The 113,506-nt window shown below is 70.2% G+C and carries 97 protein-coding genes and 1 pseudogene (2 of these 98 running past the window's edge); 26 read left to right on the forward strand and 72 right to left on the reverse strand.

What is annotated here, in order from left to right:
- Positions 1–1,044, forward strand: the 3' portion of a protein-coding gene (locus tag ACZ5AJ_RS08650; RefSeq protein ID WP_464132851.1) for a DEAD/DEAH box helicase. The gene continues 696 nt to the left of window position 1, outside the view; only the last 1,044 of its 1,740 coding nucleotides appear in the window; its start codon lies beyond the left edge, outside the window; its stop codon occupies positions 1,042–1,044.
- A 177-nt stretch (positions 1,045–1,221) separates the two neighbouring features.
- Here ACZ5AJ_RS08650 and ACZ5AJ_RS08655 read toward each other — a convergent pair whose 3' ends face one another.
- Together ACZ5AJ_RS08655 and ACZ5AJ_RS08660 are read right to left on the reverse strand one after the other, a co-directional pair.
- Entirely contained in the window at positions 1,222–1,851 is a 630-nt protein-coding gene (locus tag ACZ5AJ_RS08655; protein ID WP_464132854.1) for a MarC family protein, read from the reverse strand.
- Entirely contained in the window at positions 1,848–2,708 is an 861-nt protein-coding gene (locus tag ACZ5AJ_RS08660) for a PHP domain-containing protein (RefSeq protein ID WP_464132858.1), read from the reverse strand. Before ACZ5AJ_RS08660 ends, ACZ5AJ_RS08655 begins: the two co-directional genes overlap by 4 nt.
- A 37-nt stretch (positions 2,709–2,745) precedes the next feature.
- Between ACZ5AJ_RS08660 and ACZ5AJ_RS08665 the strand changes: the two genes are divergently transcribed.
- Genes ACZ5AJ_RS08665 through ACZ5AJ_RS08680 form a run of 4 tightly spaced genes read left to right on the forward strand, consistent with a single transcriptional unit; the run spans position 2,746 to position 7,419 of the window.
- Positions 2,746–4,287 carry an aminopeptidase P family protein gene (locus ACZ5AJ_RS08665; RefSeq protein WP_464132862.1) on the forward strand — a complete coding sequence of 514 codons (1,542 nt, stop codon included), beginning with the start codon at positions 2,746–2,748 and terminating at the stop codon, positions 4,285–4,287.
- Positions 4,284–5,621: a magnesium transporter MgtE N-terminal domain-containing protein gene (locus ACZ5AJ_RS08670; RefSeq protein WP_464132864.1), complete on the forward strand. Its 1,338-nt coding sequence runs from the start codon at positions 4,284–4,286 to the stop codon at positions 5,619–5,621. The genes ACZ5AJ_RS08665 and ACZ5AJ_RS08670 overlap by 4 nt, the downstream gene beginning before the upstream one ends.
- Positions 5,622–5,623: 2 nt before the next feature.
- A complete protein-coding gene (locus tag ACZ5AJ_RS08675; protein ID WP_464132868.1) occupies positions 5,624–6,274 on the forward strand; it encodes a DUF1003 domain-containing protein in 651 nt (216 codons plus the stop codon).
- On the forward strand, positions 6,271–7,419 hold the full coding sequence (locus ACZ5AJ_RS08680; RefSeq protein WP_464132872.1) for an Mrp/NBP35 family ATP-binding protein: 1,149 nt from the start codon (positions 6,271–6,273) through the stop codon (positions 7,417–7,419). The genes ACZ5AJ_RS08675 and ACZ5AJ_RS08680 overlap by 4 nt, the downstream gene beginning before the upstream one ends.
- Positions 7,420–7,565: 146 nt before the next feature.
- On the opposite strand, the gene ACZ5AJ_RS08685 is transcribed toward ACZ5AJ_RS08680, so the two are convergent.
- On the reverse strand, positions 7,566–8,006 hold the full coding sequence (locus ACZ5AJ_RS08685; RefSeq protein WP_464132875.1) for a twin-arginine translocase TatA/TatE family subunit: 441 nt from the start codon (positions 8,004–8,006) through the stop codon (positions 7,566–7,568).
- Positions 8,007–8,179: 173 nt separating this feature from the next.
- Here ACZ5AJ_RS08685 and ACZ5AJ_RS08690 point away from each other — a divergent pair, with 173 nt between their 5' ends.
- Complete coding sequence (locus tag ACZ5AJ_RS08690) at positions 8,180–8,833, forward strand: O-methyltransferase (protein WP_464132877.1); 654 nt, start codon at positions 8,180–8,182, stop codon at positions 8,831–8,833.
- A 164-nt stretch (positions 8,834–8,997) separates the two neighbouring features.
- Here ACZ5AJ_RS08690 and ACZ5AJ_RS08695 read toward each other — a convergent pair whose 3' ends face one another.
- The 4 genes from ACZ5AJ_RS08695 to ACZ5AJ_RS08710 form a co-directional block, all read right to left on the reverse strand.
- On the reverse strand, positions 8,998–9,168 hold the full coding sequence (locus ACZ5AJ_RS08695) for a DUF3117 domain-containing protein (protein ID WP_464132880.1): 171 nt from the start codon (positions 9,166–9,168) through the stop codon (positions 8,998–9,000).
- Positions 9,169–9,402: 234 nt separating this feature from the next.
- Entirely contained in the window at positions 9,403–10,140 is a 738-nt protein-coding gene (locus ACZ5AJ_RS08700) for an LOG family protein (protein ID WP_464132882.1), read from the reverse strand.
- 97 nt (positions 10,141–10,237) lie between these two features.
- A complete protein-coding gene (dapE, locus tag ACZ5AJ_RS08705; RefSeq protein WP_464132885.1) occupies positions 10,238–11,416 on the reverse strand; it encodes a succinyl-diaminopimelate desuccinylase in 1,179 nt (392 codons plus the stop codon).
- 5 nt (positions 11,417–11,421) lie between these two features.
- The gene (locus ACZ5AJ_RS08710; protein ID WP_464132889.1) at positions 11,422–13,221 is read right to left on the reverse strand and encodes an FAD/NAD(P)-binding protein; all 1,800 of its coding nucleotides are present in this window, start codon (positions 13,219–13,221) and stop codon (positions 11,422–11,424) included.
- Positions 13,222–13,270: 49 nt separating this feature from the next.
- Here ACZ5AJ_RS08710 and ACZ5AJ_RS08715 point away from each other — a divergent pair, with 49 nt between their 5' ends.
- The 3 genes from ACZ5AJ_RS08715 (at position 13,271) to ACZ5AJ_RS08725 (ending at position 16,453) form a co-directional block, all read left to right on the forward strand.
- A complete protein-coding gene (locus ACZ5AJ_RS08715) occupies positions 13,271–14,311 on the forward strand; it encodes a hypothetical protein (RefSeq protein WP_464132892.1) in 1,041 nt (346 codons plus the stop codon).
- A 172-nt stretch (positions 14,312–14,483) separates the two neighbouring features.
- Positions 14,484–15,449 (forward strand): 2,3,4,5-tetrahydropyridine-2,6-dicarboxylate N-succinyltransferase, encoded by a 966-nt coding sequence (gene dapD, locus ACZ5AJ_RS08720; RefSeq protein ID WP_464132897.1) that lies wholly within the window; start codon positions 14,484–14,486, stop codon positions 15,447–15,449.
- Between the two features lie 62 nt (positions 15,450–15,511).
- Positions 15,512–16,453 carry a hypothetical protein gene (locus ACZ5AJ_RS08725; protein WP_464132903.1) on the forward strand — a complete coding sequence of 314 codons (942 nt, stop codon included), beginning with the start codon at positions 15,512–15,514 and terminating at the stop codon, positions 16,451–16,453.
- Positions 16,454–16,539: 86 nt separating this feature from the next.
- On the opposite strand, the gene pflA is transcribed toward ACZ5AJ_RS08725, so the two are convergent.
- From pflA to fdxA, 6 genes and pseudogenes are all read right to left on the reverse strand, one after another.
- On the reverse strand, positions 16,540–17,325 hold the full coding sequence (gene pflA / locus ACZ5AJ_RS08730) for a pyruvate formate-lyase-activating protein (protein ID WP_464138726.1): 786 nt from the start codon (positions 17,323–17,325) through the stop codon (positions 16,540–16,542).
- A 112-nt stretch (positions 17,326–17,437) separates the two neighbouring features.
- Positions 17,438–17,620: pseudogene (locus ACZ5AJ_RS08735) on the reverse strand (glycine radical domain-containing protein); the annotation flags it as partial.
- A 162-nt stretch (positions 17,621–17,782) separates the two neighbouring features.
- Complete coding sequence (locus tag ACZ5AJ_RS08740) at positions 17,783–19,963, reverse strand: pyruvate formate lyase family protein (protein ID WP_464132907.1); 2,181 nt, start codon at positions 19,961–19,963, stop codon at positions 17,783–17,785.
- A gap of 317 nt (positions 19,964–20,280) precedes the next feature.
- Positions 20,281–21,678 (reverse strand): citrate synthase, encoded by a 1,398-nt coding sequence (locus tag ACZ5AJ_RS08745; RefSeq protein WP_464132912.1) that lies wholly within the window; start codon positions 21,676–21,678, stop codon positions 20,281–20,283.
- Between the two features lie 28 nt (positions 21,679–21,706).
- Positions 21,707–22,876 carry a succinyldiaminopimelate transaminase gene (gene dapC, locus ACZ5AJ_RS08750; protein WP_464132916.1) on the reverse strand — a complete coding sequence of 390 codons (1,170 nt, stop codon included), beginning with the start codon at positions 22,874–22,876 and terminating at the stop codon, positions 21,707–21,709.
- Positions 22,877–22,881: 5 nt separating this feature from the next.
- Entirely contained in the window at positions 22,882–23,202 is a 321-nt protein-coding gene (fdxA, locus tag ACZ5AJ_RS08755; protein WP_464132919.1) for a ferredoxin, read from the reverse strand.
- A 242-nt stretch (positions 23,203–23,444) separates the two neighbouring features.
- Between fdxA and ACZ5AJ_RS08760 the strand changes: the two genes are divergently transcribed.
- Positions 23,445–23,813, forward strand: a complete 369-nt coding sequence (locus ACZ5AJ_RS08760) for a putative acetyltransferase (protein WP_464138727.1) — start codon at positions 23,445–23,447, stop codon at positions 23,811–23,813.
- Here the strand turns inward: ACZ5AJ_RS08760 and ACZ5AJ_RS08765 are convergent.
- The 7 genes from ACZ5AJ_RS08765 to ACZ5AJ_RS08795 all read right to left on the reverse strand — a co-directional run bounded on the left by ACZ5AJ_RS08765 (position 23,794) and on the right by ACZ5AJ_RS08795 (position 32,653).
- Positions 23,794–24,435 carry a CDP-alcohol phosphatidyltransferase family protein gene (locus tag ACZ5AJ_RS08765; protein WP_464132923.1) on the reverse strand — a complete coding sequence of 214 codons (642 nt, stop codon included), beginning with the start codon at positions 24,433–24,435 and terminating at the stop codon, positions 23,794–23,796. The genes ACZ5AJ_RS08760 and ACZ5AJ_RS08765 overlap by 20 nt on opposite strands.
- Positions 24,436–24,493: 58 nt before the next feature.
- The gene (locus ACZ5AJ_RS08770; protein WP_464132926.1) at positions 24,494–25,012 is read right to left on the reverse strand and encodes a hypothetical protein; all 519 of its coding nucleotides are present in this window, start codon (positions 25,010–25,012) and stop codon (positions 24,494–24,496) included.
- Between the two features lie 167 nt (positions 25,013–25,179).
- Positions 25,180–27,099 carry a translational GTPase TypA gene (gene typA / locus ACZ5AJ_RS08775; RefSeq protein ID WP_464132930.1) on the reverse strand — a complete coding sequence of 640 codons (1,920 nt, stop codon included), beginning with the start codon at positions 27,097–27,099 and terminating at the stop codon, positions 25,180–25,182.
- Between the two features lie 144 nt (positions 27,100–27,243).
- Entirely contained in the window at positions 27,244–29,058 is a 1,815-nt protein-coding gene (locus tag ACZ5AJ_RS08780; protein ID WP_464132932.1) for an ABC transporter ATP-binding protein, read from the reverse strand.
- Positions 29,055–30,017 carry an ABC transporter permease gene (locus ACZ5AJ_RS08785; RefSeq protein WP_464132935.1) on the reverse strand — a complete coding sequence of 321 codons (963 nt, stop codon included), beginning with the start codon at positions 30,015–30,017 and terminating at the stop codon, positions 29,055–29,057. The genes ACZ5AJ_RS08780 and ACZ5AJ_RS08785 overlap by 4 nt, the downstream gene beginning before the upstream one ends.
- Positions 30,007–30,936 (reverse strand): ABC transporter permease, encoded by a 930-nt coding sequence (locus ACZ5AJ_RS08790; protein ID WP_464132937.1) that lies wholly within the window; start codon positions 30,934–30,936, stop codon positions 30,007–30,009. Before ACZ5AJ_RS08790 ends, ACZ5AJ_RS08785 begins: the two co-directional genes overlap by 11 nt.
- 82 nt (positions 30,937–31,018) lie before the next feature.
- Positions 31,019–32,653, reverse strand: coding sequence for a peptide ABC transporter substrate-binding protein (locus ACZ5AJ_RS08795; RefSeq protein WP_464132940.1), 1,635 nt, complete (start codon positions 32,651–32,653; stop codon positions 31,019–31,021).
- A gap of 155 nt (positions 32,654–32,808) precedes the next feature.
- On the opposite strand from ACZ5AJ_RS08795, the gene pgi reads away from it, so the two are divergent.
- From pgi to ACZ5AJ_RS08815, 4 genes are all read left to right on the forward strand, one after another.
- A complete protein-coding gene (gene pgi / locus ACZ5AJ_RS08800) occupies positions 32,809–34,512 on the forward strand; it encodes a glucose-6-phosphate isomerase (protein ID WP_464132944.1) in 1,704 nt (567 codons plus the stop codon).
- 302 nt (positions 34,513–34,814) lie between these two features.
- Positions 34,815–36,158 carry a nucleobase:cation symporter-2 family protein gene (locus ACZ5AJ_RS08805; RefSeq protein ID WP_464132949.1) on the forward strand — a complete coding sequence of 448 codons (1,344 nt, stop codon included), beginning with the start codon at positions 34,815–34,817 and terminating at the stop codon, positions 36,156–36,158.
- A 200-nt stretch (positions 36,159–36,358) separates the two neighbouring features.
- Positions 36,359–37,972, forward strand: coding sequence for a flotillin family protein (locus ACZ5AJ_RS08810; RefSeq protein ID WP_464132952.1), 1,614 nt, complete (start codon positions 36,359–36,361; stop codon positions 37,970–37,972).
- A 182-nt stretch (positions 37,973–38,154) separates the two neighbouring features.
- Positions 38,155–39,183, forward strand: coding sequence for an ATP-dependent 6-phosphofructokinase (locus tag ACZ5AJ_RS08815; protein WP_464132955.1), 1,029 nt, complete (start codon positions 38,155–38,157; stop codon positions 39,181–39,183).
- A 142-nt stretch (positions 39,184–39,325) separates the two neighbouring features.
- On the opposite strand, the gene ACZ5AJ_RS08820 is transcribed toward ACZ5AJ_RS08815, so the two are convergent.
- The 25 genes from ACZ5AJ_RS08820 to ACZ5AJ_RS08940 all read right to left on the reverse strand — a co-directional run bounded on the left by ACZ5AJ_RS08820 (position 39,326) and on the right by ACZ5AJ_RS08940 (position 69,041).
- Positions 39,326–40,588, reverse strand: coding sequence for an acyl-CoA dehydrogenase family protein (locus tag ACZ5AJ_RS08820; RefSeq protein WP_464132957.1), 1,263 nt, complete (start codon positions 40,586–40,588; stop codon positions 39,326–39,328).
- 136 nt (positions 40,589–40,724) lie between these two features.
- Complete coding sequence (dnaE, locus tag ACZ5AJ_RS08825) at positions 40,725–44,300, reverse strand: DNA polymerase III subunit alpha (RefSeq protein WP_464132962.1); 3,576 nt, start codon at positions 44,298–44,300, stop codon at positions 40,725–40,727.
- 141 nt (positions 44,301–44,441) lie between these two features.
- Positions 44,442–45,269 carry a hypothetical protein gene (locus ACZ5AJ_RS08830; RefSeq protein WP_464132964.1) on the reverse strand — a complete coding sequence of 276 codons (828 nt, stop codon included), beginning with the start codon at positions 45,267–45,269 and terminating at the stop codon, positions 44,442–44,444.
- Between the two features lie 55 nt (positions 45,270–45,324).
- The gene (locus ACZ5AJ_RS08835; protein WP_464132967.1) at positions 45,325–46,251 is read right to left on the reverse strand and encodes an RluA family pseudouridine synthase; all 927 of its coding nucleotides are present in this window, start codon (positions 46,249–46,251) and stop codon (positions 45,325–45,327) included.
- Positions 46,248–46,835, reverse strand: coding sequence for a signal peptidase II (gene lspA, locus ACZ5AJ_RS08840; protein WP_464132972.1), 588 nt, complete (start codon positions 46,833–46,835; stop codon positions 46,248–46,250). The genes ACZ5AJ_RS08835 and lspA overlap by 4 nt, the downstream gene beginning before the upstream one ends.
- Entirely contained in the window at positions 46,832–47,500 is a 669-nt protein-coding gene (locus ACZ5AJ_RS08845; RefSeq protein ID WP_464132976.1) for a DivIVA domain-containing protein, read from the reverse strand. Before ACZ5AJ_RS08845 ends, lspA begins: the two co-directional genes overlap by 4 nt.
- Before the next feature lie 108 nt (positions 47,501–47,608).
- Positions 47,609–47,899, reverse strand: a complete 291-nt coding sequence (locus ACZ5AJ_RS08850) for a YggT family protein (protein ID WP_464132980.1) — start codon at positions 47,897–47,899, stop codon at positions 47,609–47,611.
- An 8-nt stretch (positions 47,900–47,907) separates the two neighbouring features.
- On the reverse strand, positions 47,908–48,396 hold the full coding sequence (locus ACZ5AJ_RS08855) for a cell division protein SepF (RefSeq protein ID WP_464132983.1): 489 nt from the start codon (positions 48,394–48,396) through the stop codon (positions 47,908–47,910).
- Positions 48,397–48,706: 310 nt separating this feature from the next.
- Positions 48,707–49,450, reverse strand: a complete 744-nt coding sequence (gene pgeF / locus ACZ5AJ_RS08860) for a peptidoglycan editing factor PgeF (protein ID WP_464132986.1) — start codon at positions 49,448–49,450, stop codon at positions 48,707–48,709.
- Positions 49,447–50,748 carry a cell division protein FtsZ gene (ftsZ, locus tag ACZ5AJ_RS08865; protein ID WP_464132988.1) on the reverse strand — a complete coding sequence of 434 codons (1,302 nt, stop codon included), beginning with the start codon at positions 50,746–50,748 and terminating at the stop codon, positions 49,447–49,449. Before ftsZ ends, pgeF begins: the two co-directional genes overlap by 4 nt.
- A gap of 239 nt (positions 50,749–50,987) precedes the next feature.
- On the reverse strand, positions 50,988–51,713 hold the full coding sequence (locus ACZ5AJ_RS08870; RefSeq protein WP_464132992.1) for a cell division protein FtsQ/DivIB: 726 nt from the start codon (positions 51,711–51,713) through the stop codon (positions 50,988–50,990).
- A gap of 380 nt (positions 51,714–52,093) precedes the next feature.
- Positions 52,094–53,671, reverse strand: a complete 1,578-nt coding sequence (locus ACZ5AJ_RS08875; RefSeq protein WP_464132995.1) for a UDP-N-acetylmuramate--L-alanine ligase — start codon at positions 53,669–53,671, stop codon at positions 52,094–52,096.
- Between the two features lie 35 nt (positions 53,672–53,706).
- Complete coding sequence (gene murG, locus ACZ5AJ_RS08880) at positions 53,707–54,789, reverse strand: undecaprenyldiphospho-muramoylpentapeptide beta-N-acetylglucosaminyltransferase (protein WP_464132997.1); 1,083 nt, start codon at positions 54,787–54,789, stop codon at positions 53,707–53,709.
- Complete coding sequence (ftsW, locus tag ACZ5AJ_RS08885; RefSeq protein WP_464133001.1) at positions 54,786–56,243, reverse strand: putative lipid II flippase FtsW; 1,458 nt, start codon at positions 56,241–56,243, stop codon at positions 54,786–54,788. The genes murG and ftsW overlap by 4 nt, the downstream gene beginning before the upstream one ends.
- A complete protein-coding gene (gene murD / locus ACZ5AJ_RS08890; RefSeq protein ID WP_464133005.1) occupies positions 56,240–57,748 on the reverse strand; it encodes a UDP-N-acetylmuramoyl-L-alanine--D-glutamate ligase in 1,509 nt (502 codons plus the stop codon). Before murD ends, ftsW begins: the two co-directional genes overlap by 4 nt.
- Positions 57,745–58,845, reverse strand: coding sequence for a phospho-N-acetylmuramoyl-pentapeptide-transferase (mraY, locus tag ACZ5AJ_RS08895; protein ID WP_464133008.1), 1,101 nt, complete (start codon positions 58,843–58,845; stop codon positions 57,745–57,747). The genes murD and mraY overlap by 4 nt, the downstream gene beginning before the upstream one ends.
- Positions 58,842–60,398: a UDP-N-acetylmuramoyl-tripeptide--D-alanyl-D-alanine ligase gene (locus ACZ5AJ_RS08900; protein WP_464133011.1), complete on the reverse strand. Its 1,557-nt coding sequence runs from the start codon at positions 60,396–60,398 to the stop codon at positions 58,842–58,844. The genes mraY and ACZ5AJ_RS08900 overlap by 4 nt, the downstream gene beginning before the upstream one ends.
- Positions 60,399–60,400: 2 nt before the next feature.
- Positions 60,401–62,068, reverse strand: a complete 1,668-nt coding sequence (locus ACZ5AJ_RS08905) for a UDP-N-acetylmuramoyl-L-alanyl-D-glutamate--2,6-diaminopimelate ligase (protein ID WP_464133013.1) — start codon at positions 62,066–62,068, stop codon at positions 60,401–60,403.
- Entirely contained in the window at positions 62,062–63,903 is a 1,842-nt protein-coding gene (locus ACZ5AJ_RS08910; RefSeq protein WP_464133018.1) for a peptidoglycan D,D-transpeptidase FtsI family protein, read from the reverse strand. Before ACZ5AJ_RS08910 ends, ACZ5AJ_RS08905 begins: the two co-directional genes overlap by 7 nt.
- 3 nt (positions 63,904–63,906) lie before the next feature.
- The gene (gene ftsL, locus ACZ5AJ_RS08915; protein ID WP_464133022.1) at positions 63,907–64,431 is read right to left on the reverse strand and encodes a cell division protein FtsL; all 525 of its coding nucleotides are present in this window, start codon (positions 64,429–64,431) and stop codon (positions 63,907–63,909) included.
- Between the two features lies 1 nt (position 64,432).
- On the reverse strand, positions 64,433–65,428 hold the full coding sequence (rsmH, locus tag ACZ5AJ_RS08920) for a 16S rRNA (cytosine(1402)-N(4))-methyltransferase RsmH (RefSeq protein ID WP_464133026.1): 996 nt from the start codon (positions 65,426–65,428) through the stop codon (positions 64,433–64,435).
- Positions 65,429–65,608: 180 nt separating this feature from the next.
- Entirely contained in the window at positions 65,609–66,040 is a 432-nt protein-coding gene (mraZ, locus tag ACZ5AJ_RS08925) for a division/cell wall cluster transcriptional repressor MraZ (protein ID WP_464133030.1), read from the reverse strand.
- Positions 66,041–66,745: 705 nt separating this feature from the next.
- A complete protein-coding gene (locus ACZ5AJ_RS08930) occupies positions 66,746–67,144 on the reverse strand; it encodes a DUF3040 domain-containing protein (RefSeq protein ID WP_464133035.1) in 399 nt (132 codons plus the stop codon).
- 133 nt (positions 67,145–67,277) lie between these two features.
- Positions 67,278–68,525: a DNA polymerase IV gene (gene dinB, locus ACZ5AJ_RS08935; protein WP_464133040.1), complete on the reverse strand. Its 1,248-nt coding sequence runs from the start codon at positions 68,523–68,525 to the stop codon at positions 67,278–67,280.
- A gap of 48 nt (positions 68,526–68,573) precedes the next feature.
- Positions 68,574–69,041: an SAV_6107 family HEPN domain-containing protein gene (locus ACZ5AJ_RS08940; RefSeq protein WP_464133044.1), complete on the reverse strand. Its 468-nt coding sequence runs from the start codon at positions 69,039–69,041 to the stop codon at positions 68,574–68,576.
- 207 nt (positions 69,042–69,248) lie between these two features.
- Between ACZ5AJ_RS08940 and ACZ5AJ_RS08945 the strand changes: the two genes are divergently transcribed.
- On the forward strand, positions 69,249–70,127 hold the full coding sequence (locus tag ACZ5AJ_RS08945) for a spermidine synthase (protein ID WP_464133048.1): 879 nt from the start codon (positions 69,249–69,251) through the stop codon (positions 70,125–70,127).
- Between the two features lie 174 nt (positions 70,128–70,301).
- Here ACZ5AJ_RS08945 and ACZ5AJ_RS08950 read toward each other — a convergent pair whose 3' ends face one another.
- Entirely contained in the window at positions 70,302–70,505 is a 204-nt protein-coding gene (locus tag ACZ5AJ_RS08950) for a cold-shock protein (protein WP_464133052.1), read from the reverse strand.
- 307 nt (positions 70,506–70,812) lie between these two features.
- The gene (locus ACZ5AJ_RS08955) at positions 70,813–71,787 is read right to left on the reverse strand and encodes a proteasome assembly chaperone family protein (RefSeq protein WP_464133057.1); all 975 of its coding nucleotides are present in this window, start codon (positions 71,785–71,787) and stop codon (positions 70,813–70,815) included.
- A 133-nt stretch (positions 71,788–71,920) separates the two neighbouring features.
- On the opposite strand from ACZ5AJ_RS08955, the gene ACZ5AJ_RS08960 reads away from it, so the two are divergent.
- Positions 71,921–74,179, forward strand: coding sequence for a HelD family protein (locus tag ACZ5AJ_RS08960; protein ID WP_464138729.1), 2,259 nt, complete (start codon positions 71,921–71,923; stop codon positions 74,177–74,179).
- A gap of 342 nt (positions 74,180–74,521) precedes the next feature.
- Here the strand turns inward: ACZ5AJ_RS08960 and nrdR are convergent, their stop codons facing one another.
- Together nrdR and ACZ5AJ_RS08970 are read right to left on the reverse strand one after the other, a co-directional pair.
- The gene (gene nrdR, locus ACZ5AJ_RS08965; RefSeq protein ID WP_464133061.1) at positions 74,522–74,986 is read right to left on the reverse strand and encodes a transcriptional regulator NrdR; all 465 of its coding nucleotides are present in this window, start codon (positions 74,984–74,986) and stop codon (positions 74,522–74,524) included.
- A gap of 36 nt (positions 74,987–75,022) precedes the next feature.
- On the reverse strand, positions 75,023–75,535 hold the full coding sequence (locus ACZ5AJ_RS08970; protein ID WP_464133065.1) for a LysM peptidoglycan-binding domain-containing protein: 513 nt from the start codon (positions 75,533–75,535) through the stop codon (positions 75,023–75,025).
- Between the two features lie 169 nt (positions 75,536–75,704).
- On the opposite strand from ACZ5AJ_RS08970, the gene lexA reads away from it, so the two are divergent.
- Positions 75,705–76,418, forward strand: coding sequence for a transcriptional repressor LexA (gene lexA / locus ACZ5AJ_RS08975; RefSeq protein WP_464133069.1), 714 nt, complete (start codon positions 75,705–75,707; stop codon positions 76,416–76,418).
- Between the two features lie 19 nt (positions 76,419–76,437).
- Here the strand turns inward: lexA and ACZ5AJ_RS08980 are convergent, their stop codons facing one another.
- The gene (locus ACZ5AJ_RS08980; protein WP_464138730.1) at positions 76,438–78,414 is read right to left on the reverse strand and encodes an ATP-dependent DNA helicase; all 1,977 of its coding nucleotides are present in this window, start codon (positions 78,412–78,414) and stop codon (positions 76,438–76,440) included.
- Positions 78,415–78,606: 192 nt separating this feature from the next.
- Positions 78,607–80,184 (reverse strand): GTPase HflX, encoded by a 1,578-nt coding sequence (gene hflX, locus ACZ5AJ_RS08985; RefSeq protein WP_464133073.1) that lies wholly within the window; start codon positions 80,182–80,184, stop codon positions 78,607–78,609.
- Positions 80,185–80,338: 154 nt separating this feature from the next.
- Here hflX and ACZ5AJ_RS08990 point away from each other — a divergent pair, with 154 nt between their 5' ends.
- On the forward strand, positions 80,339–80,953 hold the full coding sequence (locus tag ACZ5AJ_RS08990; RefSeq protein WP_464133075.1) for a class I SAM-dependent methyltransferase: 615 nt from the start codon (positions 80,339–80,341) through the stop codon (positions 80,951–80,953).
- A gap of 39 nt (positions 80,954–80,992) precedes the next feature.
- On the opposite strand, the gene dapF is transcribed toward ACZ5AJ_RS08990, so the two are convergent.
- Positions 80,993–81,871 carry a diaminopimelate epimerase gene (dapF, locus tag ACZ5AJ_RS08995; protein ID WP_464138731.1) on the reverse strand — a complete coding sequence of 293 codons (879 nt, stop codon included), beginning with the start codon at positions 81,869–81,871 and terminating at the stop codon, positions 80,993–80,995.
- A 41-nt stretch (positions 81,872–81,912) separates the two neighbouring features.
- The gene (miaA, locus tag ACZ5AJ_RS09000) at positions 81,913–82,863 is read right to left on the reverse strand and encodes a tRNA (adenosine(37)-N6)-dimethylallyltransferase MiaA (RefSeq protein WP_464133079.1); all 951 of its coding nucleotides are present in this window, start codon (positions 82,861–82,863) and stop codon (positions 81,913–81,915) included.
- A 196-nt stretch (positions 82,864–83,059) separates the two neighbouring features.
- Here miaA and ACZ5AJ_RS09005 point away from each other — a divergent pair, with 196 nt between their 5' ends.
- Positions 83,060–83,545 (forward strand): YbjN domain-containing protein, encoded by a 486-nt coding sequence (locus ACZ5AJ_RS09005; protein ID WP_464133083.1) that lies wholly within the window; start codon positions 83,060–83,062, stop codon positions 83,543–83,545.
- Between the two features lie 121 nt (positions 83,546–83,666).
- Here the strand turns inward: ACZ5AJ_RS09005 and miaB are convergent, their stop codons facing one another.
- On the reverse strand, positions 83,667–85,247 hold the full coding sequence (gene miaB / locus ACZ5AJ_RS09010; RefSeq protein ID WP_464133086.1) for a tRNA (N6-isopentenyl adenosine(37)-C2)-methylthiotransferase MiaB: 1,581 nt from the start codon (positions 85,245–85,247) through the stop codon (positions 83,667–83,669).
- A gap of 174 nt (positions 85,248–85,421) precedes the next feature.
- Here miaB and ACZ5AJ_RS09015 point away from each other — a divergent pair, with 174 nt between their 5' ends.
- The 4 genes from ACZ5AJ_RS09015 (at position 85,422) to ACZ5AJ_RS09030 (ending at position 88,772) form a co-directional block, all read left to right on the forward strand.
- Positions 85,422–86,192, forward strand: coding sequence for an amino acid ABC transporter ATP-binding protein (locus ACZ5AJ_RS09015; protein WP_464133089.1), 771 nt, complete (start codon positions 85,422–85,424; stop codon positions 86,190–86,192).
- A gap of 107 nt (positions 86,193–86,299) precedes the next feature.
- A complete protein-coding gene (locus ACZ5AJ_RS09020; RefSeq protein ID WP_464133093.1) occupies positions 86,300–87,181 on the forward strand; it encodes a glutamate ABC transporter substrate-binding protein in 882 nt (293 codons plus the stop codon).
- Between the two features lie 80 nt (positions 87,182–87,261).
- Positions 87,262–87,909, forward strand: a complete 648-nt coding sequence (locus ACZ5AJ_RS09025) for an amino acid ABC transporter permease (RefSeq protein ID WP_464133095.1) — start codon at positions 87,262–87,264, stop codon at positions 87,907–87,909.
- Positions 87,906–88,772 carry an amino acid ABC transporter permease gene (locus ACZ5AJ_RS09030; RefSeq protein ID WP_464133098.1) on the forward strand — a complete coding sequence of 289 codons (867 nt, stop codon included), beginning with the start codon at positions 87,906–87,908 and terminating at the stop codon, positions 88,770–88,772. Before ACZ5AJ_RS09025 ends, ACZ5AJ_RS09030 begins: the two co-directional genes overlap by 4 nt.
- Positions 88,773–88,856: 84 nt before the next feature.
- On the opposite strand, the gene ACZ5AJ_RS09035 is transcribed toward ACZ5AJ_RS09030, so the two are convergent.
- From ACZ5AJ_RS09035 to ACZ5AJ_RS09085, 11 genes are all read right to left on the reverse strand, one after another.
- Positions 88,857–89,489 (reverse strand): regulatory protein RecX, encoded by a 633-nt coding sequence (locus tag ACZ5AJ_RS09035; RefSeq protein WP_464133102.1) that lies wholly within the window; start codon positions 89,487–89,489, stop codon positions 88,857–88,859.
- A gap of 63 nt (positions 89,490–89,552) precedes the next feature.
- Entirely contained in the window at positions 89,553–90,647 is a 1,095-nt protein-coding gene (gene recA / locus ACZ5AJ_RS09040; RefSeq protein ID WP_464133105.1) for a recombinase RecA, read from the reverse strand.
- A 222-nt stretch (positions 90,648–90,869) separates the two neighbouring features.
- Complete coding sequence (locus ACZ5AJ_RS09045; protein WP_464138733.1) at positions 90,870–91,094, reverse strand: DUF3046 domain-containing protein; 225 nt, start codon at positions 91,092–91,094, stop codon at positions 90,870–90,872.
- A gap of 1 nt (position 91,095) precedes the next feature.
- Positions 91,096–91,401: a helix-turn-helix domain-containing protein gene (locus ACZ5AJ_RS09050; RefSeq protein WP_464138734.1), complete on the reverse strand. Its 306-nt coding sequence runs from the start codon at positions 91,399–91,401 to the stop codon at positions 91,096–91,098.
- Between the two features lie 302 nt (positions 91,402–91,703).
- A complete protein-coding gene (locus ACZ5AJ_RS09055) occupies positions 91,704–92,285 on the reverse strand; it encodes a CinA family protein (protein WP_464133109.1) in 582 nt (193 codons plus the stop codon).
- The gene (pgsA, locus tag ACZ5AJ_RS09060; RefSeq protein WP_464133113.1) at positions 92,275–92,886 is read right to left on the reverse strand and encodes a CDP-diacylglycerol--glycerol-3-phosphate 3-phosphatidyltransferase; all 612 of its coding nucleotides are present in this window, start codon (positions 92,884–92,886) and stop codon (positions 92,275–92,277) included. Before pgsA ends, ACZ5AJ_RS09055 begins: the two co-directional genes overlap by 11 nt.
- A gap of 49 nt (positions 92,887–92,935) precedes the next feature.
- Positions 92,936–95,785 (reverse strand): FtsK/SpoIIIE family DNA translocase, encoded by a 2,850-nt coding sequence (locus ACZ5AJ_RS09065; RefSeq protein ID WP_464133115.1) that lies wholly within the window; start codon positions 95,783–95,785, stop codon positions 92,936–92,938.
- A 181-nt stretch (positions 95,786–95,966) separates the two neighbouring features.
- Positions 95,967–97,661 carry a ribonuclease J gene (locus ACZ5AJ_RS09070; RefSeq protein ID WP_464133119.1) on the reverse strand — a complete coding sequence of 565 codons (1,695 nt, stop codon included), beginning with the start codon at positions 97,659–97,661 and terminating at the stop codon, positions 95,967–95,969.
- Complete coding sequence (dapA, locus tag ACZ5AJ_RS09075; RefSeq protein ID WP_464133123.1) at positions 97,661–98,596, reverse strand: 4-hydroxy-tetrahydrodipicolinate synthase; 936 nt, start codon at positions 98,594–98,596, stop codon at positions 97,661–97,663. The genes ACZ5AJ_RS09070 and dapA overlap by 1 nt, the downstream gene beginning before the upstream one ends.
- A 99-nt stretch (positions 98,597–98,695) precedes the next feature.
- Positions 98,696–101,440, reverse strand: a complete 2,745-nt coding sequence (gene asnB, locus ACZ5AJ_RS09080; protein WP_464133128.1) for an asparagine synthase (glutamine-hydrolyzing) — start codon at positions 101,438–101,440, stop codon at positions 98,696–98,698.
- 141 nt (positions 101,441–101,581) lie between these two features.
- Complete coding sequence (locus ACZ5AJ_RS09085; protein WP_464133132.1) at positions 101,582–102,373, reverse strand: HAD-IA family hydrolase; 792 nt, start codon at positions 102,371–102,373, stop codon at positions 101,582–101,584.
- A gap of 191 nt (positions 102,374–102,564) precedes the next feature.
- Here ACZ5AJ_RS09085 and ACZ5AJ_RS09090 point away from each other — a divergent pair, with 191 nt between their 5' ends.
- Both ACZ5AJ_RS09090 and ACZ5AJ_RS09095 read left to right on the forward strand, forming a co-directional pair.
- Positions 102,565–103,287 (forward strand): AzlC family ABC transporter permease, encoded by a 723-nt coding sequence (locus ACZ5AJ_RS09090; protein WP_464138735.1) that lies wholly within the window; start codon positions 102,565–102,567, stop codon positions 103,285–103,287.
- Positions 103,284–103,598, forward strand: a complete 315-nt coding sequence (locus ACZ5AJ_RS09095; RefSeq protein ID WP_464133136.1) for an AzlD domain-containing protein — start codon at positions 103,284–103,286, stop codon at positions 103,596–103,598. Before ACZ5AJ_RS09090 ends, ACZ5AJ_RS09095 begins: the two co-directional genes overlap by 4 nt.
- Positions 103,599–103,628: 30 nt before the next feature.
- On the opposite strand, the gene ACZ5AJ_RS09100 is transcribed toward ACZ5AJ_RS09095, so the two are convergent.
- The 6 genes from ACZ5AJ_RS09100 to ACZ5AJ_RS09125 form a co-directional block, all read right to left on the reverse strand.
- Positions 103,629–104,075 carry a hypothetical protein gene (locus tag ACZ5AJ_RS09100; protein ID WP_464133140.1) on the reverse strand — a complete coding sequence of 149 codons (447 nt, stop codon included), beginning with the start codon at positions 104,073–104,075 and terminating at the stop codon, positions 103,629–103,631.
- 11 nt (positions 104,076–104,086) lie between these two features.
- Positions 104,087–104,857, reverse strand: coding sequence for a 4-hydroxy-tetrahydrodipicolinate reductase (gene dapB, locus ACZ5AJ_RS09105; protein WP_464133144.1), 771 nt, complete (start codon positions 104,855–104,857; stop codon positions 104,087–104,089).
- Positions 104,858–104,986: 129 nt separating this feature from the next.
- Positions 104,987–106,324 carry a M16 family metallopeptidase gene (locus ACZ5AJ_RS09110; protein ID WP_464133146.1) on the reverse strand — a complete coding sequence of 446 codons (1,338 nt, stop codon included), beginning with the start codon at positions 106,322–106,324 and terminating at the stop codon, positions 104,987–104,989.
- Between the two features lie 257 nt (positions 106,325–106,581).
- Positions 106,582–108,822: a polyribonucleotide nucleotidyltransferase gene (locus tag ACZ5AJ_RS09115; protein ID WP_464138737.1), complete on the reverse strand. Its 2,241-nt coding sequence runs from the start codon at positions 108,820–108,822 to the stop codon at positions 106,582–106,584.
- Positions 108,823–109,026: 204 nt separating this feature from the next.
- Positions 109,027–109,296 carry a 30S ribosomal protein S15 gene (gene rpsO, locus ACZ5AJ_RS09120; protein WP_464133150.1) on the reverse strand — a complete coding sequence of 90 codons (270 nt, stop codon included), beginning with the start codon at positions 109,294–109,296 and terminating at the stop codon, positions 109,027–109,029.
- A 157-nt stretch (positions 109,297–109,453) separates the two neighbouring features.
- On the reverse strand, positions 109,454–110,470 hold the full coding sequence (locus ACZ5AJ_RS09125; protein ID WP_464133155.1) for a bifunctional riboflavin kinase/FAD synthetase: 1,017 nt from the start codon (positions 110,468–110,470) through the stop codon (positions 109,454–109,456).
- Between the two features lie 417 nt (positions 110,471–110,887).
- Here ACZ5AJ_RS09125 and ACZ5AJ_RS09130 point away from each other — a divergent pair, with 417 nt between their 5' ends.
- A complete protein-coding gene (locus ACZ5AJ_RS09130; protein WP_464133159.1) occupies positions 110,888–112,411 on the forward strand; it encodes a L,D-transpeptidase family protein in 1,524 nt (507 codons plus the stop codon).
- A gap of 122 nt (positions 112,412–112,533) precedes the next feature.
- Here ACZ5AJ_RS09130 and truB read toward each other — a convergent pair whose 3' ends face one another.
- Positions 112,534–113,506 carry the 3' portion of a tRNA pseudouridine(55) synthase TruB gene (gene truB, locus ACZ5AJ_RS09135; RefSeq protein ID WP_464133162.1) on the reverse strand. It continues 14 nt past the right edge of the window, so 973 of the gene's 987 nt are visible here — the last part of the coding sequence; its start codon lies beyond the right edge, outside the window; its stop codon occupies positions 112,534–112,536.

The following is a 113,506-nucleotide window of genomic DNA, read 5'->3' on the forward strand; positions in this document are numbered from 1 at the left end:
CCGACCCATATCCGCGCCCATGACCCCGGCGACGAGTCACGCACCAAGGCGGACATCAAGCAGGTCGTCTACCGTGCGCACCAGCTCGACAAGATCGAGGTGCTGGCCCGCATCCTCCAGGCTCGCGGCCGCGGGCTGACGGTGGTGTTCATGCGGACCAAGCGACAGGCCGACAAGGTCGCCCATGACCTCATGGACCGCGGCTTCGCCGCCGCGCCGCTGCACGGGGACCTGGGACAGGGAGCGCGCGAGCAGGCCCTGCGGGCATTCCGCCACGGCAAGGTCGACGTGCTGGTCGCCACCGACGTCGCCGCCCGAGGCATCGACGTCGACGATGTCACCCACGTCATCAACTGGAACTGCCCGGACGACGACAAGACCTACCTCCACCGCACCGGCCGGACCGGCCGCGCGGGCAAGAAGGGCACGGCGGTGACCTTCGTGGACTGGGAGGACCTGGCGCGCTGGGCGCTGATCGCCCGGCAGCTGGGACTGGAGTCCACCGAGGCGGTCGAGACGTACTCGACCTCCGAGCACCTGTACACCGAGCTCGACATCCCCGAGGGCACCAAGGGCACGCTGCCTCGCGAGAAGCGCACGCGCGCCGGCCTCGACGCCGAGGAGATCGAGGATCTCGGCGGACCCGACGGCCCGCGCGAGCGCTCCCGGAGCGACCGAGGCGGACGCGGCGGACGCAGTGAGCGGAGCGGACGCGACGACAGGGGCGGCCGTGGCGGGCGCTCGGGCCGCGGCGGCCGGGGCGGTGCAGCCCGCGTCGAGGGCGGCGACCGCTCCTCCGATCGCACGGAGGACTCGGAAGGCGCTGCGCGCACGTCGTCGGACCGTCCCCGTCGCCAGCGCTCGCGCACCCGGACCCGCCGTGTGAACGGCGAGGTCGTCGACGGGGCGGCATCGGAGCAGGGCCAGGGGGCGCAGACCTCCGACGGGGATCGTCCCCAGCGTCGTCGCACGCGCGGCGGCCGCGGCCGCGGTCGCGGAGACGGCGGCTCGTCGAACGGCGGAGGCAGCTCGCAGGAGAGCTGACTCCGCCCGCGAGGACCTCTCACAGCATCGGCCCCGGACCGCACGGTCCGGGGCCGATGCTGTGAGAGAGGTGATCGAGAGGTCTCCGCCCCGCGCCGGGAGCGCCATCGGCGCCGCAAGCCGACAGCCGACAGCCGACAGCGACATGGGGAGAGGACCTGTGCGAAGCCCCGCTCGTCAGCCGACGACCATCCCCCAGTCGATGAGGAACGAGTGGACGGCGTCGAAGATCATCTGGGTGCTGATCGCGGCGAGCAGGACACCGGCGATGCGGGTGACGAGGGTGACGCCGCCCTGGCCCAGGACCTTCGCGATGACGGAGGCGAAGCGCATCGCCAGGTACATGCTCAGCGCCAGCAGGATGGTCGCGATGACGAGTGCGCTGATCCTCGCGGGCTCTCCCCCGGTCTGCTCGACGAACAGCATCATCGCCACGATCGCTCCGGGCCCGCCGAGCAGCGGTGTGCCCAGCGGCACGAGGGCGACGTTCACGCCTTCGCTCGCAGCCATCTCGCCCTCCTTCCCGGCGAGCAGCTGCAGCGCGACGATGAGCAGCAGCAGACCTCCGGAGAACTGCAGCGCCGGCAGCGAGATGCTCATGTAGGCGAGGATGAACTTCCCGAAGAGCGCGAACACGGCGATGATCAGGACCGCCACCCCGACAGCGACCAGCGCCGCGCGGGACCGCTGCTTCGCGGTCATGGTGCTGGTGAGCGACAGGAAGATGGGCACGGTGCCCGGTGGGTCGATGATGACGAAGAGGGTGACGAACGCTCCCGTGAGGAAGCTCAGGTCGACCAGGTTCACGGGGTGATGACCTCGGTGCTGCTCGTGGCGCGACGGGTGATCGCGTCCAGGACGTCCGGCTGCGTGAGGTTCTCTCCGAGCCGGTTGGGCTTGCCGGCGCCATGGTAGTCGCTGCCGCCGGTGACCAGCAGGCCGCGGTCCTCGGCCAGGTGACGCAGGCGGTGGCGCACCTCACGGTCGTGCTCCCGGTGGTCCACCTCGATCCCGTCGAGCCCCGCAGCGATCATCTCCTCGAGCAGATCGACCGGGAGGTTCCCCTCCCGGGAGGCGGAACCGGGATGCGCGACGACCGAGACGCCGCCGGCCTCGCGGATCGCACGCACCGCCGTCGCAGGATCGGGCGCATAGTGCCGCACGTAATAGGGTCCGGATGCCGCGAGCATCCCGTGGAAGGCCTCGGTGCGGTCAGCGACGACGCCGGCCCGCACGAGGGCGTCGGCGATATGGGGGCGCCCGATGACCGTGGTCTCCCCAGCCACCTGATCGAGCACGTCCTCCCAGCTGATCGGATGGTCGGCACCGATCAGCTCGACCATGCGCCGGGCCCGCTCCTGGCGGGAGCGCCGGGCACGCTCCATCTCGCGGGCGAGCTCGGTCTCCTCCGAGGGGTCGACCAGCAGGGCGAGCACGTGGACGCTCAGCCGACCGTGCTCGCAGGAGACCTCGATGCCGGGTACCGCGGCGACGCCGCTGGTGCGCACAGCCCGCGGCAGCTCGTCCCAGCCGGCGACGGTGTCGTGGTCGGTCAGGGCGAGCATGTCCAGGCGGGCCGTGCGGGCCCGCCGGAACAGAGCTGCCACATCGACCGTGCCGTCCGACCAGGTCGTGTGGGCGTGCAGGTCGATGCTATCGGTCATGCATCCAGGGTAGTCCGCGGTGTGGGACGATCGAGGCGTGAACACCGAGCGCACCGACAGCACAGACAGCACCCGCACCACCGCTGAGGATCTCGCCTCGCGCGGGGACACCCGGTCCCAGCGTCCGACCAGCGCCGCGTTCCGCGAGTTCATCGCCTCCGGATGGGACGAGACGGTCCCCGACGCCGATCCGCTGCCCTCGACCCGCTTCACCCCTGCGCGGCGCGATGCCCTGGTGCGCGCGGTGCCCGCAGCTCGTCTGGTGCTGCCGGCGGGGGTCCTGAAGGTGCGCTCCAACGACACCGACTATCCCTTCCGCCCGGACACCGCCTTCGCCTACTACTCGGGGCTGGGCACCGATGAGGAGCCCGACAGCGTCCTGGTCGTCGAGCCCTCCGCGGAGGATCCCTCGCGCGCCGAGGCCACCTACTTCTTCCGTCCTCGCGCGGGCTTCGACTCCGATGAGTTCTTCGCCGACTCCCGCTACGGCGAGATGTGGGTGGGGCGGCGCCCGACTCTCGCCGAGGCCGGCCAGCGCCTGGGCATCGAGGTGCGCCACATCGATGAGCTGCGCGACCACCTCGCCAAGGACGTCGGCGCGCAGCTGTCCCTCGCGGTGATGCCCGGCGTCGATGCCGAGGTGGAGGCGATGGCCTGCGAGATCCGCTCCCAGAACGGGCTGCCCGGCGCCGGCGAGCAGGAGACCGTCGAGGAGTTCGCCCGCCTCAAGGAGGCCGCGAGCGAGCAGCGCCTGGTCAAGGACGAGTTCGAGATCGAGCAGATGCGGGAGGCGGTCGCGGCCACTCTGCGGGGCTTCGCCGATGTCGTCCGTGCGCTGCCCGACGCCGTCGGGCACGCCCGCGGCGAGCGGGTCATCGAGGGCGCCTTCGCGCGCACCGCCCGCGCCGACGGCAACGGCGTCGGCTACGACACGATCGCCGCCGCCGGCGACCATGCCTGCACCCTGCACTGGATCCGCAACGACGGCGCGGTGCGCGAGGGCGAGCTGGTGCTGGTGGACGCCGGCGTCGAGATCGACTCCCTGTACACGGCCGACATCACCCGCACGATCCCCGTGTCAGGAACCTTCTCCCCCGCCCAGCGGAAGGTCTACGACGCGGTCCTGGAGGCCTCCGACGCGGTCTTCGCGATCGCTCGCCCGGGCATCCGGTTCCGCGAGCTGCATGCGACTGCCATGGAGGTCGTGGCCCGGCATCTCGCCGACTGGGGTCTGCTGCCGGGAAGCGCAGAGGAGTCGCTGCTGCCGGACAACCAGTGGCACCGTCGCTGGATGGTCCATGGCACCAGCCACCATCTGGGCATGGACGTGCACGACTGCGCGCAGGCGCGCCGCGAGATGTACCTCGATGCCGAGCTCGTCCCCGGGATGGTGTTCACCATCGAACCCGGCCTGTACTTCAAGCAGAACGACCTGCTGGCTCCCGAGGAGCTGCGCGGCATCGGGGTCCGCATCGAGGACGACGTGCTGGTGACCGCCGACGGCGTGGAGAACCTCTCGAAAGCCGCACCCCGCCGGGCCGACGATGTGGAGGCATGGATCGCTAGTCTGAGGGGGTGAGCTCCACCGCCCCGCGCTTCTACGCCGCACGCCTCGCCGGCACCTCCGTGTTCGACCCTCTGGGGGACGCGGTGGCGAAGCTGCGCGACGTCGTCGTGATGCCGCAGGAGCGAGGTTCGGCCCGCGCGGTGGGGTTCGTCGTCGAGGTCCCCGGGAAGCGGCGGGTCTTCCTTCCGATCACCCGGGTGACCGCGATCTCCCCCGGTCAGGTGATCTCCTCCGGCCTGCTGAACGTGCGCCGCTTCGAGAAGAGGCGCGGTGAGCTGCTGGTGATCGGAGATCTGCTGGACCGGGCGGTGCAGCTCGCCGACGGGTCCGGCGAGGCGACCGTCGTCGACATCGCCCTGGACCAGGATCGTCATCGCGACTGGGAGATCTCGCGCCTGCATCTGCGCCGTCGGCGCGGGGGCTCGCTCACGCGCCTGGTGTCGCGCGGGGAGACCCTCACCGTCCGGCCGTCGGAGGTCACCGGTCTGTACGGCACCCAGGCGGAGCAGTCGGCCCACCTGCTGGCCGCCTCCTACCAGGATCTCAACCCTGCCGATCTCGCCGAGATGCTGCAGGAGCTCGATCCCAAGCGCCGCGTCGAGCTGGCCGGGGAGCTCGCCGACGAGCGCCTCGCGGACGTCCTCGAGGAGTTGCCCGAGGACACCCGCGTCGAGCTCGTGACCGGCCTGTCCTCGGAGCGCGCCGCCGAGATCCTGGATGCGATGGACCCCGACGACGCCGCGGACCTCGTGCAGGAGCTGCCCGAGCCCGTCGCCGCGGAGCTGCTGGAGCTGATGGAGCCGGAGGAGGCGGAGGACGTCCGTCGTCTGCTCGCCTACGACGAGTACACCGCAGGCGGTCTGATGACGACGGAGCCGCTGATCGTGGCACCGGAGACGTCGGTCGCGCTGTGCCTGGCGATGATCAGCCGGGAGGAGCTGCACGCGGCGCTCGCCTCGACGGTCCATGTCTGCCGCTCCCCGCTCGAGACCCCGACGGGACGTCTTCTGGGCATCGTCCACTTCCAGCAGCTCCTGCGCGAGAGACCCGACCGCGCCGTCGGCGAGATCATCGACGCGGACCGCGTCACCCTCGAACCGACGGCGCCGCTGTCGCAGGTCACACGGGAGATGGCGACCTACAACCTGGTGTCCATCCCGGTGGTCGACGAGGACGGGCGCCTGCTCGGTGCGGTGACGGTCGACGACGTGCTCGACCACGTCCTGCCCGATGACTGGCGCGAGCAGGACGAGCCGGCGCCCATCACCGGTCAGATCGACCTGTCGGAGATCGCGCGCGCGACCGCGCGCGACGGGCACGACGGGCACCACGGAAGGGAGGAGTAGGCATGGCGGAACGCAGCACCCCTGCGCTGGACGATCCGGCCCCGCGCCGCGGACGCGGCCGCCTGCGCAGTCCCTTCGCCGGCGACGCCTTCGGGCGGGGCGCCGAGGGCTTCGCGCGGTTGATGGGCACTCCTGGCTTCCTGGTGGGGATGACTCTGTTCTGCGCCATCTGGCTGACCTGGAACACGGTCATGCCCGAGCGGGCCCAGTTCGACCCTCGCTCCATGAACTTCACCCTGCTGACACTGATCCTCTCGCTGCAGGCCTCCTACGCCGCACCTCTGCTGCTGCTCGCGCAGAACCGCCAGGACGACCGCGACCGCGTGCAGGCCGAGCAGGACCGCCAGTCCAACGAGCGCAACCACGCGACCACGGACTTCATCACCCGTGAGATCGCCTCCCTGCGCCTGGCGCTGAACGAGGTCGCCACGCGCGACTTCGTCCGCGGCGAGCTGCGCGACCTGGCCGACGACCTCGACGAGGCGGCCGGCCCGGACCACGACCGTCAGGGCGATGCCGACCTCCCGACGAAGCGTCCCGCTGTCCCCGACCAGCTGGATCCCGAGACTCTGCGAGCGATCGTCCGCGAGGAGATCGCCGCCGCCCTCGCCGCCGGCGGGGAGCACCATCCGAAGGAGACGCAGGAGAAGTGAGCACCAGCGCGCACGACGAGCAGGATCCCCGCATCGAGCGGATCCGCGAGGCTCTCGACGGGGTGATCGACCCCGAGATCCACCGCCCCATCACCGAGCTCGGGATGGTCGGCGACATCCATGTGGACGAGGACGCGACGGCGCGGGTCCGCGTGCTGGTGACGATCGAGGGCTGTCCCATGCGCGATCGGATCGAACGGGACACGGCCGAGGCGGTCGCGACGGTGCCGGGGCTCAGCCGCGTCGAGGTCAGCACCGAGGCGATGACCGAGGAGCAGCGCCGGGAGCTGACCGCGCGGCTGCGCCAGGGTAGACGCCAGATCCCCTTCAACCAGCCCGGCTCCCTCACCCGGATCTTCGCGGTCTCCTCCGGGAAGGGAGGGGTCGGGAAGTCCACGGTGACCGCTAACCTGGCGGCGGCGATGGCGGCCGACGGGCTGAGCGTCGGAGTGATCGACGCCGACATCCATGGCTTCTCGATGCCCGGCATGTTCGGCGTCTCCGACCAGCCCACGAAGGTCTCCGATCTGCTGATGCCGCCTGAGGCGCACGGCGTGGCCGTGATGAGCATCGGCATGTTCGTGCCCGAGGGCCAGGCCGTCGTCTGGCGCGGACCGAAGATGCATCGGGCGATCGAGCAGTTCGCCTCGGACGTCTACTGGGGCGACCTGGATGTGCTGCTGCTGGATCTCCCCCCGGGCACCGGCGATGTGGCGATCTCCGTGGCCCAGCTGCTGCCGCAGGCGAAGATGGTCGTGGTGACCACCCCGCAGGTCTCCGCGGCGTCCGTCGCCGAGCGCGTGGGCTCCTTGGCGACGTCGACGGAGCAGGACATCGCCGGTGTCGTCGAGAACATGGCGGGGCTGACGCTGCCCGACGGGTCGGTCATGGACGTGTTCGGCTCCGGTGGCGGAGACCGCGTCGCCGCCACCCTGTCAGCGGCCGTCGACCATGATGTCCCGGTGCTGGGACGGGTCCCCCTCGAACCGGCCCTGCGCGAGGGGTCCGATGCGGGCACGCCCCTCGTGGTCTCCCAGCCGGGTTCCCCCGCTGCCCTCGCGCTGACCGAGGTCGCCCGGAAGCTCACCCACAGACCGCGCGGGCTGGGAGGCATGAAGCTGCCGCTGTCGGTCTCCCGCAGCTGACAGCACCAGCGGATCGTCGCTGTCCGCGGCACGGGCCCTGACGGACCGCCTGGCCCACGACGCACTGCGGCCCTGTGAGGTGCTCTGCTCCTCACAGGGCCGCAGTGCGTCCGCGGGCTCTGAGAGCATCTGCGGGTTCTGAGATCTCAGGTGGCCTCGGGATCGAAGGGCGCGCGCTGGGGGCCGTCGTCCTTCGCGGACTTCTTCCCCCCGGTTCCCTTCTTCGCGGACGAGGAGGTCGACCCCGAAGCCTTCCCGCCCGACGTCCTCGTCTTCGCCTTCCCGCCGGCGGCGACGGTGAGCGCCTCCTCGGAGGGCAGGAGATCCTCGACGGAGGTGTCGCCCCAGGCCTCGCGGATGATGCGGCGGGGGTCGTACTGGCGGGGGTCGTACTTGCGCAGATCGTCGATGGCGATGCCCATCTCGTCCTCGACGGTGGAGCGGGAGTCCTCGACCCAGCGACGGGCCTGGCGCACCCATCGGACGATGTTGCGCGTGTACTCCGGCAGACGCTGCGGACCGATGATGACGAGGAAGATGACGAGCAGGACGACGGGCTCCCAGCCGTTGAGTCCGAAGAAGCTCACTAGTCCACCTGACCTCGTCCGCTCGCGCCTGGACGGCGCGCATTCCGCCGACCCATTATGGCAGAGGGGAGCTGTGATGCGTCACAGGATCCGCGGCCGCCGGGAGGGCCCTTGGGAGGGCTCTCGGCTGACGTACCCTTAGGCGATCGAGGAGCTTGCAGGAGGGTGGATCCATGTCGTCGGGAAAGGTCGCCAGCTGGGCGCATGGCGAGGAGTTCGTCGACGAGACGACGCTGTTCCCCGACGAGGGGGTCCTCGCCCGTGCCCGTGATCGCGGCAATGAGCTGGGCACCGATCCGGTGCTGCCCGGCGCCGGCGCGCTGCTGCGTCTGCTGGCCGCCTCCGTGCAGGCGCGCTCCGCGGTGGAGATCGGGACCGGGAGCGGCGTCGGCTCGCTGTACCTGCTCTCGGGGATGCATCCCGAGGGCGTGCTCACCACGATCGATCCCGAGGTGCTGAACCAGCACGCGGCACGGGAGGCCCTGACCGAGGCGGGGATCCGCTCCGGTCGGATGCGGACGATCGCGGGAACGCCGCGCGACGTCGTCGGCCGTCTCACCGACCATGCCTACGATCTGGTGACCTTCCCGGCGCATGCCGCTCACGCGCTGGACCTGCTCGCCCATGCTCGACGGCTGCTGCGGCCCGGCGGAGTCCTGGTGATCTCGCATGCTCTGCACCATGACCGGGTGGCCGATCCGACGGCGCGCGACGCCGTGACCCAGAACGTCCGCGGTCTGCTGCATGCTGTCGCCGAGGCGGAGGATCTGATCCCCGCGCTCGTCGGCAGCGGTGACGGCACCCTCGCCGCCGTGCTGCGAGGCTGACCGACAGCCCGCCGGCTCGCCCCGTCCCCTCGGCTCGATCGGGCGGACACCGCCCGTCGTCGGCCATCGCCCGCGGGACCGGCTGCAGGCCGACGGGCCGGACATGACAAGGGCCCCGCACCGGATCGGTGCGGGGCCTTCGCCCGCCTCAGGCGGAGGCCTCCTCAGGCCTTGATGACGCCCTCGAGAGCATCCCGCAGAGCCACGGCCTCGGACTCGGCGATCTCGACGACCAGACGGCCGCCCCCCTCGAGCGGGACGCGCATGATGATGCTGCGTCCCTCTTCCACGACCTCGAGCGGTCCGTCACCGGTTCGCGGCTTCATAGCAGCCATGGCGTGCCTCCTAGATGGTGTCGCTGTCCCTGGCTCGGCCCCCCGGACGGGGCCTCGGTCAGCCCGGGTACGGTGGCCATTATCTCAGGTCTTCGGACCGGCTCGCGCGCCGACGCCGCGGACGCGGCGGAAGCGCGATCCCGTCCCCCGTCCTCCCGAGCGCCACAGCGACCATCAATATCGCCGTCACCAGTGCGATCAGGAGCAGCAGGATCACCATCGGGCTGACCGCGGTCATCGTGCGGCGGCCTCGCGCAGCACCTCGAGCGCCTCCTCGGCCGTGTCCACGACCCGCAGCAGATCGATGTCGGAGGCCTTGATCAGCGCATGGTCGAGCACCGCGGAGGAGACCCAGTCGATCAGTCCCTGCCAGTAGGCGCGCCCGACCAGGACCACCGGGAACATGCTGATCTTGTGCGTCTGCATCAGGCACAGCGCCTCGAAGAGCTCGTCGAGCGTCCCGAAGCCGCCCGGCATGACGACGAAGCCGCTGGAGTACTTCACGAACATCGTCTTGCGGGCGAAGAAGTACCGGAAGTCGACGCCGAGGTCGACATACTCGTTCATGCCCTGCTCGTGCGGGAGCTCGATGCCGAGGCCGACGGAGACGCCGCCCGCTTCCTTCGCGCCGCGGTTGCCGGCCTCCATGATGCCCGGACCGCCGCCGGTGATGACGGCGTATCCCATCTCGACGACGCCGCGGGCGATCTCGACGGCGCAGCGGTAGTCCGGATGATCGGACGCGATCCGTGCCGAGCCGAAGATGGAGATCGCGGGGCCCAGGTCGGCGAGCGCGCCGAAGCCCTCGACGAACTCGCTCTGGATCCGCAGCACCCTCCACGGGTCCATATGGACCCATCCGCCCGCCGGATCACGCTCCAAGAGGCTCTGGTCGGTGGTGCGGGCGGGGCGCTGGCCACCGGCGAAGGTGACAGGTCCGCGACGGTGCCGTTCTCGTTCCTCGGGAGTCATGAGCCCCAGGGTAGACGCAGCGCACCCTCGCACCGCGCAGCCGGCGCGCTCACCGCGGGAGGGGCCGGCCTGTTCCCGGCGAGAGCGGGCAGGTGCCTCAGGCCTCGGAGCCGGGCACCAGGAACCGCCGCAGGCTCGCGAGGGCGCTGCGCAGCTCCGACAGCGGCACATGCTCGTCGTCGGTGTGCGCGAGCAGCGGGTCACCGGGCCCGAAGTTCACCGCTGGGGTGCCGAGCGCGGAGAACCGCGCCACATCGGTCCAGCCCTGCTTGGCCGCGACCGGCACGTCGCCGCCGAGAGCCGCGAGGAACTCGCGCGCGGGCTCGGAGTCCAGACCCGGCAGGGCCCCAGGAGCGCTGTCGGTGACGCGGATGCTGACGTCCAGGCCCCCGAGCAGCTCGCGCACGTGCGCTTCGGCCTGCTCGGGGCTCGTGTCGGGGGCGAAGCGGTAGTTGATCGTGGCGCTCGCGCGATCGGGGATGACATTCCCGGCGATGCCGCCGGAGATCGCGACGACGTTCAAGCACTCGCGGTACTCGAGGCCGTCGATGACGGCACGGCGGGCCTCGTAGCCGTCGAGCCTCTGGAGCACGGGAGCCAGGTGATGGATGGCGTTGTCCCCCACCCAGTCGCGGGCGGAGTGCGCTGCGACGCCCGTAGTCGTGACCTCGAGCTTCATGGTCCCCTTGCAGCCGCCCTCGACTCCCGCCGAGGTGGGCTCGCCGAGGATCGCGAAGTCCGCCTCGAGCAGCTCCGGATGCTCGGCGGCGATGCGCGTCAGAGCGTTGTCGGCGGCGGCGACCTCCTCATGGTCGTAGAAGATCCAGGTGAGATCGCTGGTGGCGCTGTCAGCCTCGACGGCGAGCGCCAGGAGCACGGCCACGCCGCCCTTCATGTCGACGCTCCCGCGCCCCCAGAGGACCTCCTCCCCGTCGATCGTCCGCCGCTGAGAGGGCAGGTTGTCCGCGAGCGGGACGGTGTCGAGATGACCGGCCAGCAGCACACGACGGCCCAGCCCGCGCTCCGTCCGAGCGATGACGGTGTCTCCGTCGCGGAGGATCGACAGATGCGGCGCATGGGTGCGCAGAGCCCTCTCGACAGCATCGGCGAGCGTCTGCTCGTCCCCGGAGACGGACTCGATGTCGACGATCGCCGCGGTGAGGTCGACGATGTCGGCACGGGGGTCGAGGACGGGGACGGACACGCGGGCCGCAGAGGAGCCCGCGGCCGAGGACGCGGAGGATGCCGAGGTGGGCGAGGGCATGGCGGTGCTCATGCGCCCTATCGTGCCACCTGCGGCGCAAGCGCTCCCCCGGCGCGGGCGAGACGCAGGGCGACGGCCTCCGCGTGGCGCAGCAGCTGCGGTCCGGTTCCGGGCTCGGCAGTGATCGCCGAGCCCGGTTGAGCGGTGGACACCGGGATCCCCACCATGAGCCGGCGCTCGTGCACGGTCCCGTCGGCGGCGATCGGCGCGTACAGGCCGTCGACGGCGATCGAGCCGGTGAGCATGCGTCGTCGGCTTCCGCGGGATGCCCACGAGTCCTTCTGCACCTCCCCCCGCTCGCGCCAGGCGCCGATCAGGGCGCTGCGATAGGCGGGGAGGTCCACGGGCGGCAGGTGCGCCTCGAGCACCCCGTCGCACAGGATCGTCGGCCCTTCGCCGGCCCGGACGGCGAAGCGTCCGGCCTCCTCGTCGATGTCGAGATGCATGCCGGGGCCGGTGAACTCCACCAGTCCGGCCTCCTCGAGGGCGAGGAGCTGGCGCACGCGCAGCACCGGCGGTCCCGACGCCCAGGAGGCGAAGGCGTTGCGCAGATGCCCGTCGATGTCCTGGCGGACGCTGTCGGTCGTGTAGGCGCCGAGATCGATCAGACGGTTGACCTGGATGCGCAGTGCGATCAGCGTGCGATAGACGAGCACCCAGGCGTCGTCGGGAGCGGTCGCGCAGCGCAGGGCCTCCCGCAGCACGTCGCGGGTGCGACGATGCGCGTCTGCGATCGGCCCCCCGCGACGTCCGAAGGGGAACAGCAGCTGGATCAGCGCCTCGTCGCTCGCGAGCTCCTCGGCACCGATGCCGCGCAGCGCGCGTCGCAGCTCGGCGAGCATCAGCGGCATGACGTCCCGTTCGTGGTCCACGCCCGCCGGGCGGACGGCCAGCTCGAGCACGCGCTCCGGGGTGAGCACCTGCAGCGTGCAGGGCTCGGGCAGGATGTCGCCGAGATCGGGCTTCGGCCGGTAGACCATGCCGGAGCGCGAGCCGACGACGAGGCGCGGCTCCCCTCCCCCGGCCGCATAGCGCAGGCCGGAGGGAGCCCCGGCGTCGGGGAGGAACCGGCCGCCGGCGACCGCGGTGATCATGCCGATCGCGTCGTAGAAGTTCAGCCCCATCCCCTGCACGGCGACGGCCTCGCGACCCAGCAGGGAGGCATAGTCGACGTCGAGCGGGTTGGAGGGCCCGATGTGGACGAGGCCATGACGCTCGGCGGCGTCGGCCAGCTGCTGGGAGCGGGGTCCTGGGGCGGTGGGCAGATGTCCGAGTGCGAGGGCGACGGCGTCGGCGGTGAGCACGCGGCCGTCGTCGAGGCGCACCCGCTGGGGGCCGTCGGCAGGGCCGGTCACGTCGACGGCCTCCGCGCGGTGCCGGACGATGCGGATCCGCGAGGGATCGGCGTCGGCCTCCGCCGTCATGAGGACGTGCGCGAGATAGCGGCCGTGCGCGGCGCGCGAGGCGAAGTCGGTGGGCGCGCAGCCCTCGGCGGCGAGATGGTCGGCGAGGGTCTCCGTGCGGAGGACGGGGAGCGCCGGATGGCAGCTGTCGTCGGGGTAGAGCGTGGTCTGGCAGGTGGTGGTGTTCATCAGCAGGACCTCGCTCTGGTCGTCCCTCCAGACGGCGCCGCCGCGGCCGACGTCCGGGTCGATCAGATGGACGGTCAGCGGAGCCCGCCACTCGGGCAGCGTCGACGCGGCCACGAGCCGCTCGACGATCGCGGTCCCCCGGGGGCCCGCGCCGACCACGACGATCGACCGCAGGGGGGCAGACGTCCGGGCGGCATCGACGGTGGGGACGGCGGTCTCGCTCATCCACTCAGTATCACCCGATCCGCCGGGGAGCTCGTGCGAGCATGGGCGCATGGAGAACCAGCTGCCCTTCCCTCCCGGGAGCCCGCGCCGCGGATCGGAGCCCCGAGGGTCGGACTCCGGAGCGTCGGAGTCCGGAGCGTCGGGGTCAGGTCCGTCAGAGGACTGGCGCATCTCGCCTCCGCGCCATCTGCAGCAGATGCCCTCCGGTCTGCTGGGCGGCCGCAGAGCCGCCCGCCTGCGGTCGATCGCCGCCGCCCCCTGGCTGCCGCACGAGCGGGCGACCGCCGACGCGACGGTCATGGCGGCATGGCTGACGACGCCTCAGCGCGCCCGCTACGCGCCGACGCTCCGTGCCGGCGACGATCTCGATGAGTTCGTGACGCGTCTGGGGGATGAGCGCCGAGTGGCGCTCGAGGAGGGCGTCGAGAGGATCGAGGATGAGCTCGCCTCGGCGGCTGAGGCCGAGAGGGCCGCACGTCAGACGGTGCTGCGAGTGCTGGAAGGCGTGCTCATCCTGGTGGCGCTCGCTGCGACGGTGCTGTTCGCCCGCGCGGACAGCGCCGTGGCCGAGCTCGGGCGGCTCGGGGAGGAGGGCGGTCTCGGCTCGCTGCTGCAGCAGGCACGCGGAGACGCGCTGACGACGGGGACGGGATTCCTGATGGTCGCTCTGGTCGCCCTGGTCGCGGCGGCCGTCGTGGGAGGGGCGGCGACGCGCCGACGCGATCGGAGGATGCTGGAGTGGGCGGTGTCGCGTCCCGGGCAGCTGGGGCGCGGGATTCCCGTCCGCCGCCCGCTGCAGATGACCTCGGTCGGTGTCACGCTGGTGATGGTGGTGGGGCCGGTGCTGTTGACCGGCTTCGCGATCGTGGGCGCGTTCGTTGGCGCCGCAGTCCTGCTGATCATGCTGATCAGCAGGGATGATCCGTCCTTGATCACGACGGGCTGGATCCTGGTGGGCTCGGCGGTGGCGGCGCTCGTGATCGCGGTGGTGCTGTTCAACCTCCGCATGCGACGGATGGAGCTCAGGATGCGACGCTCGATGGCCTCCGAATGGCTCGGGCGATACGGCTCGAGGCGCACCTCGGACTGAGACGCTGAGACGTCCTCTGCGTCGAGGGCCCCGGCTCCGATCGCCTCCGCTCCCATCGCCCCCGCGTCGAGGGGGCCATGCCGCGCCGCCCGGCTCGCATGGCGGGTGGCGGAGGCCGACTGCACACCGGACCTTCACGAACCCCCTCCCCCTGTCTCCGTAGACTTGCCCCATGACCACGACGACTCATGCCTGGGGCATCGGCCTCGCGACCCTCGCTGCCGACGGCTCGACCCTCGACACCTGGTACCCCGCCCCTCAGCTGGGCGAGGCCCCCGCCGATCCGACCGGGGAGCAGCTGCACGGACAGCTCTCCTCCGCCGCTCATGCCGACGAGACCCGCGGCACCGTGCAGGAGGTCGTCGTGCGCGCGATCGAGCTGGCCTCCCCGCCGGCCGACGCCTCTGACGCGTACCTGCGCCTGCACCTGCTCTCCCACCGGCTGGTCCGGCCCAACGAGCAGAACCTGGAGGGTCTGTTCGGCCAGCTCACCAACGTGGTGTGGACCTCTGAGGGCCCCTGCGCGGTGCCCGGCTTCGAGCAGACGCGCCTGCGTCTGATCGCCGCCGGCCGCACCCCGACGGTCTACAGCGTCGACAAGTTCCCGCGCATGGTCGACTACGTGCTCCCCTCGGGCGTCCGCATCGGCGACGCCGACCGGGTGCGGCTGGGGGCGCACCTCGCCGATGGCACGACCGTCATGCACGAGGGCTTCGTCAACTTCAATGCGGGGACGCTCGGCACCTCCATGGTCGAGGGGCGCATCTCCCAGGGCGTCGTCGTCGAGGACGGCTCCGACGTGGGCGGCGGCGCCTCCACGATGGGCACTCTCTCCGGCGGCGGCACCGAGCGGGTGCGCATCGGCAGGCGGTCCCTGGTCGGTGCCGAGGCCGGCGTCGGCATCGCTCTCGGCGACGACTGCGTCGTCGAGGCCGGCCTCTACATCACCGCGGGGACCAAGGTGATCGTCGTCGGCGAGAAGGGGCAGTCCTCCGAGGATCGCCCTGTGGTCAAGGCCCGTGACCTCTCCGGAGTCTCCAACCTGCTCTTCCGCCGCAACTCGCTGACCGGGGCCGTCGAGGCCGTCGCCCGGGCCGGCCAGACCGTCGAGCTGAACGCGGCGCTGCACGCGAACTGACGCGCGCAGCAGACCCGACAGCCCGCCACGGTCCCGCTCCGAGCTCCCATGCCCCGACGCCGATGAGTCCCGCGCGCTCCCGTCGAGGAGGCGGTGCCGCGCGCCGGATCGCCCTGCCGCTGGTGATGCTCCTGCTCCTCGGGGGCATCGCCGGCGGATCCTATCTCGCGCTGCAGCGCTACGGCTCCCCCGCCCATGCGGGCACCTGCACGGCCACGGGACTGGGGACGAGTCACCGGTACACCAGCGAGAGGGTCGCCAACGCCGCCCTCATCAGCGCGATCGCCGTGGACCGGGGGCTTCCCCCGCGGGCCGCGTCGATCGCGCTGGCGACGGCGTACCAGGAGTCGCAGCTGATCAACATCGACTACGGCGATCGTGACTCGCTGGGCCTGTTCCAGCAGCGTCCCTCACAGGGCTGGGGCAGCGAGGAGGAGATCCTGGACCCGATCTACTCCACCAACGCCTTCTACGATGCGCTCGTCGCGATCGACGGGTACGAGAGCGCCGACATCAACGACGTCGCGCAGCAGGTCCAGCGCTCCGGGTACCCCGAGGCCTACAGGGACCATGAGACCGAGGGCCGGCTCTACGCCTCCGCGCTGACGGGTCAGTCCGGTGCGAACCTCGTGTGCACGCTCGACGCGACGGATGCGACGTCATCCCCGGAGACGGTCCGTGCGGAGCTCGAGCGGCAGTTCCCCCGGCTGACCGCTTCCGGCACGCTGACGACGAGCCTCGTCGGAGCCGCCGATGCCGTGCCGTCGGTCCCCGATGGGGCCGGGCCGACGGCTCTCGCGATCGATGTCTCCGGCGACGACACGCTCGGATGGTCGGTGGCGAACTGGGCTGTCGCGCAGGCGGCCGACGCCGGAGTGGTGCAGGTGAGATACCAGGGGCGGGTGTGGGACCGCTCCGCCCGCGGGGACGAGGCGAGCGCCTGGGGCGGCGACGGCGATGACGATGGCGGCCAGGTGATCGTCCTCGTCAGCGGAGGCGCCTGAGAGATCCTCCGCTCAGGCTCCCGGGCAGGGTCAGGTCAGGTCAGGTCAGGTCCACGATCGCCCCGTCGGACCTCGGTCGGCAATGCTCAGAAGACCGTGAGACCACGGGAGCGGAACTGCTCCCGGACCCGCTCGACCGTCTCCTTCGAGGGCGGCTGGGCGTCGCGCAGCTGATAGGTCATGCCGAGGCTGTCCCACTTGTCCTGCCCCATGTTGTGGAAGGGCAGGACCTCGACGCGATCGACCACGTCCTTCCAGCGCTCCACGATGTCGGCGACGTTCTCGACGTTCTCGGCGTCGTCGGTCCAGCCGGGCACGACGACGAAGCGGATCCATACCCGTGAGGTGCCGCGGCGCGCGAGGCGATCGCCGAAGTCGATCGTCGGCTGCAGGGATCGGCCGGTGAGGCGCCGATAGGTCTCCTCGTCGCCGGACTTCACGTCCAGCAGCACCAGATCGATGTCGTCGAGCATGGCATCGGAGGCGGCGGCACCGAGGAAGCCGGAGGTGTCGATGGCGGTGTGGATGCCCATCTCCTTCGCGGCGCGCAGGACGTTGCCTGCGAACGCGGGCTGCATGAGCACCTCTCCGCCGGAGAGGGTGATCCCGCCGCCGGTGGCCCGGAAGACGCGTCGGTAGCGGCGGATGCGGCCGACGATCTCCTCGAGGGAGACGTCCTGTCCTCGCCGCATCTCCATGGTGTCCGGGTTGTGGCAGTACACGCAGCGCAGCGGACAGCCCGAGAGGAACACCGTCAGCCGGGTGCCAGGGCCGTCGACCGCGGTGACCAGCTCCCAGGAGTGCACCGAAACGATCTCTCCGGCCCGGACCGCACGGAGGCGGTCGGCGCGCTCGAGCTCGCTCTCGGCCATGCCCTCGATGCCGGCGCCGAGGCGCCGGGCGGAGGGCTCCGACGGGAAGGACCCGAGGGGTCCGGTCGTCGTCGGACCGGGATCGGTCACCGCGGTCGCGGTCATGGCAGGGTCACGCTCCCTGGTGGAAGGTGCGGTCGAGGACGTCGAGCTGCTGCTCGCGGGTGAGCTTGACGAAGTTGACGGCGTAGCCGGAGACGCGGACCGTGAGGTTCGGGTAGTTCTCCGGGTTCTCCATCGCGTCGAGCAGGGTGTCCTTGTTCAGCACGTTGATGTTGGCGTGGAACAGGCCCGCCTCCATGTTGTGCTCTGCGCGACCGGCGCGCATGTCGGCCAGGCGCTCGTCGAAGGTCTTGACGCTCATGATGTGCTCCTCATCTGGTGGTGCGTGTGATCCGTGCGGGGTGATCGGGGTCGAGGGGGCCGGGCGCAGCGGGCGCCCGGCCGTTCGTCAGGCTCAGTCCTCGTCCATGATGAAGCCCGAGTCGAGGATGCCCACGAGGTTGGTGACCTGCTCGTCCTTCGTGCGGCCGAGGCCCTGCGGGGTGATCGTGTTGGTCAGCGAGATGCCGTCCAGCGCGTCGTTGTAGTCGAGCTTCCCGACGCTCAGCATCGAGGCGACCATGCCGTGGGAGTCCATCCCGTTCTCCGGGTTGGCTCCCGGCGCGAAGGGGGTGCCTGCGCGGTGCCCCGACGGGAAGGAGCCCGTCGCCTTGCCGTACACGACGTTGGAGGTGATCGTGAGGACCGACTGGGTCGGGATCGCGTCCCGGTACATCGGCATCTCCTTGATCTTCTGCATCACCGTGTGCACGATCGTCGCGGCGATGTCGTCGGCCCGGTCGTCGTCGTTGCCGTAGACCGGGAACCCGCCCTCGGTGACGTAGTCGACCACGAGGCCGGTCTCGTCACGAACAGGCGTGACCTTCGCGTACCTGATGGCGGACAGGGAATCCGCGACGATCGACAGTCCCGCGATGCCGCAGCCCATGGTGCGCACGATGTCGGAGTCGTGCAGCGCCATCTCGATGGACTCGTAGGCGTAGCGGTCATGGCTGTAGTGGATGATGTTCAGCGCCTCGACGTACGTGCCGACGACCCAGTCGAGCATCTGCTCGTACTTGTCCCAGACCTCGTCGAAGTCCAGCGGTCCGTCGCCCTCGATCGGGGAGAACAGTCCCGGCTCGGTGACTTGCTTGCCGCTGACCTCGTCGCGCCCGCCGTTGATGGCGTACAGCAGCGACTTCGCAGCATTGACGCGAGCGCCGAAGAACTGCATCTGCTTGCCCACACGCATCGGGGAGACGCAGCAGGCGATCGCTGCGTCGTCGCCCCAGCGTCCGCGGATCTGCTCATCCGACTCGTACTGGATCGAGGAGGTCTCGATCGAGATCGCCGAGCAGAACTCCTTGTAGCCCTCAGGCAGCTCAGGGTCCCAGAAGATGGTGATGTTGGGCTCCGGCGCGGGGCCGAGGTTGCGCAGGGTCTGCAGCAGGCGGAAGGAGGTCTTCGTGACCAGCGGCCGACCGTCGGCACCGAAGCCCGCGTCCGACCAGGTCGCCCAGTAGGGGTCGCCGGAGAAGATCTGGTCGTAGTCGATGGTGCGCAGGAAGCGGACGATCCGCAGCTTCAGCACCAGCGCGTCGATGATCTCCTGTGCGCCCTCCTCCGTCAGCGTGCCGGCGGCGAGATCCCGCTCGAAGTAGGCGTCGAGGAATCCGGAGAGGCGGCCGATGGACATGGCCGCACCGTCCTGGCTCTTCACCGAGGCGAGGTAGGCCATGTAGGTCCACTGCACGGCCTCCTGGGCGGTGGCGGCAGGGCGTCGCAGGTCCAGGCCGTAGATGTCGCCGAGGCGTACGAGCTTCTTGAGCGCCTTGATCTGCTCGGAGTGCTCCTCGCGGTAGCGGGCCCAATGCTCGCTGAACCCCTGTGCGGCCACGGAGTCCTTCGCCCTCTGCTTGTCGGCGATGAGGAAGTCCGCGCCGTACAGGGCGAGCCGTCGGTAGTCACCGATGATGCGACCGCGACCGTAGGCGTCCGGCAGGCCCGTGATGATGTGGCTGGACCGGGCGGCGCGGATTCGCGGGGTGTAGATGTCGAAGACGGCGTCGTTATGGGTCTTGCGGTACTGCGTGAAGATCTCTCTGATCTCCGGGTCCGGCTCCTTGCCGGCCTCCTTGATGGCCGTCTCCACCATGCGCCAGCCGCCGTTGGGCATCATGGCGCGCTTGAGGGGGACGTCGGTCTGCAGGCCGACGACGACGTCGTCCTCGGGGCAGATGTAGCCGGCGCCGAAGGCGTCGATGTCGGCCGGGGTATGGGTGTCGACGTCGTAGACGCGGCGCCGACGCTCCTCGGACAGGTAGTTCCTCTCGAGGTGGTCCCACACCTTCAGGGTCTTCTCGGTGGGGCCGGCGAGGAAGGAGGCATCCCCCTCGTACGGGGTGTAGTTGCGCTGGATGAAGTCGCGCACGTCGATGCTGTCCTGCCAGGGGCCGGGGACGAATCCTTCCCAGGCTCCGCTCTGCGCATCCTCAGCTGGCGCGGCGGTCGCTGTCGGGGCGGTGGACTCTGCAGCAGGGGCGGGACGGGCCCCGTCGGCGGCGGCGGGACGGTCGGTGGTGGCGGACGTCATGGGGAGCCTCCTCGATGGTGCCGGAGGGTCCGTCAGGTCGGTGCCCTCCGAAGATGCTTCCACCGTAGGCTCGGCCGACGAACCTCCCCGGGGACAAGGTCCCTCAGGGCAGCGCCGCCGGGCTGGGGCGTCCGTAGCATCCGTCACAGGCGAGAGGCCGCCTGCGAGTCCGCTGTCCGGTGCGCCGGCTCTCTTCGTGAGAGCACCGTGCAGAGGGGCCTTCGGGGAGGCAGGGATGAAGGACGGCTCGCTCCGCTGCAGCGGGGCGAGCCGTCCGAGGTCCGGAGCATCCGGAGGGTGGAGGGTCGAGCTCCGGATCAGTGGTCCAGACGATGCTCCTTGGCGAGCTGCTCCTGATGCGCGCGATGCTGCTCCTCCAGCTCGGTGGCCAGCTGCTCGAGCCGCAGCTCGGTGGTCCCAGTGCGCTCGGACATCTCCACGTACTGCCGCTCCGCATGGCCGGTGTAGATCTGACGGGGCCGACCGATCTTGGTCTCCGGGTCGTGGACCATCTCCTGCCACTGAGCGATCCAGCCGGGGAGTCGCCCGATCGCGAACAGGACCGTGAACATCTGCGTCGGGAACCCGATCGCCTTGTAGATGATGCCGGTGTAGAAGTCGACGTTCGGGTAGAGCTTGCGCTCGACGAAGTAGTCGTCCTTCAGGGCGATCTCCTCGAGCTGCATGGCCAGCTCGAGGCGCTCGTCGTGAACGCCCAGGCGCTCGAGGACGTCATCGGCGATCTTCTTGACGAAGCGCGCACGAGGATCGTAGTTCTTGTACACCCGGTGGCCGAAGCCCATCAGGCGGATCCCATCCTCCTTGTTCTTCACCTTCTCCATGAAGGTGCGCGGATCCAGGCCCTGGTCGCGGATGGTGTTCAGCATCTCCATGACGGCCGCGTTCGCGCCGCCGTGAGCAGGGCCCGAGAGGGCTCCGATGCCGGCCGAGATCGAGGTGAACAGGTTCGCCTGGGCGGAGCCCACCAGGCGCACCGCCGAGGTCGAGCAGTTCTGCTCGTGATCGGCGTGCAGGATCAGCAGCTGCTCCATGGCGCGCACCACGACCGGATCCGCGATGTACTCCTCGACCGGGAAGCCGAAGGTCAGCCGCAGGAAGTTCTCGATCAGGGACAGACGGTTGTCCGGGTAGAGGAGCGCATGGCCCTGGGAGACGCGGTGGGCATAGGCCGCCATCGTCGGCATCTTCGCCAGCAGCCGCACCGAGGACAGACGCACCTGCTCTTCGTCGAAGGGGTCGAGGGAGTCCTGGTAGAAGGTCGACAGGGCCGACACGCCCGCCTGCAGCACAGCCATCGGGTGCGCATCGCGCGGGTAGCCGTCGAACAGCCGCTTGAACCGCTCGTCCAGCAGGGTGCGGCGCTCCACCGACGAGACGAACGTGTCGAGCTGGCCCGTGGTGGGAAGCTCGCCGTTGATCAGCAGGTAGGCGACCTCGAGGAAGCTCGACTTCTCCGCCAGCTGCTCGATCGGGTACCCGCGATAGCGGAGGATGCCCTCGTCTCCGTCGATGTAGGTGATCGCGGACTTCGCGTTCGCGGTGTTCATGAACCCGGGGTCATAGGTGACCGCACCGGTCTCCTTGCGCAGAGGGCCGATGGCGATGCCGGGGTTCCCCTCGACCGCGGGGACGGTGGGGAGGTCGAGGGTGTGCTCACCGTAGGTGAGTCCAGAGGTCGGCGTCGCGTGATCCATGTGCTCTCCGTCGTGCTGATCGGATCGGTCAGAGGCTCCCGAGTCGTCGGGCAGCGGCGGCGATCCTCTCGTCGGTCGCGGTCAGCGCGACACGGACGAAGGTGCCGCCCCCCTCACCATAGAACATCCCGGGTGCCACCAGGACGCCCTCGGCGGACAGGCGGTCGACCGTGACCATCGCCTCCTCGCCGAACGTCGTCCACAGGTAGAGCCCGGCCTGCGATCCGCGGATCTCTCCCCCGGCCTGGCTCAGCGCCTGCTCGAGCACCTCACGGCGGGAGCGATAGACCTCTCGCTGCGCCTCGACAGCCGCGTCGTCGGCCAGTGCCGTGGACATCGCCGTCTGGATCGGACCGGGGAGCATCATCCCCGCCTGCTTGCGGATGGCCGTGAGCTCCCCCACCAGGGCGGGGTCGCCGGCGACGAAGGCCGCGCGGTAGCCCGCGAGGTTCGACTGCTTCGACAGCGAGTACACGCACAGCACACCGTCCAGCGCCCCTCCGTTCACCCGTGGGTCGAGCACCGAGGGGACGTCCTCGACGGTCCACGGCAGCAGGGCGTAGCACTCGTCGGAGGCGATGACGATCCCCCGTTCCCGTGCCCAGGAGACGATGCGGGCCATACGCTCTGCCGAGAGCACCTCGCCCGTCGGGTTCGACGGCGAGTTCAGCCACAGCAGACGGATGCTCCCCAGAGCGTCGGCTGGAACGGCCTCATCGCCCCGGTCGGCGAGCGCGACGACGTCCAGCGGGACGCTCCGTGCCCCGACGAATCGGGCTCCCATGTCATAGGTCGGATAGGCGATGTCCGGGAAGGCGACGGCATCCCCGGCGCCGATGCCGAGCTGGAAGGGCAGGTGAGCGACGAGCTCCTTGGAGCCGACGGTCGGCAGCACGGAGTCGACGCCGATCGACGCGGGCGCGGCGCGGTGACGGCGGACGAAGTCCACGAGGTTCTCGCGCAGCTCGGAGGTGCCGACGGTCGTCGGGTACCCGTGGGAGTCGGCTGCACCGCCGAGGGCACGCTGCACCGACTCCGGTGTCGGGTCCACCGGGGTGCCGACGGAGAGGTCGACGATGCCGTCCTCGTGCGAGGCGGCCCGGCGCTTGGCCCCGGCGATCGCGTCCCAGGGGAAGGCCGGGAGACGTGCGGCCAGCGATCTGCGTCCGCTCGACGCGCTGGGCTCGACGGATGCCACGGAGCTCACTCCCCCTGCGGGGGAAGGGCCTCGATCAGCGGGTGATCCTTGTCGATGACCCCCATCTTCGCGGCACCGCCCGGGGCACCGAGCTCGTCGAAGAACTCGACGTTGGCCTTGTAGTAGTCCGCCCACTCGTCCGGCAGGTCGTCCTCGTAGAAGATCGCCTCCGTGGGGCAGACCGGTTCGCAGGCACCGCAGTCGACGCACTCGTCGGGCTGGATGTACAGCGAACGGGTGCCCTCGTAGATGCAGTCCACGGGGCATTCGTCCACGCACGCGCGATCCTTGACGTCCACGCAGGGCAGAGCGATGACGTAGGTCATGGTGGCAGATTCCTTCCGGAGGGGGACCGCAGCATTCTCGCACCAGGCGCGCATCGGAGAGGGCCTGGAGTTCATCCACGGCCACGGACGTGATGCGTCGAACACCAGGTGAGCGGCCCGTGACGCGCCTTCTCGCCGCTGCGCCGCCGCCCGGCGCCCCTCTGCACCGCTGCACCGCTGCCCCGCCGCGCCGCTGCGCCGCTGCGCCGCTGCGCCGCTGCGGTAGCCTCCGGCGAGTGGACATGTCCTCCGGCTCCTCCGGCCCCTCCGATCCTCCGGGTCCGTCCCGATCGCCCGACTCCTCGGGCGCATCCGGTCCTCCCGCTCCGCCGCGTCCCGGATGGGCACCCTTCATCGTGCCCGGTCGGCGCGTCGTCCTGCGCTTTCGGATCGATCCGGAGCGGTCGCCGCACGGGGAGTCGATGACCGATGCGCTGGGAACCGTCCGAGCGGTCGACGAGGACACCGTCACGGTCATGACGCGACGCGGCGAGGTGCGGGTCGTGCGTGGGCTCGTCACAGCGGCGAAGGAGGTCCCTCCCCCGCCGCAGCGCCGCCCGGCCCGCAATCCCTTCGAGCCCGACGGCGGGCTCAGCCCCGACGGGCCCTGACGATGTAGTCGGTCGCCGTCACGACGTGCAGGACGACCCCGGCCCACAGAGCGGCGCGCACGGCGCCCAGCAGCTCAGGGAACCAGGCTGCGGCCGCAGCCAGCAGGAAGACGGAGGTCATGAGCACGGCCGTGCGGATCTTGCCGAGCCAGGAGACGTGGATCCGCCCGCCGAGAGCGGCCGAGGTCGCCAGCACGACCATCGCCACGTCCATGAGCACGATGACCGCGAGAGCGCTCCACGGGAGCAGGCCCGCGAGTGCGAGCGACAGCACGATGCCGGCCAGGCCCACACGGTCCGCGATCGGATCGATGATCTCCCCGGTGCGGCTGGTCTGTCCGAGTGCTCGGGCGAGGACCCCGTCGATCCAGTCGGTCGAGGCCCACGCCAGCAGGAGCACCACAGCCAGCCCGTCCGGGCCCCGGGCGAGCAGGATGCAGACCGGCGCGAGCAGGAGGAAGCGCAGGAGGGTGACCGCGTTCGGGATCGTCGCCCAGTCGGGTCGTCCGTGCCGCCGAGCTCGCCCGGGCTGACCGGGGCGTCCGCTGCGGCCAGGTCGACCGGTCGGTTCGCTGCGTCGATCATCCGCGGTCCGGTCCGCCGGTTCGTCTCGTCCCGTCACTCCGCTCCCGTCAGGCTCGTCCTGCGCGTCCAGGGCTCGTCGGCCGACGCCCTCCGGGTCATCCTCTCGCACTCCTCCGACGTGCTACCAGCGTGATCAGCAGAGCGCCAGCGAAAGGGATGCCGATGCCGAGCAGCTGAACGATCCAGCCGGCGTACTGGACCTGGTCGCCGATGGCGCCGGGCATGAGCACTCCCCCGCCGGCTCCGCTGCCGAGGAACGGCACGGCGAACACGCCCCACAGGGAGCCCAGCACCGCCAGCGGGAGCCTCGAGCCCGTGACCCCATAGAGGAAGGTGCAGGTCACGATCTGATAGAACGCCCCGAGGATCAGTCCGAGCGGTATCCGCACTCCGAGCAGGTCCACGTGCAGACGATGCACCGCGATCATGATGACGACCGACAGCGCAGCGGGCACCACAGCCATCGCCGCCTGCCCCAGCCGAACGCCGAGCACCGACCTCGGGTCCGTCGTCGTCGGATCCGCAGTCGTCGGCGCGCTGCGCGCGAGACCGGCGCGCGAAGCGGCATTCTCGACGGAGCGCGAGGGTCGGGAGGGTGTCTGGCTCGGAGTCACCCGGACATTGTCGCCCAGTTCTCCGAACGCCGTACGGGGCAGGCAGCAGGCGGGCGGCCCGGACAGCACGGACGGGCGTCCCCGCGGTGCTCCCGCACCGCAGGGACGCCCGTCCGTCCTGCTGACCCCGTTCGGGGCCGGTCAGCGGATCTGTGACCCGCGGGGGCTCACTTCGCGCGGGCGCGAGAGCGCAGCTTGGCGCGCTCCTGCTGGTCGAGGACGACCTTGCGGATGCGGACGATGCTCGGGGTGACCTCGACGCACTCGTCCTCGGCGGCGAACTCGAGGGACTCCTCGAGGGTGAGCTTCCGCGGCGGGATCAGGTTCTCGAAGGAGTCGGCCGACGCGGCGCGCATGTTCGTCAGCTTCTTCTCCTTCGTGATGTTGACGTCCATCTCCTCGTTGCGGGAGTTCTCGCCGACGACCTGCCCCTCGTAGACCTCGCTCGTCGGCTCCACGAAGAAGGAGCCGCGCTCCTGCAGGTTGATCATCGCGTAGGGGGTGACGACCCCGGGACGATCGGCGACCAGGGAGCCGGTGGAGCGGAACTCGATCGCACCGAGCCACGGCTCATAGCCGTCGGCGTAGGAGGAGGCGATGCCGTTGCCGCGGGTCTCGGTCATGAAGCGGGTGCGGAAGCCGATCAGCCCGCGGGAGGGGACGGTGAACTCCATGCGCACCCAGCCCGAGCCGTGGTTGCTCATGGTCTCCATGCGGCCCTTGCGGGAGGCCATCAGCTGGGTGACCGTTCCGAGATACTCCTCGGGCACGTCGACCGTCATGCGCTCCACGGGCTCGCAGGTCTTCCCGTCGATCTCCCGGGTGAGCACCTGCGGCTTGCCGACGGTCAGCTCGAAGCCCTCGCGGCGCATCTGCTCGACGAGGATCGCGAGCGCCAGCTCTCCGCGGCCCTGGACCTCCCAGGCGTCGGGCCGGTCCGTCGGCAGGACGCGCAGCGACACGTTGCCGATCAGCTCGGAGTCCAGACGGTCCTTGACCTGACGGGCGGTGAGCTTGTGGCCCTTGGCGTTCTTGCCCGCGAGCGGGGAGGTGTTGATGCCGATGGTCATCGAGATCGCCGGCTCGTCGACGCTGATCAGCGGCAGCGGGCGCGGATCAGCGACATCGGCGAGCGTCTCGCCGATCATGATCTCAGGGATGCCAGCCACGGCGACGATGTCGCCCGGACGGGCCGCACGGGTCATGGGCTCGCGGGCCAGACCCTTGGTCTCGAGCAGCTCGGTGATCTTCACCGTCTTCGTCTCGCCGTGCTGGGTGCACCAGGCGACCTGCTGGCCCTTGCTGAGCTCGCCGTTCTTGATGCGCAGCAGCGCGAGGCGACCGAGGAAGGGCGAGGCATCGAGGTTGGTCACGTGCGCCTGCAGCGGGACCTCGTCGTCGTACGACGGCGCCGGGATCGACTCGAGGATCGTCTTGAACAGCGGCTCGACGTTCTCGGAGTCGGGCAGCTCGCCGTCGGCCGGCTTCTCGAGGGAGGCGCGGCCGGCCTTGCCGGAGGCGTAGACGACCGGGACGTCCAGGACGGCGTCGAGGTCGAGGTCCGGGACCTCGTCGGAGAGGTCGGAGGCGAGGCCCAGCAGCAGGTCGGTGGCCTCACCCACGACGGCGTCGATGCGGGCATCGGGACGATCGACCTTGTTGACCACGAGGATCACGGGCAGCTTGGCGGCGAGCGCCTTGCGCAGCACGAAGCGGGTCTGCGGGAGCGGACCCTCGGAGGAGTCCACGAGCAGGACGACGCCGTCGACCATGGACAGGCCGCGCTCGACCTCACCGCCGAAGTCGGCGTGGCCGGGCGTGTCGATCACGTTGATCGTGATGCCCTCGGGCTCGCCGATGGCCGCGGCCGACGGACCGGTGTAGCGGATCGCCGTGTTCTTGGCGAGGATCGTGATGCCCTTCTCGCGCTCGAGCTCGCCGGAGTCCATCGCCCGCTCGTCGTGCTTCTCGTGGTCGCCGAAGGCGCCGCCCTGCGTGAGCATGGCGTCCACCAGCGTGGTCTTGCCGTGGTCGACGTGGGCGACGATGGCGACGTTTCGCAGATCGTTGCGGTGGCGGAGGGTCATACGCGGGAGCTCTTCTCGGGTCGCAGGAAGGGGTGCGGTCCTGCGCCTCGGGCCGCACAGGAGCGCGGCCCCGTCCAGGGCCGGAGCGATTCTAACCGTCAGCCCCCGCCATCCCCAGAGGGGGTGACGAGGGCGACGACGTCATCACACGTGACCTGCCTCGCCGAACGGGTCGATCACTCCGCCGTCAGGGCCCGACGGCGCCTCCGCGGCCTCGTCCGACGCCTCCGCGGAAGCCTCGGGAGCGTCCACATCGATCGTCTCGGAGCCCGCGAGCGGGATCGAACCGCCGGGGATCGCTGCCAGCAGGCGCTTGGTGTAGTCCTCCTGCGGGGTGTGGAACACCTCATCGGTGGTGCCCTGCTCGACCACGCGCCCCTTCTCCATGACGAGGGTGCGGTCGGCGATCTGCCGCACGACCGCGAGGTCGTGGGTGATGAACAGATAGGACAGTCCCAGCTCGGCCTGGAGGTCGTTGAGCAGCTCGAGGACCTGCGCCTGGACCAGAACGTCGAGGGCGGAGACCGCCTCGTCGCAGATGACCACCTCGGGGTCCAGGGCCAGGGCGCGCGCGATCGCGATGCGCTGGCGCTGGCCGCCGGAGAGCTCGTTGGGATAGCGACGCATCATCGCGGCAGGCAGCGAGACCTTGTCGAGCAGGTCCCGCACCTTCGCCTCGCGGCTCTTCGCGTCCCCGATCCCATGCAGCCGCAGCGGCTCCTCGATCGTCCGGAAGATCGAGTACATCGGGTCCAGGGTCCCGTAGGGGTTCTGGAAGATCGGCTGCACGCGACGACGCAGCTCCTTGAGCTCGGCGCCCGCGAAGCCGGTGATGTCCCGTCCGTCGAACTCGACCGATCCGGCGGTCGGGGGCAGCAGCTTCAGCACCATCTGCGCGACGGTCGACTTGCCCGAACCGGACTCGCCGACGATCGCGGTGGTGGTGCCGCGCTCGAGGTCGAAGGAGACGTCGTCGACCGCGCGGAAGGGGGTGGTGCGCCACGGCACCGCTCCGCGGATCGGGAAGTCCTTGGTCAGCCCCTGCACGCGGATGATCGGCTGCTCTCCCGCGCTCGAGCCGGCCTCGGCCTCGGCGATCTCCTGCGCCTGCTCGCGCACCTGCTCGCGCTCGGTCACGGAGACCAGACGGCGCGAGGCCAGCGAGGGCGCGGCGGCGATGAGCCGCTTCGTGTACGGGTGCTGGGGCTTCTGCAGCAGCTCGAGCGCGGGCCCGGACTCCACGACCTGCCCCTTGTACATCACCACGAGATGCTGGGCGCGCTCGGCGGCGAGACCCAGGTCGTGGGTGATCAGCAGCACCGCGGTGCCGAGGTCGGTGGTGAGGGTGTCCAGGTGGTCGAGGATCTGCTGCTGGACGGTGACGTCGAGAGCGCTGGTGGGCTCGTCGGCGATCAGCAGCCGCGGACGCGCGGCGAGGCCCATGGCGATCAGCGCCCGCTGCTTCATGCCGCCGGAGTATTCGTGCGGGAACTGCTCGGCGCGCTTCTCGGCGTCCGGCAGGCCCGCCTCCTCGAGGAGCTCGACGGTGCGCGCGGAGGCGGCAGAGCCCTTGGCGACGCCGTTGGCGGCGAGCGCCTCCTTGATCTGGGAGCCGACGCGCCACATGGGGTTGAGGTTGCTCATCGGGTCCTGCGGGACCAGGCCCACCTCGCTGCCCCGGAGCGCGCGGATCTCGCGCTCGGGGACGTCGGTGATGTTACGGCCCCCGAAGCGGATGCTGCCCCCGGTGACGCTGCCGTTCTTGGGCAGGAGGCGCGCGATGCTCATGGCCGTCGTGGACTTGCCGGACCCCGACTCTCCCACGATCGCGACGGTCTCGCCGGGGTAGACGGTCAGGCTCGCGCCGCGCACCGCGCGGACGGGACCGGCGCTCGTGGAGAAGGTGATCTCGAGGTCCGAGATCTCCAGCAGCGGCTCGCTGCTCGCGGTGGTGGTCATCGCTTCCTCGCCTTCGGGTCGAGCGCGTCGCGCACGGCGTCGCCGAGCATGATGAAGCTCAGCACGGTGATCGCGAGCGCCATCGAGGGGTAGAACAGCATCATGGGCTGCGTGCGCAGCGCGCTCTGCGCGCTGGAGATGTCGCCGCCCCAGGAGATGGTCGACGCCGGGAGGCCGACGCCGAGGAACGTCAGCGTCGCCTCGGCGACGATGTAGACGCCGAGGTTCACGGTGGCGGTGACGATCACCGGGGCGATCGCGTTGGGCACCACGTGCTTGACGAGGTTCGCGACCCCGCCGGCGCCGAGCGCGGTCGAGGCGGTGACGAAGTCCTGGTTCTTCACGGACATCACCGCGCCACGCATGATGCGGGCGATGTTCGTCCAGCCGAACACGGCCAGCACGAGCACGAGCACCCAGACGTTCATGCCGTCGAAGCGGTTGCCGATGACGATGGCGCCGAGGATCAGCGGGATCGCGAAGAAGATGTCGGTGACGCGCGAGAGGATCGCGTCGAAGACGCCGCCGACGTAGCCGGCGATCGCGCCGACGGCGCCGCCGATGAGCGTCGCGAGGATCATCGTGAAGAAGCCGACGGTCACCGAGGTGCGGGTCCCGTAGAGGGTGCGGGCGAGCACGTCGTAGCCCTGGCGGGTGGTGCCGAAGGGATGCTCGGAGCTCGGCGGCTGGTTCGCCTGGTCCATGCTGCCGTAGGACGGGTCCTGGTCGGTGAACAGGCCCGGGAAGGCGGCGACGAACAGGACGGCGAGGATCAGCAGGCCCGAGACGATGAAGACGGGGTTGCGGATCAGGGAGTGCGCGGCCTCGGCGTACATCGAGCGCGGGGCCTGCGTGGTGTCGAGGGCGTCGACCTCCTGCAGGGGCGTCTCGTCGAGCGGGGCGACGAAGTGCTCGTCGCGCGGGCGCGCGGTCGGGGTGGCGCGGGGTTCACTTCGCATAGCGGATCCTCGGGTCGAGCACGGCGTAGAGGAGGTCGACGACCAGGTTCGTGATCAGGAAGACGATCAAGAGCAGGGTCACCACGGAGACGATCAGCGGCGCCTCGCGGTCGTTGATGGCGCCGAACAGCAGCGAGCCGATCCCGTTGATGTTGAAGATCTGCTCGGTGACGATCGCGCCGCCCATGAGCGCGCCGAGGTCGGCGCCGATGAAGGTGACCACCGGGATCAGCGAGTTGCGCAGGATGTGCTTGGTGACGACGCCGCCGCGCGAGAGGCCCTTGGCGGTCGCGGTGCGCACGTGGTCGGCGGTCGCGGTCTCGGCGATCGAGGTGCGGGTCAGCCGCAGCACGTAGGCGAAGGAGACCGCGCCCAGCACGATGCCGGGGACCAGCAGGTTCTGCCAGGAGGGGTCGCGGCCGACGTTCACCGGCATCACCCCGAGCTTCACGCCGAGCACGAACTGCGCGACGAAGCCGATCACGAAGGTCGGCACCGCGATCACGAGCAGAGAGACCAGCAGCAGGCTGGTGTCGATGATCGTGCCCTTCCGGAGCCCCGAGATGACGCCGGCGACGACGCCGAAGATCGTCTCGATGACCACGGCGATGATCGCCAGGCGCAGAGTCACCGGGAAGGCCGCGGCGATGTCGTCGATGATCGGGCGGCCGCTGAAGCCGATGCCGAAATCGCCCTGGAACAGGTTGCCCAGGTAGATGAGCCACTGCACGAGGACAGGCTTGTCGAGGTTGTACTGCTCGCGGAGCGCCTGCTCCACGGCTGGGGACAGCGGCTTCTCGCCCGCGATCGTCGCGATGGGGTCGCCGGAGGTGGCGAAGGCCATCAGATACACGATCAGGGTCGCGCCGAGGAAGACGGGGATCATCTGCAGCACGCGCCGCCCGATGTACCAGATCACGTCGGTCACCTTCGGTAGTGGTGGGAGAGGACAAGGACCGGCGGGAGGCGGCGCAGCACGCCGCCTCCCGCCGGAGGCCGGATCAGGCCTTGGTGATCTCGAAGTACAGCGGGACCGAGTCCCAGCCGAACTCGACGTCGCCGACGAGCGTCGAGTAGCCGCCGAAGCCGTTCTGGTACCAGAGCGGGATCGCCGGGAGGTCCTCCATGAGGATGGCCTGGGCGGCCTTGTACTTCTCGATCGAGGCGTCCTCGTCGGCGGCGGCGAGGCCCTCGGCGATCAGGGCGTCGAACTCCTCGTTCTTGTAGTCGCCGTCGTTGGAGCCGTTGCCGTCCGCCGCGGCGGAGGAGTACAGCGGCGCCAGGAAGTTGTACATCGACGGGTAGTCCGCCTGCCAGCCCGAGCGGAAGGCGCCCGCGAGCTCGCGGTTGGTGATCTGCTCGCGGAAGTCCGCGAAGGCGGGGAACGCCTGCGGGGTCGCCTCGATGCCGAGGGTGTTCTTGATCGAGTTGCACACGGCCTCGACCCAGTCCTGGTGCGGGCCGTCGGCGTTGTACGAGAGCGTGAACTCGCCGTCGAAGGCCTGGATAGCCTCGGCCTGCTCCCACAGGCTCTTCGCCTCGGCCTCGTCGTACTGGAGCACCTCGGCGCCCGGGATGTCGGTGGCGCCGCCGCCGACGATCGTCGGCGCGACGAAGTCGGTGGCCGGGGTGCGGGTGTCGTAGAACAGCGTGGAGCAGATCGACTCGCGGTCGATCGCCCGCGAGATCGCGGCGCGGCGGAGCTTGCCGGCCTCGCCCGAGAAGTTCGGGTCGTTCTGTGCGATGGTGAAGGACTGGAAGACGGCGCCCGGCTGGTTCACCGCGCGGTCCCCCAGCTCGTCCTGGAAGGTCGACAGGGCCGAGGTCGCGATCTGGTCGGCGACGTCGACGTTGTCCGAGATCAGATCGTTGTAGAGAGTCTCGTCCTTGGCGTACATGATGAAGGTGACACCTTCGTTCGCCGCGGCGCGGGGCCCGTCGTACTCGGGATTGGGGACCAGGGCGATCTCCGACTCATGGGTCCAGTGATCGAGCATGTACGGGCCGTTGCCCACCGGGGACTCGCCGAAGGCGTCCATGTCGTCGTAGGCGCTCTGCGGCAGCGGCTTGTAGGCCGAGTAGCCCAGGCGGCTCGGGAAGTCGACCTGGGGCGAGGTCAGCGTGACGGTGAAGACGGTGTCGCTGGTGACCTCGAGGCCCGAGAGGGTGATGTCCGCGGTCGCGTCACCGGCGGAGACGGCGTCGAAGCCCTCGATCACGTCGAAGAAGGACTGCGCGAGCTGAGCATTCGCCGTGTTGGCGCCGTAGTTCCAGGCGTCCACGAAGTCCTGCGCGGTCACCACGGTGCCGTCGGAGTACTTCTGATCAGCCTTGATGGTGACGGTCCAGGTCTGGTTGTCCTCGGACTCGATGGACTCGGCCATCTCCATCTCGACCTCGCCGTCCGCCGTGTAGCGCACGAGGCCGGAGAACAGCAGATCGATGACGCGGCCGCCACCGACCTCGTTGGTGTTCGTCGGGATCAGCGGGTTCTGGGGCTCGGTGCTGTTGGCGAGCACCGCGTTCGCCGAACCGCCGCCGTCGCTCCCCGAGCCTCCGCCGCTGCAGGCTGCGAGGGTGGCGGCGGCACCGGTGGCGGCGGTGCCGATCAGCATGGATCGTCGAGAAAGTGCCATGAGGGATCTCCTGTGTTCGGCTCTGCGTCGAGCGCCGTACGGGGTGTGGGATGTACGTGCAGCCCGGGCCAGATTACTCTGTCAAGCCGTGTCCGCTTACTGACATGAGTCCATCGGCGGGTGCGGCCTTCCCTCACCGGGTGTTGAATGTCCGCATGACCTCCTCACTGCATGATGTGACACAGTCCGCCACTCCGATCGACCCGACCGGGACCGCCTCCTGGCAGGCCCTCGAGGAGCACGACGACGAGCTGACCGGATCCCTGCGCGAGTGGTTCGCCGCCGATCCTCAGCGCGCGCAGAAGCTCTCCTTCGAGGCCGCGGACCTGTTCGTCGACCTCTCCAAGAACCTCATCAACGACCGGACCCTCGAGCTCCTGCTCCAGCTGGCTCGCGAGGTCGGCGTCGAGGAGCGGCGCGACGCGATGTTCGCCGGCGCCCACATCAACACCACCGAGGACCGCGCCGTCCTCCACACCGCGCTGCGCCGTCCCGCAGGAGCCTCCCCTGCGCTCGTCGTCGACGGCCAGGACATCGACCACGACGTGCACGAGGTGCTCGACCGCATCTCAGCCTTCGCCGCCTCCGTCCGCTCGGGCGAATGGACCGGCGTGACCGGCAGGCGCATCGAGACCGTCGTCAACATCGGCATCGGCGGATCCGACCTCGGCCCTGTGATGATCTACGAGGCGCTCGCGCCGCTCGCCCAGGACGGCCTCCAAGCGCGCTTCATCTCCAACATCGACCCGACCGACGCCTACGAGACCACCAAGGACCTCGACCCCGAGACCACGCTGGTCATCGTCGCCTCGAAGACCTTCACGACCCTCGAGACCATCACCAACGCCCGGCTCGTGCGCGAGTGGCTGCTGACCGGACTGCGCGCGAAGGGCCTCTCGGCCGACCAGGAGAAGGAGGCCGTCGCCAAGCACTTCGTGGCCGTCTCCACCGCGCTCGACAAGGTCGCCGAGTTCGGCATCGACCCCGCGAACGCCTTCGGGTTCTGGAGCTGGGTGGGAGGGCGCTATTCGGTGGACTCCGCGATCGGCACCGTGCTCGCCACCGTGCTCGGACCGGATGTCTTCGAGGAGCTGCTGGCTGGCTTCCACGCGATGGACGAGCACTTCCGCACCGCCCCGGCCGAGAAGAACGTGCCGCTGCTCATGGGTCTGCTGAACGTGTGGAACGTGAACTTCCTGGAGGCGGAGACCCATGCTGTCCTCCCCTACTCCCAGTATCTGCACCGCTTCCCCGCCTATCTGCAGCAGCTGACCATGGAGTCCAACGGCAAGTCCGTGCGCTGGGACGGGTCGACGGTCGTGACCGAGACCGGCGAGGTGTTCTGGGGCGAGCCCGGCACCAACGGCCAGCACGCCTTCTACCAGCTGATCCACCAGGGGACCCGGATCATCCCGGCGGATTTCATCGCCTTCGCGACGCCGGAGCGTCCGCTGGTCGACGGCGAGCAGGACGTCCACGAGCTGTTCCTCGCGAACTTCTTCGCGCAGACCAAGGCCCTCGCCTTCGGCAAGACCGCCGAGGAGGTGCGTGCGGAGGGCACGGAGGGTGCGCTGGTCGCGGCCCGCGAATTCTCCGGTGACCGTCCGACCACCTCGATCATGGCTCCCCGGCTGACGCCGTCGGTCCTCGGGCAGCTGATCGCGCTGTACGAGCACATCACCTTCGTCCAGGGCACCGTGTGGGGCATCAACTCCTTCGACCAGTGGGGCGTCGAGCTCGGCAAGCAGCTGGCGAAGGATCTCGCAGGTGCCGTCGCAGGCGACGAGGCGGCGATCGCGGACGAGGACTCCTCGACCTCGGCGCTGATCCGCTACTACCGCACCCACCGACAGCGCTGAGCGCACACCTGCCCTGAGCGCACGGTGCACGCACCGGCGCCGGTCCCGCACTGCGGACATCACGAGTCCGCAGTGCGGACCACCGGGTGACGATCGCATCACGGGGGCCGGGGACCAGCAGGGACCCGGCCCCCGTGCGAGCTGGGACGGGAGGGATCCGAGGGCCGACGGCGATCCGCCGTACGGTCGCACCGGACCGTCGGCCCGACGACGGGGCGCTCCTGCGCACCTAGGATCGGCGAGAGCCCGTCCCCGCGACGGGCTCTCGCCGTCCCGCCCCAGGAATGCAGAGGAGCCGCCTCGTGACCTCGACCGTCGCCGCTCCGTCGACCCGACCGGAGGACGAGCGCCTCCCCCTGCCCCGCGCGCTGCTCTTCGGCGCCCAGCATGTGCTGTCCATGTACGGGGGCGTCGTGGCGATCCCCCTGATCATCGGCAGTGCGGCCGGTCTGTCCAGCACGGAGACGGGAGTGCTGGTCGCCGCCGCGCTGTTCGTCTCGGGGCTGGCGACGATGCTGCAGTCCCTCGGCGTCCCCGGGTTCGGTGCGAAGCTCCCTCTCGTCCAGGGCACCACCTTCGGCGCCGTCTCCACGATGCTGGTGATCATCTCCGACGGCGGCGGCATGCCCGCCGTCTTCGGCTCCGTCATCGTCGCCTCGATCGTCGGTCTGCTGCTGGTCCCCCTGGTCACCAGGCTCCAACCGCTGTTCCCGCCGGTCGTCACGGGGACCGTCATCGCCGCCATGGGCATCTCGCTGCTGCCGGTCGCCGCCGGCTGGATCATGGGCATCGAGGGCACGGAGGGCTACGGCGGGGCGCTGAACCTCGGTCTGGCAGCGATCACGCTGCTGGCCGTCCTCGTGCTCTCCCGCATCCGTCGGCTGTCGGGAGTGGCGATCATGCTCGGCATCGTCATCGGCACGGTCGTCGCAGCATTCGTCGGCGTCGCCGACTTCTCGGATGTGCTGGGCGGGTCCGTCATCGCCCTCCCCACTCCCTTCGCCTTCGGCATGCCGACCTTCGAGCTGGCGGCGATCATCCCGATGGTGGTCGTGATCGTGGTGACGCTCATGGAGACCACCGCGAACCTGTTCGCGGTCACGAAGGTCGTCGGCACCGATCTGCCGCCGCGGCGGCTCTCCAACGGCCTGCGCGCCGACATGATCGCCTCCGCCGTCGCGCCGCTGCTCAACTCCTTCCCGGCGACGGCGTTCAGCCAGAACATCGGTCTGATCTCGGTCAGCCGCGTGCGCTCGCGATACACGGTCGCCGCCGGCGGTGCGATCCTCGTGCTGCTGGGACTCGTGCCTGTGCTCGGTCGCGTGGTCGCCGCCGTCCCCTCCCCCGTGCTCGGCGGCGCCGGCATCGTCCTGTTCGGCTCGGTGGCCGCCGCGGGCGTCCGCACGATCTCCGAGGGCGCCCGCGACGACGAGCGCGACGCGAGCCATGACACGATCATCGTGGCGGTCTCCCTCGCACTGGCGGTGATGCCTCTCGCGGTGCCGGCCCTGTACGACTCGCTGCCGTCGCTGGTGTCGATGGTGCTCAGCTCCGGCGTGAGCGCCGCGGCGTTCAGCGCCGTCCTGCTGAACCTCCTCCTGAAGGGGCACAAGGGCATGCAGCCCCTGGCCCGCGACATCCTCTGAGGAGTCTGCACGGCTGAGGGGCGCGGGCCGTGCAGCCCGTGCGGCGCCGATGGAACCGCCCCTCTGGGACCACCCCTCCGGGATTGCTTCTCCGGAACCGCTCCTCCCCGCCTTCCTCCGAGGTGTGGAGGGGCCGTGCCTCCAGGAGCCCGATCTGGGAGAATGCTCAGCGCATGCTCCATTCGAACTGAGGGGAACCCATGGACGCATTGATATCCATCGTCGTCGGCGCTGCGGCAGTGCTCGTCGTCCTCCTGCTGCTGCTGTTCATCGTCCTGCGCAGCTACCGCATCGCCGCACCGAACGAGGCACTGATCATCACGGGCCGCAACGCCCGCACGAACGCGAACGGGGACATCGACCTCGAGTCCGGCAGCGCGCGCGTGGTCATCGGCGGCCGCGCGATCGTGCGGCCCGTCTTCGACCGAGCCTTCGTGCTGAGCCTGAGCTCGCGCCAGATCCCGGTCGAGGTCGAGGGCTACTCGATGAACGGCATCTTCCTGCGTCTGCGCGGCGTCGCACAGGTGAAGGTCGGCGGCAACGTCGATGACGTCCGCAAGGCGTCCCAGCGCTTCCTCGACCAGCAGAAGCAGATCGACCACTACACGCAGGAGATCCTCTCGGGCACCCTGCGCGCCGTGGTCGGCACCCTGACGGTCGAGCAGATCATCCGCGACCGCGCCTCCTTCGCCGCCCAGGTGCAGGCGGAGGCCGAGCACTCGATGAACAACCAGGGTCTGGTCATCGACACCTTCCAGATCTCCGCGATCGAGGACGACGGCTCGTACCTGCGCGACTGGGGCCGCCCGGAGGCCGCGCTGGTCGCCAAGCGCGCCGCGATCGCCGAGTCCGACGCGAACCGCGAGGCCACTCAGGCCAAGAACCTCAACCTCCAGCAGGAGGCGGAGTCCAAGCAGGCCTTCGACCTCCGCAACGCCGAGATCAAGGAGGAGACCGACGCCCGGCAGGCCATCGCCGACGCCGCCGGTCCCCTCGCCCGCGCCGCGCAGCAGCAGAAGATCATCGAGCAGGAGGAGCTCATCGCGGTCCGCAACAACGACCTGCGCGAGAAGCAGCTCATCGCCGAGGTCCACAAGCCGGCCGAGGCCAAGCGCTATGCCGAGCAGCAGGACGCGGACTCCAAGAAGTACGCTCGCATCGCCGAGTCCGAGGCCGCACTGACCGACGAGCGCAACCGTGCCGAGTCCCGCAAGGTCACGGCCGACGCCGAGGCCCATGCGATCGAGGCTCGCGGTCGCGCCGAGGCCGAGGTCGACCTGCAGCGCCGCTCGAAGGATGCCGAGGCTGTGCGCCTCGAGGGCCAGGCCGATGCTGATGCTCTGCGCGCGAAGGGCGAGGCGGAGGCCACGTCCATCCGTGCGAAGGGCGAGGCCGAGGCCGAGGCCACCCGTGCCCGCGCCGAGGCGTACAAGCAGTTCAACGACGCCGCGGTCCTCAACCAGGTGCTCGAGGTGCTGCCGCAGGTGGCCGGCGAGCTCGCCTCCCCGTACTCGAACATCGAGAACCTCTCGGTGTTCTCCACCGACGGCGAGGCGAAGATCGGTCAGTCCATCTCGGTGGGCCTGGCCCAGGTGCTCGACATGGTCCGCTCGACCACCGGCGTGGACTTCCAGGAGACGCTCGAGCGTGCCGCGAGCGGCGGTCGCGAGGTCCGTGCCGAGGCCGAGTCCGGTGGCGCCGTCGGGACGTCGGCGCCTGCACCGTCGGTGCCGGCATCGGCAGCGAAGGCCTCCTCCACCGCCTCGTCCGATGCTCCTGCCCCGTCGGCCGACGCCGACGGCTCCGAGGACTGACCCGCTCTCCGGTCCGTCCTCCGGACGCTCGATCACCCGCGCCCCGGCCCTCCTCCCGGAGGGCCGGGGCGCTCCCATGCCGACCGGGTTCTCCCCGGGACGTCCTGCGATGCGGAGCGAGGGCACGAGACCGTAGAGTGCTCCGTGACACCCATGACCAGCGATGGAAGAGAGAGCTGCCCATGAAGATCGGGATCCTGACCTCCGGCGGGGACTGCCCGGGCCTGAACGCTGTCATCCGCGGCGCGGTCCTCAAGGGGGACAAGTTCTTCGAGGACGAGTTCATCGGCTACCGCGACGGCTGGCGGGGCGTCATAGACAACGACTTCATGACCCTGCCGCGCCGCCGGGTGCGCGGCATCGGACGCGTGGGCGGCACCATCCTGGGGACCTCTCGCTCGAATCCCTTCGCCGACGGGGAGGACGGCGCGGAGATCGTCCGCCGGCACATGGACGAGAACGAGATCGACGGGATCATCGCGATCGGCGGCGACGGCACGCTCTTCACCGCGAACCGCCTCTTCCAGGCGGGGATCCCCGTCGTCGGCGTCCCGAAGACGGTCGACAACGACCTCGATGCCACGGACTACACCTTCGGCTTCAACACGGCCGTGGAGATCGCCACGCAGGCGCTGGACCGTCTGCGGGTCACCGGGGACTCCCACCATCGCTGCATGGTCGCCGAGGTCATGGGCCGCTCGGTCGGCTGGATCGCGCTGCACTCCGGCATGGCCGCCGGCGCACACGTCATCTGCCTGCCGGAGTTCCCGCTGACGATCGACGAGATCTGCGACCACGTGCAGTCCGCCTTCGACCGCGGGCGCGCGCCGCTGGTGGTCGTCGCGGAGGGCTTCGTCCCGAAGGACGCGCCCGAGGGCTTCATGGACTACGACCTCGACGAGTTCGGTCGGCCCCGCTTCGGCGGCATCGCCGAGGTGCTCGCACCGCTCATCGAGAAGCGCCTGGGGATCGAGGCGCGCGCCACCGTGCTCGGCCACATCCAGCGCGGCGGCGAGCCCACCGGCTACGACCGCGTGCTCGCGACCCGCCTCGGGACCAAGGCCGTGGACCTCGTGCACGACGGAGGCTTCGGACGCATGGTCGCCCTGCGCGGCACCGAGATCCTCGATGTCCCCCTGACCGACGCGATCGACAGCCTCAAGCGCGTTCCGCGCGCCCGCTGGGACGAGATGACCTTCCTGTTCGGCTGATCGCCCGACGGGCTCCGGCGTCGGCGGCGTGCATTCCGCAGCCCCGCTCAGGGCACCGGTGAGCCACGGAGCGCGGGCCATGCGTCTCCGGGAGCCGCAGCGACTGGAAGCCGCAGCGCCCAGGAGCTGTGGCGGCCAGGAGCTACAGCGACTGGGCACTGCCTCCGATCTCGCCGAGGAGCGCCTTGGCGTAGGACGCGTGAACCGACTCGAGGTCACTCGGGTGGTACATGCCGGCGCGAACGTCCCGCGAGAGCCGCTCGAGCTCGCTGCGTCGGTAGTACTGCGCGCCGCCGCTCGCACGCAGCACCTGATCGACCGCCGCGATCGCCGTCTCGGTCGCGCGCGATTTCACCCCCGAGAAGTGCAGGAACCAGCGTCCGCCGTGGTCGACGGTCCCCGGGGAGCTGTCCCCGGTCCCGAACGCATCGAGGTCAGCCAGCAGCTTCTCGATCTGCAGGATCGCACCGTCGACCCCGATCGCCGCATCGGCCAGACGCCACCTGATGTCCGGGTCGTCAGCATGCACGATGCCCTTCGAGAGGCTGCGGCGGGTGCGGGCGGTCTCGACGCCGACGGCGATGGCACGCTCGGCGATGCCGGTGTACACGGAGGCGATCAGCAGCTCGAACACTCCGAAGATCCCCATGACGAAGGGGTCCGGATTCGGGCCGACGGGCGTCGTGGTCAGCACGCGCTCGGGGGCGATGCGGGCGCCATGCAGCCGGGTGGTGCGCGACTGGCTGGCACGCATGCCATGGGTGTCCCAGTCGTCGAGGACCTCGACGGCGTCGTCGCGCTCGAGGAGACCGAAGACCAGCCGCGGATCGGCCTCGGTGGCCTCGGCGATGCGTCCGTGGACGACCAGGCGATCCCACACCGGGGCCAGGGAGGTGAAGATCTTCGTTCCGGTCACGCGATAGCCGCCGGCGTCGTCCGGGTCCGCGACGGTGGAGGAGTCGAAGAGCATCGAGTCATTGCCCGCCTCGGAGATCCCGAAGGCGAGCAGGCGATCCGCGGCGGCCTCCTCGAGGATCGCCCGACCGGAGTCCGCTCCGACGCGGGAGGCGTGCAGCGCCGCACCGGTGACCACGAGGTGCATGTTCATCGCGAGCGCCGTGGCGGGCGCGGCAGAGGCGAGTCGCCGCTGGATGCGGCCGACCTGGAGCAGGCTCGCGCCTGATCCGCCGAGCTCGACGGGAACGAGCAGGCGAAGATAGCCGGCTGCGCGAAGGTCAGCGAGATCCTGGTCGGGGAACGTGTTCTCGCGGTCGTGGACGACGGCGCGCTCGCGCAGGTCGGCGAGCAGGGCGTCGGGCAGGACGTCCTCGGGCAGGAGGGAGCTCGGCCCGAGGCCAGGGGCGTCAGCAGGGTCGGCAGGGTCGGCGGGGTCGGCAGAACGCATGATGACAGACTAGGCGCGCTCCCCTGCCGACGCCGCTGCGTTCAGCTCACCGACGAGCACCGGCGACTCCATACCGACCGTGTCACCGAGGTGGACGCTCCAGGCCTCGATCCGCAGACTCGCCCGCGCCCCGGAGTCATTGCAGGCAGCTGGGCCCCAGCAGTGCCTTGAGGGAGGCGTAGAGCGCCGCGGACGGGGTCACCGAGAGCCGCTTGTCCAACTGCATGAGAGTGGTCCGGCCGGGCTCCTGCAGGCGCAGACGCACCTCGCTGGATCCGGGGTTGTCCTCGAGGACCCCGCGGAGCTGCTCGGCGACCCGGGTGGTCGCCCGCATGGCCGGGAGCGCGATGACCACGGGACCGTCGGGACCGCCGCCGGTCTCGGGGATCGACATCTCCATCACGCGCAGCTCGGGCATCCCCTTGGAGACGTCGATGCGTCCCTTCATGGAGACCACGAGGTCCTCGGCGAGCTCGCTGGAGACTGTCTGGTAGGTCGAGGGGAACAGAAGGCAGTCGATCGATCCCTCGAGGTCCTCGACGGTGGCGATCGCCCACATGTCGCCCTTCTTGGTGGTCTTGCGCTGCAGGCTGGTGATGAGACCGGCGATGGTGATCATCTGGCCGTCCTCGACGGCCCCCTCGTCGGCGAGCGCGCTGATCGTCGTCGAGGAGTTCTGGGCGATGACGTGCTCGAGCCCGTAGAGCGGATGGTCGGAGACGTACAGCCCCAGCATGTTGCGCTCGAAGGCGAGCTTCTCCTTGCGATCCCATTCGGGCAGGTCCGGGATGGTGATGGTGGCCGCGGATCCCGTCGCCATCGTCTCCCCGTCGTCGGCCGGAGCGCCGGCGAGCATGTCAGCGAACAGGTCGTACTGGCCCTGGGCTTCCTTGCGCTTGACGTCGACGACGGAGTCGACGGCGTCCTCGTGGATCAGCACGAGGGAGCGGCGATTGTGGCCGAGGGAGTCGAAGGCACCGCCCTTGATGAGCGATTCGATGGTGCGCTTGTTGCACACCGTCAGCGGGACCTTGTCCAGGAAGTCCGTGAAGGAGGTGAAGGCGCCCTTCTCCTCCCGCGCCCTCAGGATCTCCTCGACGACGTTCGCGCCGACATTGCGGATCGCCGAGAGCCCGAAGCGGATGTCGTCGCCGACGGCGGAGAAGTACATGCCGGATTCGTTGACGTCGGGGGGCAGCACCGTGATGCCGCGGTGGCGGCAGTCACCGAGGTACAGGCCGAGACGATCGCGGTTCTCCTGGGTGGAGGTCAGCAGCGCCGCCATGTACTCCGTCGGATAGTTCGCCTTGAGATAGCCGGTCCAGTAGGAGACCACGCCGTAGGCGGCCGAGTGGGACTTGTTGAAGGCGTAGTCGGCGAACGGGAGCAGGGTCTCCCACAGGGCCGCGACCGCGGCGTCGGAGTAGCCGCGCTCCTTCATGCCGGCCTCGAAGGACACGTACTGCTTGTCCAGCTCCGCCTTCTTCTTCTTTCCCATGGCGCGCCGGAGGATGTCGGCCTCGCCGAGGCTGTATCCCGCGACCTTCTGCGCGGTCTGCATGACCTGCTCCTGGTAGACGAGCACGCCGTACGTCTCGCCGAGGATCTCCGCGAGCGGCTCCTCGAGCTCGGGATGGATCGGCGTGATCGGCTGCAGCCCGTTCTTGCGCAGCGCATAGTTGGTGTGGGAGCCCATACCCATGGGGCCCGGGCGGTAGAGCGCCGAGACAGCGGTGATGTCGCCGAACTTGTCGGGCTTCATCTGCCGCAGGAGGGTGCGCATGCCCGAACCGTCCAGCTGGAACACGCCGAGGGTGTCGCCGCGCTGCAGCAGCTCGTAGGTCTTCTCGTCGTCGAAGGGCAGGGACTCGAGATCCACAGGCTCCTTGCCGTTGGACTCGATGTTCGCCACCGCGTCGGAGAGCACCGTCAGGTTGCGCAGACCCAGGAAGTCCATCTTGAGCAGCCCGAGGGTCTCGCAGGTCGGGTACTCGAACTGGGTGATGATCTGGCCGTCGGACGGACGGCGCATCATCGGGATGATGTCGGTCAGCGGGTCGCTGGACATGATGACCGCGCAGGCGTGCACGCCCCAGCCGCGGGTCAGCCCCTCCACGCCGGTGGCGATCTCGACGACCTTCTGGACGTCGGGGTCCTCCTCGTGGAGACGACGGAACTCGGTGGCCTCCGCGTAGCGCTTGTGCTCGGGGTCGAAGATCCCCTTGAGCGGGATGTCCTTGCCCATCACCGCCGGCGGCAGCGCCTTGGTGATGCGGTCGCCCACGGCGAAGGGATAGTCGAGGACACGGGCGGCGTCCTTGATGGAGTTCTTCGTCTTCATGACGCCGTAGGTGACGACCTGCGCGACGCGGTCGTCGCCGTACTTGCGCTCGACATAGTCGATGACCTCACCGCGACGACGATCATCGAAGTCGACGTCGAAGTCGGGCATGGAGACGCGGTCGGGGTTCAGGAACCGCTCGAACAGCAGGCCGTGCTCGATCGGATCCAGATCGGTGATCCGCATCGCGTACGCGACCATCGAGCCTGCTCCCGAGCCTCGGCCCGGTCCGACACGGATGCCCTGCTCCTTGGCCCACTTGATGTAGTCGGAGACGACGAGGAAGTAGCCCGGGAATCCCATCTGCAGGATGATGCCGACCTCGTAGTCCGCACGCTTGCGCACATGGTCGGGGATGCCCGACGGATAGCGGTACTCCAGACCTCGCTCGACCTCCTTGATGAACCAGGAGTTCTCATCCTCCCCCGCGGGGACGGGGAAGCGCGGCATGTAGTTGGCGCCCTCGGCGGTCGTGCGGAACTCGACCTCGCACATCTCGGCGATGCGCAGGGTGTTGTCGCATGCCTCGGGCAGCTCCCGGAACAGCTCGCGCATCTGCGCGGCCGACTTCAGGAAGTAGCCCGAGCCGTCGAACTTGAAGCGATCCGGGTCGGTGAGCTTCGACCCGGAGTTGATGCACAGCAGCACATCCTGGATCTGGGCGTCGGCCTCGGTGACGTAGTGCAGGTCGTTGGTGGCCACCAGCGGCGCACCGATGGTGCGGGACAGCTCGATCAGCTGCTGGGTCACGCGGGTCTCGATCGAGAGCCCGTGATCCATCAGCTCGATGAAGTAGTTCTCCTTGCCGAACATGTCCTGGTACTCGCCGGCGGCCTTCACCGCCTCGTCCCACTGCCCCAGGCGCAACCGCGTCTGCACCTCGCCCGACGGGCAGCCGGAGGTGGCGATCAGTCCGTCCGAGTACTGCGAGAGGATCTCGCGGTCCATCCGGGGCCACTTGCCCATCTGCCCGTCGAGCGACGCGGCCGAGGCGAGCCGGAACAGGTTGTGCATGCCCGGTGTCGTCCGGGACAGCAGGGTCAGATGCGTGTACGCCCCGCGCGCCGAGACGTCATCGCCTGCCAGCTGCTGCTCCCGGGTGCCCCACTGGGTGCGCGAGCGCTCGTGGCGGCTGGTACCCGGGGTCACATAGGCCTCGACGCCGATGATCGGCTTGACGCCCGCCTTCTTGGCGGCCGCATAGAACTCGTACGCGCCGAAGAGATAGCCGTGGTCGGTGATCGCGACGGCCGACTGGCCCTGGGCCGCCGTCTCCGCGACCAGCTTGTCGATCTTCGCAGCGCCGTCCAGGAGGGAGTAGTCGGTGTGGACGTGGAGGTGGACGAAGTCATCGGTGCCCGCGGAAGCCATGCGCTCCAGCGTAGTCATCCTCGCGGACCGACGCGCCGCGGGTCGGGGGTCGGGGAGGTCACCCCGGCGCGTCCCGCCGGGGTGGGTCCCGAGCCGCTCTCCGTCGGGTCGGAAGAGGCTGCCCGCCGCGCCGACAGGGCTTCAGCCGTGCTGCTCGTCGTCCTCCGCGGCATGCTCCCGACGGGTCTGCGCGAGGAGATCGTCGAGATAGTCGTGGACGTCCTCGTAGCTGAGATGTCGCTCGTCCCGGCGCGGCGGGATGCCGCCGACGAACGCTCCACCATGCCAGGCCATCGAGTCGTCGGGGAGCGACGGGTCGTCGTCCTGCCACAGGGCGATCGGGATCGCGTTCCGGGCGAGGTCGCGGGCGATCTCGTCCGCCCTCGCGGGGTCGCCGGAGCGCTGCAGGACAGCGACCAGCAGCGACTGCGCCGCCCACGCCGAGACATCATCCTGGCCGGGGTCCACGGACTCCTGAACGAGGGCGCAGTAGCTGGCCGCGAGCTCGTCCTCGCCGTCCTCGTAGCAGTCCTTGGCGACTCGGAGCGCGACCCTCGGCACGAGATCCCGTGCCTCCCACAGCACGGCGGCGCCCACGAGAGCCATCCCCACGCCGGTCGGGAAGTCCGGATCCAGACCGAGCGGACCCGATGGAGTCCGACCAGCGCGACGGTCGACATCGGCGGCGATGAACTCCTCGATCTGCACAGCGATCGCCTCGCGCATCCGTCCGCCGTCGGCCAGGACCTCCTGTGCCGACGTCGGGTCCAGCCCCAGCCGCCGCGCCACCCTCGCCACCGGGAAGTCGGGACGGTCCAGGGCTCGAGCACGGGGACCGGTCAGCTCGGCCGACGGATCCGGTGCGGGGTGCTCTCCCCCGAGGGCTCTCGCCCCAGGGGCGTTCGGCCCCAGGGCGTCCGCTCCGAGGCCGTCCGCTCCGCCGTCGCCAGGATGGTGCACGTCGTTCATGGTCATCACGCTATCGCGCGACCGGGCGACGGCTCGCGCCCCGCTCCTGTCCGGCTCATGCGCGCCGCAGCGCCTCGAGCGCCGAGGCGAGGTCCTCCGGATAGCGGGAGGTGAAGGTGACCTCCTCGTGCGTGGACGGGTGCACGAAGGACAGCTCCATCGCATGCAGCCACTGCCGTCCCAGACCCACGCGCTGGGCGACGGTCGGGTCCGCGCCGTACAGCGGATCCCCCACGAGCGGATGATGGAGCGCCGCCATGTGCACGCGGATCTGATGGGTCCGCCCCGTCTCGAGCTTCACGCGCAGCAGCGTCGCGCCCTGCAGCTCCTCGATGGTCTCGTAGTGCGTCACCGAGTGCTTGCCGTCCCTGCGCACCGCGAACTTGTAGTCGTGGTTCGGAGAGCGGCCGATCGGTGCCTCGACGGTCCCCGCAGGCTGATCCGGCGTTCCCTGGCAGACGGCGTGGTACACCTTGTGGACCGTGCGTGCCCGGAAGGCGTCCTTCAGCGTCGTGTAGGCGAGCTCGTCGCGGGCGACGACCATCAGACCCGAGGTGCCCACGTCGAGGCGGCTCACGATGCCCTGGCGCTCCGGGTCACCGCTCGTGCGGATCGAGATGCCGGCCGCCGCCAGATGGCCCAGGACCGTCGGCCCCGACCAGCCTGCACTGGGATGAGCCGCCACTCCGACGGGCTTGTCCACCACGACGATGTGATCGTCCTGATGGACGAGGCTCATGCCTTCGGCGATCGTCGGCCGGATCTCCGCCGCAGGGCGCTCGTCCGGCAGCTCGACGACCAGCATCGCGCCGGGCTCGAGCCGTGCGGAGCGGGTCGGTGCGGAGCCGTCCACCTCGACCAGCCCACGGTCGATGAGATCGGCGGCGCGCGTGCGCGAGAGACCGAGCATGCGGGAGAGCCCGCTGTCCACCCGCTCCCCTGCCAGACCGTCGGGGACGATCAGGGTGCGGACGCTGCTCACGATGTCTGCTCCTGCGCATCCGCGTCCTCGACCGGATCCTCGGCCGGATCGTACGGGCGGCCGAGGATGCCCAGCAGCACCACCAGGATCGCACCGCCCACCACCGCCATGTCCGCGACGTTGAACACCGGCCAGTTCGGCAGCTCCAGGAAGTCGACCACCTCGCCGTGGAACGGCCCGGGCTCTCGCAGGAGCCGGTCGTGGATGTTGCCGAGGGCGCCACCGAGGATCATGGCGAGAGCCAGCGCATACCAGGGCGTGCGCACTGCCTTCACCGTGAAGATCACGGCACCGATCGCGATGACCATCTGCAGCACAGTCACGATGGGCGTGGCGCCAGCGCCCATGCCCCAGGCCGCTCCGGAGTTGTACAGCAGCGTGAAGCTGAGGACGTCGCCGAGGACCGGCTGCGGGACCAGCTCCTCGAGATGGGCCACAGCCCAGTTCTTCGTGACCTGGTCGAGGATGAGGATCAGGCCGGCGCCGACCACGAGAAGCGCGACGACCGCGCGCAGGCTGAGACGGCGGCGAGCGCCGGACCCCTGGGGCCCGGCGCTCGCCGGCGTGGAGACGGAGCGGCTCACAGGCCGAAGTTCGCCTGCTTGTCCTGCGTCTCGGTGGTGTCGAGGTCGCGGAGCTGGTTCTCGAGGTAGTTGCGCAGACGGCTGCGGTAGTCGCGCTCGAAGGTGCGCAGCTTGTCGATCGACTTCTCGAGTCCGGCCTTCGACTCCTCGAGGGCCTCGAGGGTGGCGCGGGACTTCTCCTCGGCCTCGCCGACGATGCGCTGGTGCTCCTCGTTGGCCTCGGCGATGAGCCGATCACGCTCGTCCTCGCCAGCCTTGACGTACTCGTCATGCAGGCGGTTCGCCAGGGCGATGATGCCGGCGGCGGACTGGTCGTCGGCAGGAGCGGCGGCGGGCTCGGGGGCCACGGCCGGCTCGGCGACGGGCTCGGGTGCCGCCTCGGCGGCGGGCTCCTCGGCGGCGGGAGCCTCCTCGACAGCCTCCTCCGCTGGTGCCTCGGCCGGCGCGGCCTTCGTCGTCTCCGAGGCCTCGCGCTCGAGCTGGGCGATGCGGTTCTGAGCCCGCTCGAGCTCATCGGTCAGGCGGTTGTTCTCGTCGATGAGCTCCTGCAGGCGCGGCAGGATGTCATTGTCGAGGTAGTTGTCCACCTCGTCCATGTCGTAGCCCTCGGAGAACCGCACCGGGGTGAACCGCTTGTTCAGCAGATCATCGGGCATCAGAGCCATGGGTCACCTTCTCGTCAGTCTGGGGTCGAGCAGCGCAGGCGGAGCGCTGCCGCACAGGGTACCTGAATTGTCGCACGACCGATCGGCCGGACGCGCAGGGTCATCCGGTCAGAGCGCGAGGCTGCCCAGGACTCCCAGCAGGATCCAGCCGATGACCAGCAGGATCATCAGGCTCAAGTCAAGAGAGACCGCACCGAGGCGCACTGGGGGGATGATCCGGCGCAGCCCTCTCACGGGAGGATCGGTCAGCGTGTAGACGATCTCGAACAGGACGAGGACGAACCCGCTCGGACGGAAATCGCGGGCATAGGAGCGGATCCACTCCAGGACGAGGCGCGCGAGAAGCACGATGATGTACAGCAGGAGCGCGAGGTACAGCACTCCGGCGACGATCTGCATGCAGCCGCTCAGCTCTGGTTGTAGAAGCTGCCCTCATCCGCCGTGGTGTCGCCGTCCACCTGGACGAACTCCGGCGAGAGGAGGAAGACCTTGGAGGTGACGCGCTCGATCGTGCCGCGCAGCCCGAACACGAGGCCAGCGGAAAAGTCGACCATGCGCTTGGCGTCGCCGTCCTGCATGTCGGAGAGGTTCACGATCACGGGGACGCCGTCCCGGAAGGACTCGCCGATCGCCTTGGCGTCGTTGTACGACCTCGGATGGATCGTGGTGATGCGATGCATCGACTCCTCCACGGCCGGAGCCATGGACACGACCTGGGATCGCTGTCGGATCGGGGTCACCTGGGCCTCCCGTTCAGGAGCGGGCTCAGGGGCCCGCTCGGTGCGCCGAGAAGCGACGGGAGCCTCCTCGCGGAGATCCCGATCGTCCTCGTAGTACTCATCGTCGACCTCATTGGCGAGGCCGAGCGCCACCATGGCGTTTCGCCAGGTTCCCATCGCAGATCTCCCAGTCTGTCGCTTCTGTCACAGATGCAGGGCCCTGGGGAAGGCACGGGGAGTGCGCGAAGGCCCTGCCCCAGAACGTACCGCACCGATCCGAGTGCGATCGGGAGTTCGCTCGGCGTGTCACCACGACGTGGAGCGCCGTCTCCGGGTATCACCGCGCGTGACCCCCGCCACTCCCGAGCCTCCCGGTGCTCGGGTGCTCGCCCGGACCGTCCGGTCCGCCGGGACGGCCTGGACCACCTGGGCGGCCCGCACGACCTGTGCCGTCCGATCAGATCGAGCACGGATGAGGTCGTCGCGATCACACGAGAGCGATGACTCCGGCGAACCGACCGGTCCTGCTCTCGCGCCGATAGGAGTAGAAGCGCTCGTCCTCCAGCGTGCACGGATGATCGGCGTCGATCGCCGCACCGGGCAGCCCGGCCTCGCGCAGTGCCTGCACGGCGCCCGCGCGCAGATCGATCGCGGGCGCACCGCCGGTGGTGGTGGTCCCGACTGCGCTCAGGCGACGCACAGCCGCCGCCCGCATCTCCTCCGGCACCTCGTAGCAGGCACCGCAGATGCCCGGCCCTACCGAGGCGGAGATCCGCCCCGGCTCCGCTCCCAGTCGGACCATCTGGTCGACGGTCTCCTCGAGGACGCCATCCAGCAGACCCCGTCGACCGGCGTGCGCGGCTCCGATCACCGCTGCGGCAGGATCGACCAGCAGGACCGGCAGGCAGTCAGCCACCATGATCGCCAGCGCCACATCGCGACGGGTGGTCACCATCGCGTCGGCGGAGACCACAGGGATCGCCCCCTCGAGAGGCAGCACGTGCACGTCCGCCGAGTGGACCTGGTCCACGAACACGAGCTCGCGCCCGAGCTCCGCGGAGAGGAGATCACGGTTCGCTGCGACGGCGGCCTCGTCGTCTCCCACATGACGAGCCAGATTCAGCTCGGCGAAGGGCTCGCCGCTCCGCCCCTCGGTCCCGCTGCCTCGACCGGTGAACAGCGCGACCGCACCGGGCAGACGCGCCTCCCGGGCGACGAGGCCGGCGGTCACTTCAGGAAGGAGGGAAGATCGAGGTCGTCATCGTCCGCCGGGGGCTCCTCGATGACGGGCGGGCGCACCGGCTGGGGCGCAGGGGCGGGCGTGCTCTGCACGGCCTCCTCAGCATCGGCGGGGTCCAGCGCTTCGGTCTCGGGCTCTGCCGAGGGACGCGAGGGGGCGAAGGTCTGCTGCGGGGCTCCCCATGCTCCCGGAGCGGCCGCGCTGCTCGGACCTGCTCCCTGAGCAGGTGCCGGGCTCGCCGCAGGGCGCGACTCGGTGGCGGCCGGACGGGGGGCGGGAGCCCTGTCGGGCCGCGGTGCCTGGCGGTTCACCGCCTGGCCGGCGTCCTGACGGGGCGTCGGGCCACCGGCCTCGAAGCCCGCGGCGATGACGGTCACGCGGACCTCGTCACCCAGCGCATCGTCGATGACGGAGCCGAAGATGATGTTCGCATCGGGGTGGGCGGCCTCCTGGACGAGGCGAGCCGCCTCGGAGACCTCGTACAGGCCCAGGTCGCTGCCGCCCTGGATCGAGAGCAGCACGCCGTAGGCGCCGTCGATGGAGGCCTCCAGCAGCGGACTGGAGACGGCGAGCTCCGCCGCCTGCAGCGCACGATCGTCCCCGCGCGCGGAGCCGATGCCCATCAGCGCGCTGCCGGCGCCCTGCATCACGGACTTGACGTCCGCGAAGTCCAGGTTGATCAGTCCCGGCGTGGTGATCAGGTCGGTGATGCCCTGGACGCCGGAGAGCAGGACCTGGTCGGCGCTCTTGAAGGCGTCGAGCATGGAGACCTGCTTGTCGGCGATGGAGAGCAGGCGGTCGTTGGGGATCACGATGAGCGTGTCGACCTCGGCCTGCAGGGCCGCGATGCCGGACTCGGCCTGGGTCGAGCGCCGACGGCCCTCGAAGGTGAACGGACGGGTCACCACACCGATGGTCAGGGCGCCGAGGCTGCGCGCGATCTTGGCGACGACGGGCGCGCCGCCGGTGCCGGTGCCGCCGCCTTCACCGGCCGTCACGAAGACCATGTCGGCCCCGCGGAGGACCTCCTCGATCTCCTCGGCGTGGTCCTCGGCGGCCTTCTTGCCGACCTCGGGATCAGCGCCGGCGCCGAGGCCGCGCGTGATCTCCTTGCCCACGTCGAGCTTCACATCCGCATCGGACATGAGCAGGGCCTGGGCGTCTGTGTTCACCGCGATGAACTCGACCCCCTTGAGGCCGGACTCGATCATGCGGTTCACGGCGTTGACACCGCCGCCGCCTACACCGACGACCTTGATGACTGCGAGGGAGATCTGGGTTCCGGCCACGTTAGGTCCTTGCTCTTGTCGTTCGCCTGCCGAGAGGGGCCGGACCGCCGTCTCCGACGGGACTCCGAAACCCTCAACCTCAGCTTGAGGTTCGGGTTTCGGGGCGCCTCTCCTCCCCATCGACGCTAAGGACCCGCGGTACGGGGCGCAAACATCTCCCCCGCGTGTCGTGCTCGGATGACAGCCGGATCGCACCTCTCACGTGCGCTGTCGCCTTCCCGACCGCTGAGCGGCCTCGCTCAGCGCGTGACGGGGGCGACGGGCGAGGACACGTCGATGACCGTGCCGGGCTGATCCAGCAGCGCTGCGACGACCTCTCCCTTGAGCTCCGAGTCCTCGGCGTCGCCCCAGACGACGGTCTTCGGGTCGGCGTCCTCGAGCTCGAGGGTGAAGGTGACGTCGCTCCGGCTCGAGGCCGTCATCTCGGAGATCCCTCCGCGCAGCGCATCGGGCATCGCGGCGAGCACGGCCGCCATCGACTCCGTCGCCCCGTCGGGGTCCTGGGAATCGGCGGCGATCGTCAGAGGGACGAGGGACTCCCCCTCCGCCGCGGCGGCCGGCAGCTCGGTCCCCGTGCCGTCGAGGATGGCGATGCTGCCGTCCTGGCGGGTGATCTGGGCGACGGGCGCGCGCTCGGTGATCGTGATCGCGATGCCGTCCGGCCAGCGCCTCTCGACCTCCGCCGACTCCACCCCCGGGATCTCCTCGACAGATCCGGCGACGGCGGCGGTGTCCACCAGCGCCAGGCTCTCGCCGAGCTGGGGATCGACGGCCGCCGACACGTCCGCCTCGTCGACATACCCGGTGCCCAAGACGCTGACCTGCTGGAGCGTGAGCGCAGGGAGCCACAGCAGAGTGCTGGCGGCAGCCGCTGCGAGCACGAGCACGGCGACCACGGAGGCGATGATCGCACGACGACGGCGGCGCCAGGGTCGGCGCGAGGTGATCGACCGGATCACGCCCATGCGCGGTTCGGACGACGTCGGTCCAGCCGCAGAGGGCGCGGGCGCAGCGGCGGAGGGCGCGGGCCTCGTCGCACGTCGGACGGTCGCGGTGCGCGCCGGAGGCTCGGAAGGGCTGCCCGCCGAACGGGCCGACGCCGAACTCGCCGAACGGGCCGACGCCGAACTCGCCGAACGGGCTGACGCCGCAGGGCCCGATGAGCGGTCCCGGAGAGGGGATGCTGCGGATGAGGCGGCCCCGGCGGACGACGGCATCCCCTCGGCTGCGGAGGGCCGGGCGTCAGAACCCGCAGTGCGCGATGGCCGTACAGGCGCGGACGGCCGTGCGGTCGACGCGGGCCGACGGGCGGAGGTGGTGCGCGGGGCGGCGGGACGGCGCGCCATCAGGCGCCCTCGGAGCTCGTCCCGCTCGCGGCGAGCGCCGCGAGCACAGCGGGGGTCATCTCGACGATGTCCCCCGCGCCCAGCATGAGAACCAGGTCCCCCTCCGACGCTTCGGCCGCGATGATCCGGGCGACGGCGTCCGCCCCACCGCTCTCCGCGGTCAGGGCGGTCAGCATGGTGCGGTCGCCATGGTCGGCGATCGTGTCCGCGTCGACACCGGGGACCGGGTCCTCGCGAGCGGCATAGACAGGCAGCACCCAGGCGCGGTCCGCCAGGGACAGCGCCCGCGCGAAGTCGGCGGCGAATGCTCGCGTGCGGGAGAACAGATGGGGCTGGAAGACGGCGAGCACGCGGCCGCTCCCCTCGCCCTCGACGATGCCGCGGGCGGCTGCGAGCGTCGCCTCGAGCTCGCGCGGATGGTGGGCGTAGTCGTCGACGACTGTCACGCCCCGCTCCTGACCGGCCACGTCGAAGCGGCGGGAGGCGCCGGTGAAGGCCGCCAGACCGGCGGCCAGAGCTGCTCGGTCCGCCGCTGGGGCGAGCTTCGCCGCCGCGGCGAGCGCACCGACGGCGTTGAGGACGTTGTGGTGCCCGGCGACCGCGAGCGTGAGCTCCAGCTCGCCTTCGGGGGTGCCGATGCGCACCTGGGTCGAGCTCGCTCCGGCCACCTCCTCGAGCACGCGCCAGGAGGCGTCGTCGGCCGATCCGTAGGTGATCAGGTCGATGTCGGAGCGTGCGGCGCGCTCACCCAGCGCGCGGGCGCCGGGATCGTCGGCGCAGACGACGAGCGCCCCGCTGGGGACGACCTGCGCGGCCACCGCGTCGAAGGCGGCGACGAGGGTCGCCTCATCGCCATGGAAGTCGAGGTGGTCGGCTTCGAGGTTCGTCACGACCAGCGCGGACGGGCGGAAGGCGAGGAAGGAGCCGTCGGACTCATCGGCCTCGACCACCGCGAGCGCGGCCGAGCCGCCCGCCCCGGAGGAGGCGGCGTCGCCAGAACGTCCGCCGTCGCCGCTGTCTGCATCGCCCGCGGCACCCGCGAAGCCGGCGTTGCGGCCGAGGTCGGGGACGGCCGCACCGAGCGCCCAGGCGGGGTCCTCGCCCGCGCCCCGGAGCGCCATGACCGCCATCCCCGTGGTCGAGGTCTTCCCATGGGTGCCCGCGACGGCCAGGAGCCTGCGTCCGCCGAGCAGCCCGGCGAGGCCCGCTGCGCGGTGGATCACCGGGATGCCGCGCTCATGAGCCGCGACGACCTCGGGATTGTCCGCCCGCACGGCGGTGGAGACGATGACGAGATCGCAGTCCTCGGGCAGCAGGTCCGCATCGAAGCCGATGCCGATGCGCGCCCCTGCATCACGCAGCGGGGCGATGAACTGCCCGTCCTGCGAGTCGGAGCCGCTGACAGAGAGTCCCGCCTCGAGCGCGAGGCGAGCGACCGCGGACATGCCGGCGCCTCCGATGCAGATCACGTGCACGGAGCGGATCTCGTCCTCCGTCGGCCAGCCCTCCCTGGTCACCACGGGACCGGGAGTCAGGATCGTGCGATGCCGGGGGCGCGAGGAGGCCGTGGAGCTCATGGATCAACGGTAGCCGTCCGCGCACCGCGCACCCTTCAGGCGCGGCGTGCGGCACCGATCACGATGCCGGCGAGGACCTCGGCGGCGTCGGAGATACCGAAGGCCGTGGAGGCCTCGGACATCTCGGCGAGTCGCTCGGCGTCCAGCAGCAGCGGCAGCGCTGTCCCCGTCAGCTGTGCGGCGTCGAGCTCCTCGTCCGGGATCATCAGCGCCCCTCCCGCGGAGACGACCTCCTGGCCGTTGAGCGCCTGCTCGCCGTTGCCGATCGGCAGCGGAACCAGCACGGCGGGAAGTCCGACTGCAGTCAGCTCGCAGACCGTCCCGGCTCCAGATCTGGTCACCGCGAGGTCAGCGGCCGCATAGGCGTCCTCCATGGCTCGCACGTACTCGACCACTCGGTGCCCGGGCCGGTCGACGAGCGCGTCCGCCTTGCCCCTTCCGGTGACGTGGAGGATCTGGGCACCTGCGGCGATGATCTCGTCAGCCGCGGCGGAGACCGCCTCATTCAGACGCTGAGCACCCAGCGAACCGCCGGTGACCAGGAGCGTCGGCCGCTCGGGGTCGAGTCCGAGGGAGGAGCGGGCCGCGTCCCGACGGGCGCTGCGATCCAGATGCGCGATGCCCTCGCGCATGGGCATGCCGATGCGGCGGGCGCCGGGCAGGCTCGACCCGTCGAAGGCGGTCAGCACAGCGGCGGCACGGCGGGCGCCGAGACGGTTCGCCAGGCCCGGGCGGCGATTCGCCTCGTGCACGACCATCGGCACACCCTCTCGCGCGGCCATCAGATATGCAGGTGGGCAGACGTACCCCCCGAAGCCCGCGACCACGTCCGTCCGACGATCCCGCAGGATCCTGCGGACCTCGCGCAGGCTGCCGGCGAAGCGACCGGGGAATCGCAGCGCCGCACCGTCCGGCCGGCGCGGGAAGGGGACCTTGTCGATCGTGACCAGCTCGTACCCGGCAGCGGGGACGAGATCCGCCTCGAGTCCGTCGGCGGTGCCCAGGACGAGCACCTCCGCGTCCGGCGACTGAGCGGAGATGCGATCTGCGGTGGCGAGCAGCGGGGAGACGTGCCCCGCGCTGCCACCTCCTGCCAGGAGGATGCGTGGAGCGGTCATCGACGCTTCTTTCCGGTGGTGCGGCGGGTGCGGGAGGAGCGAGGGCGGGAGGACTGGGAGCTGCGGGAGCGTGAGCCCCGGCGAGAGCCGGTGCGCGATCCCGTCCCGGAGTCGGACGGCGACGCGTCGGCGCGGGGGGTCTTCTCGCGGGGCGCGGGCAGCACGCTGACGGAGCGGCGCACCGACCGGATCCCGGCGGAGATCGACTCCGGCGCATCGGGCTCGCGGCGCGCGAAGGAGAGCAGCACGCCGAGTGCGGTCATGGATGCCAGAAGCGCTGATCCCCCGGAGGAGATGAACGGCAGGGGCACCCCGATCACCGGCATCAGCCCGGTCACGACCATCATGTTCATGAAAGCCTGGCCGAGCAGCCAGCAGCTGATGCCCGCGGTCGTGATCTGCATGAAGCTGTCGTCGATGCGCGTGATCATGCGGAACATGAGCAGGGCGAGGATGGCGAACAGGGCGAGCACCCCCAGCGTGCCGATGAGCCCGAGCTCCTCGCCGATGATCGCGAAGATGTAGTCGTCCTCCGCGGCGGGCAGTCGGCCCCACTTCTGCCGGGACTCCCCCAGCCCCACGCCCCACCAGCCGCCCTCCGCGAGGCCCATCAGGCCCTGCTTGCTCTGGTAGCAGCTGTCCCCGTCGCAGGTCCCCTTCAGCCAGTTCTCGATGCGGGCCATGCGATTCGCACTGGTGACGGTCATGGCGGCCACGGCTGCGACGCCGAGCGACCCGGCGACGACGAACCAGCGACGCGGCACGCCTCCCACCCAGAGGGCGCCGGCGACGAGCATGCACATCACCAGCGCGGTCCCCAGATCATGGCCGAGGACGACCAGCCCGAGCGCGAGGACCACGCCGGGCACGACGGGGACGATCAGGTGGAAGGGCCGGTGCAGCAGAGGACGCTTGGTGGCGAGCACGGCGCCGAGCCAGACGGCCAGCGCGAGCTTGAGGAACTCCGAGGGCTGGAAGGTCTGGCCGCCGATGAGGATCCAGTTGCGATTGCCGTCGGTCTCGAAGCCGAGCGGCGTGTGCACGAGCGACTGCAGGGCGAGGCCGACGAACATCAGCGGCCACGCCGCACGACGGTAGAAGCCCGGGGGGAGGAGAGCGGCGACCACCAGCAGCACGAGCCCCAGGACGGCGAAGGTGCCCTGGCGGAAGAGCCCGGCGAAGCCGGATTCCCCGCGCGAGATGTTCAGGACGGAGGTGGAGGACAGCACCATCACCAGCCCCACGGCGATCAGCAGCGCTCCGACGACCAGGAGGCCGTAGAAGTCCAGCGCCGGGGACCGCAGCCAGCTTCCGACACCGGAGCGGACCCGCGAGCCGATGTTCCCCAGCGGCTGGTCCGAGCGCGCCGGGGAGGACGGGCTCCCGCGACCGGCGGAGTCCGCGGAGCTCGACGATCCGCCGCCGGAGCGTCGGCGGGAGGTCTGCGACGTCATGGGCGCTCCCCTGGCAGGCGGGACACGGCCGCCGCGAACAGGTCACCCCGCTCCGCATAGTCGCGGAACTGGTCGATGGACGCCGCGGCGGGCGCCAGCAGCACCACGTCTCCCGGGGAGGCGAGGCGCCGGGCCTGTGCCACAGCATCCTCCATGAGCCGGGTGCGTCCGGCGACGTCGCCAGTGTCGCCCGGTTCGATGCGGACGACGGGGACCTCCGGGGCGTGTCGCGCGAGGGCCTCGAGGAAGGGCGAGGCGTCCTCCCCGAGGAGCACGGCACCCGCGAGGCGGGCGGCCGTGACCGCCACCAGCTCGTCGACGTCCGCACCCTTGACATCGCCGCCGGCGATCCACACGATCCGCTCCGCCGCCGTCAGCGAGGCCCGTGCGGCGGCAGGGTTCGTGGCCTTGGTGTCGTCGACATAGGCGATGTCATCGACACGGGCGATGAGCTCGGCCCGATGCCCGCCGAGCCGGTAGGCGCGCAGACCGTCCCGCACCGCCACGGGCTCCACGCCGTGCGCGCGGGCCAGGGCGGCGGCGGCCAGCGCGTCGGCGACGATGTGCGGAGGGGCGCCCTGGGCTCCCAGGTGGGCGAGGTCCTCGAGGGAGGCGATCTCGGCGGCATGGGTGCGACGCTCGGCGATGAGGGCCCGGTCCACGAGGAGGCCGTCGACGACGCCGAGCTCCGAGGGTCCGGGAGCCCCGAGCGTGATGCCGATGGCACGGGCGCCCTCACGCACGTCGGCCTGCTCGACCAGGCGACGCGTGGCCTCGTCGGCGACGGAGTACACGCAGGCGCGCTCGACGCCCTCGAAGATCCTCCCCTTGGCGGCCGCGTACTGGGCGAGGCCGCCATGCCAGTCGAGGTGGTCGTCGCTGATGTTGAGCACCGCGGCCGATTCGCACAGCAGATGCTCGGTCCAGTGCAGCTGGAAGCTGGAGAGCTCGATCGCGAGGACGTCGAACCCCTCGGGATCCAGAGCCGCCTCGATGACGGGCAGTCCGACGTTGCCGCAGGCGACCGCCCGCAGTCCGGCGGCGCGGAGGATCGACTCGAGCATCGTCACGGTGGTCGTCTTGCCGTTGGTCCCGGTGACGGCCAACCATGCGGGGCCGTCGGCGGCCTGCATGCGGCGGGCGAGCTCGACCTCGCTCCACACCGGGATGCCGGAGGCGGCGGCCTCCGCGAGCAGCGGCTGGTCAGGTCGCCAGCCCGGAGAGGTGACGATCAGATCGATCTCGCGGCCGGCGGGCATCGCCTGCGTGTGCGCCGGGCCGAGGCGGATCTCGACACCGAGGACCTCGAGGATCCGCGCCCGCTCCCTCACTTCGGGAGTGTCCTTGCCGTCGACGACGAGGACCTCCGCTCCCCGCTGCATGGTCTGGTCCGCGACGGCGTAGCCGGAGACGCCGAACCCGGCGACGAGGATCCGCAGTCCGCTGACGTCGAGTCCCGGCCAGGGGCGCCGCTCGGCTTCGGGAAGATCCTGCCCGCGGCTCACGAGGCGATCCTCGGCAGCGCATCGAGGTAGAAGATCCCCAGGCCCAGCCCGGCGAGGATGCCTGCGACGATCCAGAAGCGGACCACGATCGTGACCTCGTTCCAGCCCTTGAGCTCGAAGTGGTGCTGCAGCGGGGCCATCCGGAACACGCGTCTGCCGGTGGTCTTGAAGCTGGTGACCTGGATGATCACCGACAGCGCGATCATCACGAACAGGCCGCCGATGATGGCACCGAGGATCTCCGTGCGGGTCACGATGGTCAGACCGGCGATGGCACCGCCCAGAGCCAGGGAGCCGGTGTCGCCCATGAAGATCTTGGCCGGAGAGGTGTTCCACCACAGGAAGCCGACGCAGGCTCCGATGATCGCGGCGCACAGCACGGCCGTGTCCAGCGGGTCGCGGGCGCTGTAGCAGTGCACGAGCCCGCCGGCATCGAAGTCGACGTTGCACACCTGCCGCCACTGCCAGAAGCTGATGATCAGGTACGCGGCGGTGAAGATGATGGTGGCGCCGCTGGCCAGGCCGTCCAGGCCATCGGTCAGGTTCACGCCGTTGGACCACGCGGCGACCAGGAAGTTCGCCCAGATCGCGAAGAGGATGAAGCCGACGATGGTGCCGGCGAAGGCGAAGTCCAGCCAGGGGATGTCGCGGACGAAGGAGATCTGCATGCTCGCCGGCGTGTTGCCGTTCTCGTCGCGGAACATGAGCGCGAGCACGGCGAAGACGGTCGCGACCAGGAACTGCCCTATCAGCTTCGCCCGAGGTCGCAGGCCCAGGCTCCTCTGCCGGGAGATCTTGATGTAGTCGTCGAGGAAGCCGACGACCCCGAGGCCCACCATGAGGAACAGCACCAGCAGCACGGTGGCTGTCGGGGGCGTCAGCAGCACCAGGTGGGTGAGGAAGTACGCCAGGACCGTCGCCAGGATGATCGCGACCCCGCCCATCGTGGGCGTACCGCGCTTGGTGGCATGGGAGGTGGGACCGTCATCGCGGATGAACTGGCCGTATCCGCGCTTGACGAGCACCTTGATGTACAGCGGCGTGCCGAGGATCGACAGCAGGAGGGCCGTCGTCCCCGCGATGATGATCGCGATCATGCGCGCTCCTCCCCCTTCGCGGGCTCGCGCCCGTCCTGCTCCAGCCCGCCGTCACGGGTGGTGTCCTGCTGGTGGTCATCATGGTCATCATGGTCGTCGGGCGTCCGCTGGCCCTGTTCCCCGCGCTCGGCGAGGCGAGCGAGCAGAGGGTCCGCGATGCGACGCAGGCCGGCATCCCGGGAGGACTTCAGCAGCACGACGTCACCTGGCACCACCGTCCGCTCCAGCACCGCCAGCGCCTCCGACACCGTCGGGAGGAGCTCCGACTCGCCGCCGAAGCTGCCTTCCAGGCTCGCGCCGTGGTGGATCGGGGCGGCGCCCTCGCCGACGACGTACAGCTGCGAGATGTTCAGCCTCACGGCGAGCCGGCCGATCTGGTCGTGCAACCGGACGGAGTCCTCTCCGAGCTCGAGCATCTCGCCGAGCACGGCGATGGTGCGGTGACCGCGGCCGAGGTGCGCGAGCGTCTTGAGCGCCTGGCGCATGGAGTCGGGGTTGGCGTTGTAGGCGTCGTCGATGACGAGCACTCCCCCGGCGCGACGCGCCTGCATGCGCTGCGTCGAGGCCAGATGCGCATCCTCGAGCGCGGCCGCGGCGCGAGCCGGATCGGCGCCGGCGACGATAGCCGCCGTGAGCGCGGCGATCGCATTGGCGGCCTGGTGCTCGCCGAGCAGGTCGGGACGGACCGGGAAGGTGCCGGCCGGGACGGTGGACCCGTCCAGGCGCACGAGCCCGTCGGGCACGACGAGGTCGAAGCTCGCGCGGGCCTCCTCGTCCAGGACCAGGTTCTCGCCGTGGACCTCGCCGGAGTTCAGGCCCCAGCCCGTGATCGGGGCGGCACTGCGGCCGGCCATCGCCGAGACCAGGGGGTCCTCGACGTTCAGCACGGCGCGTCCGTCGGCGCGGAGCGCCTCGACGAGCTCGCCCTTGGCGCGGGCGATCGCGTCGACGCTGCCGAACTCCCCCAGGTGGGCGCTGCCGACATTGAGCACGACGGACACGTCGGGACGGGCGATCGACGCCAGGTGCGCGATGTGCCCGATCCCGCGGGCTCCCATCTCGAGCACCAGGAACCGGGTGGAGGAGTCCAGCGAGAGGACGGTCAGAGGCAGCCCCAGCTCGTTGTTGAAGCTGCCCGCGGGGGCGATCGTCGGGCCGACGTCGGACAGGGCGAGGCCGATCAGGTCCTTGGTGCCGGTCTTGCCGGCGCTGCCGGTGATCGCGACGACCACCAGCTCGGGGTGCTCGGTGCGAGCGCGCTCGAGCTGTGCCCGGGCGAGCTCCGACAGGGCTCCGCGCACGTCCTCGACGAGCACGGCGGGCTGCTCGGTCTCACGAGACACGAGAGCAAGGGAGGCCCCGGCCTCGAAGGCCGACGGAACGTGGTCGTGCCCGTCGGTGCGCTCGCCGACGAACGCGGCGAACAGGTCGCCCTCGGCGACGCTGCGGGAGTCGATGCGGGCGACGCCGGAGATGATCTCGTCCCCGTCGGCCCCGCCGACCAGTCGACCGCCGGTGATGTCGGCGATCTCCCGTGCCGTGGTCTCGAGCATGCTCAGCGTCCTCCGTCGAAGTGTTGATGCGTGGTGCCGGGGTGGGCGAGGGCGTCGCGCAGCCGAAGGCGATCATCGAACGGATGGACGATACCGCCTATCTGCTGTCCGGTCTCCGCTCCCTTGCCCGCGACCAGGACCGTGTCTCCCTCCTCCGCGAGCGCGGCAGCCAGCTCGATCGCCTCTCGTCGCCCGTCCACCTCATGGACCTGCGTCGATGCGTCCGTCGGCACGCCGTCGAGAATCTCATGCCGGATCGTCCGGGGATCCTCCGAACGAGGATTGTCATCGGTGACGACCACCACGTCCGACAGCGCGGCGGCCACTGCGCCCATGATCGGCCGCTTCCCGCGGTCCCTGTCGCCCCCTGCGCCCATCACGGTGATCAGCCGGCGCGTTCCGGGGATGGCCCGGAGCGTGGTGAGCGCCTGCTCGAGGGCATCGGGCGTGTGGGAGTAGTCCACGACCCCGCGCACCGGATGCGAGGCCACCAGCTCCATGCGTCCCGGCACGGTGCCGACCTGTCCGACGGCGTCGACAGCCGACCCGGCGGCGACGCCTGTCGCCTCCAGCAGCAGCACGGCGGCGAGGGCGTTGGCGACGTAGTGCCGTCCTGGCAGCGCGGCCCGGAGCGTGCGCGTCCCGTCCGGTCCGTCGACCTCGAAGAGGCTGCCGAAGCCGTCCGATCGCAGGTCCCGCGCTCGATGGTCGGCAGGGACGCCCGTGGTCGAGTAGGTGGTGACGGGGACCGTCGCCTCTCGGGCGAGCCGACGGCCCCACTCGTCGTCCACGCAGACCACGCCGCACCGGGCATGGTCAGGGGTCAGCAGGCTCGCCTTGGCGGCGTAGTAGTCCTCCATCGTGCCGTGGAAGTCCAGGTGGTCCTGGGTGAGGTTGGTGAAGCAGGCGACGTCGACGACGACCTCGTCGGCGCGATGCAGCACCAGCGCATGGGACGAGATCTCCATGGAGGCGACCTCGACGCCGTCCTCGACCATCCTCGCGAGAAGCCCGTGCAGCTCCGGTGCCTCCGGGGTCGTGCGCACCGTGCCGATGCGATGCTCGGCGCCGTCCGCCCCGCGGTACGCCGTCCCGGAGGTGCCGACGACCCCTGCCGGCCGCCCCAGGTGCTGCAGGGCGGCGGTGACGATCGTGGAGACGGAGGTCTTGCCGTTGGTCCCGGTGATCCCGATCGTCGTCAGCCGCTCCGAGGGTCTGCCGAAGACGATCGCGGCCGCCGGCGCCGCGGCACGTCGAGCATCGCCGACGACGATCGTCGGCAGTCCTGCGGCCCTGCAGCGCTCCGCTCCCTCGACATCGGTCAGAGCTGCGGCAGCTCCGCGCTCGACGGCCTGAGCGGCGAACTGAGCACCGTGGGCGTGCGCTCCGGGCAGTGCGCACCAGAGATCGCCGGGGAGCACGCTGCGGGAGTCGAGGGTGACGCCGTGCAGGACGACACCGGCGAGCTCGTCGATGCCGCCCTGTGCGCCCAGCCGTCCTGCCAGCTCGGCCGCATCGACCGCAGGCGCGGTGCGGGGGCGGGCCGGCTCCGGTGTCGTCGGGGCGGCTGCGTCGCGGGTGGTGTCGTCCACGTGGCCTTCCGGGGGATGCGTCGGGGAGTTCTGGGAGCCGCGCGACGGGCTGCTCGCGGGGCCGGGGACGCTCACCATGTGTTCTCCAGCTCTCGTCCCTCCACCCCGGTCGGGGCGATGCCCTGGTTCTGCAGCGAGAAGGCCATCAGGTCCGAGAACGCCGGGGCGGCCGCCGTGGTTCCGGAGATGAAGGTGTCCAGACCGAACAGGTAGACGCCGACGACGAGCTCGGGATCGTCGATCGGGGCCATCCCGATGAACGAGGCGGTGTAGGTGCCGTCGCTCACCTGTGCGGTGCCGGACTTCCCTCCCACTGCGTAGCCGCTGACGCTCGCGACGGACTCGCCGTCGACGATGTCGTTGTCCATCAGCTGGAGGATCGTCGCTGCGGTCTCGGCGGATACCGCGCGGGTCTGCGTGGGCTCTCCGAGAGAGCGGATGCTCCCATCTTCCTCGCGCACGCCCTTGACGATCGTCGGCTCGATCCGGACGCCGTCATTGGCGAAGGCTCCGACCGCGGCGACCATCTGCAGCGCGGTCACCGCATACCCCTGGCCGAAGGAGGTCGTCAGAGAGGTCCGCCCGTCCCAGCTGTCGGGATCTCTGAGTATGCCTCCCGATTCGCCCGGGAGGCCGATGCCGGTGAGCGAGCCGAGGCCGAACGCTGTGAGGTAGTCGTAGCGGGTCCGATCGGACATCGTCCTGGCGATCTGCACGGTTCCGACGTTGGAGGACTTCTTGAGCACTCCCGCGAGCGTCAGCTGCTCATCGGCGTGGTAGTGGGAGTCCTTGATGCGCTGGCCGTCGAAGTACATCTCGTACGGGATGTCGTACTCGCTGTCGACGTCAGCCGTGCCCTCCTCGAGCGCGGCCGCCATCGTGAACAGCTTTCCGGTGGAGCCCGGCTCGAACACGCTCGAGATGGAGCGGTTTCCGAGGTCCTCCGGATCGGCGGAGCCGTAGTCGTTGGGGTCGTAGGTGGGGCTGTCCGCCAGGGCAAGGACCTCTCCCGTGCGGGCGTTGTACACCACGGCGCTGCCGCCGGTCGCCCCCCACTCGTCGATCGCCTCCCCGAGGATCTCCTGGGCCTTCCACTGCAGATCCCGATCAATCGTGAGCACCAGGTCGCTTCCGTCGACGGCTGCGGTGGTGGTGCGCTTGCCGGTGGGGATGATCTGACCGCCGGCGCCGCGCTCATAACTGGTCTCGCCGTCGGTGCCGGCGAGCAGATCGTCATAGGTCAGCTCCGCACCGGCGAGGGCCGTCCCGTCGGAGCCGACGAAGCCGAGGACGTTGCCGGCGACCTCTCCCGCGGGGTAGATGCGGTCGGCCACCCGATCGGCGCCGATGCCGGGTATGCCCAGCGAGATGACCGCGTTGCGGACCGCCGGTTCGACGTTCTTCTCGAGATAGACGAAGCCGCGGTCGCCGGTCAGCGCTTCGACGGTGTCCGGAACGGTCCAGCCGAGGACGGGGGCCAGCTCCTCGGCCGCCGCCTCGATCCCGGTCGGTCCGTCCTGCGCGCTCTCCTTGTAGCTGTCGACCTGCAGCTGATTGACCCACAGGTCATATCGCTCCACAGAGCTGGCGAGCACTGCTCCGTCCCGGTCGGTGATGTCTCCGCGCAGAGCAGGGATGGTGCGGGTGACCGTGCGCTGCTTGACGGCCTCCTCGGCCCGCGCGCTCGCATCCAGCCCCTGCACCCAGACCAGTCGGCCGGCGATCAGCAGCACCGCGACCATGATCATGCTGACGACGAACCGGTGGCGGACAGCCGGTCGTCCGACCCGTGCACGCGGGATGCGCGGACGCACCACCGTCGTGGAGCGTCCGCGCGAGGACTGCCTCCCGGGCCGGGTGCCCGAGGAGCGACGCGGCGTCGATCCGTCGCGTCCGGTCCGACGGGTGGCCATGTCTCAGTCCCCCTCGTTGCCCATGCCGTGATAGGTGGTGGGCGAGTCGTAGATCTCCGCGACCGGGACGGAGTCGGTGACGGCATCGGCGTCGACCGCCGTGCCCTCCGTCGGGACGGTCTCACCCAGCACCGTACCGGTGTCGAGGTCGATGTACGCGGGGTCCGTCACGGGCACCATCCCCAGCTCGCGGGCCTGGCGCTCGAGCTCCTGAGGCGTCCCGAGTCGCTCGTTGGTCTCGGCCAGCGCCTGCTCCTCCTGGGTGAGGCGGCTGGACTGCGCCTCGAGACGGGTGATCTCGTAGCTGGTGTCCGACATCTCGATGTTCAGATACAGCAGCGCGGCGAGGGTCGCGGCGACGATCATCGTGCACAGCATCGTGAACGGCAGTGAGCTCGCGCTCGTGCGGGGCGAGGCGAGGACCGTCAGGCGGGGCTTCGGAGCGGTCGCGGGCGAGGAAGGGGCCCCGGTCTTGGGCGCGCGGACCGGACGGAGGGCGGCTGCGCGGACGGCTGACGTGCTTGCCATGTCAGTGGGCTCCCTCGGCGATGCGGATTCGGGTCAGGGCGCGGAGTCGGACGCTCGCCGCGCGGGGGTTGTGCTCGCGCTCGTCCGGGTCGGCCTGCAGGGCACCGCGGACGAGCGGGGCGAAGGTGGGCTTGTGCTCCTCGAGCTCCACCGGCAGCCCGGGCGGGGCCGACGAGCGGGTGCGCCTCCCGAAGGCCGTCTTGACCAGCCTGTCCTCGCCCGAGTGGTAGGACTCCACGACGATGCGACCGTCGAGGTTGAGCACGTCGAGCGCTCCGTCGATCGCCTGGGCGAGGATCTCCAGCTCGGCGTTGACCGCGATCCGCAGCGCCTGGAACGTGCGCTTGGCAGGATGCCCCCCGCTCGCCCTGGACGCTGCGGGGATGGCACGGTCCAGGAGCTCCACCAGCTCGCCGCTGCGCGTGAGCGGGCTGTGCTCCCGCTGCTCGACGATGCGTCGGGCGATGCGCTTGGCGAACCGCTCATCGCCGAGATCGCGCAGGATCCGCGCGATCTCCTGCTCCGGGAGGTCGCGCAGGAGGTCCGCGGCGGTCGGGGTGTCCGATGAGGTGTCCATGCGCATGTCCAGCGGGGCGTCCGCGGAGTAGGAGAACCCCCGATCCGGGGTGTCGATCTGGAAGCTCGACAGCCCGAGATCCATGATCACGCCGTCAGCCCCCTGCAGCCCGAGGTCATCGAGGACCTCGGGGATCTGGTCATAGGTGGCATGGACGAGCGTCGCCCGGTCCTCGTGGCCCGCGCGGGCGAGCCGTTCACGGGCGAGCTCGAGCGCCTGCGGGTCGCGATCGATGCCCACCAGGTGGGCCATCGGCGCGGCGTCGAGCACCGCGACCGCGTGCCCGGCCATGCCCAGAGTCCCGTCGACATGCACAGCACCCTCGTGCTGGAGGGCGGGAAGCAGCAGTCGGACGCATTCGTCCCGGAGGACGGGGACATGACGGTCCTGCGCCGGAGCGCTGTCCTGGGGCTGATCCATGGCACCCCTCCCGTGGTCGTGCTGCTGATGATTCGAATGGGTGGTGGTGACGACGTCCTGCTTCTCGACCGACGACCGTCCTGCCAGATTCCCCGTCGTTCCCGACCCGCCACCGGGGAAGTTGCGTCGGGGCGGGAACGACGAGAGGTCTCGCAGGACGGGCTGTCCGGCTCGACGGCCTCAGAAGAGTCCGGGGACCACCTCTTCCGCAGTCCGGGCGAAGCCCTCCTCCTTCTGCTCGAGGTAGGTCTCCCACGCGGGGAGGGACCAGATCTCGAGCCGATCCAGGGCCCCGATCACCGCGGTCTCCCGCTCCAGATCCGCGTAGCTGCGCAGATGTCCCGGGATGGTGATGCGGCCCTGCTTGTCCGGGACGACGTCCTCCGCTCCGGAGAGCAGCACACGCAGGTAGTCGCGCGTGCGCTGGTCCGTGGTGGGCGCCCGACGGGCCTCCTCGAGCTTCTGACTGAACTCGGCGATCGGATACACGGCGATGCAGTGCTCCTGACCGCGAGTCATGACCAGCCCCTCGGAGAGTTCGTCACGGAACTTCGCCGGGAAGATCAGGCGGCCCTTGTCGTCGAGCTTGGGCGTGTAGGTGCCGAGGAACATCTCGACCCCCTCTCACGTCCTGTGACCCGCGGTTCGAACCCTTCTCCTCCCAACGCGCCCCACTTTACCCCACTACCCCCCACCTTCCGCTAGCACACAGGGGCCACACCGACCGCTCTCCATAGTCATCGCAGGTCAAAGGCGTGGGAGTGAAGTGGAGGAGATTTCACATGCGAGCCGCCGGGCGCGTCGATCCTTCAGAGCGCTCGCGCACTCCGGACCCACGGACGCCTGCATCGACGCAGGTCAGAGCACGACTCCTAGAGGGCTGCCACTCAGTGGAGGGAAGTGGGGCACACCGGTGGTGGGAAGTGGGGATCCTGGGAGGACGCTGATCGCAGCTCCCGACGCACCGGTTCCTCCACAACCGCCTCCACGCTCGCCCCGGTCCCGTCGTGGCACGGCGCCGCAGCAGCGGATCGGAGGACCTTCGCTTCGGCCGAGGAGGTCCGGGCACGCTGCACGGGAATGGCCGGGCCGCGCCGCGCGGACGGGATCCGAGCATGACGAAGCCCCGGACCGCTGGATGCTGCTCCAGAGGACCCGGGGCTCAGAGGAAGGGGGAACGGGCGGAGCGGGGCACCCGGTTCCGTCATGGAGAGGAGGTCAGAGCGCGGACGTCTCCCCGGTCAGCGCAGACGTGAGCGGCGCGGACGTGAGCAGCTCTGATGGGCGGCCGACCGCCATCAGGCCGTCAGGCCGCGCTCAGCGATCGTCGCCGGCGCGCTTGTCCCAGCGCTCCTCCATGCGTCGCATGAAGCTCCCGCCGCCGTCGCGCGGGGTGGTGGGACGCGATCCGCCTCCCCCTCCGGAGCCGTCGTCGCTTCCGTCGCCGCGCGAGGACGCGGGCGCGGTCACCGCATAGACGGCACCCGCGAGCATTCCCAGGAAGGCGATCACGCCGAGCCAGACGGCCGGCAGGGAGACGGCGAGGACGAGGATCACGAGGCCGAGGACGACCCCTCCCAGTCCGATGACGACACGACGCCCGCTGCGTCCGTTCGTGCGGCGCGGCGAGAAGGCCCGCGCGAGGCGCGGATCCTCGGCGAAGAGCTGGCGCTCCATCTCATCGAGCATCTTCTGCTCGTGCTCAGACAGCGGCATGTTCCCGCTCCTTGTCCCGTCCTGGCACCCGGTCAGGGCACCACCGCCGATCTGTCATGGCGGTCTGCCGTCCTCGGCGGTCACACCAGTCTAGAGCTGTTCCGCGCAATCTGGTAACCGTACGTCGGACCGGTCACCGATCGGGACCCTGGTCCTCGTCCTCACCGCCACGACCTGGGCGTCCGCGGTCGATGCCGAGAGCGGATCCCCGGGTGAGGCTGCCGCCGCCGAAGCGTTCCAGAGCACGGTCCATCGCGACCTCGAGATCAGTCCACGTACCGGGCCGCTCGGAGAGCTCGACCTGCATCGGCGCATCACGGGAGGACGACAGGTGCTGGACCCTCACGCCAACGAGACGCACCCTCGGCATCCTGTGACGTTCTCGCTCCCAGAGGGCGACCACCTGCTCGCGCAGGCGCTCGCCGCTCGAGGTGGGCTGGGCCAATGTGCTCGAGCGCGTCAGGGTGGTGCCGTCGGGGGCTCGGAGCTTGAGGACGACCGTGCGTGCGATCTGGGAACTTCGGCGGAGCTGATGGGCGACCTCATCAGCCATCGCGGTGATCCGTCGCCGGACCTCCTCGGCATCCACGACATCCTCGTCCCAGGTGCGCTCGGTCCCGAGAGAGCGATCCCTGACCTCTCGCCCCAGTCCCGTGCGATCGGTGCCCTCGGCGATGCTCAGGATCTCGGACGTGCGGGGCCCGAGGACTCGCACGAGCGTCGTGGGCGGGATCTCGCGCAGCTGACCGACGGTCCTCACCCCGATCCGCTCGAGGCCCGCACGCGCTCTGGGCCCGATGCCGGAGATCACGGAGACCGGCAGCGGCGCGAGGAAGTCGGCCGTGCTGTCCGCGGGGACGATCAGCATGCCGTCGGGCTTGGCGCGGGCGGACGCTATCTTCGCGACGGCCCGTGAGACCGATCCGCCCACGGAGCTCGGCAGTCCCAGCTCCTGCCGGATGCGCTCCCGCAGCAGCGCCCCGATCTCTGCGGGGCCTCCGAACAGCCTCCGTGCACCGCGCACATCGAGGAACGCCTCGTCGACGCTGATCTGGTCGATCTCCGCGACGACGTCCCGCAGGATCGCCATCACCTGTGCGGACACGCTGCGGTAGTGGTCGGTCCTCGGCGCCACGATGACCAGATCCGGGGCCATCCGACGCGCCGTGGCCATCGGCATCGCCGAGCGGATGCCGCGCTCCCGGGCCGGATAGCTGGCTGCGGCGACCACTCCCCTCGCCCCTGCGCCCCCGACCACGACCGGCAGCCCTCTGAGGGCCGGATCGTCCCGGACCTCGATCGACGCGAAGAACGCGTCCATGTCCAGGTGAAGGATGCCCGGAACCTCCTTCTGCGGTCCCGCCCCTCCATTCGCGCGCATGCCGTGGACTCTACCGGCGTCTGCCGGACTCCACCCGGATCGCCCTCATCACCCGGCGAGCGCCGTGATCCGTGAGGGGAGGTCCTCCAGGAGGATCTCCCCCACACGCTGCAGATGCGCTCGGGTGCCCTCGACATGCTCCGCGAGGAGCAGGGTCTCAGGCTGCGCCGACGGATCGCGATCGAGCCGAGCACGCTCCGTGACCAGGGGCACGAGCTCGGCGGCACGATCCCGCCCTTCGACGTCGATGCGGGCCAGGGCGACCCACACGTTCAGCGGGAGTCGTCGGCGCCGATCGCGGTTGGCACGAGCGACCAGCACCCCCGCCCCGCGCAGAGCTGCTCGGTGGACGAGCTCGAACGCCGCACGCGGATCCTCTTCGAGGAGTGCTTCACCCGCGGTGAGCATCTGCCGAGCGCGGTGGAGGTCGGCCTGATCCGCATCGAAGCGTGCCAGCACCGTGCGCACGGCCGGCCCGCCCGGCGCCGATCCGCGCTGTCCGATGTCTCTGACCATCGCTCCTCCTCAGCTCGTCCTCACCTCGTCATCGCCCTCTCCGGATCGGTGCCGGTCTCCCGCGCCACCGATCCATCCGGGCTGAGCCCCACGCTAGGCGGATGGTCCGACACAGGAAGCAGCTGGACCGTCCTTGTGGACGGTCGGACGATGGGGAGGAGCTGACAAGGGCTCTGAAGAGCCGGCGAGTACATCTAGAGTTGCCGGATGCCCCGCCGACAGCCCCAGCGCAGCGCATCCTTCGACCGCCTCGGCCCGCTGGACACCCCCATACCGATCTCCACCGGCACCGCAGAGATCAGCACCGAGACCGACGGGTCCGTCCTCCTCCAGGTCAACGGAGTCCCGTCCTCCCATCTGCATCCCGATCCCGAGCACCTCGTCTTCGAGTACATGCGTTGGATGATGATCGTCATCACGCACCATCTCGAGGGCGACCGCATGCGACCCGGAGGCCCAGCCGAGCGCGCTCCGTCCGGCGCCGCCGAGGGCGCCTCCCCCCAGATCGCGCACCTCGGAGGGGCAGGCTGCTCGCTCCCACGGGCGATCGCTTCGCGCTCCCCGCGATCACGCCAGATCGTCGTCGAGCTCGACGCGCTGCTGGCCGAGCGCGTGCGCGAGTGGTTCGACCTGCCTCGGTCGCCCCAGCTGCGCATCCGCGTCGACGACGCCGCGGCGGCCCTCGCCGCGTGGCGCGACGACCGATTCGACGTCCTGGTGCGCGATGTCTTCGCCGGCGACACGACTCCTCGGTCCCTCATCGGCTCCCGGGCGGCGCAGCATGCGGCGCGAGTCCTCAAGGACGGAGGCATATACCTCGCCAACTGCGCCGCTCCCCCGGGCACCCGGCTCCTTGCCGATGAGCTGGCCACGCTCTCACTGGCCTTCCCGCACGTCGGCGTGATCGCTGAGCCGGCCCATCTCTCCGGCAAGCGCCGCGGGAACTGCGTGCTGATGGCGTCGAGCAGGCCCCTGCCCGAGGGAGTGGATCGGGCGCTGCGCTCCGATGCCGTATCCGTGCGCCTTGCCAGGCCTGAGCAGGTCGAGCAGATCCGACGCTCGGGCAGGGTGCTCGAGGACGGCTGACCGCAGCACCGGACGGGCGCCGGCCAGCGACAGCGGCCGGTCGACTCTCGTCCGCAGACGGCGATGGCCTTCCGCGGATGGCGATGCCCTCCAGCGAGAGCAGGAACGGAGGACGGGTCGGTCAGGAGCTCTCGCTCCTGACCGACCCGTCGTCGCTTCTGTTCCCGAGGGTTCTCAGAGAGGGCGGACCTGCTCGGCCTGCGGACCCTTCTCCCCCTGGGTGACCTCGAACTCCACACGCTGTCCCTCATCGAGGGAGCGGTAGCCGTCCATGTCGATCTTGCTGTGGTGGACGAAGACGTCAGCGCCGCCCCCGTCGATCTCGATGAAGCCGTAGCCCTTCTCGGAGTTGAACCACTTGACCGAGCCCTGTGCCATACCTGTCACTTCCTGTGTCGTCCATCAACGGCCGCCCATGCGACCTGGTGCCGCGTGAAGCCGTCCCCCGTGGAACGGGTGGCATCAGGCTTGTGCCGTCCTTGTGCCGGGGAACCGACGACGGACTGTCCTGCTGGACCTGCATCACCGCAACGTGCCCATTCTGGCACGGCCGTGGCCCCGTTCACACTGATCAGCGAAGGTGCCGGTCACGAAGCCGTAACGAACACCGGGAGGAACCGGACGAAGCCGGCGTCATCGGCGCTCTGAGTGGCCCGCAGAGGCTCGCAAGGACCCGCACAGAGGCTCACACGGAGTCGTCGGGCCCTGCCGAGGCGTCGGGGCCCCTGCCGTCCCGGTCGGCCAGGAAGCGCTCGAAGCGGTCGCCCAGCTCCTCGGCGGTCGGGAGATCCATCGTGGTCGCGAGAGGAGAGTCGTCCCCCTCCTTCATCGCGTCGTACTGCTGCTCGAGCGCGGTGACTATCTGGCGCACCTCGGCGTTGTGGACCAGCGTCGACTCGATCGCCGCCGTCGCCGCCTCTGTCAGATCCCCGAGATCGACCAGGGGCAGATCCAGGCCCGTCGCACCGCTGACCCGCCGAAGCAGGGCGAGGGCGCCGGCGGGGAAGTCGGTCCTGGTGAGATAGTGCGGGACCTGGGCGGCGAAGCCCATCGCCGGGTGGTCGGACCGACCCAGCTCGAGCTCGAGCAGGGCGCCGAAGGCGGCCGGCACCCCGATGTCGGTCTCATCATCGTCCTCGGGCCCCACCTCACGGATGCCGGACATGTCGATCCCGGCGAGCATCGAGGGATCGTTGGCATGGGCGAACAGACCGATGGGGCGCGTATGCGGGACGGCCATCGGGATCGCCTGCATCCCGACCACGCGGTCCACGTCGAAGAACTCGACGAGATCGATGATCGCCTGTGCGAAGCGGCGCCACTGGAGATCGGGCTCCGGGCCGTCGAGGAAGAGGAAGGGGCGATCCGACTCGTCGTACATGAGCGAGAGCGTGACCTCGGGGACATCGACGGAGGTGTAGCTGAGGCCATCGAACCTGGCCTGCGGTCGCGAGCCCCGGTAGTCCAGGAGCTCGTCGGCGTCGAACCTCACCAGACGCATATGACGCAGCTCATCGCGCAGGTAGGTCGCCGCGATGCGGCACGCACCCCCGGCATCCACCATCCCCGGCAGAGCATGGACGAGCGTCAGCTCTCCCCTGGGAACGGCATCGAGGACCTCCGGGTCCTCGAAGGCGTAGAGATCGCGCGGGTCCCGCATCGGCGTCTCCTCCCTCGCGGCCTCCCGGATGGCACACGCACCCAGGCCCGTCCACCATAATGGACCACCGCGCTCTGCCGGACCGGGGTCTCCCAGGGACGGCGGCGCACCCGAGGAGACCGTGAGGGGAAGCATGTCCGTGGACGCCGCTGAACAGCAGTTCACCAGGGAGCTCGCTCGCGAGCAGTCGTACGCGGATCGGCTGTACGAGCGGCTCGACGAGCTCATCGCTCAGGTGGAGCGCAATCTCGATCGCATCCAGGCGTCCCAGCACGCCTCCACCCATCAGAACCGCTCCGAGCGGGACTCGTTCATGGCCCTGTACGAGGACCGCCTCGCGCTTCTTCGCTCCGTCAGCCGGGCGGTGGTCTTCGGGCGCCTGGACACCGACGACGGCGCGCGTCGCTACATCGGCCGCATCGGCCTGTTCACGCCGGAGCGCGAGCAGCTCCTCGTGGACTGGCGCGCTCCCGCCGCCTCTGCGTTCTACCAGGCCACCTCGGCAGACCCTCAGGGGGTGCGGCTGCGCCGGCATCTGATCAGCCGCGGACGCACGATCACGGGTCTCGAGGACGATGTCCTGGACTCCTCGGTGCTCGAGGACGGCCACGATGTCGTCCTGCAGGGCGAGGGCGCTCTGCTCGCCGCAGTCTCCGGCCAGCGCACCGGCCGCATGGGCGACATCGTCGCCACCATCCAGGGCGAGCAGGACCGCATCATCCGCTCGGAGAACCGGGGAGTGCTCGTGGTGCAGGGCGGCCCGGGCACCGGGAAGACCGCCGTCGCCCTGCATCGCGCCGCATACCTGCTGTACACGCATCGCCGCCGGCTGGAGCACACGGGGGTGCTGATCATGGCGCCCACGCAGGGCTTCCTGCGCTACATCGAGCGGGTGCTGCCGAGCCTCGGCGAGTCTGGCGTCGTGATGATGACTCCGGGGACCCTCTTCCCGGGGATAGAGACGAGCATCCACGACGAGGACGAGGTCGCCCGTGTGAAGGGTGACGCCGCGATGGCGGAGCTGCTCGCGCGCGCCGTCAAGCAGCGCCAGAGGATCCCTGCACGCGATGTCCGCCTGCGCATCGACGGGACGGAGTTCGTCCTGACACGGGAGGACGTGCGCTCTGCGCGCCGCGATGCCCGTTCCGCGCACAAGCCGCACAACGCCGCTCGAGCCGTCTTCGTGCGCTCTGCGCTGGATCGGCTCGCCGAGCGCTACGAAGCTGCGCTCAAGGCCGCCGGACGCACCGTCGTGCCCGAGGACCGCCCCGACATCCTTGCCGATCTGCGGCACGACCCCGACGTGCGTCGCGAGCTGAATCTCGCCTGGCTGCCGTACACGCCGCAAGGGTTCCTGAGGGTCCTCCTCTCACGACCCGATCGCCTGCGCGCCGCTGCTCCGCGCGCTCTCGCTGAGAAGATCGACCTCCTGGTCAGACCCAAGGATTCACCGTGGACGGTCGAGGACGTCCCCCTCCTCGATGAGATCGCCGAGATCCTCGGAGAGGACTCCGCACCCGAAGAGGCCCGCGCCAGGGACGCCGCAGAGCGGCGCGAGGCGGACGTCGACTACGCCCGCAAGGTGCTCGAGAGCTTCGATACCTCCGGCATGATCCGAGCAGAGGATCTCGCCGACCAGGTCAATCGGGTGCGGGACGGTCGCACGCTCGCTGAGCGCGCTTCATCGGAGCGCTCGTGGACGTACGGCCACGTCGTCGTCGACGAGGCTCAGGAGCATTCACCGATGAGCTGGCGCGCTCTGATGCGCCGCTGCCCCACCAAGTCGTTCACCGTCGTCGGCGACGTCGCCCAGACCTCGTCGGCCGGCGGCACCAGCTCCTGGCAGTCAGCCCTCGCCCCCTACATCCAGGACCGCCTCCAGGTCGAGCGCCTGACGGTCAACTACCGGACGCCGGCGACGATCATGAAGCACGCCCTGGGTATGGCCCATGCGCATGACCTCCCCGTGACCACGGTGACGTCCGTGCGCGAGGGCGAGCGAGGCGCCGCCATCGAACGGTCCGCAGCCGATGCGCTGGAGAGCACCGCCGCCCAGCAGGTGTCGATGCTGCACGCGGAAGGGATCGGCCGGATTGCCGTCATCATCGCCGAGCATCGGATTCCCGAGCAGGTGCGCGCTCTGCATGCGAGCACCGGCGTCTCCGCGGTGGGATCGGGCTCCTCTGGCGTGGACGACGAGATCTCGGTGATGACAGCGAAGGACGCGAAGGGCCTGGAATTCGATGCCGTGGTCGTGGTGGAGCCCGCCGAGCTGGTGGACGAGCACGGCGCGGGCGACCTCTACGTGGCCATGACCCGTCCCACTGCGCACCTCGGACTCGTGCACGCACGGCCGCTGCCCGCGGGCATCGTCGGCGACAGCAGCATCTGAGCTCGGAGCGGAGCAGCGGGGCACGGCATGGCATCGCCGAGAGGATGCTGCTCGGACTGGAGCAATGCGGTCCGCCGACGGAGCCTCCGGAGAAGCGATCGGCGGCCGTGGCTTCCCCTCCACGACCGCCGATCTGATGTGCGCCTCGACGGCGCACGACGGATATCTTACGCACAGTCCGCACACCGGGGACCCACTGTTCCGATCAAGCTGAGAACTGCATCACATTCGGCGCGGATTCCACACCTCCACGTAGGGTGACCTGCGCAGATGCCACCATGGGACCGACAGCAGCGGAGGCCGCCGACCCCTTGCGCACGGACGAGCTCGGCTCGTCGGCCCTCACCTCTCAGCCGGCGCGGCGGTCTCCTCGCGAAGTCGTGCGATGGCGGACTCGAAGTCCTCGAGCGAGTCGAAGGACTGATAGACGCTCGCGAAGCGCAGGTATGCGACCAGATCGAGCTCCTTGAGCGGCTGCAGGATCGCCAGCCCCACCCCATGGGCCTCGATCTCGGCCTGCCCGCTCGCCCGGATGTCCTCCTCGACCCGCTGCGCAAGCACGGCCAGCTGATCATCGCTCACCGGCCGCCCTTGGCACGCCTTGCGCACCCCGGAGATCACCTTGCCGCGGCTGAACGGCTCGCTCACACCGGACCGCTTGATGACCGACAGGGACGCGGTCTCGGTGGTCGAGAACCGGCGGGAGCAGTTCGGGCACTGCCGACGGCGTCGGATCGTCGATCCGTCATCGGACGTCCGGGAGTCCACGACCCGCGAGTCGGGGTGACGGCAGAAGGGACAGTGCATCCCCCTAGACTACCGGGCCCTCCGGCGGCAGGGCCATCAGTCCTCGAGAGCCCCCGATGCAGGAAGCACGATCTGCTGGCCCGCGGTCACCCTGCCGGTGGGCAGATGGTTCAGCGTGCGCAGCTGCGCGATGTACTCCTGCTCGCTGACCCCCTCGGGCGCGAAGCGCTCCGCGTAGCCCCACAGGGTGTCGCCCGCAGCGACCGTGACGACCTCCCCCTCAGCCTCCTCCTGGCCGGCCAGGGCGCTGGGCACGTCGAAGGCCAGGATCAGCACGCTCGCCACGAGGAGGCCCAGCAGGAAGGCGAGGGCGGCGAGTACAGTGCGGCCGCGCCGCGTGATCTCCAGCCGGACGCTCGAAGGAGCCGCGGCGGCATCGCGACCCGACTCCGGGGAGCCGGTCGCCACAGGGCCGCGCGCTGCGGAGCGCCCCGCGGAAGGGGCGCCCGCCGCAGCCGCCGTCGCCTCGCCCCGGACAGGGAGGGAGATGATCCGCGCCTGCTGCGCAGCGATCCCGGACGTCGCGGGGACGGTCATGTGCGTCTGCATATCCGAACTCCTGTTCGATCGAACCTCTGTGCGAGAGTAGGTCAGGCATTGGCGACGCGCAAGACCTATCTCGAACACATGTTTGGCGAATCGTGTGCCCCCGCTTACCCTGGGAGCACGGACCACGGAATCGCGGGGGTCCGACAGACGAAGCCAGGAGGCCCTCACGATGACCCCGAGCACCCGACGCCGCCAGGAGCCGAGACTCAAGGTCGTCGGCGACGCGGAAGGATCAGCGTCCCCCTCGCTCACCGCGCGCCAGCGCCTCGTGCTCGAGACCATCCAGGACTCGATAGCCGGACGCGGATACCCGCCCTCCATGAGAGAGATCGGCGACGCCGTCGGCCTGACCTCCTCGTCCTCCGTCTCCCATCAGCTCCAGGCACTCGAGCGCAAGGGGTTCCTGCGCCGCGACCCCAAGCGTCCGCGCGCGATGGAGGTCGTCCTCCCCGACGAGGACGACGCGCCGTCGGCCGCTCCGGAGCCCGCCGAGGCGACCGCGGGCGGACCGTCTGTCGCGGTGCCGCTCGTCGGTCGCATCGCCGCCGGCGTCCCCATCACCGCGGAGGAGCACGTCGAGGACGTCTTCACGCTCCCGTCCCGGCTGGTCGGCGACGGTGATCTGTTCCTCCTCCAGGTCGTCGGGGAGTCGATGATCGATGCCGCGATCTGCGACGGCGACTGGGTGGTGGTGCGCAGTCAGCAGACAGCGGAGAAGGGGGAGATCGTCGCGGCGATGATCGACGGCGAAGCCACCGTGAAGACATTCGTCCAGCGCGACGGTCATGTCTGGCTGATGCCGCACAATCCCGCCTTCGCCCCGATCCTGGGCGACCATGCGGAGATCCTCGGGAAGGTCGTCGCGGTGCTCCGCTCCGTCTGACCCGCGAGGCCCGCCGCGCTCAGGCGCCGGTGCCGCTGAGGCGACGCAGCGCTCCGAGCGCGACGTCAGGATCCGTCGTCGGCCACAGAGGCGGCATCGCTGCACGCAGATAGCCCCCGTACCGGGCATTCGCCAGCCTCGCATCCAGCACCGCGACCATGCCGCGGTCCTCCTGAGAGCGGATCAGGCGTCCGGCTCCCTGTGCGAGCAGCAGCGCAGCATGCTGTGCGGAGACCGACATGAAGCCGTTGCCCCCGCGCTGCGAGATGCGCTCCTGACGGGCAGAGGTCAGGGGATCGTCGGGGCGCGGGAACGGGATCCGGTCGATGGTGACCAGCCGACAGGCGGGCCCCGGGACGTCCACGCCCTGCCACAGCGTCAGCGTCCCGAACAGGCTCGAGTCCTCACCCTCGCGGAAGTCACGGACCAGGTTCGCCATCGAGTCCTCGCCCTGGACGCCGATAGGCAGCGGGAGCCTCCCTCTGACGTGCTCGGCCGCGAGCTCAGCACCGCGACGCGAGGAGAACAGGCACAGCGCCCCGCCGTGCGACGCCTCGATCAGCTCGGTGAGATGGTCGAGCATCGCGAGCGCGGTCCCCTCTCGCCCAGGGGCGGGCAGGTGCCGGGCGACATACAGGATCCCCTGACGCGGGTAGTCGAAGGGGCTTCCGACGTCGAGCCCTGCCCACGCTCCGCGATCCTCCATCGCGGGGACCTCGTCCACTCCCGTGCGACCCGCACGAGCCAGGCCGACCTCGCCCGCCGGCGGTTCGAAGCGCCCGCCGAGAGCGAGCGTCGCCGAGGTCAGCACGGCCGTCCGATCCTCGAGGATCGCCCCGCGCATGGCCCCCGCAACGCTCATGGGCGCCACCTGGAGGCTCGAGCGACCGGTCGCCGCGGACCGTGAGACGGAGACGACGTCGTCCTCGTCGGGCGCCGAGAGCCGCTCGCACACGTCGATGATCTCCTGGAGGGAGGCGCGCACCGCCTTGCGTGCGCCCGCGGTCGCCACGGAACCGCCCTCCCCCGCCTCCTTGGCGTCCGAATGGGCTGTGCGGGCCTGCACCCTCAGCTGGCCGACGGCATCGCCGAGCCTCTGCGGCAGATCGCCGATGACCCTGCCGTCCGGCATCTGCTCGAGGGACTCCCTGAGCTCCTCGCCCGCATCGTCGAGCGCGGTCGCGGCGACGCCGAGGCTGCGGAGGTCACGCACTGCGCCCCGGACCATGCCGGGAGTGAGGACCTCGGTGACCGCGCCGGTCACGCGGGGGACCAGATCATGCGCCTCGTCGAAGACCACCACGTCATGCTCGGGGATGATGCCGTGGCCGTCGAAGGCATCGATCGCCAGCAGCGCGTGATTGGTGACGATGAGGTCGACCTCCCGCGCGAGCTCGCGACTGCGCTCGGCGAAGCAGTCCTCGACCATCGGACAGGTGCTGCCCAGGCACTGCGTGCCGGTGACCGAGACCTGGCGCCAGGCCCGATCCGAGACGGCGTCCTGGAGACTGTCACGATCCCCGGTCTCCGTCTCCTCAGCCCAGGAGCGCAGGCGCCGCACCTGGTCGCCGAGCTTCTCCGTGCCGCCGCCGCGGGAGACGTCGACCGGCACCTCGGCGAAGAGCGCCCCGGCATCGAGGTCCAGCGGGTAGCCGCCGTCGAGCTTGTGCCGGCACAGATAGTTGGCCCGCCCCTTCAGCAGGGCGAAGGTGGGGGTGCGCGGGAGATGCTCGGCGAGCGCCTCCACCAGCCGTGGGAGGTCCTTGCGCACGATCTGCGTCTGCAGGGCGATGGTGGCGGTGGACACGACGACGGGCCGACCGCTCAGCACCGCGTGACGCAGAGCGGGCACCAGATAGGCCAGAGACTTGCCCGTCCCGGTACCGGCCTGCACCAGCAGATGCCGACCGCCCTCCATGGCGGTCCCGACGGCCCGGGCCATGGCCTGCTGACCCTCGCGAGGGCTTCCGCCGACCGCGGTGACGGCCGCCTCCATGAGGGCGTCGAGCTCCGCGGTCGAGGCTGCGGGGGCGGGGGCGGAAGTCACCGATCAAGGGTAGCCGCACGGGCCGACCGGCCGCTCCCGCCGCGCCGTCGGATCCGTCAGATCCGTCGCACCCGACCGGGCCGGAGCGGCCGGAGGGCCGTGTCCGGCGAGCGACCGGAGGGCCGTGTCCGGAAGGCGACGTCAGGCCGCCGCCCGCAGCTCCGCGGCGAGCGCCTCGTCGACCCGTGCATGCAGGTGCGTGCCCTCCGCCAGGTGCTCCTCGGCGATGACCTCGCCGTTGGAGTGCACGCGCGAGACCAGATCCCCGCGCGAGTAGGGCACCACCAGGTCGATCTCGACAGCCGGGCGGGGCAGCCGCTCGGCGATCAGGTCCCGCAGCTCCTCGATGCCCATGCCCGTGCGGGCCGAGACCACGGCGGAGTGCTCCACCTGGCTGCGGATGCGCGCGATGGTCTCGGGCGATGCGAGGTCGGCCTTGTTCAGGACGACGATCTCGGGGACGTCGAAGCCCTCGAGCTCCCCGAGCACTGTGCGGACCGCCCGGATCTGGCCCTCGGGGTCGGGATGGGACGCGTCGACCACGTGCAGGAGCAGGTCGGAGTCGCCCACCTCCTCGAGCGTCGAGCGGAACGCCTCCACCAGCTGCGTGGGGAGGTGCCGCACGAAGCCCACGGTGTCGGCGTAGGTGAACTCGCGGCCGTCGGGGGTGCGGGAGCGCCGCACCGTCGGGTCCAGGGTCGCGAACAGCGCGTTCTCGACCAGGACGCCGGCACCGGTGAGGCGGTTCAGCAGCGAGGACTTCCCGGCGTTGGTGTACCCGGCGATCGCGACCGAGGGCACCTTGCTGCGCCGGCGGTCGGCCCGCTGGGCCTCGCGCCCTGGCGCCATCGCTCTGATCTCCCGGCGGAGCTTGGCCATGCGATCGCGGATGCGGCGCCGATCCAGCTCGATCTTGGTCTCGCCAGGGCCGCGGGATCCCATGCCGGCGCCCGCTCCGCCGACCTGGCCACCCGCCTGGCGGGACATCGACTCGCCCCAGCCGCGCAGACGCGGGAGGAGGTACTCGAGCTGCGCGAGCTCCACCTGCGCCTTGCCCTCACGGGACTTCGCGTGCTGGGCGAAGATGTCGAGGATCAGCGCGGTGCGGTCGACGACCTTGACCTTCACCACGTCCTCGAGGGCGCGACGCTGGCTGGGGGCGAGCTCGCCGTCGGCGATGACCGTGTCGGCGCCCACCTCGGCGACGATCTCGCCGAGCTCAGCCGCCTTGCCCCGGCCCAGGAACGTCGCAGGGTCCGGATGGGCCCGTCGCTGGAGGATGCCGTCGAGCACTTCGGATCCGGCGGTCTCGGCGAGCGCGGCGAGCTCGCGGAGACTGTTCTCCGCCTCCTCCGCGCCTCCTGACGTGTAGAGGCCGGCGAGCACGACCTTCTCGAGACGCAGCTGGCGGTACTCGACCTCGGTGATGTCCTCGAGCTCGGTGGACAGCCCGCGCACGCGTCGGAGCGCATGGCGATCGGCGAGGTCGAGCTGCTCGCCGTCGGCCTCGGAGGAGTAGGTCACGGCGGACACAGAGGCATCGCCGCGGGCCAGGATCCGGTCGGTGAGACGATCCCGACGAGGGGAGGCCGTGCTCCCCTGCGCATAGGACGTCTCCGCCTCGACGGTCTCCTCGACCCCTGCGGTGCCGGCCTCCGCCGCGCTGCTCTCCTCGACATCGGCGTCGGGCTCAGGATCGGGATGGAAGGCGATGGGCACGGGCGGGGCTCTCCTCGGGTCGGGGATGGTGAGGCCCCAAGAATCCCACGTCCCCCGGAACCGGTCGAGCGATTTCTCGCTGGGCGCATCCGCGCCGGCCGCAGAGGACTGCGGACTGGACGGCGGGCAACGGGCCGGTCCGTATCCTGGCGCCGTGGATCAGCACTACTTCACCCCCTCACCGGACTCCGACGACGTCCGCTTCCCCCTGCGCGCCTCTCTCGCCGGCGCGGAGCGCGACCTGGTCACGAGCGCCTCGGTGTTCTCCGGGAAGGGGCTCGACAAGGCGACCGCAGTCCTTCTGGATCGGCTCGACGAGCTCCGCGAGGTGCCCGCGCAGGCCCGGATCCTCGATCTGGGCTGCGGCTGGGGGCCCATCGCCCTGACCGCCGCTCTGCTGCATCCGGATGCCGAGGTCTGGGCGGTCGACGTCAGCGAGCGGGCGCGGGCCCTGACCGCCGAGAACGCCGAGCGCCTGGGCCTGTCGAACATCCGTGTGATCGCGCCCGACGACGTCCCCGACGGTCTGCGGTTCGACACGATCTGGTCGAACCCCCCGATCCGCATCGGCAAGGAGGCGCTCCACGCGCTGCTGCTGCACTGGTGCGCGCGCCTGGCACCGTCCGGGTCGGCGGCACTGGTCGTCGGCAGGAATCTGGGAGCCGATCCCCTCGCGCGCTGGCTCGGCGAGCAGCTGCCGGCGCGTGAGGTGGGGAAGGTCGCCAGCGCCAAGGGCTTCCGGATCATCGAGATCGGCCCCCGCCGCTGAGGCGGGGCCGGCGCGGTTCCGACGGGGGTCCGATCCGCGTCAGCCGAGCAGGGTCCCGTCGGCGACGAGTACTGCCGGGCCGGTCAGCGTGACCTCCCCGTCCGGGCGCCAGCCGACCTCGAGAGAGCCGCCGGGGACGTCCACACGCCACGGCAGGCGAGAGACGTCCTGCGCGCGCAGGGCCGCAGCGACGGCCACCGCGGCGACACCGGTCCCGCACGACTCCGTCTCCCCCACGCCGCGCTCGTGCACGCGCATCGCTACATGCCTCTCCCCGCGCGGGACCACCAGCTCGATGTTCGCGCCGGCCGACGGCTCAGGGTGCAGCACGGGGCGGTGCTCGAGGTCGATGGAGGCGAGCTCGAGTCCCTCGGGCAGGAAGGCGACGACGTGAGGGTTGCCCATGTCCACATCGGTGCCCTCGAGCATCTCGCCCCCGAGCTCGACCTTGCGAGCCCTGCCCGCGAGCTCCTCTGCGCCGACGCGCGCGGCTCCCATGCCCACCCTCACGCTCCAGGTTCCGCCGTCGGCCCCGTGCGACCCCGGCTCGGGATCGGCGAGGACCTCGATCGTGCGCTCGCCGGCGCGGGTCCATATCCGGTAGGAGTCATCGAGGACGTGGCCGGCGCGGCGCAGATGCGCAGCGAACACGCGCACTCCGTTGCCGCACATCTCAGCGAGGGAGCCATCGCCGTTGCGGTAGTCCATGAACCATTCGGGGGCATCCGTCGGGGCGTCGATGTCCGCCGCCCGGGTGCGGACGGCCCGGATCACGCCGTCGCCGCCGATCCCGCCGCGCCGATCGGCGAGCGAGCGCACCAGGTCGGCATCGAGATCGATCCGCCCGTCGGGGTCGTCCAGGATCACGAAGTCATTGCGGGTGCCGTGCCCCGTCGTGAAGCGCAGCGGAGGCCGCATGTCGGCAGCGGTGAGGTCGTGGTCGGGCTCGCGGTCGGAGGTCATGGGAGGAAGCCTAGGGCCGCCTCGACCTGGTGGTCGACCCCGACGCCATCGGCCCCGCGGCGGGCGTCGATCCATCGGACCCTCCGGTCCCGACGGAACCAGGTGTCCTGCTTGCGCACCAGCCGGCGGGTGCCCACGACCGTCGCCTCGATCGCCTCGGCGCAGTCCATGGTGCCGTCGAGGACCGCGAGAGCCTGCTCGTACCCGATGGCGCGCCGGGCCGTGCGACCGCGGTCCAGGCCGCGGCCCCGCAGCGCCCGGACCTCGTCGAGCAGACCTGCCGCGACCATCGTCCGGACGCGGCGCTCGATGCGTTCATGAAGGGCCTCGCGGTCCAGCTCGAGACCGATCTGGATCGTGCTCGGATCATGGTGGATCGGTCTCGGGAGGAAGGCGGCGAACGGCCGCCCGGTGAGCTCCCCGACCTCCAGGGCACGCACGATGCGTCGAGTGTCGTGGACTCCGATGACGGCGGCGGCCTCCGGGTCCCTGGAGGCGAGCTCGGCGTGGAGAGCCGGCGCCCCCTCGTCCTCGGCACGCGCCTCGAACCGCGCTCGCACGCCCGGGTCCGTGGGCGGGAACTCGATGTCGTCGAGCACGGCCCGCACGTACAGCCCCGAGCCTCCGACGAGGATCGGCACGCGTCCCCTGCCTCTGATCCCGGCGATCGCCTCACGGGCCCGCTGCTGGAACGTGGAGACGGACGCCTCCTCGGTCACCTCGAGGACGTCCAGCATGTGATGGGGCACCCCTCGGCGCTCCTCCACGGGGACCTTCGCCGTACCGATGTCCATCCCGCGATACAGCTGCAGCGCGTCCGCGTTGACGACCTCGCCGTCCAGCCGCTCCGCCAGCGCGATCGCGAGGTCGGACTTGCCGGTCGCCGTGGCGCCGACGATCGCCAGAAGAGGGAGGTCATCCGGTGGGCCGGTCGGCGGGGAGGTCATGCGCGGAACCCTACAACCGGCAGCCCGACGACCGGCAGTCCGGTACGGCGGCGGACCTCTGCGCTCTTCGTCGCTGACCAGGGACGCGTCACCGGGATCACCTCGGACGGGCGTCGACTTCCCGCAGGAACGGAGTAGGGTGAGCGACGGCCCGTCCGGGCCGGACCCGTCCCCTACTCACCAGCCGAGGTTGCACGTGCCTGCAGCGAACGAGTCCCCGCTCATCATGGACTCGACGGAAGGTCTCGCGCCGCTGTCGATGACGCGGGTGGAGGAATGCCTCACCCGACACGGCTACGCGTTCGTCGAGGACGAGGCGCACCCGGAGATCCTCCGGGCCCGCTTCGACGACTACCGATTCCAGTTCATGCTCAGCGGCGAGGATCATGGGATCCTCCAGACCCGCGGCCGTTGGAGCCACAGCGTGGACTTCTCCCGCAAGGTGCAGATGATCAAGCTCTGCAACGAGTGGAACATGAACCGCATCTGGCCCAAGGTGTATGTCCGGCGTGAGTCCGAGGGCCTGCTCGGCGTCTACGGCGAGCTCTCCGCCGACTTCCGGGCCGGAGCACTGGACTCCCAGCTCGACAGTGCGATCACCTGCGGGCTGAGCACCGTGATCGCCTTCTTCCACAGTCTCGAGGAGCGCCTGGGCGACGAGCTCGGGGATCTCGACACCTGAGGGACGGAGCGCATCCGCCCGACGGCCCGGGACGATCAGTGCACCACTGCACCGAACGTCCCGGGCCGTCCGCATGGATCCGGTGCGCGTCCCGGGCCTGCCGCTGACCGGCCTGGTCGCCTCAGCCCCGACGCAGCGACGGGATGCCGAGGACGACCGGCCCCTGCGATGATCCGGCCCCGGCCCCCGTGCCGCACGCCCCTCCGGTCCCGCATGAACCGCCGTGCTCCATCCCCGCGGCCGCGGCCTCCCACGCGTCCCCCGAGCGCGTCCGACGGAGGGAGAACTGCTCCCTGGACAGCTGATCGGCGGGCGCGGCCAGAGCGCTGTCCGCGATGAGGTAGTGCGGAGCGGCTCGGGTGACCGTGGCGGTGACGAGGTCCCCCGGGCGCGGGCGACCCGCTTCGGGCAGATCCGAGGGCAGCGCGAGATGCACGAGCCGGTGATCGCGCGAGCGGCCCGAGATGCGATGGGTCTCGCGGTCGCGATCGCCCTCGCCCTCGGCGACGAGGACCTCCACCACCGAGCCCTCGAGCTTCCGGTTCTCCTCGAAGGTGATGCGGTCCTGGAGAGCGACCAGGCGCTCGTAGCGCTCCTGGACGATCTCCTTGGGGACCTGATCATCCATCGTCGCCGCAGGGGTTCCCGGCCGGACCGAGTACTGGAACGTGAAGGCGCTGGAGAACCGCGACGCCTCCACGACCTCGAGCGTGCGCCGGAAGTCGTCCTCGGTCTCGCCGGGGAACCCGACGATGATGTCCGTGGTGATCGCCGCCTCCGGGATCCTGTCGCGCACGCGATCGAGGATGCCCAGGAACTTCCGTCCGCGGTAGGAGCGCTTCATGCGGCGCAGGACGTCGTCGGATCCGGACTGCAGCGGCATATGGAGCTGGGGCATGACGTTGGGCGTCTCCGCCATGGCGTCGATGACGTCGTCGGTGAACATCGCCGGATGCGGTGACGTGAAGCGGACCCGCTCGAGACCCTCGACGTCGCCGCAGGCGCGCAGGAGCTTCGCGAACGCGCCGCGGTCGCCGAACTCCACACCGTAGGAGTTCACGTTCTGGCCGAGCAGGGTGACCTCGAGGGCTCCCTGGTCGACGACGTCGCGGACCTCGGCGAGGACGTCGCCCGGCCGGCGGTCCTTCTCCTTGCCGCGCAGCGAAGGCACGATGCAGAAGGTGCAGGTGTTGTTGCACCCGACGGAGATGGAGACCCAGGCCGCATAGGAGGACTCCCGCCGGGTGGGCAGGGTCGAGGGGAACATGTCGAGCGACTCGAGGATCTCCACCTGCGCCTCGGCGTTGTGCCGGGAGCGGTCCAGCAGCACCGGGAGCGACCCGATGTTGTGCGTGCCGAAGACGACGTCGACCCATGGCGCCCTCTCCACGATCGTCGAGCGGTCCTTCTGCGCCAGGCATCCGCCGACGGCGATCTGCATGCCGGGATTCGCGCTCTTCGCAGGGCGCAGAGCGCCGAGGTTGCCGTAGAGCTTGTTGTCCGCGTTCTCGCGCACGGCGCAGGTGTTGAAGACGACCACGTCCACCTCGCCCTTCTTGGCATCGGCATCTGCGGGTGCGGCCTCGTACCCGGCCTCCTCGAGGAGGCCCGTCAGCCGTTCGGAGTCGTGGACGTTCATCTGGCACCCGAACGTGCGCACCTGATAGGTGCCGCGAGGTGCCTGGGAGGTGGTGGTCGACATAGTGCCTCCAGAGTACGGCGGCGCGCCTCCTGGTCACAGCACCGCGTGCGGGACCTCGCAGGTGCCGGCGCTGTCCGTCGACGCATCTCACGTCCGCCGTCGGAGGATCACGAAGTCGTGACGACAGCGGCGCGACGGCCCCGTGATCGACCCCACCTCGACTAGGGTCTACCTATGTCGCAGACCACACCGGGCGCCCAGCCGGCCGCCCGCCCGCTCGTGTCCCTGGCCGGGGTGCAGAAGCACTTCGGCGATCTGCACGTCCTGAAGGACATCGACCTCCAGGTCACCGCAGGGGAGGTGGTGGTCGTGCTCGGCCCCTCGGGATCAGGCAAGTCGACGCTGTGCCGCACCATCAACCGCCTCGAGACGATCGACGAGGGCGAGATCCGCATCGACGGCGAGCTCCTGCCGACCTCCGGGCCCGGACTCGCGCGACTGCGCGCCGAGGTGGGGATGGTCTTCCAGTCCTTCAACCTGTTCGCCCACAAGACGGTCCTGGAGAACGTCACCGTCGCGCCCATCAAGGTGAAGAAGGAGCCTCGGAAGCAGGCCGAGCAGAGAGCCATGGAGCTGCTCGAGCGCGTGGGGGTCGCCAACCAGGCGCAGAAGCTGCCCGCTCAGCTCTCCGGCGGACAGCAGCAGCGCGTCGCCATCGCCCGCTCGCTGGCGATGGCCCCGAAGCTGATGCTCTTCGACGAGCCGACCTCCGCGCTGGATCCCGAGATGATCAACGAGGTCATCGAGGTCATGACCGACCTCGCCAAGGACGGCATGACGATGATCGTCGTGACCCACGAGATGGGCTTCGCGCGTCGCACCGCCGATCGGGTCGTCTTCATGGATGCCGGACGCATCCTCGAGGTCCGCACCCCCGAGGAGTTCTTCACCGACCCGCAGACCGACCGCGCCAAGGACTTCCTCTCGAAGATCCTCCATCACTGAGCTCGGCGGGCAGGCACCTTCCCCTCCCCCCTCTCCTTCAGCTCCCCTGGATATCCACCTGACCGCCCACCGACCCTCCCCGACCGCTTCCGACGAAGGAGTTCACGATGTCACTGAACAGACGCCTCTTCCTCTCCGGCACCGCAGGATCCGTCGCCGCCCTGGCCCTCGCCGCATGCGGCGGTGGGGACGACGACGAGCCTGAGGTCGCCGATGTCGACGCCTCGGAGTTCGCCGAGGGCTCGACCATGGCGGCGCTCGCCGAGGCCGGCAAGATCACGATCGGCACCAAGTTCGACCAGCCTCTCTTCGGTCAGGCCGGGCCCGACGGCGATCCGGCGGGCTTCGACGTCGAGATCGGCAAGATCATCGCCGGTGCTCTCGGCATCGATGCCGACGGGATCGAATGGGTCGAGACCGTCTCGGCCAACCGCGAGCCGTTCATCGAGAACGGCAATGTCGACATCGTCGTGGCCACCTACACCATCAATGACACCCGCAAGGAGGTCGTCGACTTCGCCGGCCCCTACTACATCGCCGGCCAGGCGCTCATGGTGCTGATCGACAACGAGGACATCACCGGGGAGGACTCCCTCGACGGCAAGACGGTCGCATCGGTGGAGGGCTCTACGCCCGCGCAGTACATCACCGACAATCACCCCGAGGCCACGCTCCAGACCTTCGACACGTACTCCAACTGCGTCACGGCGCTCAAGAACGGTCAGGTCGACGCGGTCACCACCGACAACGTCATCCTGGCGGGCTTCGTGGCCGCCGACGAGGAGAGCCTGAAGCTGGTCAACGACGGCGAGACCTTCACCGAGGAGCCGTACGGCATCGGTCTCGCCAAGGGCGATGACGACTTCCGCGAGTTCATCAACGACACCCTCCAGGCCGCTTATGACGACGGCAGCTGGGCGGAGGCCTGGGAGGGCACCGCCGGCGCCGTCCTGCCGACCCCGGACCCGCCGGAGATCGACCGCTACTGAGCCGCTGAGCCGCCCGTCCCCCACCGTCCGTCGTCGGGTCGACCTGCCCGGTCGGCCCGACGACATGTCAGGAGCAGCCCATGGGAAGCCTCCTCCTCGAGAGGGAGATGCTCTGGAGCGCCTTCACGACGACGCTCACTCTCGCCGTCCTGTCCGGCATCGCCGCTCTGGTGATCGGCACGCTCATCGCGGCGATGCGCGTCTCGCCGTATGCACCGCTGCGGATCGTCGCCACCGCGTACACGGAGTTCCTCCGCAACACGCCGCTGACGATCGTGTTCTTCTTCTACGTGTTCGTGACCCCGTCGATGGGCTTCACCTTCGACTACAAGGTCGCTGCGGTCATCGCGCTGAGCTGCTACACCTCGGCCTTCGTCGCGGAGGCTGTGCGCTCGGGCATCAACTCCGTCGCGGTCGGGCAGGCTGAGGCCGCTCGTTCTCTGGGCATGTCGTTCCAGCAGAACCTCACGATCGTGGTGCTCCCGCAGGCGTTCCGCACGGCGGTGCCTCCGCTGATCAACGTCTTCATCGCGCTGGTGAAGAACACGTCGGTGGCCGGAGCCTTCAGCGTGTTCGAGCTGTTCGCCATGTCGCGGAGACTGACCAATGTGCACTCCGGCGACGTGCTGGGCATCCTGCTCGGGGTCGCACTGTGCTACCTGATCATCTGCATTCCCCTGGGCCAGGTGGCCGGATATCTCGAGCGGAAGGTGGCGTTCGCACGATGAGCACCAGCGGACCTGTCCTCTACGACGTCGCCGGCCCTGAGGAGAAGCGCAGGGAACGGATCATCTCTGTGGTCCTCGGCGTCGTCATCCTCGCGGTGGCCGGCGGGATCATCTACCGACTGCATCTCAACGGCGTGTTCGACGACCGCTGGATGGTCCTGGTGGACGTTCCCCCGAACTTCGCCGGTTACGAGACCAGGCATGTGTGGGCGGCGGTCTTCCGAGGCTTGGGGAACACGCTCCTGGCCGCCGTCATCTCTCTGCCGCTCGCTGCGCTGCTCGCCGTGCTCCTGGTGTCGCTGCGCGCGTCGCCCTATCGCGTGATCCGCTGGACGACCACGGCGATCATCGAGATCTTCCGCGGCCTGCCCGTGGTGCTCATGATGTTCTTCGCGATCCTCATGCTTCCTGGTTCCACGGCGCTCAGCGCTGTTGTCTTCGGTCTCGTGATCTACAACGGAGCGATCTTCGCGGAGATCCTTCGCGCCGGCATCACGGCCCTGCCCAAGGGACAGACGGAGGCTGCGGAGTCCGTGGGGATGGGCCCGTTCCTGATCTACCGCGACATCCAGCTGCCCCAGGCGGTGCGCATGATGCTCCCGTCGCTGATCGCGCAGGGTGTGGTCCTCGTGAAGGACTCCTCCCTCGGGTACATCGTCAGCTACGCCGAGCTGCTGCGCAGCATCAGCAGAGTTGCGGATGCTCTCACGAATGCCGACTACCTTCTGCCTCTCCTGACGGTCGGCGCGGCCGTCTACATCGCTCTGAACATCACCTTGTCGCGCATCGCCGTCCGTCTGCAGCGGCGCAGCGGGCATCGCCGAGCGGCACGTGTGGTCGGCACGCCGACAGTGGCCGACTGAGCCCTGAACTGATGCCGTGAGCCGCCGGCCCCGTGCGCTGAGCTCTCAGCGGAGGAAGTGATCGGACCTCGATGGTCAGACCGGTCAGTGCTCCTGTGCAGCCTCGCGCAGTTCACCCGAGATCACGCGGACAGCGAGGTCGCCCGGATATCCCTTGCGCGTCAGCAGCGCATCGAGACGACGGGAGAGCCGACGACGGTGCGAACCGTCACGATCCTCCTGGAGACGCTCGAGATCTGCCGGGCTCAGACGCGAGCGCACGAGTTCTCGACAGCGCTCCTCCTCGCCGTCGGGCCCGTCCTCATCTGCAGAGATCGCGTCAAGGATCACCGCAGGGGCGACCTCCCGCTGTTCGAGCTCACGACGCAGCGCCTCATCCGAGAGGGAGCGCAGCCGACGGCGCTGACGCACCCATTCTGCGGCGAAGGCCCGGTCGTCGATCAGGCCCGAGCGGTCCATGCGCGCCATCACCTCGTGGGCGACGTCCGCGGGCACCTCTCTGCGCGCCAGCGCTTGACGAAGCTCCCCCGCCGAACGCTGCCGGTTCGCGAGCAGTCGCATGAGGTAGCGGCACTCATGGATGACTGCCTTCTCCCGACCCGCGGCGCTGGGATCCACGGCCGCCGGGGCGCGATCGAGGATCTCACGAGTCCGCCGCTCGAGACGATCCCGAACGGCATCCTGCCCGAGGGGAGAACCGCTCGTCACCGCGCGCACGGACCTCTCCTCCCCCTGGAGAGCGGGAACGCCGTGCGCGCGGTCGTCATCACCGACCATGGATCAGATCGCGGCCGGGACGTCCTCATCGAGAAGGTCGTCCTCGAGAGGCGCATCGGTCTCCGACTCCGCTGCGGACACCTCTGCGGCGTACTTGCCCACGCCGAGGGTGCGCAGGATCTTCTCCTCGATCTCAGCGGCGAGATCAGTGTTGTCCTTGAGGAACTGACGAGCGTTCTCCTTGCCCTGCCCCAGCTGATCGCCCTCGTAGGTGAACCACGCACCCGACTTCCGGATCACGCCGTGCTCGACGCCGAGGTCGATCAGGCCGCCCTCGCGGGAGATGCCCTCGCCGTAGAGGATGTCGAACTCGGCCTGCTTGAAGGGCGGGGCCATCTTGTTCTTGACGACCTTGACGCGAGTGCGGTTGCCCACCGAGTCGGTACCTGCCTTCAGGGTCTCGATGCGACGGATGTCCATGCGCACAGAGGCGTAGAACTTCAGCGCCTTGCCGCCGGTGGTGGTCTCGGGGCTGCCGAAGAAGACGCCGATCTTCTCGCGCAGCTGGTTGATGAAGATGGCCGTCGTTCCGGAGGCGGACAGGGCACCGGTGAGCTTGCGGAGGGCCTGCGACATCAGACGCGCCTGCAGACCGACATGGGAGTCACCCATCTCGCCCTCGATCTCCGCCTTCGGGACGAGAGCGGCCACGGAGTCGATGACCACGATGTCCAGGGCGCCGGAGCGGATCAGCATGTCGGTGATCTCGAGCGCCTGCTCGCCCGTGTCGGGCTGAGAGACCAGAAGCGCATCGGTGTCGACACCGAGCTTCTTCGCGTACTCCGGATCGAGTGCGTGCTCGGCGTCGATGAAGGCGGCGATCCCGCCATTGCGCTGGGCGTTGGCCACCGCATGCAGCGCGACCGTCGTCTTGCCCGAGGACTCCGGGCCGTAGATCTCGACGATGCGCCCGCGGGGCAGACCGCCGACTCCGAGCGCGGCGTCCAGCGCCACGGAGCCGGTGGGGATGACCTCGACCGGGGGGCGGGTGTCGTCGCCCAGGCGCATGATCGAGCCCTTGCCGAACTGGCGGTCGATCTGGGCGAGTGCGGCGTCGAGAGAGCTGGCGCGCTCCTTCGGGGCGTTCTTGGGAGCCATGGGATTCGTTCCTTCCAGGTGGCCGGTGATGCCGACGAGTTGACCTTGCGGCCACAGTAGGCGGCTCGACCGACATCCGGTCCTCCGGCGCGGCCGTTGTGCACGACCGGGCGCTGGGGAGGAGCGGTGATGGTGCGGAGCCCGTCGACGCCGATCATACCCGAACAGACGTTCGAACGCCGGGAGGTCCGGCTCCGTGCGCGGCGTGTCGCGCTCCCCGAGTCAGCGTCGTCGCTGCTGCGCGGGAATCTCCCATCGCGAGCTCTCGGGCACGTCCATGGCGTCGCACAGGGCAATCCATACGCGCCGCACCGGACGCCCGTGCTCGAGGGCCTGGTCGGCCGTCAGGCCGCCGAGCTCCTCGAGCACGAGATCATGGGCGTACGTGCGGGCCAGGGCGGGACCGAACACGTGGTCGGCCAGCTCCGTGAACTCGCTGCGGCGCACGTCAACGCGCGCCCACCAGCGGGCCCGCCTCATCGGCAAGGCCCTCGGGGATCGTGTCCGGCACCGCCACGCCCTCGACCAGGGCGATGCGGTCGGAGACCTCGCGCAGCACGTAGGAGAGCGGGAGACCCAGGGCCTCGGTGACGGACAGCAGCAGCTCGCTGGAGGCTTCCTTCTGGCCTCGCTCGATCTCGCTGAGATAGCCCAGGGACACCCGGGCGTCGGAGGAGACCTGCCGCAGAGTGCGCCCCTGAGTGCGGCGCGCATCGCGGAGGACGTCCCCCAGTTCCTGTCGGAACAGGACCATGGCCTTGCCTCCCTTCCTCTGGTCGTTCTCGATCAGCACCTGTCGGTGACCGTTCATCGGCATCATCACGACGTGCACAACGCACCCGACGGCGTGCGTGTTCCCCGCAGTGTAGTGGGACGTGACCCAGGACTCCTGGGAACGGTTCACATCCGCGACATGTTCGTGACATGCCTGCCCATCGCGACCGCCTCCGGAGGCCCAGCCGGCGCTGCTCGGCATGACGCCGCTGCGCCGCGCTGCGCCCAGCAGAGCTGCCCCGCGCACGGCGCGCCCGCCACAGCACGGGCCTCCGCTCGCACTCAGCCGACCTGGAGCGTGTCGGCCAGCTCCGCGAGGGCCGCCTCGACAGCTGCCGAACGCACCCGCGCACGGTCACCGGGAAGGTCGAACCGGCGCGAGCTCGCGCCGCGTCCGCGGCAGGCCACCCCGATCCACACAGTGCCCTCCGGCACGCCTCGCTCGTCGGCCCCCGGACCGGCGACACCCGTCGTGGAGACGGCGATGTCCGCGTCGTACAGGACGAGAGCCCCCCGGGCCATGGCCTCGGCGACCCCGGCGGTCACCGCTCCTGTGCGCTCGAGCTCCTCGGGATCCACGCCCAGCACCCGGTGCTTGGCATCGTACGAATAGCACGCGGCTCCCCCGGCCACGGCGACGCTCGCTCCCGGCACATCCACCAGACGAGCCACCACGCCCCCTGCCGTCAGGGACTCCGCGGTCGCGATCATCCAGCCCCGCTCACGGGCGGCGGCGATGATCACGGCCGGGTCCACGGCCTCCGAGCCGATCGCGGCAGCGGGCCTCTCTCCCCTGGCGACCGGAGCGCTCGATGAACCGGCAGCAGCGTGATCGCGGTCGCTCAGCGCGGCATCACGAGGCATCGGGGGCGTCCGCCAGTGCCTCGCGCCTCAGCCTCAGTCCGTCCTTGAGGTTGACCAGGCCGGACCAGATCGTCAGCACGAAGGCGATCGTCACCAGCGCCAGGCCGATCCAGCGCGCCGGCTCCCACCACATCTCGAAGGGGATGAGGCAGAAGGTGATCGCGATGGACTGCATCATCGTCTTGGCCTTGCCGGCCATGTTCGCCGGCAGGGCCCCGTACTTGAGGATCGTGAAACGCATGATCGTGATGCCGAACTCGCGCACCAGGATGAGGATCGTCATCCACCAGGGCACGTAGTCCCACACCGAGAGCATGACGAAGGCGGCACCAGTCATGCCCTTGTCGGCGATCGGGTCGACGATCTTGCCGAAGTCGGTGATGAGGTTCCTGCTCCGAGCGAGATGTCCGTCGAGGAAGTCCGTGATCATGGCGATCATGAAGATCGCGGCCACGACGAGCCGGCCGCCGACGGACTCCGGATACATCGCGGCGACCACGATGAGCACGGGCACCATGACGCATCGCGCCATCGTCAGGATGTTCGCGATGTTCCACAGCGGCACCGGTGGTGCGGTCTGCGGATCATGGTCGACGTTCATGGGTCTCCTTCTGCGCTCGTCGCGCGCTCCTCGCCGTGCGCCGGTCCGGTCAGCGGCCGGTCAGCTGCCAGGCGTCCTCGCCGTCCTCGTCGGACTCGGCGTCGTCGTAGTAGTCGGTGGCGATCTCGGCGTCATCGTGGGACAGCGGGTCACCTGCATAGCGGTCGCCGTCGTCGTCGCCGTACCCGGATGCGCTGGCCGGTCCCGTGACGGCCGCAGCATCGTACGGCTCGGCGGTCCCCGCTCCCCCGTCGGACGCAGGCGCCCCGGAAGGCTCGTCCTCGCCGCGGATGCGCGCCAGGGCACCGGCCAGATCGTCGGGTCCGACCAGCACGTCGCGAGCCTTCGACCCCTCCGAGGGGCCGACGATCTCGCGCGACTCGAGCAGGTCCATGAGGCGGCCGGCCTTCGCGAACCCCACGCGGAGCTTGCGCTGCAGCATGGAGGTCGAGCCGAACTGCGTGGTGACCACGAGCTCGGCGGCCCGCAGCAGGACATCGAGATCGTCGCCGATGTCGTCGTCGATCTGCTTCTTGGCGGCGGCGACGGTGACGTCCTCCCGATAGGAGGGCTTCATCTGCTGCTTCACATGGTCGACGACCTTGTGGATCTCCGACTCGTTCACCCAGGCGCCCTGAACACGCATCGGCTTCGCCTTGCCCATCGGATGGAACAGCGCATCGCCCTGTCCGATGAGCTTCTCCGCACCCGGCGAGTCGAGGATGACCCGCGAGTCCTGGAGCGAGGAGGTCGCGAAGGCCAGGCGGCTGGGGACGTTGGCCTTGATGATGCCGGTGACGACATCGACCGAGGGGCGCTGGGTCGCGAGGATGAGATGGATCCCGGCCGCGCGGGCCAGCTGCGTGATGCGCTGGATCGAGGCCTCGACGTCGCGCGGGGCGACCATCATGAGGTCCGCGAGCTCGTCGACGACGACCAGCAGATACGGGTAGGGCGCCAGGCGGCGCTCGCTGCCGGGCGGGGGCGTCACGTCTCCGGCGCGCACCGCCTTGTTGAAGTCGTCGATGTGCTTGAAGCCGAAGGCCGCGAGGTCGTCGTACCGTGCGTCCATCTCGCGCACGACCCATTCGAGGGCCTCGGCGGCCTTCTTCGGGTTGGTGATGATCGGGGTGATCAGATGCGGGATGCCCTCATAGATCGTGAGCTCGACGCGCTTGGGATCCACCAGGACCATGCGCACCTCCTCCGGGGTGGCGCGCATCAGGATCGAGGTGATCATCGAGTTCACGAAGCTCGACTTGCCGGCACCGGTGGCACCGGCGACCAGGAGATGCGGCATCTTCGCGAGGTTCGCGACGACGTACCCGCCCTCGACGTCCTTGCCCACGCCCATCACCATCGGGTGCTCGTTGCGCCGCGCCACGGAGCTGCGCAGGACGTCGCCCAGGGCGACCGTCTCGCGGTCCGTGTTGGGGATCTCGATGCCGATGGCCTTCTTGCCGGGGATCGGCGAGAGGATGCGCACGTCCGCGCTGGCCACCGCATAGGAGATGTTCTTGTCGAGCGCCGTGACCTTCTCGACCTTGGTGCCCGGAGCCAGCTCGACCTCGTAACGGGTGACCGTCGGGCCACGGGAGAAGCCGACGACCTCAGCATTCACCTTGAACTGCTCGAAGACCTCGCCGAGCGCCTCGACCACGCGGTCGTTCGCCTCGGACCGGGACTTGTGCGGCGGCCCTTCCACCAGGAACGAGGACTCCGGGAGCGTGTAGACGATGTCGCCGGAGAGCTCGAGCTGCTCCCCCGCCCGGGGAAGGTCCCCCATCGGCGGCAGGACCAGCTCGGCGTCGCCGCCGTCGGCCTCCGCCGCAGCCCGATCGGTCGTCGGCGCCTCCTCGACCCGCTTCGCCGCCGAGGCGGACCGGGTGCTCGTCCCGGACCCCTTGCCGGCGGGCATCGGAGCCGTCGGAGCCGGGGCCGGCACCGACTCCCCGGCGGCATCCCCGCCGGGGAAAGTCTTGGCTCGCTGGTTCTCATCGTCGACGGCGCCGATCGCCGCCGTCGCCTCCTCCGGCTTCCTCCGCGGGCGGCGCTTGCGTCGCGACTGCGCTCCCTGTCCCTGATGCACCCCAGAGGCCTCGTCGGCGATGCCCTGCTCGAACGCCTCGTCGCCCGCATAGCCGAACCCGTCATGGTCGCGCTCCGCCTCGAGCCGCTCGGCCTCCTTCTCCTTGCGGCTGCGGCGACGCGATCGGGTCGGCTGGGCCGTCGTCTCCTGCTCGTGCAGCGATGGATCCTGCCGCCGCGGTCGCAGACCGAAGGCGACGCGCTCGGCGTCCTCCTCCTCGCTGTGCCCGACCATGATCCGGTAGAGGGACCGCAGCCTGGCGGGGATCGATTCCACCGGTGTCGCCGTGAGCACGAGGACGCCGAAGAAGATGACCACCGAGTGCAGCACCACCACGGCGACCGGAGGCAGCAGCGCGACCAGCGGCGCCGCGGCGAGATAGCCGAGCACGCCGCCGCCGCGCGAGAGCGCGTCGATGCCGTCGGACGGAGCAGGCAGCTTCGCGGAGACGGAGGCGATCGCCGAGATCGCGATGAGCAGGAGGGCGATGCCGATCGCGATGCGCGTGTTGGCATGGACCTGGTCAGGCCGTCGGAACATCCGCAGCGACCAGCCCAGGGCCAGCAGCGGGATGGCCATCGACGCGATGCCGAAGGTGCCCGCGACCACCGTGTGGACCGCTCCGAGCACGCCCGCGGTCGCCTGCCACCATTCGACGACGGCGACCAGGATGCCGATCATCAGCAGGAACAGCGCATAGCCATCACGGCGCAGCGCGGGAGCCACCTCCCAGCGGGCCACGCCGATCGATCGGACGAAGCCGCCGACCATCCGTGCGATCGCCAGATACCCGGAGCGCACTGCGCGCACCGGGAGAGGGAGCGTCGAGGGGTCGTCGGCCGCGGAGCCGGTCGTGCGGGAGGTTCCGGCGGACGCGCTCCGAGACGAGCCTTTCGACGCACGTGCGGGGGAAGACGTACGTGTCGCCATGGGAACCAATGTACCGCTCCGCCTCCCCGGGGCCGGGGAGGCGGAGCGGCGGGCGGGATCCTCAGACCTCGACGACGACGGGGATGATCATCGGGCGCCGGCGCAGGCGCTGGGAGACGTAGCGACCGATCACACGCCGCATGACCTGCTGCAGCTGGTACGTGTCCCTGCGGTTGGACTGGTCCGACACCGCCTGCTCGAGCGCCTTGACGATCTCGGGCCGGATCCTCTCGAACACGGCATCGTCCTCGGCGACGCCGCGCGCATGGATCTCGGGACCCGCGATGAGGGCGCCGGTCTCCGAGTTGACGACGGCGAACAGGGAGATGAATCCCTCATCCCCGAGGATGCGGCGATCCTTGAGATCGGCGTCGGAGATCTCTCCGACGCTCGCGCCGTCGACGTACACGTAGCCGTTGGGGATCTCGCCGACGACCCTCGCGACCCCCTCCACGAGATCGATCACGTGACCGTCGCGGGCGAGCACCACGTTCTCGGCCGGGACGCCTGTGGCCTCCGCGATCCGACCGTTGGCGATCAGGTGCCGCACCTCGCCGTGGATCGGCATGACGTTCCTCGGTCGCACGATGTTGTAGCAGTACAGCAGCTCCCCGGCGCTCGCATGCCCGGAGGTGTGGACCTTCGCCGTGCCCTTGTGGATCACCTCGGCGCCGAGCGCCAGCAGCCCGTTGACGACGCGGAACACCGCGTTCTCGTTGCCCGGGATGAGGGAGGAGGCCAGGATCACGACGTCGCCGGGGCCCACGCTCACGCGGTGGTCCCGGTTGGCGATCCTGCCCAGTGCGGCCATCGGCTCGCCCTGGCTGCCGGTGCACATCAGGACGACCTGCTCATCGGGCAGATCGTCGATGCGCTTGACGTCCACGAGGATGTCGTCCGGCACATGCAGGTACCCCATCTCCGAGGCGATGGTCATGTTGCGCACCATGGATCTGCCGACGAAGGCGACCTTCCGGCCGTGCGCGGCGGCCGCGTCGAGCACCTGCTGCACGCGGTGGACATGGCTCGAGAACGAAGCCACCACGATCTTCTGCGAGGCCTTCGCGAAGATCGAGTCCAGCACCGGACCGATCTCCCGCTCGCCGACGGTGAAGCCGGGCACCTCCGCGTTGGTGGAGTCCGCCATGAACAGGTCGACACCGGCTTCGCCGAGACGGGCGAAGGCGCGCAGGTCCGTGATGCGGCCGTCCAGCGGCAGCTGGTCCATCTTGAAGTCGCCCGTGTGCAGGACCGATCCCGCGGCCGTCGAGATGTGCACCGCGAGCGCGTCGGGGATCGAGTGGTTGACCGCCACGAACTCGCAGGCGAAGGGACCGAAGGACTCCGTCTGCCCCGCGCTGACCGCGAGCGTGTACGGCGTGATGCGGTGCTCGCGCAGCTTCGCCTCGATGAAGGCCAGGGTGAGCTGGGTGCCCACGAGCGGGATGTCCGGCTTCATCCGCAGCAGGTAGGGCACCGCGCCGATGTGGTCCTCGTGGCCGTGCGTCAGCACGATCGCCACGATGTCGTCGAGACGGTCGGCGATGGCATCGAAGTCGGGCAGGATCAGGTCCACACCCGGCTGCGCATCCTCCGGGAAGAGGACGCCGCAGTCGACGATCAGCAGGCGACCGTCGATCTCGAACACCGTCATGTTCCGGCCGACGTCGCCGAGCCCTCCCAGCGGGGTGACGCGCAGCGTCCCGGCGGCGAGCTCCGGAGGCGGGCCGAGCCGCTCGGAGAAGGCGGTGCTCATCAGGACCTCCAGGCAGGAGCCAGCGGCAGGATGCCCTCCGCACGGTCGAGGGCCTCGGCGAGCTCGCGCAGCTGCTCGTCATCGGCGGCGACATGCGGGGCACGCATCGCCCCATGGGGCAGGACGCCCTGGAGCATCAGCGCGGCCTTCGCCGCGACGGCCCCGGGCATGCGCCCCATCACCGCCTCGACCAGTGGAGCGAGACGAGCGTTGGCGGCGCGCGCGGCGTCCAGGTCGCCGCGGTCCACGGCGTCGACCATCTCCCTCTCGAGGTCACCGGCGACATGTCCGACCACCGAGACCAGACCGGCGGCCCCGAGTGCCAGCCACGGCAGGTTCAGAGCATCCTCACCGCAGTAGAACGCCAGGTCGGTGCTCGCCATCACCTGCGTCGACTGCAGCAGATCGCCCTTCGCATCCTTGACCGCCAGCACCCGGTCATGCTCGGCGATCCGAAGCAGGGTCTCGCGGGACAGCGGCACGCCGGTGCGACCGGGGATGTCGTAGAGCATCACCGGCAGATCGGTCGCGTCGGCCACCGTGCGCAGATGCGCGAGGATGCCGGCCTGCGAGGGCTTCGAGTAGTAGGGCGTGACCACGAGCAGACCGTCGATCTCGAGCTCGGCGTGCGCCCTCGCGAGCTCGACCGTGCGCGCCGTGTCGTAGGTACCCACGCCTGCCACGATCGTCACATCCGACCCGACGGCCTCGCGGACCGTCCGCGTGAGCGCGATCTTCTCGTCGAGCGAGACCGTCGGAGCCTCCCCCGTCGTGCCCGAGAGGACCAGCAGGTCGTTCCCGTGCTCGACCAGATGGGCGGCGAGCGCGGCCGCGGAGTCGAGGTCGATGCCCTCGGCATCGGGAGTCAGCGGGGTGACCATCGCGGTTCCCACAGCGCCGAATGGACGCGCGGGACTCGTGTACGGGCTGGTCATGGTCTCCTCCTGGGAAGGGTGGGGGTCACCGGGCGAAGCACCCGTCGTCGGCGCCGCGCCGGCTCCCGCCCCCTGAGCCTAGTCGAGCGCCGGCGCGGATCACGCGCGCGTCGGAGTGCCGAGATCGACCAGCACCGCCATCGGCGTGCGCTGACGGCCCTGCCCGAGAGGATTGTCCGCGAAGGTGCCCTCGAGCACGTCGTGCGCGGTGGTCACGTCGGAGCCCAGCACGTTGCGGCCGATGTCATTGGCATCCATCACGACGGTGCCGACGAAGGTGTCGCGCAGCGCGGCCGGGATGTCCGCGCCGCGTATCGCAGCCGACAGCCGCGCGGCGACCTGGTCCGGGTCCTTCGGCGGGAGCTTCGCGGAGACGTTCGACGGGAAGGCCGAGTAGGGGGTGGGGCCGTCGATCGCACGCACGTTCGCACCCACCACCTCGTAGAAGAGGCCCTTCTTCCCGACCACCTTGCCGGCGGCGCCGGCGGCGGAGGCGACGACCACGCGCGGCAGACCGACCTCTCGGATGGCCAGCTCCATGGTGGTCGGATCGCCCAGGCCGATGCCGGCCGGGGTGCGGGTGACGAAGCGGCTGAGCATCCTGGCCGAACGGCGGGGACGGATCTCCCAGGTGAACCAGGAGCGGCCCTGGGTGATCGCCACGATCTTCTCGCTGATCACGTAGTGCCAGCGGGCACCCGACGGGATCGCGTCGGCGGGGAGCGAGGCCGCGAACGCCTCCACCCGCTCGCGGACGATCGCCTCGAGGTCATCGCCGCGGCCGACGAGCGGTGTCTGCAGCGGGAAGCGGCGCCAGATGCGGCCGTCGACGTCCGAGAGCAGATCCAGCTCCTTGCCCGGGTTGGGCGCGTAGTCGCTCTTGGCTGCGTCGTCGCCCCCGGGCTCGGCCTCCTCGCCCGCAGTGACCGCGCGATCGCCCGCGGCGACCGTCCCGTCGTCCGCGGCGAGTGCGCCCGCGCGCACGCCGGTGCCGTGCGGATCGAAGAACTCCCGCATCCACAGCTCGACGTTCAGCAGGCGCCAGAACATCAGGGTGCCGTGGTTGTCCGGGTTCTCGACGTAGTCCTCGAACAGGGCCACGACGCTGCGCGCATCGAAGTACGGGCGGGAGGCGAACGAGTCGGAGCGGAAGATCTCCAGCAGCGACGGGGCGATGCGCCGGAACCACTCGCTCTCGGGCGTCGTGAAGCCGATCTTGTTCCGACGCTTGGAGATCATGTCGGGGAGGATCCCGTCCATGGCCTCACGCAGGATCCGCTTGTTCCAGCCGTCGTGGATGATCGCCGCCTCGTCGAGCGAGAACAGGAACTTCAGCAGCTCCTTGTCGACGAAGGGCACGCGGCCCTCGATGCTGAACCGCATCGTGTTCTTGTCCTCGTAGCGCAGCAGAGAGGGCAGCGAGGCGCGGAACGTGTCCTCGAGCAGGCGCTCCTTCAGATCGTCCTGGACGCTGCCGACCTTCTCCCCGGAATGCGCGGAGACGAACCCGTTGTCCAGCAGCGCCTCCATCGGCACGGAGGCGCGGCCCGAGTACTTGACCGCGGCGAGCTTGCGCAGGATGTCCCGCGAGCCGACGACCTCGCTCGCGAGCTCCTTGAACCGCTTCTGGCGGCGCAGCTGCCGGAGATAGACGTAGAAGTACGGGTTGTATCCCGCCATCATCTCGTCGGCGCCCTGTCCATCGAGCAGGACGGTGACGTGCTCGCTCGCCTCCCGCATCACCGCGTACTGCGCGTAAGGACCGGTCGAGATGATCGGCTCCTCCTGCGTGCGCACGAAGTCCACGAGGTCCTCGAGGAAGGACTGCGGGTCGGGGTGGATCTTGTGCGCGGTGATCTGCCCCTGGTAGTCGTCCAGCAGCGCGTCGACGTAGCGCTCCTCGTCGTTGCGGGAGTTCGGGAAGACCGCGGAGAAGGTGTTCTGCCTGGTGCCCACGGCGTCGAAGCTCTCATCGCCCGGCTGCTCGCGCAGATGGCGGGCGATCACGGCGGCGACGGCCGAGGAGTCCAGACCGCCGGAGAGGGACGTCCCCACGGGGACCTCGGACTGCAGCCGGAGCCGCACGGCCTCCTGGAAGCGCTCGCGGTACTCGTCGACGACGGCCGGGGTCAGCTGCCGACCGGGCCGGGAGGCGATCTCGCGCAGCTCCTCCTGAAGACGGGTGAAGGACGAGACCTCGACGCCGTCGGGACCGATGACCAGCATCTGGCCCGGGAGGAGGCGTCGGACTCCCTCGAAGAAGGTCTGCTCATCGTCGTCCTGGACGCGGAACCTCAGGTAGCGGTAGACGGCGCGGTCGTCGGGCGCGGGGGTGAAGCGCTCCGAGGCGACCAGTGCGCGGATCTCCGACCCGAACAGCAGCTGACCGGTCTCAGCATCGTGCCGGTAGTACAGCGGCTTGATGCCGAAGTGATCGCGGGCGACGGTCAGGGTGTCCGACTCCGCATCGTGGATCGCGAAGGCGAACATGCCGTTGAACCGGTCGTAGGCGGCGGTCCCCCACTGGGCATGGGCATGCAGCAGCACCTCGGTGTCCGACACGGTGCGGAAGGTGTGCCCCAGGGCCTCGAGCTCGGCGCGCAGGTCGAGGTAGTTGTAGACCTCGCCGTTGTAGACGATCGTGAAGCGGCCGTCGTCCGTGGTCATCGGCTGGGCGCCGTGCTCGCGGTCGATGATGGACAGCCGACGGTGGGCGAGTCCGGCAGATCCGACGACGGCGATGCCCTCGCCGTCGGGACCACGGTGGGCCAGGGCGGCGTTCATCCGCCGGGCGATGTCCTCGGTGCCGGCGCCGAAGCCGTAGCTGCCGGAGATTCCGCACATGGGCGAGTCCTTTCGAAGGGGCGGCTCCGATCCGGTCGACGCCGGGATCGGCCGCCCGAGCTTATCAACGGCACCGGCGCCGTCGGGCCGTCCGCGGTCGTGTCCGGGCGACGATGGCGACGATGCCCGATGCGTCGGGACTCATCCGCCGCGACGCGCCAGCACCAGCTCCTCGCCCTCGACCCGCACCTCGACATCATCCAGGGACGTGAGGAGGACGCTCGCGAGCGGGGCGAGCGAGGAGGCCGGGGTGGTGGACGTCACCGCGACGGTCCGCGACCCCGCCGCCAGACCGGCCCGCAGTCCCCCTTCGGAGTCCTCGACGACGAGGCAGTCCGACGGGGCGATCCCGACGCGCTCCGCACCCAGCAGGTACGCCTCCGGATCGGGCTTGCCCCGGGTGACCTGATCGGCGGTGACGAGTCCGTCCGGCGTCGGCAGCCCGGTGCGCGACCATCTCGCCACGAACAGCGGCCGGGTGCACGAGGTGACGATCGTCCAGGTGCGCCGTCCCAGCTGTGCGGAGGCCCGCTCCAGCTCTCCGATAACGCGCTCCGAGCCCGGCAGCGTCCGGATCCCGGCCGCATCCGCGATCTCGAGCTCCTCGATGCGCCGATGCGCGCGCTCCAGGCCCTCCTCATCGAGCGAGGGGACCGCTTCGGCGAGGATCTGGCGCGCCGGACGTCCATGCATCGCGTGCCCGAAGCTCAGATCGGTGCCCAGCTCGCGCAGCAGGATGTTCCAGCAGCGCTCGACCGCGGGACCGGAGTCGATGAGCGTGCCGTCCATGTCCAGCAGGAGCGCCCGAGCCCGGAGCGGAAGGGAGTCGGAGGCGCTCTCGCCAGCCGATGCACCAGGGGCCTCCGAGGCCTCCGAGGTGTCGGAGTTATCGGAGGTATCGGAGATATCGGAGGTGTCCGCATCGTGAGTCATGCGACATACGCTCTCACATCGCGCGGGCCTCCCCTGTCTGCATCGCCCCTGGTGAACGTACAGTGGGGAGCATCATGACCCCCGCATCCGATCCTCCGGCCGGCGGCAGCACCGGATCTGTCGGCGACTCCGCCGCCGGTGCGCACGACGGGCTCCGCTCCGATGCCCGCGGCATAGCGTCCGAGGGCACGATGGCGTCTCCCCCGGCCCCGGACGCGTCACCCGCTGAGGAGGTCCGCCGCCTGCGCCGAACCGGGGTCTCCATCGGCATGGCGACAGGCCTGTACGGCATCTCCTTCGGTGCCCTGGCCACCGCCTCCGGGCTCGACCTGTGGCAGGCGCTGGTGCTCTCCGCGCTCATGTTCACCGGCGGAAGTCAGTTCGCGTTCGTCGGGGTCGTCGGAGGCGGTGGAGGAGCTGTCGGTGCCGCCGCGGCCGCCCTCCTCCTCGGCGTGCGCAACACCCTGTACGGCCTCACCCTGACCACGGTGCTGCCGCGGGGCGGATGGCGCGGCGCGCTGCGGGCGCATCTGACGATCGACGAGTCGGCCGCGAACGCCGCCTCAGGGGTCTCCCCCGAGGCCCGCCATGCAGGCTTCTGGTCGGCGGGGATCTGGGTGTTCGTCTTCTGGAACCTCTTCACACTCGTCGGCGCCCTCGCCGGGCAGCGCATCGCCGACCCGGGAGCCTGGGGTCTGGACGCCGCCGCAGCGGCCGCGTTCCTGGCCCTGCTGTGGCCCCGGCTGCGGCGGGCAGATGCGGTCGCCATCGCGGTCGCCGCGGCGTTCATCGCGCTGATCACCACGCCCGTCCTGCCCCCGGGCCTGCCGGTGCTGGCGGCGGCGCTGGTCGCCGTCGTCGTCGGCACCCTGCCCGCGAGGAGCCCCGGCACGGATGCGGAGGATCGCGCATGAGCCTGCTGTGGATCGCCGTTCTCGTCGCCTCGGCGGGATCCTTCGCGCAGAAGTGGATCGGTTATCAGCTGCCCCCGGATGTGCTCGAGCGGCCGCGCATCGCGCGCATCACGACGCTGCTGCCGATCGCTCTGCTCGGTGCCCTCGTCGCCGTGCAGGGGGCGACCGACGGGCAGGCCGTCGTGCTCGACGCGCGCCTGGCCGGTCTCGGCGTCGCTGCGATCCTGCTGCTCGCTCGAGCGCCGTTCCTCGTCGTCGTCATCGCCGCCGCCGGGGCGGCCGCCGCCCTGCGCGCGCTCGGCTGGGCCTGACCCGAACGCCGACCGGGCAGACGCCGGCGGTCAGAGGCGGGAGACGTCGATAGCCCGACGGGTCGCCATCCGGGCGTTGCGACGGTCCCGCAGGGCGTCGTACGCGAGCGCCAGACGGAACCATGCCTGCCAGTCGTCCTCGGCTCCGTCCCGGATCGCCGCCCTCGCGTCCTCGAACTCCTCGCGCGCCGCCGCCCTGACCGCCTCGCGGTCGATCTCCGCCTCCGCGGAGCCGAGCCGATCTCCCACGGCGACGACAGAGGTGTACAGCCGGGCCAGGCGCCCCGCCTCGAGGCCGAAGAGTACCTCTCTCCAGGTCACCCAGACGGTCAGGACCAGGAGCACCGCCACTGCGATCGCCAGGCCCCAGCCGACCGCGCCACCGGCCCGGGAGAAGCCCCAGGCGATCCATCCGAGCCCCCAGGCATAGGCAGCAGTGATCAGGAGCAGGACGCCGACAAGGATCCGCTGTCGCATCAGCTCTCGCCTCAGCCGAGCGCCATATAGCCGTCGAGCCCGACGGTGAGGCCGGGATGCGAGGCGACCGCACGGATGCCGAGCAGCACGCCCGGCATGAAGCTGACCCGGTCGAAGGAGTCATGGCGGATCGAGAACTGCTCGCCGACACCGCCGAACTGCACGACCTCATGCGCCACCAGACCCCGCTGGCGCACAGCGTGCACATGCACGCCGTCGACGACGGCGCCCCGTGCCCCCAGCGGGTCCTCCTCGGTGGCGTCGGGCACCGGACCGAGACCGGCGGCCTCGCGCCCGCGCGCGATCGCCGCCGCGGTGTGGGCTGCGGTCCCCGACGGCGCATCGAGCTTGTCGGGATGGTGCATCTCGATGATCTCCGCACTCTCGTAGTAGCGCGCGGCGATCTCCGCGAAATGCATGGCCAGCACCGCGCCGATCGCGAAGTTCGGTGCGATCAGCACCCCAACTCCCTCGGCGCCGTCGAGACGATCCCGCAGCTCTGCGAGCCCCTCCTCGTCCCAGCCGGTGGTGCCGACCACCGCGTGGATGCCGTGGTCCACCAGGAAGGCCACGTTCTCGCGAGCGACTGCCGGGATCGTGAGATCCACGGCGACCTGCGCACCGGCATCCACGACGGCCTGCAGATCGTCGCCCCGGCCGATGCGGGCCACCAGCTCGAGGTCATCGGCCGCTTCGACCGCCGCGCAGGCCTGCGATCCCATGCGACCGCCGGCGCCGAGCACGGCGACCCTGATGGATGCGGAGGACGGGGATGTGGTCATGGGTAGCTCCTGGTTCTGTTGATCGGACGGCGAGAGCGGGACGCCTCCGCGAAGGATGGACCGGACGGATCGGGCGACCCCGGGATGGGCGAGCTGGTCGAGCGGAGAGCTGGGAGATCAGGCTGGAGATCAGGCATCCGGTCCGACGTCGACCCGTGTGGAGAACGAGCCGGCCAGCCGGGAGGCCAGGTCCTGCACGTCCTCCGCCGAGACCGCGGCGATCCGCTCGAGCGTCTCGTCGACGCTCGAGTACCGCCCATGGACGAGCTCGATCGTCCCGAGCCGACCCATCCGGCTCGACGTGTCCTCGAGGCCGAGGGCGAAGGACCCGGTGATCTGCCCCAGCGCACGACGCATCTCCTCCTGGCCCACTCCATCCTCCCCCATCGCGACGAGCTCCTGGGCGAGCAGCGCGACGACGTCATCGGTCCGGGAAGGGCGGCAGGCGGCGTACATGCCGAACAGGCCGGCATCTCGATAGGCGGCGCTGAAGGAGTACACCGAGTATGCCAGTCCTCTCTTCTCCCGGACGTTCTGGAAGAGACGAGAGGACATGCCACCACCGAGGATCGACATCAGCACCGACAGCACATGGCGATCCTCGCTGATCGCGTTCAGTCCCATGCCCCCGAGGTAGATGTGGTTCTGCTCCGCAGGCCGCTCCAGGCGGTGGGGCATGAGCGACGAGGCCACCGCGGAGCCAGGGACGGTGCTCGATGTGATCACATGCTCCTCCCGGGAGCGCCGGGAGGGCAGTGCCCCGTCCTCCAGCACCCAGCCGCCGCGGGCGAGCCCCGCGAGGACCAGGCGGGCCAGCTCGTCGTGATCGACATCGCCGACGGCCGTGACCAGAAGATTGTCCGGTCTGTAGTGCTCGTGGAAGTGCGCCCGCACATCGTCGGCGTCGAGGGCGGTCACCGTCTGCACAGTGCCCCCGACGGGCCGCCCGATGGCTGTGTCCGGACCGAGGACGTCCGCGAGGAAGGTCTCGTAGCCGATGTCGCCGGGGTCGTCCTCGGCCATGGCGAGCTCCTCGAGGATGACCTCGCGCTCGGTCACCAGCGCCTCGGGGTCGAGGCGGCTCGCGGTGACCATGTCGGTGAGCACGTCGACTGCCATCGGGACATCCGCGGAACGGACCCGCCCGTAGTACAGCGTGTGCTCCTTCGCGGTGACCGCGTTGGAGTCCCCGCCGACCTCGTCGAAGGCGGCGGCGATGTCCATGGCGCTGCGCCGCTTCGTGCCCTTGAACAGGAGATGCTCGAGGAAGTGGGTCGATCCGGCGTGCTCGGGGCGCTCATCGCGGGATCCGACGGGCAGCCAGAGCCCGATGGTCGCACTGCGCACGCTCCGGTCGACCTGGGTCATCAGCCGGACTCCCCCGGGCAGCACGCTGCGTCGCACTCCCGCGACGGGATCGAGCATGACGTCGGAGGCGGGATCGTCGAAGGCGAGATCGAGAGGCATCGATCGATTGTTCCACGGCTATGCCCCTGCCGGACGGACGTTTCGTCAACGGCGGAACCGGTACCGGGAGGGCGCCGTGCGGCCCAGGACTCCTCGGCGGCTCTCCTGGCCTCGGCGATGTCCTCCATCAGGATGGCGAGCAGCATCCATGCCGGTGATGCCGCAGAGCGGCGAGGAGGGGAGGCATCGTCGGATGCCTCCCCTCCGGGGTGCGGCGGAGTCGTCCGCCGCGAGCGCTCAGGCGCGCTGTCCGAGGATCACTTCTCCTCGGAGGACTCCTCGGAGCCCTCCTTCTCGTCGTCCTCGGTCACGGCGAGGCTGATCTTGCCGCGCGCGTCGATCTCGCGGATCTCGACCTCGAGCTTCTGACCGACCTTGACGACGTCCTCCACGCTGTCGACCCGCTTGCCGCCGTTCAGCTTGCGCAGCTGGGTGACGTGCAGCAGTCCGTCCTTGCCGGGCGTCAGCGAGATGAACGCCCCGAAGTCGACCACGCGGACGACGGTGCCGAGGTAGCGCTCGCCGACCTCGGGGACCATCGGATTGGCGATCGCGTTGACCGCGGAGCGGGCTGCCTCGGCCGAAGGGCCGTCGGTCGCGCCGATGTAGACCGTGCCGTCGTCCTCGATCGTGATGTCGGCGCCCGTGTCGTCCTGGATCTGGTTGATCATCTGACCCTTGGGGCCGATGACCGCACCGATCTTGTCGACGGGGATGGTGACCGCGATGACGCGCGGGGCGTTCGGGCTCATCTCCTCCGGACCGTCGATCGCCTGACCGAGCACGTCCAGGATCTTCAGACGCGCCTCGCGCGCCTGCGACAGCGCCGAGGCCAGGACCGAGGCGGGGATGCCGTCGAGCTTGGTGTCGAGCTGGATGGCGGTGACGAACTCGGAGGTGCCGGCAACCTTGAAGTCCATGTCGCCGAAGGCGTCCTCCGCACCGAGGATGTCGGTGAGGGCCGCGTAGCGGGTCTCACCGTCGACGGTGTCGGAGATCAGGCCCATGGCGATGCCCGCGACGGGGGCCCTCAGGGGGACGCCGGCGTTGAGCAGGGCGAGCGTCGAGGCGCACACGGAGCCCATCGAGGTCGATCCGTTGGAGCCGAGCGCCTCGGAGACCTGACGGATCGCGTAGGGGAACTCCTCGCGGCTGGGCAGCACCGGCACCAGCGCGCGCTCCGCGAGCATGCCATGGCCGATCTCGCGGCGCTTCGGGGAGCCTACGCGCCCCGTCTCGCCCGTGGAGTACGGCGGGAAGTTGTAGTGGTGGATGTAGCGCTTGTGATCGACCGGCGAGAGCGAGTCGATCTGCTGCTCCATCTTGAGCATGTTCAACGTGGTGACGCCCAGGATCTGCGTCTCGCCGCGCTGGAACAGCGCGGAGCCGTGCACGCGCGGCAACACCTCGACCTCGGCGGAGAGCGTGCGGATGTCCCGCAGGCCACGGCCGTCGATGCGCACACCGTCGGTGAGGACCTTCTGGCGGACGACCTTCTTGGTCAGAGCACGGAAGGCTCCGGAGATCTCCTTCTCGCGCCCCTCGAGCTGACCACCCTCGCCGCCGAGCTCGGCGACGACCTCGGCGAGCAGCTGCTCCGTGCGCTCCTCGCGCTCCTGCTTGGCCGCGATCGACATGACCTCGGCGAGGCGATCCGTCGCAGCGGAGGCGACGATCCCGTAGGCATCCTCCTGGTAGTCCAGGAACAGCGGGAACTCGCGCACCGGCTTGGCAGCGGTCGCAGCGAGCTCGGCCTGCGCCTCGCAGAGCGTGCGGATGAAGAGCTTGGCGGCCTCGAGGCCCTCGGCGACGACCTCCTCGGTGGGGGCGATCGCGCCCTGCTCCTTGATGAGGCTCCAGGAGTTGTCGGTGGCCTCGGCCTCGACCATCATGATCGCCACATCGTCCTCGACGATGCGACCGGCGACGACCATCGAGAACACGGCCTCGTCCAGCTGCGAGAAGGTCGGGAAGGCGACCCACTGGCTGCCCTCGGCGGTCGGCATCAGCGCGATGCGCACACCGCCGATCGGACCAGAGAACGGGAGCCCGGAGATCTGGGTCGACGCGGAGGCGCCGTTGATGCCCACCACGTCGTATGCGTCGTCGGGGCCGCAGGCCATGACGGTGAGGACGACCTGCACCTCGTTGCGCAGGCCCTTCACGAAGGCCGGGCGCAGCGGGCGGTCGGTGAGGCGGGCGGCCAGGATCGCGTCGGTGCCCGGGCGTCCCTCACGTCGGAAGAAGGAGCCGGGGATGCGACCCGCCGCGTACATGCGCTCCTCGACGTCGACCGTGAGGGGGAAGAAGTCGAACTGCTCCTTGGGCCGGTTCGAGACGGCGGTCGCCGAGAAGACCATCGTGTCGTCATCGAGATAGACGGCGACGGCGCCGGCGGCCTGCTGGGCGAGGAGCCCGGTCTCGAAGCGGATCTCGCGGCGGCCGAAGGCGCCGTTGTCGATGACCGCGGTGGTCGCGGTGATGTCAGGGCCTTCCATGGCCATGAGGTTCTCCTTTGTGACAGGGATGCCCCTGCCGGTGCGGCCTTCGCCAGTCACGCGCCCTCCTGCCGGCTGCGGGAGCCGATGCGGAGGGCATGTCACTGCCGAGGACCGAACCTGGTCGAGGGGCGGGGAGTCGAGCGCCCGGCTTCAGGAGCGCACAGAACCGCCGCCCGCCCCGAGGGGCAGGCGGCGGCAGGATCACCGGCGGATGCCGAGACGCTGGATCAGCGAACGGTAACGCTCGATGTCGACCCGCTGCAGGTACTGCAGGAGGCGCTTGCGCTGACCGACCAGGAGCATCAGACCACGACGGGTGTGGTGGTCGTGCTTGTGGGTCTTGAGGTGCTCGGTCAGGTAGTTGATGCGGTGGCTCAGGAGCGCGATCTGGACCTCAGGCGAACCGGTGTCGCCCTCGCTGGTCCCGTACTCCTTGATGATCTGCTGCTTGGTAGCGGTATCGAAGGCCATGGCTCTCCTGTGGTCGTTGCGCGGCGCACCGGGGGCTTCTCCCCCGGGCTCTCTGGACGAGCCCCGACGCGCCGGCGCTCCGGAACCGGTACGGCTCCGGGACGATGACGGGTGCGGGAGGCTCTCCGCGGCCGAATGGACGGCACCGACCAGGGTATCAGTCGCCTGACGCGGACTGGGAGGACCGTTCCGCCAGAGTGCGGCGGGTCACCTCGACATCCATCTCCATCTGCTCGATCAGGCTCTCGAGGGAGTCGAACTTGAGGGTGGGTCGCTGGAAGTCCACGAACTCCAGTCGCACCGAGTCGCCGTAGAGGTCCAGGGTGTGATCGTCGTGCACGTAGGCCTCGACGGTCCGACGAGGCGCCCCTCCGTCGGTGAAGGTGGGGTTGGTCCCGATGGAGATGCTCGCCGGAACTCCCGCGAGCGGGGCGACATCCCGGTGCGAAGGATCCTGCTCGACCACGGTGAGATACCCGGCGTAGACGCCGTCGGCCGGGATCAGCCCCTGCGGGGTCGGGCCGAGGTTCGCCGTCGGGAATCCGAGCTCGCGACCCCTCTGATGCCCTCGGTGGACGATGTCGGTGACGGTGTGCAGACGGCCGAGCATCTCCGCGGCCGAGGCGACGTCCCCCGAGAGCAGGGACGCACGGATGGCGGAGGAGGAGATCCGACCGCTGCCCTCCCCAGCGGGGCCCAGGTCGGCCACCGTGACGACGTCGAACCCGTAGATCTCCCCGAGCTCGCGCATGGTGCCGATGTTCCCGGCGTTGGCCCGGCCGAACAGCGCATCCTCGCCCAGGACGACGCACTTCGCCCGGAGGCCCTCGACGAGGAAGATGCGCACGAAGTCCTCCGGCGAGTGCATCGCGAACTCACGCGTGAACTCGAGGTCCAGGACTCCTCCCATGCCCGCCAGCAGGAGCAGCCTGTCGCGATCCTCGTGGCCGGTCAGCAGGGGCGGCTCTCCGGGCTCGACCATGACATGGCGCGGATGGGGCCAGAAGGTCAGCGCCACGGGAGTCAGCGACCTGGCCTCGGCATGCCGTGCCAGCTGGGAGAGGACGTAGCGGTGTCCTCGGTGGACCCCGTCGTAGTTGCCGATGGACACCGCCGTCGGACCGAGGTCGCCGGGCACCTCCTGCAGGGAATGCCAGATCGGGGGGCGGCTCACGGGCGGCAGGGTCCTTCCGGGTGCTGGCTCCGCCGACGGCGTCGGACGGGCCCGCCGCGCAGGACGCGGCGGATGCGGATGCGGCGCGCCCGGACCGGTCTGCCCGGACGCCGGGGAACACTGTATCTCCCGATGGCTCGCGCCCGCGGTACGAGCCCGGCACCGATGCCCGCTCCGTGCCGCGGGGTCGAGCCGACGCCGAGCATCCCGCGCCGAGGACCCGCTGCGACCGGCGCGGGCAGGATGTCCCATGCGTCCGGAAGCACCCGAGTTGTGATGAACATCCGGAGACGGCTGCCATGCGGAGATACCACATTCCGGTATCGTGACGCGCACGGCGGCACCCGGGAAGGACCCTGTCCGCGCCCCATCTCCCTCGGGGTCGACGCGCTGGCCGCCAAGAACGGAACGACAACCATGACGAACGTGACCGATACGGCCGCGCTGGGCGGCTCGTCCCGTCCCTCCGGCCGTCGCCGGCTGGTGCTCGTGATCGTCGCGATCCTGGCTGTGCTCGCCGTCCTGCTGACAGGCGGTGCACTGGCCTACGCGAAGCAGTTCGACGGGAAGGCGCTCCCCGGCACCACCGTGCTGGGCGAGGACGTCGCCGGGAAGACGCCGGAGGAGATCGCCCAGCTGGTCGACGAGCGCGGCGCAGCAGTCACCGTCACCGTCACCGCCGGAGGCGAGACGCAGGAGGCCTCCCTCTCCGATCTCGGCGTCACCGTCGACGGCGAGGCCACCGCGGCCGCCGCTGTCGATCGCGAGGAGGGCGTCGGCACCGTCATCTCGTCCACCTGGTCGGGCGAGCGCCCCGTCACGCCCGTCGTCAGCGTCGACGAGAGCGCCGTCGCATCCTTCGCCAAGGCGCTGGTGCCCGACGACCGGACCGTCCCGGTCGACGCCTCGGTCGCGTTCGACGAGGACAGCGGCGAGTGGTCCGTCGTCGAAGGGACCCCCGGCCAGGGAGTGGATCCCACCGAGTTCGTCGAGACGGTCACGGCGAACGCCGGTTCCCTGGAGGACTTCTCCGTCGACCAGCCCTTCGAGGAGATCGCCCCGTCGATCACCACGGATGAGGCGCAGAGCGCAGTCGACACGGTCGACGCCCTGCTCACCCAGGACATGCAGATCACCGATCCTGACGGGGAGATCCTGGAGATCGATGCCGATCGCCGCAGCTCGTGGCTGTCCGTCGATCCCGACGAGTCGGGCGAGACCCTCGTCGTCTCCGTCGACGAGGATGCCATCCGCTCCTGGGTCGACGAACGTGTCGAGAAGCGCAACCACGAGCCCAAGAACGGCATCGAGCAGGTCGATGAGGACGGCGAGGTGGTCAAGGTCGTCGCCGAGAAGCAGGACGGCGTGGAGGTCACCAACGGGGAGGACGTCGCCGACCAGATCATCGCGTCCCTCACCGACAGCACCCCGCTGGAGACCGCCTTCGAGTCCACGACCGTCAAGGCGGAGGTCGACCAGATCGACGCTCCGAAGGAGACCGAGGCGGAGGAGGTCACCGAGGAGGGCGAGGATGACGACGCCGCCGCGGACGCCACCGGGGAGAAGTGGATCGACGTCGACCTCACCGCGAAGACCGTCACGGCCTACGTCGGCTCCACCGCGGTCTTCGGCCCGCGCTCCATGGTCGACGGCAAGGAGGGCTACGAGACGGTCACCGGCAGCTACGAGATCTACCTGCGCTACGACATGCAGGACATGACCAACGCCGGCAAGGTCGACGAGTCCGATCCGCGCTACTACTACACCGAGGACGTGCCCTGGGTGCAGTACTTCTACCGCGGCTACGCCTTCCACGGAGCACCCTGGCGATCCTCCTTCGGCTACTCCGGCTCCCACGGCTGCATCAACATGAGCGTGTCCGACGCGAAGTGGCTGTACAACTGGGCATCGATCGGGACCCGCGTCGAGGTCCACAGCTGACGGAGCGCGGCTCGGGATCGGACTGACCCGGTCGATATGAACAGGGCCCCACCGGTGAGAACCGGTGGGGCCCTGCTCATGCGCGAGGGTCCGCAGATGTCCGTCAGCAGACCTGCGGGACGTCAGCTGCGTGCGTCGGCGGGGACGACGATCTCGGGTGCCCAGCTGCCGCCCTCGGACCGCACCAGGGCGCACAGCCTCCCCTGACGGTCGACCGCAGCCAGTGGGCGAGCCGCGCCGTCCTTCGCGGACGGAACGGGATGCGCGGGGCGCACCGGGCCGGCCGCCTCCGCGTGCGGAATGCGCCTGCCATGCCCGAGGTCGTCCGCGGCGCCGTCCCCCACGAGGATCGTCGGGAGCACGCGGGCCGCCGTCGCACCGAGCCCGGCCAGAGGCAGCGCGACGTCATCGCCTTCTCCGCGTCCGGGGACAGGCACGGCATCCTCCACGGCGAACGGACCGATCTCGGTGCGTCGGAGCGCGGTGAGATGGCCGCCGACCCCGAGGGCACGACCGAGATCGCGGGCGAGCGCGCGCACGTAGGTCCCCGAGGAGCAGGTCACGATCACGTCGAGATCGAGGAACGGATCCTGCGCGCGCATGCCCGTGATCTCGAACCGGCGGATCGTGACCGGCCGCGCCTCGAGCTCCACGGCTTCGCCGGCACGGGCGCGCGCATACGCCCGCTTCCCGTCGATCTTGATCGCGCTGACGGTCGACGGCACCTGCATGATGTCGCCCCGCAGCGGACGCAGGGCGGCCTCGACGGCCGGCCGGGTGAGACCGGAGGCGTCGGAGATGGCCCCGGTCTCCTCCCCCTCGGCATCGTCCGTGGTGGTGGAGAGGCCCAGCCGTATGGTGGCGAGATAGGTCTTGTCCAGTCCCACCAGGTGCGTCAGCAGCCGTGTTCCCTGGCCGACGCCAAGGACCAGCAGACCCGTGGCCATCGGGTCCAGGGTGCCTGCGTGCCCGACCTTCTTCGTGCCCAGCAGCCAGCGCACGCGGGCGACCACGTCATGGCTGGTGCGATCGGGGGCCTTGTCGACGAGAAGGATGCCGTGAGGCGCCGGCGCGCCGGGCTCACGCTGTCCGCCC

It is taken from the genome of Brachybacterium zhongshanense (assembly GCF_055385755.1).

What these genes read in the sequence shown, in the direction of transcription:
- ACZ5AJ_RS08660 (WP_464132858.1), bottom strand. Translation starts at nt 2,708, where the DNA reads ATGACCGATAGCATCGACCTGCACGCCCACACGACCTGGTCGGACGGC.
- ACZ5AJ_RS08675 (WP_464132868.1), top strand. Translation starts at nt 5,624, where the DNA reads ATGGCGGAACGCAGCACCCCTGCGCTGGACGATCCGGCCCCGCGCCGC.
- ACZ5AJ_RS08690 (WP_464132877.1), top strand. Translation starts at nt 8,180, where the DNA reads ATGTCGTCGGGAAAGGTCGCCAGCTGGGCGCATGGCGAGGAGTTCGTC.
- ACZ5AJ_RS08695 (WP_464132880.1), bottom strand. Translation starts at nt 9,168, where the DNA reads ATGGCTGCTATGAAGCCGCGAACCGGTGACGGACCGCTCGAGGTCGTG.
- ACZ5AJ_RS08700 (WP_464132882.1), bottom strand. Translation starts at nt 10,140, where the DNA reads ATGACTCCCGAGGAACGAGAACGGCACCGTCGCGGACCTGTCACCTTC.
- dapE (WP_464132885.1), bottom strand. Translation starts at nt 11,416, where the DNA reads ATGAGCACCGCCATGCCCTCGCCCACCTCGGCATCCTCCGCGTCCTCG.
- ACZ5AJ_RS08710 (WP_464132889.1), bottom strand. Translation starts at nt 13,221, where the DNA reads ATGAGCGAGACCGCCGTCCCCACCGTCGATGCCGCCCGGACGTCTGCC.
- ACZ5AJ_RS08715 (WP_464132892.1), top strand. Translation starts at nt 13,271, where the DNA reads ATGGAGAACCAGCTGCCCTTCCCTCCCGGGAGCCCGCGCCGCGGATCG.
- dapD (WP_464132897.1), top strand. Translation starts at nt 14,484, where the DNA reads ATGACCACGACGACTCATGCCTGGGGCATCGGCCTCGCGACCCTCGCT.
- ACZ5AJ_RS08725 (WP_464132903.1), top strand. Translation starts at nt 15,512, where the DNA reads ATGAGTCCCGCGCGCTCCCGTCGAGGAGGCGGTGCCGCGCGCCGGATC.
- pflA (WP_464138726.1), bottom strand. Translation starts at nt 17,325, where the DNA reads ATGGCCGAGAGCGAGCTCGAGCGCGCCGACCGCCTCCGTGCGGTCCGG.
- ACZ5AJ_RS08740 (WP_464132907.1), bottom strand. Translation starts at nt 19,963, where the DNA reads ATGACGTCCGCCACCACCGACCGTCCCGCCGCCGCCGACGGGGCCCGT.
- ACZ5AJ_RS08745 (WP_464132912.1), bottom strand. Translation starts at nt 21,678, where the DNA reads ATGGATCACGCGACGCCGACCTCTGGACTCACCTACGGTGAGCACACC.
- fdxA (WP_464132919.1), bottom strand. Translation starts at nt 23,202, where the DNA reads ATGACCTACGTCATCGCTCTGCCCTGCGTGGACGTCAAGGATCGCGCG.
- ACZ5AJ_RS08760 (WP_464138727.1), top strand. Translation starts at nt 23,445, where the DNA reads ATGTCCTCCGGCTCCTCCGGCCCCTCCGATCCTCCGGGTCCGTCCCGA.
- typA (WP_464132930.1), bottom strand. Translation starts at nt 27,099, where the DNA reads ATGACCCTCCGCCACCGCAACGATCTGCGAAACGTCGCCATCGTCGCC.
- ACZ5AJ_RS08780 (WP_464132932.1), bottom strand. Translation starts at nt 29,058, where the DNA reads ATGACCACCACCGCGAGCAGCGAGCCGCTGCTGGAGATCTCGGACCTC.
- ACZ5AJ_RS08785 (WP_464132935.1), bottom strand. Translation starts at nt 30,017, where the DNA reads ATGCGAAGTGAACCCCGCGCCACCCCGACCGCGCGCCCGCGCGACGAG.
- ACZ5AJ_RS08795 (WP_464132940.1), bottom strand. Translation starts at nt 32,653, where the DNA reads ATGGCACTTTCTCGACGATCCATGCTGATCGGCACCGCCGCCACCGGT.
- pgi (WP_464132944.1), top strand. Translation starts at nt 32,809, where the DNA reads ATGACCTCCTCACTGCATGATGTGACACAGTCCGCCACTCCGATCGAC.
- ACZ5AJ_RS08810 (WP_464132952.1), top strand. Translation starts at nt 36,359, where the DNA reads ATGGACGCATTGATATCCATCGTCGTCGGCGCTGCGGCAGTGCTCGTC.
- ACZ5AJ_RS08815 (WP_464132955.1), top strand. Translation starts at nt 38,155, where the DNA reads ATGAAGATCGGGATCCTGACCTCCGGCGGGGACTGCCCGGGCCTGAAC.
- ACZ5AJ_RS08820 (WP_464132957.1), bottom strand. Translation starts at nt 40,588, where the DNA reads ATGCGTTCTGCCGACCCCGCCGACCCTGCCGACCCTGCTGACGCCCCT.
- dnaE (WP_464132962.1), bottom strand. Translation starts at nt 44,300, where the DNA reads ATGGCTTCCGCGGGCACCGATGACTTCGTCCACCTCCACGTCCACACC.
- ACZ5AJ_RS08830 (WP_464132964.1), bottom strand. Translation starts at nt 45,269, where the DNA reads ATGAACGACGTGCACCATCCTGGCGACGGCGGAGCGGACGGCCTCGGA.
- ACZ5AJ_RS08845 (WP_464132976.1), bottom strand. Translation starts at nt 47,500, where the DNA reads ATGGCTCTGATGCCCGATGATCTGCTGAACAAGCGGTTCACCCCGGTG.
- ACZ5AJ_RS08850 (WP_464132980.1), bottom strand. Translation starts at nt 47,899, where the DNA reads ATGCAGATCGTCGCCGGAGTGCTGTACCTCGCGCTCCTGCTGTACATC.
- ACZ5AJ_RS08855 (WP_464132983.1), bottom strand. Translation starts at nt 48,396, where the DNA reads ATGGGAACCTGGCGAAACGCCATGGTGGCGCTCGGCCTCGCCAATGAG.
- ACZ5AJ_RS08870 (WP_464132992.1), bottom strand. Translation starts at nt 51,713, where the DNA reads ATGGGCGTGATCCGGTCGATCACCTCGCGCCGACCCTGGCGCCGCCGT.
- ACZ5AJ_RS08875 (WP_464132995.1), bottom strand. Translation starts at nt 53,671, where the DNA reads ATGAGCTCCACGGCCTCCTCGCGCCCCCGGCATCGCACGATCCTGACT.
- murG (WP_464132997.1), bottom strand. Translation starts at nt 54,789, where the DNA reads ATGACCGCTCCACGCATCCTCCTGGCAGGAGGTGGCAGCGCGGGGCAC.
- ftsW (WP_464133001.1), bottom strand. Translation starts at nt 56,243, where the DNA reads ATGACGTCGCAGACCTCCCGCCGACGCTCCGGCGGCGGATCGTCGAGC.
- mraY (WP_464133008.1), bottom strand. Translation starts at nt 58,845, where the DNA reads ATGATCGCGATCATCATCGCGGGGACGACGGCCCTCCTGCTGTCGATC.
- ACZ5AJ_RS08900 (WP_464133011.1), bottom strand. Translation starts at nt 60,398, where the DNA reads ATGCTCGAGACCACGGCACGGGAGATCGCCGACATCACCGGCGGTCGA.
- ACZ5AJ_RS08905 (WP_464133013.1), bottom strand. Translation starts at nt 62,068, where the DNA reads ATGGTGAGCGTCCCCGGCCCCGCGAGCAGCCCGTCGCGCGGCTCCCAG.
- ACZ5AJ_RS08910 (WP_464133018.1), bottom strand. Translation starts at nt 63,903, where the DNA reads ATGGCCACCCGTCGGACCGGACGCGACGGATCGACGCCGCGTCGCTCC.
- ftsL (WP_464133022.1), bottom strand. Translation starts at nt 64,431, where the DNA reads ATGGCAAGCACGTCAGCCGTCCGCGCAGCCGCCCTCCGTCCGGTCCGC.
- rsmH (WP_464133026.1), bottom strand. Translation starts at nt 65,428, where the DNA reads ATGGATCAGCCCCAGGACAGCGCTCCGGCGCAGGACCGTCATGTCCCC.
- mraZ (WP_464133030.1), bottom strand. Translation starts at nt 66,040, where the DNA reads ATGTTCCTCGGCACCTACACGCCCAAGCTCGACGACAAGGGCCGCCTG.
- ACZ5AJ_RS08930 (WP_464133035.1), bottom strand. Translation starts at nt 67,144, where the DNA reads ATGCCGCTGTCTGAGCACGAGCAGAAGATGCTCGATGAGATGGAGCGC.
- dinB (WP_464133040.1), bottom strand. Translation starts at nt 68,525, where the DNA reads ATGCGCGCGAATGGAGGGGCGGGACCGCAGAAGGAGGTTCCGGGCATC.
- ACZ5AJ_RS08940 (WP_464133044.1), bottom strand. Translation starts at nt 69,041, where the DNA reads ATGGTCAGAGACATCGGACAGCGCGGATCGGCGCCGGGCGGGCCGGCC.
- ACZ5AJ_RS08945 (WP_464133048.1), top strand. Translation starts at nt 69,249, where the DNA reads ATGCCCCGCCGACAGCCCCAGCGCAGCGCATCCTTCGACCGCCTCGGC.
- ACZ5AJ_RS08950 (WP_464133052.1), bottom strand. Translation starts at nt 70,505, where the DNA reads ATGGCACAGGGCTCGGTCAAGTGGTTCAACTCCGAGAAGGGCTACGGC.
- ACZ5AJ_RS08955 (WP_464133057.1), bottom strand. Translation starts at nt 71,787, where the DNA reads ATGCGGGACCCGCGCGATCTCTACGCCTTCGAGGACCCGGAGGTCCTC.
- ACZ5AJ_RS08960 (WP_464138729.1), top strand. Translation starts at nt 71,921, where the DNA reads ATGTCCGTGGACGCCGCTGAACAGCAGTTCACCAGGGAGCTCGCTCGC.
- nrdR (WP_464133061.1), bottom strand. Translation starts at nt 74,986, where the DNA reads ATGCACTGTCCCTTCTGCCGTCACCCCGACTCGCGGGTCGTGGACTCC.
- ACZ5AJ_RS08970 (WP_464133065.1), bottom strand. Translation starts at nt 75,535, where the DNA reads ATGCAGACGCACATGACCGTCCCCGCGACGTCCGGGATCGCTGCGCAG.
- lexA (WP_464133069.1), top strand. Translation starts at nt 75,705, where the DNA reads ATGACCCCGAGCACCCGACGCCGCCAGGAGCCGAGACTCAAGGTCGTC.
- ACZ5AJ_RS08980 (WP_464138730.1), bottom strand. Translation starts at nt 78,414, where the DNA reads ATGGAGGCGGCCGTCACCGCGGTCGGCGGAAGCCCTCGCGAGGGTCAG.
- dapF (WP_464138731.1), bottom strand. Translation starts at nt 81,871, where the DNA reads ATGCGGCCTCCGCTGCGCTTCACGACGGGGCACGGCACCCGCAATGAC.
- miaA (WP_464133079.1), bottom strand. Translation starts at nt 82,863, where the DNA reads ATGACCTCCCCGCCGACCGGCCCACCGGATGACCTCCCTCTTCTGGCG.
- miaB (WP_464133086.1), bottom strand. Translation starts at nt 85,247, where the DNA reads ATGTCGACCACCACCTCCCAGGCACCTCGCGGCACCTATCAGGTGCGC.
- ACZ5AJ_RS09015 (WP_464133089.1), top strand. Translation starts at nt 85,422, where the DNA reads ATGTCGCAGACCACACCGGGCGCCCAGCCGGCCGCCCGCCCGCTCGTG.
- ACZ5AJ_RS09020 (WP_464133093.1), top strand. Translation starts at nt 86,300, where the DNA reads ATGTCACTGAACAGACGCCTCTTCCTCTCCGGCACCGCAGGATCCGTC.
- ACZ5AJ_RS09025 (WP_464133095.1), top strand. Translation starts at nt 87,262, where the DNA reads ATGGGAAGCCTCCTCCTCGAGAGGGAGATGCTCTGGAGCGCCTTCACG.
- ACZ5AJ_RS09030 (WP_464133098.1), top strand. Translation starts at nt 87,906, where the DNA reads ATGAGCACCAGCGGACCTGTCCTCTACGACGTCGCCGGCCCTGAGGAG.
- recA (WP_464133105.1), bottom strand. Translation starts at nt 90,647, where the DNA reads ATGGCTCCCAAGAACGCCCCGAAGGAGCGCGCCAGCTCTCTCGACGCC.
- ACZ5AJ_RS09050 (WP_464138734.1), bottom strand. Translation starts at nt 91,401, where the DNA reads ATGGTCCTGTTCCGACAGGAACTGGGGGACGTCCTCCGCGATGCGCGC.
- ACZ5AJ_RS09055 (WP_464133109.1), bottom strand. Translation starts at nt 92,285, where the DNA reads ATGCCTCGTGATGCCGCGCTGAGCGACCGCGATCACGCTGCTGCCGGT.
- pgsA (WP_464133113.1), bottom strand. Translation starts at nt 92,886, where the DNA reads ATGAACGTCGACCATGATCCGCAGACCGCACCACCGGTGCCGCTGTGG.
- ACZ5AJ_RS09070 (WP_464133119.1), bottom strand. Translation starts at nt 97,661, where the DNA reads ATGAGCACCGCCTTCTCCGAGCGGCTCGGCCCGCCTCCGGAGCTCGCC.
- dapA (WP_464133123.1), bottom strand. Translation starts at nt 98,596, where the DNA reads ATGACCAGCCCGTACACGAGTCCCGCGCGTCCATTCGGCGCTGTGGGA.
- asnB (WP_464133128.1), bottom strand. Translation starts at nt 101,440, where the DNA reads ATGTGCGGAATCTCCGGCAGCTACGGCTTCGGCGCCGGCACCGAGGAC.
- ACZ5AJ_RS09085 (WP_464133132.1), bottom strand. Translation starts at nt 102,373, where the DNA reads ATGACTCACGATGCGGACACCTCCGATATCTCCGATACCTCCGATAAC.
- ACZ5AJ_RS09090 (WP_464138735.1), top strand. Translation starts at nt 102,565, where the DNA reads ATGGCGTCTCCCCCGGCCCCGGACGCGTCACCCGCTGAGGAGGTCCGC.
- ACZ5AJ_RS09095 (WP_464133136.1), top strand. Translation starts at nt 103,284, where the DNA reads ATGAGCCTGCTGTGGATCGCCGTTCTCGTCGCCTCGGCGGGATCCTTC.
- ACZ5AJ_RS09100 (WP_464133140.1), bottom strand. Translation starts at nt 104,075, where the DNA reads ATGCGACAGCGGATCCTTGTCGGCGTCCTGCTCCTGATCACTGCTGCC.
- dapB (WP_464133144.1), bottom strand. Translation starts at nt 104,857, where the DNA reads ATGACCACATCCCCGTCCTCCGCATCCATCAGGGTCGCCGTGCTCGGC.
- ACZ5AJ_RS09110 (WP_464133146.1), bottom strand. Translation starts at nt 106,324, where the DNA reads ATGCCTCTCGATCTCGCCTTCGACGATCCCGCCTCCGACGTCATGCTC.
- ACZ5AJ_RS09115 (WP_464138737.1), bottom strand. Translation starts at nt 108,822, where the DNA reads ATGGAAGGCCCTGACATCACCGCGACCACCGCGGTCATCGACAACGGC.
- rpsO (WP_464133150.1), bottom strand. Translation starts at nt 109,296, where the DNA reads ATGGCCTTCGATACCGCTACCAAGCAGCAGATCATCAAGGAGTACGGG.
- ACZ5AJ_RS09130 (WP_464133159.1), top strand. Translation starts at nt 110,888, where the DNA reads ATGACGAACGTGACCGATACGGCCGCGCTGGGCGGCTCGTCCCGTCCC.